Annotated in this window: 100 protein-coding genes, 1 other RNA gene and 2 pseudogenes (1 of these 103 running past the window's edge); 57 read left to right on the forward strand and 46 right to left on the reverse strand. The window is 40.1% G+C overall.

Translation table 11 applies throughout. The features are described 5' to 3' along the window. Positions 1-33 precede the first annotated feature (33 nt). Positions 34-300, reverse strand: a complete 267-nt coding sequence (locus tag IAR63_RS05685) for a hypothetical protein (RefSeq protein ID WP_096543428.1) — start codon at positions 298-300, stop codon at positions 34-36. Positions 301-1,165: 865 nt separating this feature from the next. Here IAR63_RS05685 and gvpA (IAR63_RS05690) point away from each other — a divergent pair. The 10 genes from gvpA (IAR63_RS05690) (at position 1,166) to IAR63_RS05735 (ending at position 7,020) form a co-directional block, all read left to right on the forward strand. Next, entirely contained in the window at positions 1,166-1,381 is a 216-nt protein-coding gene (gvpA, locus tag IAR63_RS05690) for a gas vesicle structural protein GvpA (RefSeq protein WP_057178839.1), read from the forward strand. Positions 1,382-1,477: 96 nt separating this feature from the next. Then, positions 1,478-1,693, forward strand: coding sequence for a gas vesicle structural protein GvpA (gene gvpA / locus IAR63_RS05695; RefSeq protein ID WP_057178839.1), 216 nt, complete (start codon positions 1,478-1,480; stop codon positions 1,691-1,693). Positions 1,694-1,789: 96 nt separating this feature from the next. After that, positions 1,790-2,005: a gas vesicle structural protein GvpA gene (gene gvpA / locus IAR63_RS05700; RefSeq protein ID WP_057178839.1), complete on the forward strand. Its 216-nt coding sequence runs from the start codon at positions 1,790-1,792 to the stop codon at positions 2,003-2,005. Between the two features lie 96 nt (positions 2,006-2,101). Next, entirely contained in the window at positions 2,102-2,317 is a 216-nt protein-coding gene (gvpA, locus tag IAR63_RS05705; RefSeq protein ID WP_057178839.1) for a gas vesicle structural protein GvpA, read from the forward strand. 105 nt (positions 2,318-2,422) lie between these two features. Beyond that, positions 2,423-3,085, forward strand: a complete 663-nt coding sequence (gvpC, locus tag IAR63_RS05710; RefSeq protein WP_187706901.1) for a gas vesicle protein GvpC — start codon at positions 2,423-2,425, stop codon at positions 3,083-3,085. Between the two features lie 307 nt (positions 3,086-3,392). Next, the gene (gvpN, locus tag IAR63_RS05715; protein ID WP_096543425.1) at positions 3,393-4,574 is read left to right on the forward strand and encodes a gas vesicle protein GvpN; all 1,182 of its coding nucleotides are present in this window, start codon (positions 3,393-3,395) and stop codon (positions 4,572-4,574) included. Positions 4,575-4,589: 15 nt separating this feature from the next. Beyond that, a complete protein-coding gene (locus tag IAR63_RS05720; protein ID WP_187706902.1) occupies positions 4,590-5,204 on the forward strand; it encodes a gas vesicle protein in 615 nt (204 codons plus the stop codon). Positions 5,205-5,253: 49 nt separating this feature from the next. After that, positions 5,254-5,727 (forward strand): gas vesicle protein K, encoded by a 474-nt coding sequence (locus IAR63_RS05725; RefSeq protein WP_085729043.1) that lies wholly within the window; start codon positions 5,254-5,256, stop codon positions 5,725-5,727. Between the two features lie 115 nt (positions 5,728-5,842). After that, on the forward strand, positions 5,843-6,586 hold the full coding sequence (gene gvpF, locus IAR63_RS05730) for a gas vesicle protein GvpF (RefSeq protein ID WP_187706903.1): 744 nt from the start codon (positions 5,843-5,845) through the stop codon (positions 6,584-6,586). A gap of 77 nt (positions 6,587-6,663) precedes the next feature. Further along, positions 6,664-7,020 (forward strand): gas vesicle protein GvpG, encoded by a 357-nt coding sequence (locus IAR63_RS05735; RefSeq protein ID WP_187706904.1) that lies wholly within the window; start codon positions 6,664-6,666, stop codon positions 7,018-7,020. A 127-nt stretch (positions 7,021-7,147) separates the two neighbouring features. Here IAR63_RS05735 and IAR63_RS05740 read toward each other — a convergent pair whose 3' ends face one another. Beyond that, complete coding sequence (locus IAR63_RS05740) at positions 7,148-7,462, reverse strand: gas vesicle protein (RefSeq protein ID WP_096543417.1); 315 nt, start codon at positions 7,460-7,462, stop codon at positions 7,148-7,150. Positions 7,463-7,635: 173 nt separating this feature from the next. Here IAR63_RS05740 and IAR63_RS05745 point away from each other — a divergent pair, with 173 nt between their 5' ends. The 3 genes from IAR63_RS05745 to IAR63_RS05755 are packed head-to-tail and all read left to right on the forward strand — an operon-like array spanning position 7,636 to position 12,129. Next, the gene (locus IAR63_RS05745; RefSeq protein WP_096543416.1) at positions 7,636-8,322 is read left to right on the forward strand and encodes a GvpL/GvpF family gas vesicle protein; all 687 of its coding nucleotides are present in this window, start codon (positions 7,636-7,638) and stop codon (positions 8,320-8,322) included. 34 nt (positions 8,323-8,356) lie between these two features. Then, on the forward strand, positions 8,357-10,243 hold the full coding sequence (locus IAR63_RS05750) for an ArsA family ATPase (RefSeq protein ID WP_235678362.1): 1,887 nt from the start codon (positions 8,357-8,359) through the stop codon (positions 10,241-10,243). A 38-nt stretch (positions 10,244-10,281) separates the two neighbouring features. Further along, positions 10,282-12,129 carry an AAA family ATPase gene (locus tag IAR63_RS05755; RefSeq protein WP_187706905.1) on the forward strand — a complete coding sequence of 616 codons (1,848 nt, stop codon included), beginning with the start codon at positions 10,282-10,284 and terminating at the stop codon, positions 12,127-12,129. Between the two features lie 15 nt (positions 12,130-12,144). Here IAR63_RS05755 and IAR63_RS05760 read toward each other — a convergent pair whose 3' ends face one another. The 4 genes from IAR63_RS05760 to gap form a co-directional block, all read right to left on the reverse strand. Beyond that, the gene (locus IAR63_RS05760) at positions 12,145-13,944 is read right to left on the reverse strand and encodes an aspartate kinase (RefSeq protein WP_187706906.1); all 1,800 of its coding nucleotides are present in this window, start codon (positions 13,942-13,944) and stop codon (positions 12,145-12,147) included. A 188-nt stretch (positions 13,945-14,132) separates the two neighbouring features. Further along, positions 14,133-15,137 carry a transaldolase gene (locus tag IAR63_RS05765; protein ID WP_187706907.1) on the reverse strand — a complete coding sequence of 335 codons (1,005 nt, stop codon included), beginning with the start codon at positions 15,135-15,137 and terminating at the stop codon, positions 14,133-14,135. Positions 15,138-15,282: 145 nt separating this feature from the next. Next, on the reverse strand, positions 15,283-16,713 hold the full coding sequence (gene pyk, locus IAR63_RS05770; protein WP_187707377.1) for a pyruvate kinase: 1,431 nt from the start codon (positions 16,711-16,713) through the stop codon (positions 15,283-15,285). A 79-nt stretch (positions 16,714-16,792) separates the two neighbouring features. Further along, the gene (gap, locus tag IAR63_RS05775) at positions 16,793-17,812 is read right to left on the reverse strand and encodes a type I glyceraldehyde-3-phosphate dehydrogenase (RefSeq protein WP_187706908.1); all 1,020 of its coding nucleotides are present in this window, start codon (positions 17,810-17,812) and stop codon (positions 16,793-16,795) included. A 366-nt stretch (positions 17,813-18,178) separates the two neighbouring features. On the opposite strand from gap, the gene IAR63_RS05780 reads away from it, so the two are divergent. After that, on the forward strand, positions 18,179-19,090 hold the full coding sequence (locus tag IAR63_RS05780) for a hypothetical protein (protein WP_235678364.1): 912 nt from the start codon (positions 18,179-18,181) through the stop codon (positions 19,088-19,090). A 52-nt stretch (positions 19,091-19,142) separates the two neighbouring features. On the opposite strand, the gene IAR63_RS05785 is transcribed toward IAR63_RS05780, so the two are convergent. The 4 genes from IAR63_RS05785 to fabI all read right to left on the reverse strand — a co-directional run bounded on the left by IAR63_RS05785 (position 19,143) and on the right by fabI (position 23,281). After that, positions 19,143-20,576, reverse strand: a complete 1,434-nt coding sequence (locus tag IAR63_RS05785; RefSeq protein WP_187707378.1) for a polysaccharide biosynthesis/export family protein — start codon at positions 20,574-20,576, stop codon at positions 19,143-19,145. 272 nt (positions 20,577-20,848) lie between these two features. Beyond that, positions 20,849-21,796, reverse strand: coding sequence for an ABC transporter ATP-binding protein (locus IAR63_RS05790; RefSeq protein ID WP_187706909.1), 948 nt, complete (start codon positions 21,794-21,796; stop codon positions 20,849-20,851). A gap of 19 nt (positions 21,797-21,815) precedes the next feature. Beyond that, on the reverse strand, positions 21,816-22,412 hold the full coding sequence (gene hisB / locus IAR63_RS05795) for an imidazoleglycerol-phosphate dehydratase HisB (protein ID WP_187706910.1): 597 nt from the start codon (positions 22,410-22,412) through the stop codon (positions 21,816-21,818). Between the two features lie 92 nt (positions 22,413-22,504). Beyond that, positions 22,505-23,281, reverse strand: coding sequence for an enoyl-ACP reductase FabI (gene fabI, locus IAR63_RS05800; RefSeq protein WP_187706911.1), 777 nt, complete (start codon positions 23,279-23,281; stop codon positions 22,505-22,507). Between the two features lie 358 nt (positions 23,282-23,639). On the opposite strand from fabI, the gene ntcA reads away from it, so the two are divergent. The 3 genes from ntcA (at position 23,640) to IAR63_RS05815 (ending at position 26,527) form a co-directional block, all read left to right on the forward strand. Continuing rightward, positions 23,640-24,311, forward strand: coding sequence for a global nitrogen regulator NtcA (gene ntcA, locus IAR63_RS05805; protein ID WP_040008442.1), 672 nt, complete (start codon positions 23,640-23,642; stop codon positions 24,309-24,311). Between the two features lie 249 nt (positions 24,312-24,560). Further along, entirely contained in the window at positions 24,561-26,051 is a 1,491-nt protein-coding gene (locus IAR63_RS05810; RefSeq protein ID WP_187706912.1) for a DUF3084 domain-containing protein, read from the forward strand. Positions 26,052-26,053: 2 nt separating this feature from the next. Next, on the forward strand, positions 26,054-26,527 hold the full coding sequence (locus IAR63_RS05815; RefSeq protein WP_141303863.1) for a pre-16S rRNA-processing nuclease YqgF: 474 nt from the start codon (positions 26,054-26,056) through the stop codon (positions 26,525-26,527). 38 nt (positions 26,528-26,565) lie between these two features. On the opposite strand, the gene IAR63_RS05820 is transcribed toward IAR63_RS05815, so the two are convergent. Then, entirely contained in the window at positions 26,566-26,832 is a 267-nt protein-coding gene (locus tag IAR63_RS05820) for a DUF3146 family protein (protein WP_006276417.1), read from the reverse strand. 196 nt (positions 26,833-27,028) lie between these two features. Further along, positions 27,029-29,185: a polyribonucleotide nucleotidyltransferase gene (locus tag IAR63_RS05825; RefSeq protein ID WP_187706913.1), complete on the reverse strand. Its 2,157-nt coding sequence runs from the start codon at positions 29,183-29,185 to the stop codon at positions 27,029-27,031. A 621-nt stretch (positions 29,186-29,806) separates the two neighbouring features. On the opposite strand from IAR63_RS05825, the pseudogene IAR63_RS05830 reads away from it, so the two are divergent. The 3 genes and pseudogenes from IAR63_RS05830 to IAR63_RS05840 all read left to right on the forward strand — a co-directional run. Beyond that, positions 29,807-30,169, forward strand: a pseudogene (locus IAR63_RS05830) (helicase-related protein); the annotation flags it as partial. Positions 30,170-30,197: 28 nt separating this feature from the next. Then, positions 30,198-31,064 (forward strand): SWIM zinc finger family protein, encoded by an 867-nt coding sequence (locus IAR63_RS05835; RefSeq protein ID WP_187706914.1) that lies wholly within the window; start codon positions 30,198-30,200, stop codon positions 31,062-31,064. A gap of 66 nt (positions 31,065-31,130) precedes the next feature. Further along, positions 31,131-31,970: an SPFH domain-containing protein gene (locus IAR63_RS05840; RefSeq protein WP_187706915.1), complete on the forward strand. Its 840-nt coding sequence runs from the start codon at positions 31,131-31,133 to the stop codon at positions 31,968-31,970. A 10-nt stretch (positions 31,971-31,980) separates the two neighbouring features. Here the strand turns inward: IAR63_RS05840 and folP are convergent, their stop codons facing one another. Continuing rightward, on the reverse strand, positions 31,981-32,835 hold the full coding sequence (gene folP / locus IAR63_RS05845) for a dihydropteroate synthase (protein WP_187706916.1): 855 nt from the start codon (positions 32,833-32,835) through the stop codon (positions 31,981-31,983). 29 nt (positions 32,836-32,864) lie between these two features. Next, a complete protein-coding gene (tpiA, locus tag IAR63_RS05850) occupies positions 32,865-33,590 on the reverse strand; it encodes a triose-phosphate isomerase (protein WP_187706917.1) in 726 nt (241 codons plus the stop codon). An 86-nt stretch (positions 33,591-33,676) separates the two neighbouring features. Here tpiA and IAR63_RS05855 point away from each other — a divergent pair, with 86 nt between their 5' ends. After that, positions 33,677-35,128: a GTP-binding protein gene (locus IAR63_RS05855; protein WP_187706918.1), complete on the forward strand. Its 1,452-nt coding sequence runs from the start codon at positions 33,677-33,679 to the stop codon at positions 35,126-35,128. 12 nt (positions 35,129-35,140) lie between these two features. On the opposite strand, the gene glgP is transcribed toward IAR63_RS05855, so the two are convergent. Then, a complete protein-coding gene (glgP, locus tag IAR63_RS05860; protein ID WP_187706919.1) occupies positions 35,141-37,705 on the reverse strand; it encodes an alpha-glucan family phosphorylase in 2,565 nt (854 codons plus the stop codon). A gap of 1,080 nt (positions 37,706-38,785) precedes the next feature. On the opposite strand from glgP, the gene IAR63_RS05865 reads away from it, so the two are divergent. The 3 genes from IAR63_RS05865 to IAR63_RS05875 all read left to right on the forward strand — a co-directional run bounded on the left by IAR63_RS05865 (position 38,786) and on the right by IAR63_RS05875 (position 41,977). Beyond that, complete coding sequence (locus tag IAR63_RS05865; RefSeq protein WP_040008447.1) at positions 38,786-39,454, forward strand: acyltransferase; 669 nt, start codon at positions 38,786-38,788, stop codon at positions 39,452-39,454. A 216-nt stretch (positions 39,455-39,670) separates the two neighbouring features. Continuing rightward, a complete protein-coding gene (locus IAR63_RS05870) occupies positions 39,671-39,787 on the forward strand; it encodes a photosystem II reaction center protein I (protein WP_006276427.1) in 117 nt (38 codons plus the stop codon). Between the two features lie 141 nt (positions 39,788-39,928). After that, positions 39,929-41,977 carry a DUF3769 domain-containing protein gene (locus IAR63_RS05875; protein ID WP_187706920.1) on the forward strand — a complete coding sequence of 683 codons (2,049 nt, stop codon included), beginning with the start codon at positions 39,929-39,931 and terminating at the stop codon, positions 41,975-41,977. Between the two features lie 18 nt (positions 41,978-41,995). On the opposite strand, the gene IAR63_RS05880 is transcribed toward IAR63_RS05875, so the two are convergent. Genes IAR63_RS05880 through IAR63_RS05890 form a run of 3 tightly spaced genes read right to left on the reverse strand, consistent with a single transcriptional unit; the run spans position 41,996 to position 44,957 of the window. Then, on the reverse strand, positions 41,996-43,150 hold the full coding sequence (locus IAR63_RS05880) for a DNA cytosine methyltransferase (RefSeq protein ID WP_187706921.1): 1,155 nt from the start codon (positions 43,148-43,150) through the stop codon (positions 41,996-41,998). Between the two features lie 29 nt (positions 43,151-43,179). Further along, positions 43,180-43,413 (reverse strand): GIY-YIG nuclease family protein, encoded by a 234-nt coding sequence (locus IAR63_RS05885; protein WP_187706922.1) that lies wholly within the window; start codon positions 43,411-43,413, stop codon positions 43,180-43,182. Between the two features lie 29 nt (positions 43,414-43,442). Beyond that, positions 43,443-44,957 carry a YcjF family protein gene (locus tag IAR63_RS05890; RefSeq protein WP_187706923.1) on the reverse strand — a complete coding sequence of 505 codons (1,515 nt, stop codon included), beginning with the start codon at positions 44,955-44,957 and terminating at the stop codon, positions 43,443-43,445. Positions 44,958-45,057: 100 nt separating this feature from the next. On the opposite strand from IAR63_RS05890, the gene fni reads away from it, so the two are divergent. Then, positions 45,058-46,104, forward strand: a complete 1,047-nt coding sequence (gene fni, locus IAR63_RS05895) for a type 2 isopentenyl-diphosphate Delta-isomerase (RefSeq protein ID WP_187706924.1) — start codon at positions 45,058-45,060, stop codon at positions 46,102-46,104. Between the two features lie 104 nt (positions 46,105-46,208). Further along, positions 46,209-48,032, forward strand: a complete 1,824-nt coding sequence (gene sppA / locus IAR63_RS05900; protein ID WP_187706925.1) for a signal peptide peptidase SppA — start codon at positions 46,209-46,211, stop codon at positions 48,030-48,032. Positions 48,033-48,064: 32 nt separating this feature from the next. Here sppA and IAR63_RS05905 read toward each other — a convergent pair whose 3' ends face one another. The 5 genes from IAR63_RS05905 to IAR63_RS05925 form a co-directional block, all read right to left on the reverse strand. After that, on the reverse strand, positions 48,065-48,841 hold the full coding sequence (locus IAR63_RS05905) for a GDYXXLXY domain-containing protein (RefSeq protein WP_187706926.1): 777 nt from the start codon (positions 48,839-48,841) through the stop codon (positions 48,065-48,067). A 19-nt stretch (positions 48,842-48,860) separates the two neighbouring features. Continuing rightward, on the reverse strand, positions 48,861-50,303 hold the full coding sequence (locus IAR63_RS05910) for a DUF2157 domain-containing protein (RefSeq protein WP_187706927.1): 1,443 nt from the start codon (positions 50,301-50,303) through the stop codon (positions 48,861-48,863). A gap of 195 nt (positions 50,304-50,498) precedes the next feature. Then, positions 50,499-52,178, reverse strand: coding sequence for an NAD+ synthase (locus IAR63_RS05915; RefSeq protein ID WP_187706928.1), 1,680 nt, complete (start codon positions 52,176-52,178; stop codon positions 50,499-50,501). A gap of 50 nt (positions 52,179-52,228) precedes the next feature. After that, the gene (locus IAR63_RS05920) at positions 52,229-52,975 is read right to left on the reverse strand and encodes an NUDIX hydrolase (RefSeq protein WP_187706929.1); all 747 of its coding nucleotides are present in this window, start codon (positions 52,973-52,975) and stop codon (positions 52,229-52,231) included. Next, positions 52,975-53,547: a nicotinate-nucleotide adenylyltransferase gene (locus IAR63_RS05925; protein WP_187706930.1), complete on the reverse strand. Its 573-nt coding sequence runs from the start codon at positions 53,545-53,547 to the stop codon at positions 52,975-52,977. The genes IAR63_RS05920 and IAR63_RS05925 overlap by 1 nt, the downstream gene beginning before the upstream one ends. 343 nt (positions 53,548-53,890) lie before the next feature. On the opposite strand from IAR63_RS05925, the gene ftsH reads away from it, so the two are divergent. After that, the gene (gene ftsH / locus IAR63_RS05930; RefSeq protein WP_407927150.1) at positions 53,891-55,798 is read left to right on the forward strand and encodes an ATP-dependent zinc metalloprotease FtsH; all 1,908 of its coding nucleotides are present in this window, start codon (positions 53,891-53,893) and stop codon (positions 55,796-55,798) included. Positions 55,799-56,164: 366 nt separating this feature from the next. Here ftsH and IAR63_RS05935 read toward each other — a convergent pair whose 3' ends face one another. The 3 genes from IAR63_RS05935 to IAR63_RS05945 are packed head-to-tail and all read right to left on the reverse strand — an operon-like array spanning position 56,165 to position 59,465. Next, positions 56,165-57,154 carry an RsmB/NOP family class I SAM-dependent RNA methyltransferase gene (locus IAR63_RS05935; protein ID WP_187706931.1) on the reverse strand — a complete coding sequence of 330 codons (990 nt, stop codon included), beginning with the start codon at positions 57,152-57,154 and terminating at the stop codon, positions 56,165-56,167. A 3-nt stretch (positions 57,155-57,157) separates the two neighbouring features. Next, positions 57,158-58,267: a sensor protein KdpD gene (locus tag IAR63_RS05940; RefSeq protein WP_057178872.1), complete on the reverse strand. Its 1,110-nt coding sequence runs from the start codon at positions 58,265-58,267 to the stop codon at positions 57,158-57,160. Between the two features lie 34 nt (positions 58,268-58,301). Then, complete coding sequence (locus IAR63_RS05945) at positions 58,302-59,465, reverse strand: baeRF7 domain-containing protein (RefSeq protein ID WP_187706932.1); 1,164 nt, start codon at positions 59,463-59,465, stop codon at positions 58,302-58,304. Between the two features lie 215 nt (positions 59,466-59,680). Here IAR63_RS05945 and smc point away from each other — a divergent pair, with 215 nt between their 5' ends. Next, positions 59,681-63,259: a chromosome segregation protein SMC gene (smc, locus tag IAR63_RS05950; RefSeq protein WP_187706933.1), complete on the forward strand. Its 3,579-nt coding sequence runs from the start codon at positions 59,681-59,683 to the stop codon at positions 63,257-63,259. 16 nt (positions 63,260-63,275) lie between these two features. On the opposite strand, the gene IAR63_RS05955 is transcribed toward smc, so the two are convergent. Beyond that, positions 63,276-64,160, reverse strand: coding sequence for a ParA family protein (locus tag IAR63_RS05955; RefSeq protein ID WP_096544429.1), 885 nt, complete (start codon positions 64,158-64,160; stop codon positions 63,276-63,278). A 94-nt stretch (positions 64,161-64,254) separates the two neighbouring features. After that, positions 64,255-66,252: an excinuclease ABC subunit UvrB gene (gene uvrB / locus IAR63_RS05960; RefSeq protein ID WP_235678365.1), complete on the reverse strand. Its 1,998-nt coding sequence runs from the start codon at positions 66,250-66,252 to the stop codon at positions 64,255-64,257. Positions 66,253-66,422: 170 nt separating this feature from the next. Here uvrB and IAR63_RS05965 point away from each other — a divergent pair, with 170 nt between their 5' ends. From IAR63_RS05965 to IAR63_RS05980, 4 genes are all read left to right on the forward strand, one after another. Continuing rightward, positions 66,423-66,776 carry a hypothetical protein gene (locus IAR63_RS05965; protein WP_057178877.1) on the forward strand — a complete coding sequence of 118 codons (354 nt, stop codon included), beginning with the start codon at positions 66,423-66,425 and terminating at the stop codon, positions 66,774-66,776. Positions 66,777-66,934: 158 nt separating this feature from the next. Further along, complete coding sequence (psb34, locus tag IAR63_RS05970) at positions 66,935-67,114, forward strand: photosystem II assembly protein Psb34 (protein ID WP_187706934.1); 180 nt, start codon at positions 66,935-66,937, stop codon at positions 67,112-67,114. Positions 67,115-67,371: 257 nt separating this feature from the next. Further along, positions 67,372-69,510 (forward strand): tetratricopeptide repeat protein, encoded by a 2,139-nt coding sequence (locus tag IAR63_RS05975; protein ID WP_187706935.1) that lies wholly within the window; start codon positions 67,372-67,374, stop codon positions 69,508-69,510. Positions 69,511-69,659: 149 nt separating this feature from the next. Beyond that, positions 69,660-71,546, forward strand: coding sequence for an ABC1 kinase family protein (locus IAR63_RS05980; RefSeq protein ID WP_057178880.1), 1,887 nt, complete (start codon positions 69,660-69,662; stop codon positions 71,544-71,546). A gap of 38 nt (positions 71,547-71,584) precedes the next feature. On the opposite strand, the gene IAR63_RS05985 is transcribed toward IAR63_RS05980, so the two are convergent. Both IAR63_RS05985 and IAR63_RS05990 read right to left on the reverse strand, forming a co-directional pair. Further along, positions 71,585-72,490, reverse strand: coding sequence for a polyphosphate kinase 2 family protein (locus IAR63_RS05985; RefSeq protein WP_187706936.1), 906 nt, complete (start codon positions 72,488-72,490; stop codon positions 71,585-71,587). Further along, on the reverse strand, positions 72,480-73,082 hold the full coding sequence (locus IAR63_RS05990; protein WP_407927151.1) for a peroxiredoxin: 603 nt from the start codon (positions 73,080-73,082) through the stop codon (positions 72,480-72,482). Before IAR63_RS05990 ends, IAR63_RS05985 begins: the two co-directional genes overlap by 11 nt. A 408-nt stretch (positions 73,083-73,490) precedes the next feature. Between IAR63_RS05990 and gntT the strand changes: the two genes are divergently transcribed. After that, the gene (gntT, locus tag IAR63_RS05995) at positions 73,491-74,837 is read left to right on the forward strand and encodes a guanitoxin biosynthesis MATE family efflux transporter GntT (protein ID WP_187706937.1); all 1,347 of its coding nucleotides are present in this window, start codon (positions 73,491-73,493) and stop codon (positions 74,835-74,837) included. Positions 74,838-74,922: 85 nt separating this feature from the next. Next, positions 74,923-76,434, forward strand: a complete 1,512-nt coding sequence (gene ilvA / locus IAR63_RS06000; RefSeq protein WP_187706938.1) for a threonine ammonia-lyase, biosynthetic — start codon at positions 74,923-74,925, stop codon at positions 76,432-76,434. 19 nt (positions 76,435-76,453) lie between these two features. Here ilvA and murD read toward each other — a convergent pair whose 3' ends face one another. The 5 genes from murD to IAR63_RS06025 form a co-directional block, all read right to left on the reverse strand. Further along, positions 76,454-77,854: a UDP-N-acetylmuramoyl-L-alanine--D-glutamate ligase gene (gene murD / locus IAR63_RS06005; RefSeq protein ID WP_187706939.1), complete on the reverse strand. Its 1,401-nt coding sequence runs from the start codon at positions 77,852-77,854 to the stop codon at positions 76,454-76,456. Positions 77,855-77,934: 80 nt separating this feature from the next. Then, positions 77,935-80,085: a glycine--tRNA ligase subunit beta gene (gene glyS, locus IAR63_RS06010; protein ID WP_187706940.1), complete on the reverse strand. Its 2,151-nt coding sequence runs from the start codon at positions 80,083-80,085 to the stop codon at positions 77,935-77,937. A 35-nt stretch (positions 80,086-80,120) separates the two neighbouring features. Beyond that, positions 80,121-80,942: a sugar phosphate isomerase/epimerase family protein gene (locus IAR63_RS06015; RefSeq protein ID WP_057178886.1), complete on the reverse strand. Its 822-nt coding sequence runs from the start codon at positions 80,940-80,942 to the stop codon at positions 80,121-80,123. An 11-nt stretch (positions 80,943-80,953) separates the two neighbouring features. After that, complete coding sequence (locus IAR63_RS06020) at positions 80,954-81,655, reverse strand: hypothetical protein (protein WP_057178887.1); 702 nt, start codon at positions 81,653-81,655, stop codon at positions 80,954-80,956. 51 nt (positions 81,656-81,706) lie between these two features. Further along, positions 81,707-82,441 (reverse strand): hypothetical protein, encoded by a 735-nt coding sequence (locus tag IAR63_RS06025; protein WP_057178888.1) that lies wholly within the window; start codon positions 82,439-82,441, stop codon positions 81,707-81,709. Positions 82,442-82,633: 192 nt separating this feature from the next. Here IAR63_RS06025 and IAR63_RS06030 point away from each other — a divergent pair, with 192 nt between their 5' ends. The 5 genes from IAR63_RS06030 (at position 82,634) to queF (ending at position 84,253) form a co-directional block, all read left to right on the forward strand. Further along, positions 82,634-82,900, forward strand: a complete 267-nt coding sequence (locus tag IAR63_RS06030; protein WP_057178889.1) for a YciI family protein — start codon at positions 82,634-82,636, stop codon at positions 82,898-82,900. A gap of 37 nt (positions 82,901-82,937) precedes the next feature. Further along, an RNA gene (ffs, locus tag IAR63_RS06035) (signal recognition particle sRNA small type) lies at positions 82,938-83,034 on the forward strand. A gap of 25 nt (positions 83,035-83,059) precedes the next feature. Continuing rightward, the gene (locus tag IAR63_RS06040) at positions 83,060-83,362 is read left to right on the forward strand and encodes a hypothetical protein (protein WP_057178890.1); all 303 of its coding nucleotides are present in this window, start codon (positions 83,060-83,062) and stop codon (positions 83,360-83,362) included. A gap of 41 nt (positions 83,363-83,403) precedes the next feature. Beyond that, positions 83,404-83,781, forward strand: a complete 378-nt coding sequence (locus tag IAR63_RS06045; protein ID WP_187706941.1) for a hypothetical protein — start codon at positions 83,404-83,406, stop codon at positions 83,779-83,781. Between the two features lie 43 nt (positions 83,782-83,824). Further along, positions 83,825-84,253: a preQ(1) synthase gene (gene queF / locus IAR63_RS06050; RefSeq protein WP_187706942.1), complete on the forward strand. Its 429-nt coding sequence runs from the start codon at positions 83,825-83,827 to the stop codon at positions 84,251-84,253. Positions 84,254-84,277: 24 nt separating this feature from the next. Here queF and IAR63_RS06055 read toward each other — a convergent pair whose 3' ends face one another. After that, positions 84,278-84,916 carry a histidine phosphatase family protein gene (locus IAR63_RS06055; protein WP_187706943.1) on the reverse strand — a complete coding sequence of 213 codons (639 nt, stop codon included), beginning with the start codon at positions 84,914-84,916 and terminating at the stop codon, positions 84,278-84,280. Between the two features lie 88 nt (positions 84,917-85,004). Here IAR63_RS06055 and IAR63_RS06060 point away from each other — a divergent pair, with 88 nt between their 5' ends. The 3 genes from IAR63_RS06060 (at position 85,005) to IAR63_RS06070 (ending at position 90,615) form a co-directional block, all read left to right on the forward strand. Next, positions 85,005-86,549 carry a pyruvate kinase gene (locus tag IAR63_RS06060; protein ID WP_187706944.1) on the forward strand — a complete coding sequence of 515 codons (1,545 nt, stop codon included), beginning with the start codon at positions 85,005-85,007 and terminating at the stop codon, positions 86,547-86,549. 608 nt (positions 86,550-87,157) lie between these two features. Beyond that, positions 87,158-88,774 (forward strand): peptide ligase PGM1-related protein, encoded by a 1,617-nt coding sequence (locus IAR63_RS06065; RefSeq protein ID WP_187706945.1) that lies wholly within the window; start codon positions 87,158-87,160, stop codon positions 88,772-88,774. Positions 88,775-88,929: 155 nt separating this feature from the next. Further along, a complete protein-coding gene (locus IAR63_RS06070) occupies positions 88,930-90,615 on the forward strand; it encodes a potassium channel family protein (protein WP_187706946.1) in 1,686 nt (561 codons plus the stop codon). 79 nt (positions 90,616-90,694) lie between these two features. Here IAR63_RS06070 and IAR63_RS06075 read toward each other — a convergent pair whose 3' ends face one another. Then, entirely contained in the window at positions 90,695-91,444 is a 750-nt protein-coding gene (locus tag IAR63_RS06075; protein ID WP_187706947.1) for a phycobilisome rod-core linker polypeptide, read from the reverse strand. 105 nt (positions 91,445-91,549) lie between these two features. Further along, positions 91,550-92,542: an ROK family protein gene (locus tag IAR63_RS06080; protein ID WP_187706948.1), complete on the reverse strand. Its 993-nt coding sequence runs from the start codon at positions 92,540-92,542 to the stop codon at positions 91,550-91,552. 547 nt (positions 92,543-93,089) lie between these two features. Here IAR63_RS06080 and IAR63_RS06085 point away from each other — a divergent pair. Further along, on the forward strand, positions 93,090-94,064 hold the full coding sequence (locus tag IAR63_RS06085) for a sucrase ferredoxin (RefSeq protein ID WP_187706949.1): 975 nt from the start codon (positions 93,090-93,092) through the stop codon (positions 94,062-94,064). A 25-nt stretch (positions 94,065-94,089) separates the two neighbouring features. Here the strand turns inward: IAR63_RS06085 and IAR63_RS06090 are convergent, their stop codons facing one another. Further along, positions 94,090-94,938, reverse strand: coding sequence for a M48 family metalloprotease (locus tag IAR63_RS06090; protein WP_187706950.1), 849 nt, complete (start codon positions 94,936-94,938; stop codon positions 94,090-94,092). Positions 94,939-95,108: 170 nt separating this feature from the next. Here IAR63_RS06090 and crcB point away from each other — a divergent pair, with 170 nt between their 5' ends. After that, on the forward strand, positions 95,109-95,504 hold the full coding sequence (crcB, locus tag IAR63_RS06095) for a fluoride efflux transporter CrcB (RefSeq protein WP_187706951.1): 396 nt from the start codon (positions 95,109-95,111) through the stop codon (positions 95,502-95,504). Between the two features lie 56 nt (positions 95,505-95,560). Continuing rightward, positions 95,561-95,947 carry a DUF3110 domain-containing protein gene (locus IAR63_RS06100; RefSeq protein ID WP_187706952.1) on the forward strand — a complete coding sequence of 129 codons (387 nt, stop codon included), beginning with the start codon at positions 95,561-95,563 and terminating at the stop codon, positions 95,945-95,947. An 89-nt stretch (positions 95,948-96,036) separates the two neighbouring features. Here the strand turns inward: IAR63_RS06100 and bchB are convergent, their stop codons facing one another. Beyond that, complete coding sequence (gene bchB, locus IAR63_RS06105; protein WP_187706953.1) at positions 96,037-97,563, reverse strand: ferredoxin:protochlorophyllide reductase (ATP-dependent) subunit B; 1,527 nt, start codon at positions 97,561-97,563, stop codon at positions 96,037-96,039. Between the two features lie 268 nt (positions 97,564-97,831). Between bchB and IAR63_RS06110 the strand changes: the two genes are divergently transcribed. From IAR63_RS06110 to IAR63_RS06130, 5 genes are all read left to right on the forward strand, one after another. Continuing rightward, positions 97,832-98,170 carry a hypothetical protein gene (locus IAR63_RS06110; RefSeq protein WP_187706954.1) on the forward strand — a complete coding sequence of 113 codons (339 nt, stop codon included), beginning with the start codon at positions 97,832-97,834 and terminating at the stop codon, positions 98,168-98,170. A 128-nt stretch (positions 98,171-98,298) separates the two neighbouring features. After that, positions 98,299-98,724: a VOC family protein gene (locus IAR63_RS06115; RefSeq protein ID WP_187706955.1), complete on the forward strand. Its 426-nt coding sequence runs from the start codon at positions 98,299-98,301 to the stop codon at positions 98,722-98,724. Between the two features lie 98 nt (positions 98,725-98,822). Beyond that, a complete protein-coding gene (gene acnB / locus IAR63_RS06120; RefSeq protein ID WP_187706956.1) occupies positions 98,823-101,387 on the forward strand; it encodes a bifunctional aconitate hydratase 2/2-methylisocitrate dehydratase in 2,565 nt (854 codons plus the stop codon). Positions 101,388-101,685: 298 nt separating this feature from the next. Continuing rightward, positions 101,686-102,372 carry a PHP domain-containing protein gene (locus tag IAR63_RS06125; RefSeq protein WP_187706957.1) on the forward strand — a complete coding sequence of 229 codons (687 nt, stop codon included), beginning with the start codon at positions 101,686-101,688 and terminating at the stop codon, positions 102,370-102,372. Between the two features lie 118 nt (positions 102,373-102,490). Further along, positions 102,491-103,372 (forward strand): DUF5895 domain-containing protein, encoded by an 882-nt coding sequence (locus IAR63_RS06130; protein WP_187706958.1) that lies wholly within the window; start codon positions 102,491-102,493, stop codon positions 103,370-103,372. On the opposite strand, the gene mltA is transcribed toward IAR63_RS06130, so the two are convergent. The 4 genes from mltA to IAR63_RS06150 form a co-directional block, all read right to left on the reverse strand. Beyond that, positions 103,369-104,655 (reverse strand): murein transglycosylase A, encoded by a 1,287-nt coding sequence (gene mltA, locus IAR63_RS06135; protein ID WP_187706959.1) that lies wholly within the window; start codon positions 104,653-104,655, stop codon positions 103,369-103,371. The genes IAR63_RS06130 and mltA overlap by 4 nt on opposite strands. 95 nt (positions 104,656-104,750) lie before the next feature. Further along, a complete protein-coding gene (locus tag IAR63_RS06140; RefSeq protein WP_187706960.1) occupies positions 104,751-105,203 on the reverse strand; it encodes a helix-turn-helix domain-containing protein in 453 nt (150 codons plus the stop codon). Between the two features lie 172 nt (positions 105,204-105,375). Continuing rightward, positions 105,376-106,146, reverse strand: a complete 771-nt coding sequence (locus tag IAR63_RS06145; protein ID WP_187706961.1) for a hypothetical protein — start codon at positions 106,144-106,146, stop codon at positions 105,376-105,378. A gap of 529 nt (positions 106,147-106,675) precedes the next feature. Then, on the reverse strand, positions 106,676-107,125 hold the full coding sequence (locus IAR63_RS06150; RefSeq protein ID WP_187706962.1) for an NADAR family protein: 450 nt from the start codon (positions 107,123-107,125) through the stop codon (positions 106,676-106,678). A gap of 196 nt (positions 107,126-107,321) precedes the next feature. On the opposite strand from IAR63_RS06150, the gene IAR63_RS06155 reads away from it, so the two are divergent. From IAR63_RS06155 to IAR63_RS06170, 4 genes are read left to right on the forward strand one after another with little or no spacing between them, the layout of a single operon-like run. Next, on the forward strand, positions 107,322-107,957 hold the full coding sequence (locus IAR63_RS06155) for a DUF4129 domain-containing protein (protein WP_187706963.1): 636 nt from the start codon (positions 107,322-107,324) through the stop codon (positions 107,955-107,957). A 3-nt stretch (positions 107,958-107,960) separates the two neighbouring features. Further along, positions 107,961-109,079, forward strand: coding sequence for a DUF4350 domain-containing protein (locus IAR63_RS06160; RefSeq protein WP_187706964.1), 1,119 nt, complete (start codon positions 107,961-107,963; stop codon positions 109,077-109,079). A 27-nt stretch (positions 109,080-109,106) separates the two neighbouring features. Beyond that, on the forward strand, positions 109,107-110,057 hold the full coding sequence (locus tag IAR63_RS06165; RefSeq protein ID WP_187706965.1) for an AAA family ATPase: 951 nt from the start codon (positions 109,107-109,109) through the stop codon (positions 110,055-110,057). Position 110,058: 1 nt separating this feature from the next. Then, positions 110,059-111,378, forward strand: coding sequence for a DUF58 domain-containing protein (locus tag IAR63_RS06170; RefSeq protein WP_187706966.1), 1,320 nt, complete (start codon positions 110,059-110,061; stop codon positions 111,376-111,378). 59 nt (positions 111,379-111,437) lie between these two features. On the opposite strand, the gene IAR63_RS06175 is transcribed toward IAR63_RS06170, so the two are convergent. Beyond that, the gene (locus tag IAR63_RS06175; RefSeq protein ID WP_187706967.1) at positions 111,438-112,355 is read right to left on the reverse strand and encodes a DNA adenine methylase; all 918 of its coding nucleotides are present in this window, start codon (positions 112,353-112,355) and stop codon (positions 111,438-111,440) included. An 84-nt stretch (positions 112,356-112,439) separates the two neighbouring features. Next, the gene (locus IAR63_RS06180; RefSeq protein ID WP_187706968.1) at positions 112,440-112,928 is read right to left on the reverse strand and encodes a DUF7004 family protein; all 489 of its coding nucleotides are present in this window, start codon (positions 112,926-112,928) and stop codon (positions 112,440-112,442) included. 88 nt (positions 112,929-113,016) lie between these two features. Between IAR63_RS06180 and IAR63_RS06185 the strand changes: the two are divergent. From IAR63_RS06185 to IAR63_RS06195, 3 genes and pseudogenes are all read left to right on the forward strand, one after another. Continuing rightward, positions 113,017-113,361, forward strand: a pseudogene (locus tag IAR63_RS06185) (ATP-binding protein); the annotation flags it as partial. A 568-nt stretch (positions 113,362-113,929) separates the two neighbouring features. After that, the gene (psbA, locus tag IAR63_RS06190; RefSeq protein ID WP_006277031.1) at positions 113,930-115,012 is read left to right on the forward strand and encodes a photosystem II q(b) protein; all 1,083 of its coding nucleotides are present in this window, start codon (positions 113,930-113,932) and stop codon (positions 115,010-115,012) included. Between the two features lie 233 nt (positions 115,013-115,245). Next, on the forward strand, positions 115,246-115,343 hold the 5' portion of the coding sequence (locus IAR63_RS06195) for an AAA-like domain-containing protein (protein WP_187706969.1). The gene runs 1,447 nt beyond the window's last position; only the first 98 of its 1,545 coding nucleotides appear in the window; the start codon lies at positions 115,246-115,248; the stop codon falls past the right edge of the window.

The following is a 115,343-nucleotide window of genomic DNA, read 5'->3' on the forward strand; positions in this document are numbered from 1 at the left end:
GGCAACTTCCCCCCCACAATTTTCTAGCTACACTTAACCTCTAGACACTCGGTTTTCAAATTCCTGGCGAGTGCTTTCAACTACGCTCAAGGCAGATTCATAAATTTCCTCATGATCTTGTTTCAGCCATCCTAAAAGATTAGCCAGTTGAGCATTGCGCAGGTCTAGATCAGCCTGAAAAATTATCGATGCTGCCATGGCCTCAGCATACTCACGCTTGTGCCCTTGAGCTTCTATAGCACTTGCAAGAGCAGCCAGGGCTTGTTTGGTTACAGAAGCTGGATTATTTTCTATAGACATGGTTTTAATTGTAGTTGGATTGGCAAAATTATACTCGGAGATTGGGTAACTGGGAATTAGCATCTTTTATTAAGGAAATGTAAATTATTGTAAATACTTAACAGGTTATAAAGATTTAATTTATACATTTTTTCTTGTGTGAAGCAGGATTTATTTTGATCTTACGCCTTTACAACAACTCAATTTCTTACCGGGATTTGAGCAGGTTACACTCGGTACACAACAATCTAACATCGGCAAGCCATTAGGAGAATTATTACTGGAGTGAATATTGAGATTTATAAATTTCCAATTTTTCCGTTTAAATATGATAAATTTTACCAAGTGTATAACTTGCGTATTCCGTTTTTGTATCAAAATACTTGAAAGACTTTCTATGTAACAAAACTGGTTTATGTCTTAAATTTATACCTTACTAGAAATTATATTGAAACTGAAGTGTTTATTGGCATTACTATATTGGGACTAAAACTGTATTTATACATAAAAAAAGAATAAAACCTTACCATTTCATTTTCTAATCATTTTCTTATACGAGTAACTATTACAAATATTGTAATTAAGTAATTACCGATAAAAATATGGAGTGATTATAGATCCTATTGTAAAGTTTTTTATTTTTATATTGGAAACGCTTTACAAACTAAATGATAAGTGGTATTTATATCTATGGTGGACTACAAACACAATCTCGCGGATTAAGACCGGCTCTGGATAAGCATTTCGAGAGACTGTATTATCCAGCAATTTCCAGGGTTATCCTGTTGGCATGATCTATCATGTAGATTATACCCTGGGCATATTATTCCGTGTGGTTGTTAGAGTCCAGTTCGTTTAACAACAATGAGTTAAAAGGTGCAAAACAATGGCAGTTGAAAAAACCAACTCTTCCTCCAGCTTGGCAGAAGTAATCGACAGAATCCTAGACAAAGGTATCGTAGTAGATGCTTGGGTTCGTGTTTCCTTGGTAGGTATCGAACTATTAGCAGTTGAAGCTCGTATCGTTATCGCTTCCGTAGAAACCTACTTGAAGTATGCAGAAGCAGTAGGGTTAACCCAATCCGCAGCTGTACCTGCTTAATTTTTTTGATTTGAAATTTTACTTGCTAAGGCAGAGCAGCGAGTTTGTTCTGCCCAGTGGTTCCAGAAAACAACAATGAGTTAAAGGTGCAAAACAATGGCAGTTGAAAAAACCAATTCTTCCTCCAGCTTGGCAGAAGTAATCGACAGAATCCTAGACAAAGGTATCGTAGTAGATGCTTGGGTTCGTGTTTCCTTAGTAGGTATTGAACTATTGGCGGTTGAAGCTCGTATCGTTATCGCTTCCGTAGAAACCTACTTGAAGTATGCAGAAGCAGTAGGATTGACCCAATCCGCAGCTGTACCTGCTTAATTTTTTTGATTTGAAATTTTATTTGCTAAGGCAGAGCAACGAGTTTGTTCTGCCCAGTGGTCCCAGAAAACAACAATGAGTTAAAGGTGCAAAACAATGGCAGTTGAAAAAACTAATTCTTCCTCCAGCTTGGCAGAAGTAATCGACAGAATCCTAGACAAAGGTATCGTAGTAGATGCTTGGGTTCGTGTTTCCTTAGTAGGTATTGAACTATTGGCGGTTGAAGCTCGTATCGTTATCGCTTCCGTAGAAACCTACTTGAAGTATGCAGAAGCAGTAGGATTGACCCAATCCGCAGCTGTACCTGCTTAATTTTTTTGATTTGAAATTTTATTTGCTAAGGCAGAGCAACGAGTTTGTTCTGCCCAGTGGTCCCAGAAAACAACAATGAGTTAAAGGTGCAAAACAATGGCAGTTGAAAAAACCAATTCTTCCTCCAGCTTGGCAGAAGTAATCGACAGAATCCTAGACAAAGGTATCGTAGTAGATGCTTGGGTTCGTGTTTCCTTAGTAGGTATTGAACTATTGGCGGTTGAAGCTCGTATCGTTATCGCTTCCGTAGAAACCTACTTGAAGTATGCAGAAGCAGTAGGATTGACCCAGTCCGCAGCTGTACCTGCTTAATTTTTTTATGAGACTACGGCAATAACCAAGTGGTAAGAAGTTCACTAGATCTGTTTTAATCTGGTGAATCTTCTCCCATTGATGTTGATATTTGAGGAGGACTTCATGGTCGCTTTGTTGCAAAAAATCCGACTGGAAAATCAGTCAATATTTCAAGAGGTCAACGATTTTCTTTCCACAAGGAAAAGTAATAGACTTGCGCAAGCTCAGAAGCAAGCCGAGGATTTAAGCCAATTTCGCCAACAACTAGAGCAAGAAATTGATCAGTTCTTAGCAAAAACCGCTCAAGCTCGTCAAGCTCAAGCTCAGGCTCAGTCTCAAGAATTACATCAGTTCCGCTCCCAGCTAGAGCAAGAAACCAATGAGTTTTTGACAAAGACCACTCAAGCTCGCCATGCTCAAGCTCAAAATCAAGCAGCGGCTTTGGATGCTTTCCATAAAGAATTGGAGCAAAGAACAGAAGTGTTTCTAGCAAATACAGCGAAGGCTCGCATTGCCCAAGCTCAGAAACAGGCAGCGGAATTAAGCGCGTTCCACAAAGAACTAGAGCAAAAAACTAGTGCTTTCTTAGCAGATACAGCGAAAGTTCGTATTGAAGAAGCTCAAAAGCAAGCAGCCGAGTTAAGTGCTTTCCACAAAGAACTAGAGCAAAAGACTAGTGCTTTCTTGACAGCTACAACTAGTGACCGCGCTGCCAAAGCAGCTGCCCAAAAAGAGGCACTGCGTCAGTTCCGCCAAGATCTATTTTTGAGTGTTATTGGTGTGTAAGGCGCTAATTGATCAGGCAAAATCTTTGATTTGCCTCCGAATCATCTGCATGCTATTCTAGCAAAACGAAGGCCTCCTAGAGCAACAGTTTTCGAACTGAAGATAGGAGGCACTAAACATATAACAATGAGTTTTAAAGTGCAGTTCTGATGCAGTCGTCCGCACTAGAGTCTAAAGACTGTCGGCCATGGTCTGACAGCAACACGGACCCAGGGGGACTCCTTCAAACTAACCTTGATCCCGCACCTTGATCTCAAACCTAGCATATTTTTTTAGCTAATCTCATTTCCTTACAATTTGTAACCTTATGGCTGTCAGCAACATTAACAATCAGAAAAGAGCAATTCTTCGGGTTCGTCCAGGTCAGTTCGTGATGACACCTGCTATTGAGAAGGTGGCCTTGCGGGCTTTGCTCTATTTGAGATCTGGTTTCCCTGTGCACCTGCGTGGTCCTGCTGGTACAGGTAAAACTACTTTAGCCTTACATTTAGCTCATTGCTTAGATAGACCAGTAATGTTGCTTTTTGGGGATGATGAGTTTAAAAGTTCGGATTTAATTGGCAGTGAGTCCGGTTACACCCATAAGAAGCTTTTAGATAATTATATCCATAGCGTTGTCAAGATTGAGGACGAATTTAGGCAAAACTGGATGGATTCTAGACTAACTTTGGCTTGTCGCGAAGGGTTCACGTTAGTCTACGATGAATTCAACCGGTCCCGCCCAGAAGTAAATAACGTGTTGCTTTCAGCCTTAGAAGAAAAAATTCTCAGTTTGCCACCCAGCAGTAACCAGCCTGAGTATCTTCATGTTAACCCTCAGTTCCGGGTTATTTTCACCTCTAATCCAGAAGAGTACTGTGGGGTCCATTCCACACAGGACGCGCTGATGGATAGATTGGTAACCATTAACATGCCAGAACCTGAGGAGCTAACTCAAACGGAAATATTGGTTCAAAAAACAAATATAGATAAACAATCTGCCAGTTTTATTGTGGATTTAGTTAGGTCATTTAGACTAGCTACCCACGCGGAGAAAACCTCTGGATTGCGTGCTGGTTTGATGATTGCTAAGGTTTGTGCTGACAACGATATTTTGGTCGCAGCAGAAGATCCTACCTTCCGTGAGATTGCTATGGATATTCTGTTCAATCGTAGCAGCTTGCCTGTTGCAGACTGTACAGATATTTTTATGGATCTGCTGAACTTAGATGAACCAGAATTGCCCATAGAAAAAGAATTGAATGGTCATAGGACTGAAGAAGAAAATGGTCATACTGCCATACCAATTGAGGAGATTGAGGGGTTAGTTACAACCAAGGTAGTTCCCTTTGAAAAAGAAGTTTATAACTACCTCTTACAAAAAAGAAGCGAGTCCGTCAATGGGATTAAAAAATTCCTAAACTCGGAATATCACACCGCCCTCAATGCTTTGCGATCTTTAGAGCAGAAAGGTTTGGTGAGTAAAAACAAACGTATTTACACTATTTAACAGAGTTGATCATTTGTGAATTCCCCAATACTACCAACACGTTCCCAGGTAAGCTCCGGTCAAGTTATTAAAACTTCCACCCAAGGTTCGACACTAGCGGACATTCTGGAAAGAGTTTTAGACAAGGGTATTGTTATTGCTGGCGATATTTCTGTGTCTATTGCCTCTACTGAGCTTCTACACATTCGGATTCGCTTATTAATTGCTTCCGTTGATAAAGCCAAGGAGATGGGTATTAATTGGTGGGAGGGTGATCCTTACCTCAGTAGTAAGGCTCAGGGTTTAATTGAGGAAAACAGGGAACTCAGGGGACGTTTAGCTAATTTAGAGTCACAAATAAACCTGCTAACCTCTGATATAGCCAAAACCTCAGTTGAAAAACCAGAATTAGAGGACAATCTGAATCGTGATGATAAAACTCAGGAGCTGAGTGAGGAAATTACGCCAATATCTGTAGACCAGGAGGAACTAGAGGAATATACTATAGTATCAGAGAAACTTCCGGAAAATCTCCAAGAGAATACTGATTATATTGGGGGTTTTAATCAACAGGATCTTGTTTCAGAAGAGACGGAAACCAGTCAACCAGACACTCAAGCTGTTGTAGTATTGGATGATGAGATTGGTTAATTGTCTACTGACCATTGTGAGTGTTTAGGTGACGTTCGTCGGTGAAACTATGGAAATGGCTATCACTCCATTTGATCAGTCCCAGGACTTCTTGCCACCCGCTTCTGGTACCAAGAAGGAAGCGGGTTTGGCTCCCTTGCTATTAACGGTTTTGGAACTAGTGCGCCAATTAATGGAGGCTCAGGTAATTCGTCGTATGGAGGAGAATTGTTTGAGCGACTTGCAGTTGGAGCAAGCTGCAGAAAGTTTACAAAAACTAGAATCTCAGGTTCTCCATCTGTGTGAGGTATTTGATGTTGATCCAGCTGAATTGAATGTGAATTTGGGGGATTTTGGCACGCTCCTACCGCATAAGGGTTCCTATTATCCTGGAGAGGAGGGAACCCAACCTAGCGTGCTGGAACTGTTGGATCGTCTTCTCAATACAGGGGTTGTTGTTGATGGGGAAGTAGATTTGGGACTGGCTAATTTAGATTTAATTCATGCCAAATTACAGCTGGTTTTAACTTCAAAACCAATTTAGGCAAAACCAATTTAGGCAAAACTAACTTGGCTGGTTAATGATTCGGTGTTACTTAGTTATATGGTTATAAGTTAGTTATAATCTGTTTTGAATTGAATTCCCAGGTGTAATTATTATGAGTAGCAATGGACTTTACTTATATGGTATTTTACCAAAACCATTAACACAGGATTTAACATTGGAGGGTTTGGATAAGCAACCAGTTAAAACTCAGGATGTGAATGGGTTTGTTTTTTTATATTCTCATGCTCTCCAAAAGCAGTATTTGGCTTCCCGACGTAATTTGTTAGCTCACGAGAGAGTTTTAGAACAGGTTATGCAAGAGGGGTGTCCGACTCTTTTACCTTTGCGCTTTGGACTGGTTGTAAAAGATTGGCAGGAAATTTCTAATCAATTAATTAATCCATCCCAAAATCAACTACACCAGCTGTTTGAGAAACTAGCAGGACAAAGAGAAGTCAGTGTGAAGATACTTTGGGATACTAAATCAGAGCTGCAAATGATGATGGATTCTAATCCTGACTTAAAGCAGCAACGGGACGCTATGGAAGGGAAGAATTTAAGTATGGATGAGGTGATTCAAATTGGACAACTTATTGAAAGTAATTTGATGGAACGCAAAGAGGCAATAATTCAGGTTTTTCGAGAACAACTACAACCATTTGCTAAAGATGTGGTCGAAAATGAACCCATGATGGAAGAGATGATCTATAATGCGGCATTTTTAATTCCTTGGGATACTGAATCCGCATTTAGCGATCGCGTGGAGTCTATTGACAAACTATTCGGCGATCGCCTACGTATCAGGTACAATAATTTTACAGCTCCCTATACATTTGCCCAATTGTCGCCATCATGAGCGGTGGGAAGAGTTGAGATTTTCTATTAGAGCTGCTGGGAAGAACCATTTTATTTTTGTTATCCAGGAAGTGCCTTATGTTGATGAAACTGTTGCTATCACCCGTAATGGGTCCGATTAATGGGGTAGTATGGATTGCCGAAAAAATCCAAGAACGCACCAATACTGAATTTGATGATCAAGAAAACCTGCACAAAAAATTATTAAACTTGCAGTTATCATTTGATCTAGGGGAAATTGGCGAGGAAGAATTTGAGGAACAAGAGGAAGAAATACTTCTCCAAATCCAGGCCTTAGAAGAAGAAAAGGCCAGTTTAGAACAGGAGGAGTACCTAAATGAGGAAGAAGAAGATTTGATCGAAGAACCCCAATTCAATAATATAAGTACACCCACAATTGCGGAAGAAGATAAAACCTTAGTCTTATCGCGTTAACCAGGGATGAAATCAAAGTTTTCTAAAGCCGTTTATAGATAACCCGCATTTGCGGGTTACATAGTAATTGTCCCAATGCGGGCTTTTTAAGTTTAGTTATGGTCCCTATGGAGCTAGTATTCTGGAGCTAATATTCAATTTCAAAAGTGCTGTAACTAGGAATGTCATTGTGGGTATTTAGTTTAGATAGTATACGAGAACTCAAACGGGGTTGACGGGACACATAGATGCTCTGCTCTGTTGATTCTATTTGGCTATTAAGAAGGTCTAATCGCCTTTGAAGGATAGCAGTTCGTTCTTTAAGACTTAGTAATTCTCTTTGGATACGTTGTTTTTCCGTGACCATTTTATAAAGATCTAATTGGCTAGAAGCATCAGTTTTGGTTCTGGGCATGGTGCTAATTTTGGCCCTAGACATGGCAGCGTTGGGAATGCTTTTCATAAAACTACCTAGAAGTATCCACCTATTATAACTAACTTCTTGTGATTGTAAACTATCAAACCACTGTGAAAGGAATTGTTTCCACTTTTGATTAAGATTAAGTTTATACTTTAGTTATAGCTGAGTTAGAGATCTGGGAGCAATGGGTGACAAAATCCTGTGTAGGTAAAAATATGGAATTAACAGACTTGTACACTTATGCGTTTTTAGAAACGCCCCATTCACCCCTGGTTTTACCACAGGGAGTGAGAGGTCCAGTAACCTTAGTAACAGGTAATCAAGTTTCAGCTCTTGTGGAACCTGGAATATCCCCAGCTTTCTGGGAGAGTGATGATGAAAAGATCGTTCAGATGGCTGTATGTCATGACAGAGTGATTTGTGAGATGTTTGAACAAATAACAGTTTTGCCTTTAAGATTTGGTACATGTTTTGACTCCTTAGATAATTTACTCAAGCACCTAGCATGGCAAGAAAAAGAATATAAATCCCAGCTAGACAAAATCAGAGACAAAACAGAACTAACCTTAAAACTAATTCCCCATACATTTCTAGAACCAGTAGTCAGCGAGAAAGGGGGGAGAAACTACTTTTTAGCCAAAAAGCAAGAGTATGAGAATCAGAAAAACTTTGTCAATACTCAAAACAGAGAAAAACAGAACCTAATTGATTTAATTACCAAAGAATATAACCTACCAGCAGTGGTTCAGGAACAGAAAGAAGGAATAAAAATATATGTTTTGATTAACATAAACGAAAAAATTCACCTAGAGGAAAAATTCTTGAATTGGCAGCAGGCCTGTCCCAGATGGGATTTAGTTTGGGGAGATTGCCTACCACCGTATCATTTTATTGAGCATTAATATTCCAGTTTCTCACCCTATTTTTTTAAATCAAATGTACCAGTACGATAAATTAAATTTAGTCATGTTGAGCGGTAAAGGAGGGGTAGGTAAAACCACCCTATCTTGCTGCTTAGCGCGTTATTGGGCCAGGAAATTTCCAGAAGAGAAAATTCTTCTATTATCAACGGATCCAGCCCATTCTCTAGGGGATGTACTACTGACAAAAGTGACCAATGAACCTCAAGTAGCAGTAGATTTACCGAATTTGAGCATTCAGGCCCTAGATGCTCAAAATCTTCTGTTAGAATTCAAAGCCAAATATAGCCAGTACCTGGAAATTCTAGTAGAAAGAGGAAGTTTAGCAGATGGAGAGGATCTAGCCCCCGTTTGGGATTTAGACTGGCCCGGATTAAATGAACTGATGGGACTACTAGAGATCCAAAGACTGCTGTCGGAGAAAAACGTGGATCGTATAGTAGTGGATATGGCCCCATCCGGACATACGGTGAGCTTGCTAAAACTAAAAGACTTCTTGGACGTAATTTTACACTCCCTAGAATTATTTCAAAAAAAGTATCAAGTTATCACCGAAAGCTTTACTGGAACCTATCAACCGGATGCAGTAGACGACTTTTTGATTGAGTTCAAATTTCAACTATCAGAGAGTAGAAGACTACTGCAAGACAGTCAATTCACGGGGTTTTTAATAGTCGGGATTGCCGAACCAATGTGTTTAGCAGAAACGGAAAGATTCCTAGAACAGTTAAAAACCTTAGAAGTTCCCTTTGGAGGAATTCTAATCAATCGAGTTTTAACAGATCCTAGTATGGATCAGGATCGATATGCGGAACAACAGAACTATGTGCAAAAGTTCCTAAATCTTTCCCCGGGACAACCTGTATTTATTATTCCCCAACAACCCGCCGCCCCTTTAGGTAGTCAAGCACTGGATAAATTAGCTGGAGAAATTCAACATATCAGTCACGTGGAAGAGGTAGCACCACCCATAATTCACTGGCCACAGAGAATACCACCTAGTTTTACTGATTTTCTGGATCAGGGTTGTAAACTAATTATTGTAGGTGGAAAAGGAGGAGTAGGCAAAACAACGGTATCAGCAGCAATGGGTTGGGCCTTTGCTAGTCATTATCCCCAAAAAAATATTAGCGTGATCTCCATAGATCCAGCACATTCTCTTGGGGATGCATTTGGTCAAAAATTAGGACATGATTCCCAACCAATCACTCCCAACCTATGTGGACAAGAAATAGATGCTGACAAAATATTAGACCAGTTCCGTACTGATTATCTGTGGGAATTGGCAGATATGATTAGTGGGGAAGGGACAAACAAGGATACAGAAGTCAACATTGCCTACTTACCGGAAGCATGGAGACAAATTATGTCTCAAGCATTACCGGGTATTGATGAAATGCTATCCTTAATCACAATCACTAACCTTTTAGAAACTAACCAGCAAGATTTGATTATCTTAGACACAGCCCCTACGGGACATCTGTTACAATTTTTATCCATGCCTTCCGCTTTAGGAGACTGGTTATCCTGGATCTTTAAGCTATGGATGAAATATCAGGATGTTTTAGGTCGGGTAGACTTCATTGGTAGATTGCGACAGCTGCGACAACAGGTAGTAAAGGCGCAAAAGAAATTGAAAGACCCCCGTCATACCCAATTTGTAGGTGTAATTCAGGCGGAATCGGCTATCACATCAGAACACGTTCGGTTAACCGCATCTTTAAAAAACATGGGCATTGAGCAAAGGTACGTGGTACAAAATCGCTATACTCAAGCAGTGGAAGTTGACCACAATTTATTTCCTGAACAAACAATTATTCACCTACCCCTGCTACCTAGATCAGTAGAGCCCATGGAAAGAATCAAGGGTGCGGCTAATCTTTTGTTTGCATTTGAGAAATAAAACTAGCACATCACATTTACCCAGACCTATTAAGACTTATGAGTGACCTATTCAAAGGATTTGAGCAGTTTCTAGAGTTGGTTAAAACATTAGAAGAAAAAATCGAGAGTGGAGAGGTAAAAACAGATATACAGGTCAACTCTCGTCCCCTGAGTAGTATTCCCAGAACGGGCAATATTCCCCGTGGTGCAGCCAAGAGCAGTAATATCAATGATATTGGTACTAGTCGCATTCGCACCCCCTCCTCCCCGACTACTCCCCAACCCTCTAATGGATCATCCGATTCAGCCACCCCCTCTGATAATTCTGGCATTTCCCTGAAAGACATAGGTGGTTTAAGTCAGGTAGTCAAAGAGCTGAAAGAATTAATTGCCATCCCCTTAAAACGCCCAGACCTGCTGGCTAAACTGGGTCTAGAGCCAACCCATGGGGTTCTTTTAGTTGGTCCTCCCGGTACTGGTAAAACCCTCACAGCTCGTGCTTTAGCGGAAGAACTGGAGGTAAATTATATTGCCCTGGTGGGTCCAGAGGTGATTAGCAAATACTATGGTGAAGCGGAACAAAAACTGAGGGGTATTTTTGAAAAAGCTGCTAAAAATGCCCCCTGTATTATTTTTATTGATGAAATTGATAGTCTGGCCCCCGACCGCAGTGCAGTGGAGGGAGAAGTAGAGAAACGGTTAGTTGCCCAGTTATTAAGCTTAATGGATGGGTTTTCCCACACACCAGGTGTAATTGTACTGGCTGCTACTAACCGTCCAGATCATTTAGATCCAGCGCTGCGTCGTCCAGGAAGGTTTGATCGAGAAATTCAGTTTCGCATTCCCGACGCTAACGGACGTAAAGAAATTCTGCAAGTTCTTACCCGTGCCATGCCCTTAGATGACACAGTGGACTTAGAGTTCATTAGCGATCGCACTGTAGGATTTGTGGGAGCTGACTTAAAAGCTGTTTGCCAAAAAGCGGCCTATATGGCCCTGCGCCGTCAAGTTCCATCCATGGAAACAGATATTCCTGAAACCATGACAGTGAATCAGTCAGATTTTCTGCAAGCGCTGAAAGAAATTAAACCAGCAGTGCTGCGGAGCATGGAAGTAGAAGTTCCCCATGTGGAATGGGAGGATATTGGTGGACTAGAAGCCATCAAACAAACCTTGAGAGAATCTGTAGAGGGGGCGCTACTATATCCAGAACTGTACCGTCAAACAAAAGCAGTAGCGCCCAGAGGGATTTTACTATGGGGTCCACCGGGAACTGGTAAAACCCTATTAGCCAAAGCAGTAGCTTCCCAAGCTAGGGCCAATTTCATAGGAGTCAACGGACCAGAATTACTCACCCGTTGGGTGGGAGCAAGCGAACAAGCAGTCCGTGAGCTATTTGCTAAAGCTCGACAAGCGGATCCCTGTGTCATATTCATTGATGAAATTGACACCCTAGCCCCCGCTCGTGGGACTTATACTGGAGATTCTGGTGTGAGTAACCGGGTAGTAGGACAACTATTAACGGAATTGGACGGTTTGGAAACTGGTACTAATATTCTAGTAATAGGAGCTACTAACCGTCCAGATGCGTTAGATCCAGCCCTATTAAGAGCTGGAAGATTAGATCTACAATTAAAAGTTGATCTACCTAACTTAGCCAGTCGCTTGGAAATTTTACGAGTTTATACTGAAGGTAGACCACTATTGGATGTGGACTTAGAATATTGGGCTCAGACGACAGAAGGTTGGAATGGAGCAGATCTAGTTTTGTTATGTAACCAAGCATCTGTGGAAGCAATTAGGCGGTTTCGCGCTAAAGGGGAAACCGATCCTGCAGCCATTAGAATTACCATTGACGATTTTCAACACTCCTACCGTATCCTAAGCCAACAACGTACCAGTTAAAACCCCATTGCCAAATTATGCTGGAACCACAAACTTATGGGTTCCAGCTAGTCCAAAAGCAGTGTGAATTATCTGTAATGCTTTAACCCCTTCTTTTTCTGATACAACACAGCTAATTTTGATTTCTGAAGTAGTAATCATTTGAATATTAATTTGATTTTGCGCCAAAGCTGTGAACATTTTAGCTGCTACCCCTGGTTGACCAACCATTCCCGAACCAACAACACTAACCTTGGCAATGGCGTCATCTAGGATGACTTGTCCCCATCCCAACTGTGTAGCAACTTGATTGATTTTAGCTTGAGCATTTTCTCCATCCGCGCGGTTTGTGGTAAAAGCTATATCCCGACAAGGTACGCCATCAATTACCCGACAGCGTTGAGACTGAATAATCATATCCACACTGATGTTAGATTCAGCCAGTAAACCGAACAACTTTGCAGCTATCCCCGGTTGATCTGGCACATGACGAATTGCCAGTCGGGACTGATTCATATCTAACGCAACACCACATACAGTGGAATGTATGGAGTCCGCAGAATTAATATTACGTGTAGACGCATTAACTTCAAACTCCTGACAGAGAGAAAAAATAGCGCGATCGCAATCTACTGCAGCAACTAAACAACTAACTTTAACCTCACTAGTAGAAATCATTTGAATATTCACACCAGCTTTAGCCAGAGTAGCAAACATTTTAGCAGCTACTCCGGGGCGGCCAATCATCCCTGCTCCAGAAATACTGACCTTTGCCGTATTCCTTTCTACGAACACTTCTGCTTCATTAGAGCCGTCGTTATTTCTCAAAGCTGGAGCAATAGCTGAAGCCACAGCTTCCGCTCGGTTCAAAATAGGTGTATTTACAGTAAAAGCAATATCATTAGAATTACCCTCATGAATTGATTGAATAATCAAATCCACATCTACCTGCTGATCGGCAATCTCATTAAACAATCGAGCCGCCACCCCTGGTCGATCAGGGACGCGTAATAAAGAGACTTTAGCCTGATCAATATCAAACTCTACCGCATCCACAGGACGGGCCAGCTCCAAATTGACCATGGCCCGTTCTTGAACCTTATTAGATGTGACCCAGGTTCCCGGTTGGTCAGTCCAACTAGATCTCACCACCAATGGTACACCATAATTCTTGGCAATTTCCACCGCCCTAGGATGTAACACCTTAGCACCCAAACTAGCCAATTCCAGCATTTCATCACAGGTAATTTCCTTCATTAACTGAGCCTCCGGTACTAACCGGGGATCAGTAGTTAAAATACCGGGTACATCCGTGTAAATCTCACAGAAATCAGCCTTTAAAGCCGCAGCCAAAGCCACTGCTGAAGTATCAGACCCTCCACGTCCCAGGGTAGTAATTTCCATGGCTGAAGTGTTAGAAATTCCTTGAAAACCTGCAACCACTACCACCTGACCGGCATTTAAATGGCTAATTAAACGCTCAGTTTCAATGTGTAAAATCCGGGCACGAGTATGCTCTGCCTCAGTAACAATACCCACCTGGGCTCCAGTCAGAGAAATAGCCGACTGGCCAATTTCCTGTAAAGCCATACTGAGGAGAGCAATAGTTACCTGCTCTCCTGTGGAAAGCAACATATCCATTTCCCGACGGGTGGGACTAGGGGAAATTTCATGGGCCAGCTTCACTAACCCATCAGTGGTTTTTCCCATAGCAGAAACCACAACCACAACAGAATTTCCCCCCTGTGCAGTGCCATGGATGCGCCTGGCTACCGCTTGAATACGTTCCACAGAACCAACGGAAGTACCACCGTATTTTTGAACTATGAGCGCCATTACCTTGGAATCCCTCTGTAATCCTTAATTAACTTGCTTTTGGCTAGTATAAAGATTTTGTTGATTTTTATTTTCCACATTCCAAAATAGCATGAAATTCTGGGTAAAGCCATAATCAAAAATTGCCCAGATCTCTCAAGGATCTGGGCAATTTCTCCATCCAGTCTAAAATTCAAAATCTCAGTTGTTTAACCAACACCTACCATTTCGGCTTCTAAACGACTTAATCTAGCTGTTAGTAATTCCTCCAAACTGATTAAAGCCTTAGTAAAACCATCAATTCCCTCCCTCAGTTTATCCGAAGCCATGCGATCGGCAGCGTGCATGCGCTCAAAAGTAGCCTGATCAACCGATATTTTGTCAATAGACAAACCAGAAGTAGTTACCGGATCCAGTTTCCGAGGTAACTCCGCCACAGTATTTTGCAATTCCGATAATAAAGCGGGGGAAATAGTCAATAAATCACAACCAGCCAACTCAGTAATTTCCCCCATATTACGGAAACTAGCGCCCATCACCTCAGTTTGATAGCCGAACTTTTTATAGTAGTTATAGATTTTAGTTACGGATAACACACCGGGGTCTTCTGCGGGGGGATAGCTAGATCTGCCTGTGTCTTTTTTATACCAATCTAGAATCCGTCCCACAAAAGGAGAAATCAGGGTAATTCCAGCTTCAGCACAAGCTATGGCCTGATGAATTCCAAACAATAGAGTTAAATTGCAGTGAATACCCTCTTTTTCTAAAATCTCCGCCGCTTTAATGCCTTCCCAAGTAGCAGCAATCTTAATCAAAACCCGGTCTGCAGAAATTCCTGCTGCTTGATACTCAGAAATCAAATATCTAGCCTTAGCCACAGTTCCATTAGTATCGTATGACAAACGAGCGTCCACTTCCGTAGAAACCCGACCAGGAATAATTTGCAGAATCTTTAAACCAAAGGAAACTGCCAAGCGGTCAAAAGCTAGAGAAACCACCTCTTGATGACTAGCCTTATTTCCAGCATCTTTCTTAGCCTTAATGAGAGTTTGGTCAACAATATGTTGATATTCGGGCATTTGAGCTGCTGCAGTAATCAAAGAGGGATTTGTTGTTGCATCCTGGGGTTTAAATTTTTCAATAGCTTGAATATCACCAGTATCTGCTACAACCACGGTTACTTCACGCAACTGTTCTAGTAAGTTTTTAGACATAGTATACTCCATGATTTTCTTGGGTTCAGGATTTACTAATCCCCAAATATTTAAACTCTTTGATATTCCAAACGATTACCATTATGGCAACCTTTCTCCCAGAATTGCCCTTTATCAGCGGTATCTCATAGCCATTTTAGATCTACTAAGCTGTAATTGGTTGTCCAATAGAATGCACTTTGATTAAACTTGTTGTGCCTGACATACCAATTGGAACTCCTGAGGTAATAACCACCTTATCACCCATTTCCACAAAACCTTGATTAACTACCGTACTCACCACATTAGTAAACATCTCCTCAGCATGATAAACTGGGGGAATTAACAAAGGTTGAACACCCCAGGACAATGCTAACTGATGATAAGCAATAGGTTCAGAGGTCAGAGTAATAATCGGGGTCAAAGGACGATATTTAGAAATCAATCTTGCTGTGCTGCCAGAAGTAGTATTGCAAAGAATGGCCTTAGCACCCGTCTCATAAGCAATTCGACAAACCGCCTGGGCAACAGATTCCGTGACACTCAGAAGACCAGACTCACGGTTCCAAGTATGTTTACTTCCTTCTTTAATTGCCTTCTCTGTTTGTAAAGCGATGTTGTGCATTGTTTGTACTGCTGCTATAGGATACTCACCCACGGCAGTTTCTCCGGATAACATTACCGCATCCGTACCATCTAAAATGGAATTAGCTACATCCGTTGCCTCCGCTCGAGTTGGATCAGGGGAGCTAATCATAGACTCTAACATTTGAGTAGCCGTAATTACAGGCTTACCAATCAGGTTACAGCGATGAGTAATATCCTTTTGAATTAATGGCACTTGGTGAATAGGCATTTCCACACCCAAATCACCACGAGCAATCATAATTGCATCAGCCACCTTGAGAATATCATCCAAGTGTTCAACGGCCTCAGGACGTTCGATTTTAGCAATCAGACGAATTTTAGAACCAGCACCCTCAATCATCCGTCTAGCGGGTTCCAAATCCTGGGTAGAGCGCACAAAAGACACTGCTACCCAGTCCACACCTAACTCCATTCCAAACCGTAGGTCTTGCAGGTCCTTTTCTGTAATTGAACTTACAGGTAAAGGAGTGCCAGGTAAATTCACACCCTTATGGGAGGAAACTAATCCACCAGTATCTACCCGTGCACGAATTTGGTCAGCATTGCGACTAACCACAGTTAACTTTACCCGACCATCATTAATCAGAATTGGCTCACCAGATCGAATCATGGCAAATAAAGTGGGTAGAGGCAAAGGTAATTCTTGAGTATTTTCCCCCTTTTCCTGTAAAAGAAAAGTTACCTCACTACCAGCTGCCAACATGATCCCTTCTGGTGGGAGTTTTCCCAAACGAATTTTGGGACCACATAAATCCTGTAAGATTGCCACAGGTCTACCAGCTTCATTACTAATGCGTCTTAAATTGTGAAACGTTTGGGCATGTGTCTCATAAGCTCCATGGGAAAAGTTTAGTCTTGCCACATTCATTCCCGCTTCTACTAAAGCTTGTAACTTTTCCGGTGCAGCTGTAGCAGGACCAATAGTGCAGATAATCTTGGTGCGACGCATCATAGAAATTAAGAGTAGGGTGGGGGTAGCACAACCCAATTAAGCCCAGAGGAATGATGAGAAATACCAACAGTAGCAGTTATCTATTTCTTTGTGCCATGTACACAATTAGATCCACAACCCTGTTGGAATAACCCCACTCATTGTCATACCAGGAAACAACCTTAAAGAAATGAGAATTTAACTCTATACCCGCACCAGCATCAAAAATACTAGAGTGGGCATCACCTTGAAAGTCCGTAGAAACCACCTCTTCATCGGTATAACCCAAAATGCCCACCAGGGAACCTGTAGCAGCTTGTTTCATCGCTGCACAAATATCCTTGTAAGAAGTAGCCTGCACAGTTTTGAAGGTTAAATCCACTACGGACACATCCGGTGTGGGCACCCTAAAAGCCATTCCCGTTAACTTACCCTTCAATTCTGGTAAAACTAGGGCCACTGCTTTAGCAGCACCGGTAGAAGAGGGAATAATATTTTGAGCAGCTCCCCTACCACCGCGCCAGTCTTTTTTGCTGGGTCCGTCCACTGTAGGTTGGGTAGCAGTCATAGCATGAACTGTGGTCATCAGTCCCTCTGCTAACCCAAAGTTGTCATTAATTACTTTAGCAATTGGGGCCAAACAATTTGTAGTACAACTAGCATTAGAGACGATGAAATCCTCATTGGGATTGTAGGATTCATGGTTAACACCAACCACGATTGTTTTCACCTTTTGAGGATCTTTTGTGGGAGCAGAAATCACCACTCGTTTAGCGCCCGCTTGTAAGTGATTTTCCGCTCCGGTAAAATCCGTAAATAGTCCTGTAGATTCCACCACATAGTCTACACCCAATTTACCCCAAGGTAGTTCAGCGGGATTCCTCACGGAAACACAAGGGATGAAATGACCATCAATAACCATACCATCTTCCCTGGGTTCTATCTGGTTTTTTAATTTACCATGGGTAGAGTCGTACTTTAAAAGATAGGCCAGATTGTCTGGGGGAACCAAATCATTAATTCCCACAAACTCAATATTAGGATTATTAATACCAGCACGGAGTACCAGACGGCCAATACGTCCGAAACCATTAATGGCAATCTTTAACTTAGGCAAGATTTAACCTCCTGTTTGTAGATATTTATAGCTTTAGCCATGGAGAACTCTTCAGGTTAGTTCTCTTCTAACTTAGCTGATTGTTACAGTGGGAAGACTGATATGGCGAATTTCGATTATATATTTTAATGTTTAATGTATGTTCACTATCTCCACTAAGTAGGGAGGCACAATTATTTGTAGGATGGCTTTCGTTCCTCAACCCATCCTACGTTCATATTATATTTAATTCCACCCACCCACTTATACTTAGGCAGGTCTGAATCAGGATACCGATAATAATTTTCAGTAACTTTTAGATTGACAGGGAACTAAAAATGAGTTAGGTTATTGCATTAAATTAAAAACATGGTGTGGGGGATTAACATGAATATTAAGATAGATAAATTAACAGGTCTAGCTACATCAGTATTGACATTAACCAGCGGGTTGGCTATTGTAACCTCCACCAGTCAGACAGTATTGGCACAGGTGGTGACCCTACAACCAGGTACTTTTTCTTACCAAGCTGCCGATTTGTTAGCGGAAACACCAATTAATTTGGAAGAATTTTGTAAGGTCTACCCTTTGAATTCCCGTTGTGCTAGCACTCCTGCACAACCGGTAACACCACAACCCCCTCAACCTACCCAAGAAACAACCCAAACTGGTCCAACAACCAGTGGTTGGGCAATTACTCCTGAAATTAGTACTCTTGGTGTTGGTGCAACGGTAACCAAATCAATCACACCCAATCTCAATGCCAAATTGGGAGTTAGGGGGTTTGGTACCAGTGCTAACATCACCGAGTCTGGGATTGATTATGATGCTAAACTCAATTTGTTCAGTGTCTCCACTTTGGTAGATTATCATCCTTGGAAAAACTCCGGTTTTCGTTTAACGGGAGGTCTAGTATTCCAAGACAACAATATAGAAGGAACTGGCAAATCCAACAGTAATCAAAAAATACAAATAGGCGACCAAGAATACACCTCAGATCAGTTAGGATCAGTTAAAGCTAAAGTTTCCTTTCCTAATAGTGTGGCCCCATATCTGGGAATTGGTTGGGGAAATGCAGTTAAACCTGGTAACCGTTGGAGTTTTTCCGCCAACTTAGGTGTCATGTTTACGGGATCCCCTAAAGTTAATTTAGCACCTCAATTTGGAGGTGCTGCAACACCTGAGATCCGGAACCAAATTCAAGCTGATGTTGAGAAAGAAAGACAACAACTAGAAAATGACCTGAAATGGTTAAATATTTATCCCGTACTATCTCTAGGACTCTCCTACCAGTTTTAATGATGTTTACAGATGGTGGGAGATCAGGGATTATGGATCTCCCCCCCCACTGCTAAAATCCCAGTAGTCGGAATAGACTAATGATGCTAAATACGGGAGCTAGGGGAGCAGTAACTGCACCTAAAGTATCTCCCGTTCTGGCCAGAACTGAACGATTCACCACTATAACGTCATTATTGCGCAGGATAGGGTTGGTCTCCTCATTTATCCCTTTAGAAAGGTCAACCTTTACTGCTCGTTTAGTAACTGTACCATTGGGATTAAGACGAACCAAGTCCACTGAACTGCTACTTGCCCTAGCATCATTGAATCCACCAGCTGCTAACAAAGCTTGGTTTAAAGAACTGTTAGGCTGAAGCTCAGTAACCCCTGGTCTTTTTACCTCCCCAACTACCCCCACCTTGATTGTTGCGGGCGATAGGGTGGTAGTGGCCAACTGGGTTACCTCTGCTGTGTTTACTTGTGTTGCTGTGGGAACAATAATAGTGTCACCGTCTTGTACCACCACATCCTGATTTAAGTCTCCGCTTTGCAACAGTTCCCACAAATTGATGTTTAGGGTTTGTTCCTTGTCAGTTCTGGTGGGACGACGAACCTTAATGTTGCGCACGTCAGCTTGGGATGTGATTCCTCCCGATAACTGAATGGCTCGCATTACTGTGGGCAAACCACCACTGTCATTTCCACCCCCTGCAGCAACCAAGTAGGAACCAGGACGGTAAACTTGACCAGTAATGGCCACCCGGCGCGGTGCTGTTCTACTAGCAGCGTAGCTGGCTGCAAATAAGTTGCGGGCCTCAGCTACGTTAAAATCTGTCGCAGTGGGAACAAATATGGTGTCTCCATCTCTGAGAGTTATGTCTATGGGTATTCTTCCTGTTTGGGTAATTTGTTTCAGGTCGAGATTTACCACCTGTTCTCCAGAACGTCCCACCTGACGTCGTAGTTGTACCTTGGTCACATCCGCTGCTAGTGTTACTCCCTCTGCTGTGGTCAGGGCGGCTAATACTGTGGGATATTGTACACCAGGATTATTACCTCCGGTTCCTTGTAAACTCAAACTATAGGACCCAGGTCGTGTCACTTCTCCAGCGACAAAAACGTTGATGGGACGGGGTGCTAATAAGTTTACGGAAATTAAAGGACGTTTGAGAAATCGAGCATATCTTCTGGCTATTTCGTCTGCTGCTTGTTGGGTTGTTAGTCCAGAAACGGGAATGCTGCCAATTAATGGCATGTTGATTTCTCCCCCAGGAGGGATTTGATATTCCCCAGTGTATTCTGGCGCTTCAAAAACGTTCACACGAATCCGATCTCCACCACCTAGGAGGTAATCGGTGAATAGACTAGAACTGGCAGAATTTACTTTTGGCTGAGGTTTTGATTGGGCTAAACTGACCAATGGCCAGGCTGTATTAAGGGTGGTCAGTAAGACTAGGGCTGTGCTTGAATGGATAATTGGTTTCCAGAAGTTTTTGCTAACCATTTTTACCTGAGAGTTTGTGCTTGGCATCTGTAATAGTAAAGTTTAGACATTATAACAGCTGAAAAAATTTGGAAATATAGCCTGGCCAGAACGCTATAGACAAGTTTGATGGCTAAAAATGAGAGTTGGGTAAGCATTCTGGCTCTATACCTAAGTCCTGACTATAGTTAGCTGTGTAAGTTCCCAATAGCATTGTTTTCATTTATTTTCATCCACAAGCTTCATTATCCGGGAGTAACTTGTCCAAACTATTAGTTTTGAGTAAGGTTAGGTTAAAGTTTTGAGCAGGTTGCTAACTGGGATAACTGTTGAATAAAAAAATCCTCCAAGGACTGACGACATAAGCTTATTTTAATCACTTTCCCACCCATTAACCGCAAACTGGCAAGAAAATCATATAAATCCTCTTTTAAGATGCCATGCCATATAGCTTCTCGTTCAAATTGTATCTCCCCCAATCTTTTTTGCAATATCTCTTTATCCCCTCCTTGACCCCTGATATAATAACTTTTCTCCTCCCCTAACAATTCACTCAGGGATCCACTGCAAATTATTTGTCCTTGATTTAATATGCCAATGCGATCGCAAATCTGTTCCACATCTCCTAATACATGACTGTTGAAAAAGATGGTTTTTCCCGCAGATTTAAGGGAAAGGATAATTGCTCGCATTTGATGTTGTGCTAAGGGATCAAGTCCAGACATAGGCTCATCCAAAAACAGCACTTCTGGATCATTGATCAACGCCTGAGCTAAACCAATTCGCTGAACCATTCCTTTAGAATAGGAACTAATCCTTTGTTTGCGAGCTTGATTTTGGGATAAACCAACTAGTTCTAATAGATGAACTATCCGTTGTCGTTGCACACGAGAGGAAATTCGGAAGATCCCCCCAGTCAACTCTAACAACTCGTATCCAGTCAGATAATCGTAAAAATAGGGGTTTTCTGGTAAATAACCAATAAACTCTTTGACCGAGCGATCGCCTAGTGGTTTCCCCAACAAAAATCCTTTACCACTAGAAGGACGACTTATTCCCAGTAAAATTTTTAACAAAGTAGTTTTTCCTGCACCATTAGGTCCCAAAAGGCCAAAAGTTTCTCCTGGATAGACTTCTAGGGAGCAGTTTTGGAGAGATATAATCTTGTGATGGGACCAAAATCCTGTGCGGTAAACCTTGCCCACCTGAGAGGTAAGGATTGCTGGAGAATTGTTAAACATGAATGTATTTTATTATCAACTATAACACGCCTTTAGAACTAGGAATAGTTTGAGCGCGACGAGGATCGATCTCGACGGCCATGCGCATTGCTCTGGCAAAAGCCTTAAAGGTAGCCTCAATAATATGATGAGAATTGATACCATCCAGTTGGCGAATATGTAGAGTCATTTGACTATGATTTACTAAGGCCACAAAAAACTCTCTCACTAGTTGAGTATCATAGGTTCCTACCCTTTCAGTACTAATATGTAATCCATAACTGACATGGGGGCGACCAGAGAAATCTAAAGCTACCTGGACCAGTGCTTCATCTAAAGGAGCGATGAAATGACCGAAGCGGGCAATACCCTTTTTATTACCAAGTGCCTGATGCAGAGCCTGACCTAAAGTAATACCCACATCCTCATTGGTGTGGTGGTCATCAATTTGCCAGTCACCCGTAGCCTGAATATCCAAATCAAATAAACCATGGGAGGCAATCTGCTGGATCATGTGATCCAAAAAATAAATACCCGTATTAGACTTACAAATTCCCGTACCATCAAGGTTAATGGATACGGTTACATCTGTTTCTCCTGTAACACGTTTAACCGTAGCGTATCTTTCTTTACTCATTGTCAATTCATAGTTATTTATTAGTTCGTTGGCAAGCAGTTGAAACAATAACCGACGTAGAACGTCGGTGATGCTTAATATTCCAAACTAGGTTACATGCCCATAATTTCATATCCCGCATCTACATATAGGATTTGTCCGGTAATTCCACTGGATAAATCACTACATAGAAAAGCAGCTGCACTACCCACCTCTAATTGAGTTACAGTACGTTTAAGGGGAGCCACTTGCTCAACGTGGTGAATCATATCCAAAATACCACCCACAGCAGAGGAAGCCAGAGTGCGGATGGGACCTGCGGAGATGCCATTGACACGAATATTTTGGGGTCCCAGTTCTGCTGCCAAGTAACGCACACTAGCTTCCAGTCCAGCTTTGGCTACTCCCATTACATTATAGTTAGGAATAGCCCGCACTGCGCCCAAATAGGAAAGAGTCAGAATACTACCACCTTCTGTCATCAAAGGTTTAGCTGCTCCACTTAACTGAATAAGAGAATAAGTGCTAACCTCTAAAGCCTTATTAAATCCTAGGCGAGAAGTTTGACTAAAATCCCCACTTAAATCTTCCTTATTAGCAAAAGCTAGACAGTGAATGAGAATATCTAGCTTACCCCATTTTTGTTGAATAGCGTCAAAAGTAGCTTGGATTTGTTCTTCATTCTCTACATTACAGGGCAGAAATAAACTAGGGTTAAGGGGTTCAACTAACTCCAGGACCTTCTTTTCGAACTTACCCTTATCATCGGGCAAATAGGTAATTCCCAGATTGGCTCCAGCTGCATGTAGTTGTTGGGCAATACCCCAAGCAATAGACCGACTATTGGCAATCCCCGTAACCAGGGCATTCTTACCGGACAGGTTTAGCATAAAAATTGTTAACGCGATTGATCTTATTGAGAATATTGTTAAATTAAATGTTATCCTAAATGTGATCTTCATAATTCTCCGTCCCCATGAACCTTTTTATGGTGATTCTTTAAGAAGTTATTAAAGATCTGGCAAATTTTGAACCGAAAAAACCCGAAAATTGTCCTCCAGGGGAGGGGTGACCCACCATTTTAGGTTAAAAATCACCAAAATTGGGTATCATGATCGACAAAATAAGATAAACCGGTAAATTTGAGTATAGTAAAAGACAGAAAGATTGACGGTGCGTTCTAGATTTTTCAGTTGTATTCTTAGGTATTAAGTTTTTGTTTTTCCGGTGTTGGGTAAGGGAAGGGAGATGATCGTAATGCAAGATAAAGCCCTGGCAAATGTTTTTCGTCAAATGGCAACGGGGGCTTTTCCCCCTGTTGTGGAGACGTTTGAACGCAACAAAACCATCTTTTTTCCCGGGGATCCGGCCGAACGAGTTTATTTTCTTCTCAGAGGTGCTGTGAAACTTTCCAGGGTGTATGAAGCGGGAGAAGAAATAACAGTGGCCCTGCTACGAGAAAATAGCGTTTTCGGTGTTTTGTCATTGCTAACAGGTAATAAATCAGACAGGTTTTACCATGCTGTTGCTTTTACTGCGGTGGAATTGCTCTCTTCGCCAATTGAGCAGGTAGAGCAGGCCCTCAAGGAAAATCCAGAATTGTCAATGCTTATGCTGCGAGGCCTCTCCTCGCGGATTCTGCAAACAGAGATGATGATTGAAACTCTTGCCCACCGAGACATGGGTTCTCGGTTAGTCAGTTTTCTGTTAATTCTCTGTCGCGACTTTGGTGTTCCCTGTGCTGATGGGGTTACTGTTGACCTCAAGTTATCCCATCAGGCGATCGCAGAAGCAATAGGTTCCACCCGAGTGACTGTAACCAGGTTACTAGGAGACTTGCGGGAGAAAAAAATGATTTCTATCCACAAGAAAAAAATCACTGTGCATAAACCAGTTGCATTAAGCAAGCAATTTACCTAAAGGTTGCTAAGTTTGCTTAGGGGGGTCTAATTCACCAGGCAAGTTGTGTTTACTCTTACGGACCAATATCCCCCTGTGTCCACCGTGCAACAATTTTAATAAGGTGCAATTCTATGACTCCAAGACATGGATACCTATGGCTGTCAAACAATATTTAAACTTTACTATTCTATCCAATTCTTTTTCTCCACAGACCATGGTTAAAAGTAGTAAAGTGTATATGGAAGCTTTTTTGGCGGTAGGATTAAGATGGCCACTGGGTACATCCTCATAGCAGCAATTTTAATTTTGGGCGGTGTGATTGCCACCCTCGGCGATCGCATTGGTACCAAAGTAGGTAAAGCACGTTTATCTCTGTTTAATTTACGTCCCAAGAAAACGGCGGTTATTGTCACTATCTTTACGGGTAGTGTGATTTCCGCCACCACCTTGGCCATTTTATTTGCCGCCGACGAGGGTTTGAGAAAGGGTGTATTTGAGTTAGAAGATATTCAAAAAGATCTCAGAAACAAACGGGAACAATTAAAAACTGCTGAAGCTCAGAAGATTAATATAGAGAATAGACTAATTGCAGCTAGAAAAGCTCAAGAAGAAGCTAAAAACCAGCTTATAGAAACAAATAAGTCTTTACAAGAAGCAAATAGTAAACAAAAAGCTACACAAGCTAAACTTGACATTACTACTACAAAACAGATTAAAACTCAAACTCAACTCCGGGGAACCCAGAGCAAACTAGGTAAGGTTGTGGTTCAGTATAGACAGGCCCTGGGTGAACTGGAAAATTTATACCAACAACGCCAAGCCTTACAATTGGCAGTGGGAGAATTAAGAAGTGAACGTCAGCAGTTATATGCTCAAGCTCAACAAGCTATTGATGAGGCTAAAAATGCAGTTACCAAACGAGATCGAGAATTGTTCAACCGCAAAGCAATTATTGCACAGCGAGATCGAAAAATTGCTGGTTTGGATAGGCTAATTCAAAATCGCAATTTAGAAATTAGGAAACGAGAACAAATTATTGCTAGTAGAGAAGTGCAACTAGGGGAGCTAGAAAAACAGCAGCAGTATTTAGAACAAGAGGTAGCAAGATTGGAAAAATATTATCAGTCTTATCGCGACCTACGTTTGGGTAAATTGGCTTTGGTTCGTGGTCAGGTAATAGCATCTGCTGTAGTTAGTGTGAATAAACCTAGCGTTGCCAATCAGGTCATTACCCAAATATTTCAGGAAGCTAATAATAACGCCAGCATTCAATTAAATGAACCAGGAACCAACCAAAATAACACAGACTTACTACGTATAAGTGAAGAAAGGGTGGAACAACTGACTAAACAAATTCAGGATGGTAGGGAATATGTAGTGAGAATTTTTTCTGCTGGTAACTACGTAAGAGGGGAAAAACAAATAGAATTTTTTGCCGATGCTATGCCCAATCAACTGGTATTTTCTGCTGGTCAGGTATTGGCTACAACCTCTGCGGATATGAAAAGTATGACATCATATCAACTGCGTCAAAGGCTAGATCTAGTAATTTCTGCTTCCCAGTTCCGTGCCCGAAATGCTGGCATTGTGGAGAGAATAGAGATAGATGGCACTTTTTTACGATTTTTTTCTGAACTGGAGCAGTCTCAACAAGCTTTGGAAGTAAAAGCAGTTGCTGCAGAAAATATCTATACTGCAGGTCCTTTAAGAGTTAAACTGGTGGCAATATCCAATGGAAAAATTGTTTTTAGCACTTAAAAATGAATAATATAAATGGTATAAAAACACAGTGCACAATTTTAGGCTTTGACCCTGGACGTGACAAATGTGGTGTAGCAGTGATGGGAATAGACCGTAAACTTTACCATCATGAAGTTGTGCCAGCTAAACAGGTGATCGCCCATATTTCTGATTTCAGGGCAACTTTTTCCATTTCCAGAATTGTGATGGGAAATCAAACCACAGCTAAAACTTGGAAACAGCAACTGGAGCAGGAATTAAACCCCAGTTTGGATATTATCTTAGTAGATGAACGTTACACTACCTTAGCTGCAAGAGACCGTTATTGGCAGATGTTTCCTCCCAGAGGATTAACAAATCTCGTACCCAAAGGTTTACGTCAACCACCACGGGCTATAGATGATATTGTAGCAATTCTCCTAATTGAACGCTATCTTGAAGAACTGGGGATTTGCCACAAAAACACTACTAGTCATCCCATTTGTGACCAGTAGTGTTTTAGTATTTGTCAACCTCTTGTAGTGGCTATAGTTCATATTTCGGCCCGAATAGTAAAAGTATAATCTCCTCCTGGTTCCAATTGATAATCTTGTTTTTCTAAAAAGCGTCCCAGGGGATCCCTAATCAAGGCCCTTCCCCGAGAGGGTTGAATGGAAAGTTCTCCCCGGAGAAAATACCATTCAAAATGCCATTCAAAATTGCCAGCACTGACATCACCTTCCAGAAAGCCATGTTGCCAGGATTGACGGGTGATTCTCACGTGGGCAGTAGTTTCTGGTAAACGTTTAGCGCTGACCATGGAATAACAAGTGTAAATTTTCCTTCGAGTAAGAAAATTATACAATCACTGGAGAATATCCCATTACCCAGGTATCACGGATTTTAGATTTGTGATTTATTATACTTAATCTACAATCTAAAATCCTATAGCCCTAGCCACCGGGGGTGAGCCAGAACGCTTCTTCACTAAACCTTCTGGACAAAGCTAGATACAACTAGCGATTTGTTGCTGCGGCTTCTCGTGCAGCAGCTGCCTGATCTGGATGAATGCCCAATCGTGTCAGGTTAATTCTCCCCTTGCTATCAATTTCACGAACCTTGACAATTACCTCCTCACCAACAGCTACTTCATCTTCCACCTTACCTACACGATAATCGGCCAGCTGGGAAATATGGATCATGCCCTCCTTACCAGGTAAAAATTCCACAAAGGCCCCAATTGGTATAATCCTTGTCACACGACCCACATATACATCTCCCTCGTGGAGCTTGCGGGTCATGCCCTGAATTATACTTTTTGCTCGTTTGGCTCTACCTTCATCTATGGCGGAAATGGTCACAATACCACTATCTTCAATGTCGATTTTAGCACCCGTCTCTTCCGTAATACCCTTGATGGTCTTACCGCCTGGACCGATGACTAAACCAATCATATCAGGATCAATTTTAATTGTGACTAGTCGTGGTGCAAAAGGTGAAGTTTCAGTTCGTGGTTTGTCTATAGTTTGCAACATCTTATCCAAAATGTGCAATCGAGCATCCCTGGCCTGATCCACGGCTTGTTTAATTACATCTAGAGACAATCCAGAGATTTTCATGTCCATTTGTAGTGCCGTGATACCCGTATCAGTACCTGCCACTTTAAAGTCCATATCGCCCAAAAAGTCTTCAATGCCCTGAATATCAGTGAGTACCCGTACTTCCGATCCTTCCTTAATTAAACCCATAGCAGCACCGCTGACAGGTTTGGTAATGGGAACACCCGCATCCATGAGAGCTAGGGTAGATCCACAAACTGATCCCATGGAGGTAGAGCCATTGGAAGAAAGAACTTCCGAGACCACCCTAATGACGTAGGGGAATTGCTCTTTGGTAGGAAGCACAGGCAAAATTGCCCTTTCCGCTAAAGCTCCATGCCCTATTTCCCGTCTTCCAGGGGCTCGCAAGGGTTTAGTTTCACCTACGGAGAAAGGAGGGAAATTGTAATGATGTAAGTAACGTTTGGACTGATCTACTTGTAAATCATCACTTAAACTTTGGGCATCCCCCGGTGTGCCAAGGGTACAAGCTGACAATACTTGAGTTAATCCACGATTAAATAATCCACTGCCATGAACACGACGGGGTAGGACTCCTACCTGGGATGAAACGGGACGTACCTCATCTAACTTGCGACCATCTACTCGTACATTGTCTTCAACAATTTGACGACGCATGAAGTACTTAGTGATGTCTTTAAAAGTATTGTCAAGTACTTGACTATTAGCTGTTGCAGCTATGCGAATAGGATCTTCCTCTCCAAGGGATTCAATGCTAGATGCGATCGCACTTTTAACTACATCCAGGGCAGCATCGCGTTCAGTTTTAGTTAATTCAAACTGAGCGAGTATTTTTTTAATTTCCTCACTAGCGCGATCGCGGATATAGTTTTCCAGACTTTGATCGGGTATTGGAGGTTCTTGGTGAACAATAGTCAAACCCAGTTCAGCAATTAAATCTCGTTGTGCTTGAATTAAATCCCTAACTGCTTCATAACCAAAGTCAATGGCCTCAATAATATCCCGTTCAGGTAACTGATTTGCTCCTGCTTCCACCATAATTACCCCATCGGGGGAGCCAGCAACCACCAAATCCAAATCACCAGCTTCTATTTCGGCGTAGGTAGGGTTAATAATAAAATCATCCCCAACTAAACCCACACGTACTGCTGCCATTGGTCCATAAAAAGGAATTTGGGCAATCAGAGTAGCGATAGAAGCTCCGGTTACAGCCAACACATCGGGTGGCACCAGCTCATCCATAGAGAGGGTCAAAGCAATAATTTGCAGGTCATCTCTTAACCAGGAGGGGAACAGGGGACGCAATGGGCGGTCAATCAAACGACTAGTTAAAATAGCCCTTTCTGGTGGCCGACCCTCGCGGCGCATAATACCACCGGGTATTCTTCCAGCAGCGTACAGTCTTTCTTCATAATCTACTGTTAGGGGAAGAAAATCAACGCCCTCTCTGGCTTCTGATCTTGTGGCCGTCACCAAAACGGCAGTGTCTCCCGATTCTATCAACACCGAACCACCTGCTTGAGGGGCTAACAATCCGACCTTCAGTCGAATATCCCGTCCATCAAAGGATATTGACTTATCAATTTCTGCCATTCAGTTTCTTTTCCTTCTATGCACTCTATTCTCGCTCTGTGGCAATCCTAACACTTATATAATGTAGACGACTTGGTTTTGGATATATTAGTTTCAGACAAGGTAAAGGGGGGGGGATCTGGCGACTTTTTAGTTTGTACTTGGGAATTTGTGAAAAAATATGTGAATTCTACACGGTGCTTGGTTGGATAAAACAAAAAGTAATTTTGATCCAGTATTGTTCCTCTGGGCAGAAACTTGGCGAAGCGAATCTCAAATATCAATGGAGTCTATTAGTTTGACATCCTTACCTTACCATCCTTTAGCCATGTCATCCCTGGAGTTGGGTACGTGGCTGAAAAGCTATCATGGGCGAATCTATGACTGTATTTTCACTTCTAATTCTGCTATAACTAAAGTAAGTAGGAATAAAATAAATCAAGCTAAAGTTGATTCACAAGTGCTCGCTGTACCGACTAATTTTATAGGAAGATCCCCAATTATTTGCCCCATATATTCCCCAAGTATATTAGTAGAGAATAATGATAGAAATAGTAATTTTGCCTCCCAGCTTAGCTAATCGTGAAGGTTGGGCAAATCGTTTAGGTTTGCAAATTATCGCCGAAACACCACACAATAAACAATAGATTTCAACACGACCCACAAAGTCCACCAATTATGATTCTGTCTTTAAAAGCTGGTGGTGTGGGTTTAAACCTAACTAGGGCAAACTATGTTTTTCATTTCGATAGATGGTGGAATCCCGCAGTAGAAAACCAAGCAACCGACCGAGTCTTTAGAATTGGACAAACTCAGAATGTCCAAGTCCACAAGTTTGTCTGTAGGGGAACTCTAGAAGAAAAGATCCATGACATGATTGAAAGCAAAAAACAATTGGCACAGCAGGTAATTAGTTCCGGTGAAGACTGGTTAACCCAGCTGGATACGGATCAACTACGTGATTTGTTATTTCTGGATAGAAATGCTATTGTTGATGACGAATAAGATTAGTTTAGGTTTTAAAGAAGAAAATATGATAGAGAGAACTTTAGAAATCAGCAGAGAATGGTGGTCCCAAAGATGGTTAGACCTATTAGACTCCTATCGTTTTAAAAAGCGGTTAGAAAGAGCTAGAAACTATTCTCGACAAGGGAACATTTTGAGTATTGAATTTCAAAAATCTAAGGTTCTAGGGCGGGTGAAAGGTAGTGAAGTTGAACCATACCAAGTTTCCTTATCCCTTGATATATTTAGTGATGAGGAATGGAGCTATGTGATTGAAACTATGTCCCGTAAATCCCTATTTGCAGCTAAGTTACTAGCAGGAGAAATGCCTCAAAATATTGAAGATGTATTCACCAGTAATGGACTTTCATTATTTCCCTTTACCTTGAATGATGTCCATAGTCAATGTTCCTGTCCCGATCCAGCAGTACCCTGTAAACACATCGGAGCTGTTTATTATCAATTGAGCGATCGCCTGAGTGAAGATCCTTTTGTACTATTTGAATTACGGGGTAGAAGTAGAGAAAGAATAATTCAAGATTTAAGAAAATTAAGGAGTCAGAAAAAATTAGTTAACCCACCTGTCCAGAGATTATATACCAGCGAAAAAAATAACCAAGAAGAGAATTCCCCCAAACTAAATACTAACCCAAACCCTAATCAAATAAATGATTTTTGGCAATATAACGACCCACTGGAGTCATCCCTGGTGGTAATTTCTCCTAACATGGGAGAAACGGTATTAGATATTTTAGGAAATATTCCCCTACCCAAAGATCAAGACAATACAGTCCACGTCTTGGGTTCCAGTAACGATCCAACCATGAAACACTTACAAAATATTTACCGAGATGTTAGTCAAAAAGCCTGCTTATTGGCGATGAACATGGGTTAACTTTTTTGTTAATGATATGATATGATGCCATTTTATACTCAATTTTCCAAGAGCTTAGGAGCATATATGGAGCCAATTATTGCTATAGCTTTAGCCCTTATGGGCTATGCCTTTGGATCTACCAAATTGGTTAGTCAAGGCAATGAAGCACTAGTGGAACGTCTAGGGCGGTATCATCGAAAACTGAAACCGGGAATTAACTTTATAGTTCCCCTACTAGATCAAATCGTCATGGAAGACACCAATAGAGAACAGATTTTAGATATTAGTCCCCAAAATGTGATTAGCAAGGATGGTGTTTATTTAGAAGTGGATGCGGTAGTTTATTGGCGTATTATAGACATAGAGAGAAGTTTTTATGCTGTTGATGATTTACAAGAGGCACTTAACAATTTAGCAGTAACCACAGTGCGAGAGATTCTAGCGCAGAATACCCTAGAAGAAAGTAACATGGCCAGGTCTAACATAGACAAAACCCTAATAGACCAGTTAAACTTGACCTCCCAGACCTGGGGGGTAGAAATCATGCGGTTAGATTTCCAAAGAATTACACCACCAGAAAGCGTAAGAAAATCCATGGAAGAAGAACGTGCAGCAGAAATTAAAAAGCGAGCAGTGATTTCCGCAGCGGAGGGAGAAAGACAAGCAGCAATCAAAAAAGCTGAGGGAACTAGAACATCTATGGAAATAATTTCCGAGGCCTTGCGTGCCCATCCTGAAAGTAAAGATATTTTACGGTATCTTGTGGCCCAGGATTATGTCCAAGCTAGTCAGAAGTTGGGAGAAAGCAACAACGCCAAAATTGTCTTTGTAGATCCAGCTAATTCCACGGGGATGTTTGAGGAGTTAATTTCCCAACCAGGACAAGAAGATGAGGGTAAAAGACCCGGTAATGGCAAAAAGTGACAAATCCTACTTAGCCATATCTATAAATAGCATCAGCAACAAGGGACACATCCCGTATGGCACTAACATCATGAACCCTGAGAATATCAGCACCATGAAAAATGGCTGCACAACAAGCTGCGGCCGTTCCCCACACGCGATCCTTTGCATTTGGTTGATTCAAAATTTGGCCGATAAAACTTTTCCGAGATGGGCCGACCAAAATGGGGACTTCAAGGCCTTTTAACCTGGACAATTCCCGAATAATTTGTAAATTTTGTTGATGATTTTTGGCAAAACCAATACCGGGATCAATAATTATTTTTTCTCCTTTGATCCCCAAGGTAATTGCAGTATTTATTTGCTGGGACAAAAAATCATAAATCTCACCCATTACATCTTGGTATTGAGTATACTCTTGCATAGTTTGGGGAGTTCCTCGGATGTGCATCAAGACAATGGGCACATCTAACTTGGCCACGGTTGATAACATTTCTGGATCATAGGTTCCAGCAGAAATATCATTAACCATATCAGCACCCAATTCGACAGCAGCTTGGGCCACGGCGGCTCTGGTAGTATCTATTGAAATAGGTATAGGCACTTCTGGTCTAATTACCTTTAGTACTGACAGTACCCGTTCCATTTCTTCCGCGAGGGTGATTTGTTGTGCCCCTGGTCTAGTTGATTGCCCACCAATGTCAATAATATCAGCCCCAGCAGCTATCATGGCGCGAGCTTGAGCTACAGCACTAGCAATTGTGTTGAATTCGCCACCATCGCTAAAACTGTCGGGGGTGACATTTAAAATCCCCATTAAATAGGTTTTTGTCCCCCAGTTAAAACAGCTTTGTCGAATAACTAATTTACTTGCTTGATTTGCCATAATTGACCTTGACCCCCTACCCCCCTTACCTATTGATAATTGACAATTCTGGCAAAACTGTCCGGTTCCAAACTGGCGCCACCAACGAGAACACCATCTATTTCTGATTGTGCCATGATTTCATCAATATTATTAGGTTTCACAGAGCCACCATACTGAATTGGCACCTTATTATTAGTCAATTGAGAGCGAATTAATCCAATGACCCGATTTGCTTCTGCAGACTCACAAGTATCCCCCGTACCAATTGCCCAAATTGGCTCGTATGCGATAACCAGTTTAGTTTGGTCTATATCTACCAAGTCATGTTTTAATTGATAAGAGATTAGTTTTTCTGTTTCTCCTGCATCTCTTTGTTGTTTGGTTTCACCCACACAGAGAATAGGTGTTAGCCCATACTTTTGGGCAGCTTTAAGGCGCAGGTTAACAGTTTCATCGGTTTCGCCAAAATATTGTCGTCTTTCACTATGGCCAATAATAACATAGCGAACACCTATTTCCAACAGCATGGGGGCGGCAATTTCACCCGTATAGGCTCCATTTTCCGCCCAGTGCACGTTTTGCGCGCCCAAACTCACACGACTACCGTGTAGATATTTGGACATAACATTTAAGTTTGTAAAGGGGGGACACAATACAACCTCTCTTATAGAGGGTGTTTCCTCCAATTCAGGCAGAAATCCGCGCAGGAACTCCTCTGATTCCGCCTGGGTTTTGAACATTTTCCAGTTACCAGCAATAACTATTTTTCGCACAGGTGATTTTATTAAGATGCTAACGCTACCAGATCAACTCCTAACTCTACTACTTTTTGTGACCCCTTGGAGCAAAAATAAATAATATGACAAATATCACATCTAAATTACCCCAACCCGAAAACAATAATTCTTCTGACACAGAACTGGATGAGGCGATTTTCAGTTTTGGAAATATTCAAGCGGAACTGAACTATGGACAAGCTAAAACTGCTTTGAAAACTTTGGTGACCCGTCTTGACCTGACTGCTCAAGAAATGTGTGGGTTAGAGAGTGAAATAGCAGATTTAGAAACCATGTTGGGAAAATTAGAAGACATGGTGGTACAAATAGCGGCCTTTGGCATGGTAGGAAGGGGCAAGTCTTCTCTTTTGAATGCTTTGGTTGGTCAGCCAATATTTGAAACTGGACCTTTACATGGGGTTACCCGTGCGGAACAAAAAGTTAACTGGACCATGTCCCAGGAAGCTATGGGTACGTTCAAGGCTACTTTTCTCTCCCCAGATCAATCTCAAGTAGTTTTAGTAGATACACCGGGATTAGATGAGGTTGATGGAGAAACTCGTGCTGCTTTGGCACAAAAGGTAGCAAAACAAGCCGATTTAATTTTATTTGTGATTGCTGGCGATATGACCAAGATTGAGCAGGTGGCTCTTTCCCAGTTAAGAACAGTAGGTAAACCAATTATTTTAGTTTTCAATAAGATTGATCAGTATCCTATAACTGACCGTCTGGCAATTTATCAGAAAATTCGGGATGACAGGGTTAAAGAATTAGTTTCACCCGACGAAATAGTCATGTGTGCTGCTTCACCTCTAGTTAAGACCGCCATAGTTCAAGCTGATGGAGCTAGGACTATAAAGCTAGAAGCAGGGAAGGCCCAAGTGGAAGAATTAAAGCTCAAAATTCTGGAGATTTTGCAACGAGAAGGAAAAGCGTTAGTAGCTTTAAACACCATGCTCTACGCCAATACTGTGAGTGAACAAATTGTACAGCGCAAGCTAATCATTAGAGAAGAAAGTGCTAATCAGTTAATTTGGAAAGCGGTAATGATTAAAGCTTTGGCTATTGCGCTCAATCCGGTTACTGTGGTTGATATTGTCAGCAGTATAGCTATTGACATAGCCATAATTTTAGGTTTATCCAAGCTCTATGGCATTGAAATGACTCAGAGTGGCGCTGTGAAACTGCTGCAAAAAATCGCCTTGAGCATGGGTGGAATTGGAGTGAGCGAGTTGCTGGCAAACCTAGGTCTAAGTGGCTTGAAAACCATATTAGGTTTGTCCGCAACTGCCACAGCTGGAATAACTTTAGGTCCTTATATATCCGTAGCAATTACCCAAGCAGGGGTAGCAGGCGTATCCTCTTACGGAATTGGACAGGTGACTAAAGCCTACCTAGCTAATGGTGCCACCTGGGGTCCAGAAGGTCCCAAAGCAGTAGTAACCAACATATTATCCAATTTGGATGAGACCTCTATTTTGAATCGGATTAAAGAAGAACTTTTGTCTAAGATTCAAGGAAAAAAGGTTGAATAGTTGAATAATAGATCACTCAGCCCAGGCAATCAATCTAGGTTCGTATGGACTAGAAAGGTATTGGTTATGGGGCAAAACCCGCAAAGATAAACCCTGTAAACCAGAACTGGTATAGGTAATATCGGCAGTATAAATACTTAAACCCCCATCATCTTGCCCATGATAACTCATTTCTACAGGAATAGCATTGACAATGTCACCATTAGCATCAATGGAGCCTTGATATAGTTCAACCCGCACATCCTGGTTAGTTAAAGTGGCTAAATCAACTTTGGCGGTTACTCCCACCTTTTGATTCACCCCAATTTCTGTCCCTGTGGATACATCAATGTCCTTAATTCTGATATTGAACCAATGTTCACTCAATATAGATTTCCAGTGCGCTAACTCCTTGGCTGGTGCATAGTGATTTGATGTTAAGGTATAATGGCGATCGCTCGCAGGGAAGTAGGCTCTAAGGGCGTATTCTCTGACCATGCGTGCTGTATTAAACAAGGGACAATTCAATCTGATGGCATCCTTCATCTTTGCCACCCATGGTCTGGGTAGGCCATCTTCATCTCGGTGGTCATAGAATAGGGGGACAACCTCTTTTTCCAGCAACTCATAGAGAGCATTAGCTTCTATTTGGTCTTGATAATTAGGATCTTCATAATTTTCTCCATGACCTATTGCCCAACCAGTACGAACATAATCAGCTTCATCCCACCACCCATCTAACACACTGAGATTAGGCAGTCCGTTCATAGCTGCTTTCATTCCACTAGTACCGGATGCTTCCCGAGGACGGCGGGGCGTATTTAACCACACATCACAACCAGCTACCATCAGCCTAGCAATGTGAATGTCGTAATTAGGCACAAACACTACCTGCTTTTCCAGATGCTGTTCACGAATAAAGTGATTAATATCCTGAATCAGCTCTTTCCCTGGAATATCTTTAGGGTGTGCCTTACCCGCAATCACAAACTGTACTTTTCGGTGTTTGTTAGCTAACAGTATGTGCTTAATCCTATCTATATCACGCATCCATAAGGTTGCACGTTTATAGGTAGCAAAACGACGAGCAAAACCAATAGTTAAAACATTGGGGTCAAGAACCTCTTGTGCTTGGGCTATTTCTGAAGCTGATGCTCCCCGATCTCGTAAATGTTTCACCAAATGTTCCCGCACATACAATATCATATCCAGACGACATCGCTCATGGTTGCGCCATAGTTCTTCATCAGGAATAGAATCCATCCGTTCCCAGATTTGATTATCTGGGGGAGCTGATGACCAATTAGGTCCCAGGTAGCGGTCATATAACTCCTGAGTTGACTTAGCCACACAACTACGGGCATGAACTCCATTAGTGATAGATGTAATTGGTACTTCGTCTACAGGGACTTTTTGCCATAAACCCTGAAACATTTGCCGGGAGACCACACCATGTAACTGAGCCACCCCATTAGAAAATGTTGCCATTTTTAGGGCCAAAACTGCCATACTAAAGGGCGCTGACAAATCACCTGTGTTTTCTCTACCCAGTCCCAAAAACTGATCTTTAGGCAAACCAAAAATATCAGCGTAGTAACCCAGATAGTACAAAATTTTATCAGGTGCGAACAGGTCAATCCCCGCAGGTACGGGAGTGTGGGTAGTAAAAATATTACTAGAGGCTACTACCTGTTTAGCCTGGTCATAATTTAAACCTTCTTCCTGGATGAGGATACGAATTCTTTCCAAAGCAGAGAAAGCTGCGTGGCCCTCATTCATGTGATAGGCGGTGACGTTGTAACCCAGGGCCTTCAACATTTGCACCCCACCGATTCCCAGCATTATCTCTTGATGAATACGCATATCAACATCACCACCATATAACTGGTCGGTTATATCGTGGTCATAAGCCTTGTTGGGTTGAATATTCGTGTCCAACATATAGAGAGGGACTGTTCCCACCTGGACTCGCCACACTCGAGCATATACCTTGCGTCCTGGGTATTCCACAGCGATTCTTAACTCAGAACCGTCAGGATTACGTTCCAAATGCAAAGGCATATTATAGAAATCATTGATGGGGTAACGCTCCTGTTGCCAACCATCAGCATTGAGATATTGGGCGAAATACCCTTGTTGGTAAAGTAAGCCCACACCAACCAAGGGTAATCCCAAATCACTGGCAGATTTTAAGTGATCCCCAGCCAAAACACCCAAACCTCCTGAATAGACGGGTAAACAATCCACCAGTCCAAACTCCGCTGAAAAATAGGCATAGCACTCTTTGAGTGGTTTATTACGTTGTTTTTGATACCAGCTGCGCTCCTGTAAATAATCTTCCAATTGGCGAGCTGCACGGTCCATTTGTGCCAGGAAACCTTCATCTTCAGCTACTTCTAATAATCTCCCCTGACTGATAGTACCTAGCATTAAAACGGGGTTATGATGGCTAGATTCCCACAGATCTGGGTCTAGGCGACGAAATAGGTCTTTAGTCTCCACATTCCAATCGAAATGGAGATTGTATGCCAGTTTTCGCAAGGGTTCTAGCAGTTGAGGTAGTGAGGGAGAAACATTAAATTTGCGTATTGGTTGCATAATCTGGTAGGAATTTAAATTCAACTATGGTTAATTGTTTACTGGTTTTACCTTAATATTGCTTCTTGAGAGTATGATTTGTGAACCTCTGATCACTTTACCCAACGAGTTGTTTTCTCACATATTGGCTTAATTTACACCAAAATAGTTTTTTAGTCCATGGTTAACTGTTGATTATTTTACTAAATTTAATGATTGTTTTAGATTTGGTCAACTCTCAACAACATGACAAAACCCATTAGTATTGTATTAATAGCCATAGTGAATCGCTGATGCAATTACTTGGCTCCCGTTTTGATATTTCCCACCTTTTAGAAAAGGGACTTTTTGACCAATCATTTCTATGATGTTATTTTATATTTAAACTCATGCAAAAGTATAGAAAGTTAAGCAATAAAGATTACAGATACAATCTTTAAGTAAATTAACGGATTTTTGTCGAGTACTTGTCCAACCAAAAAAATTATGTTATGATGGGGTCTAGGTTCCACTTCTAGAATATTTAGTTCAGGAGCAGTTCTTTTAGCCTATAGATGATTGTGTGCAGCATGACTAGAGCAGTATACACTACGAATTTGTTACCGGACATACGACATAGCTGTCGAGGAAGTGCTTACCTGTTTGCACCAATGGTCAAGTTTAACATCATGGCCGAAGTAGGTGACACTCCACCCTGAAGTTTTATAAAAAATATAATCTCGATAATCTCGTAATTTAGCGGTAATCAGTCGGAATTGATAAAGATAAAAATTAGAGCATAATTGAAAGTGTTATGCCTGGTCTTGTCTTAGTTCCTAGTGACCTCCGTAAATTATTATTGTCATTACATTCATAGCTAAGATCCGTATTTTATCTTAACTCAATTAGTTGGCAAGGTGATTAATGTCAGACTTTGGTAATCACTGGTATATTTGCCATAAACTTGAGTCATTGAATAAATGTGGTTTTAGGATCAATATTCTGTAGATCAATACTCAAAAGAATACGCCTTGAGATAAAAGTTACTTAGTGCAGTTAACTACCATTGTTCGAAACATAAAATTGGAAATTTGGGTAAGATAATGGGAGCAATATATGACCATGAGTAGCCAAAAATATTCAGCAAAATTACAGCGACTAACAGAACTATTGGCAATTACTTTTCTGGGTGATATGCCAACAATTTTTCTTGGACCACAACTCAGGAGGCTATTATATCGCCATTTATTTGCAGCAATGGGGAAAAAGGTTTATATTCAGCATGGTGTAGAATTTATTGCCACCCCAGCTATTGAAATTGGTCATGGGGTACATATTTTTAAAAATGTACGTTTGGATGCCCATGGACATCCAAAAAACAGGATTTTTCTCGGTAATGGAGTGGCAATAGAGCGTAATGTGGATATAGGTTGTATGGAAAATACCCAAATACATATTGACCAGGATACTTTCATAGCACCCAATGTTCTTATTGCTGGGCCTGGAAATATAAAAATTGGTAGGGAATGTATGATAGCAGCCCAATGTGGTATTTTTGCTAACAATCATAATTTTGCAGAACGTTCATTACCTATCAAAAAGCAAGGTATCAGTTGTCAGGGGATTGTGATTGAAGATGATTGTTGGCTGGGACACGGAGTAACCGTACTGGATGGGGTTACTATTGGTAAGGGAAGTGTAATTGGTGCGGGAGCAGTTGTAACTAAAGATATTCCTCCCTATTCTGTAGCTTTAGGTGTTCCAGCAAAAGTAGTAAAAAGCCGTTTATAATACAAGTTTAGCTATAACGTTTATAAAAAATAATAGTTATGGCTATACTTACTGTAATATGTAAAAACTAACCCTAGTTTAACCGTGGCAAGAATATCAATAAGTTTCAGCTTCCATCTCCAAAAAATTGGTCTAATGTAGGTAAGATAGTAATGCTATCTTTTCTGCGGAGTGGATTGCTAATAACTTTTTTTCTTACCCTTGGGAGATAATTTTATGGTGACTCTAAAAATCGTCGTTTATATTGTGGTTGCGTTCTTTGTGGGAATTTTTGTCTTTGGATTTCTATCCAATGACCCCGCTCGTAACCCTGGTCGTCGCGATTTAGAATAAACAGACTCATCTGCAACTGCTGGAAGATATAAGAGACTAGCCAGTTTACATCATTCTAAACAGGTCTCATCAAAAGACAAACATCCCTTGTACTTTTACGTATAAGGGAAAAAACACTTTTTAGCTTAATCTTGCTCAGACATGCTCCATCCAGCTTTGCCACCTAATTTACCTACTGCTTGTGAACACATACAACTTCAATCTAATTACTATTCAGTAAAAAATAAAACAGGCAATACTCTTCAGTTCTATTCCCGTCCAGTTAATAATCAAGCGATCGCCCCTCCCAAACTAGAATTTACCACTTCAGCTCAACCCTCTGCAACTGGTTCACAGGTTCAACCTAGGATAGTGGAAGTGCTGTCGGACAAGCAAGAATATGACACCAACAGAAGAATTGTAACAGCCTTGGGAAAGGTCACAGTTAAATTTGATGGAGCCATAGTTAATGCTGATCGACTACAAGTTAATTTAGACAATTTAATTGTGGTTGGAGAAGGTAATGTGGTGATCACCAGAGGTAGTCAGATCTTACGGGGGGAACGCTTTACCTATAATTTTCTCCAGGATACAGGGAATTTGGAAAATGCTAGGGGTGAGATTTATCTACCTTCGGTTGGTAGTGACTTAGATTTTTCTCCTGATAGAGAAAGAAACCCAAGTGCTATGTCAAATCTGCCCAGTGAACGTATTCTTGCGAATCAACCAATTAGTCAAGTTACCAGCCCAGGAGGTGTTGATATTAACTTGGGTGGGCGGGTTGATGCCAGCAATGTTCCCGTAACTAGAAGTGGAGGAGCAGTCAATCGCGCTAGATTTGAAGCCCAACGGGTGGATTTTTATCCCCGTGGTTGGGAAGCTGAAGAGGTGAGAATTACTAATGATCCCTTTTCTCCTCCAGAGTTGGAATTACGAGCATCTAAGGTAAAGTTAAGACAAGAGTCTCCCTTAGTAGATCGGGTTACCACCCAGCGTCAGCGTTTAGTATTTGACCAAAATTTTGTTCTACCTATTCCCATAGATAAACAGAAAATTGACCGTCGTCAGCGGGATATATATCCTTTTATAGTGGCCCCCGGTTTTGATAATGGTCAAAGGGGTGGTTTTTACGTGGAACGTAGTTTTACCCTCTTGAATACGGAGACAACTAGATGGTCCGTAACACCACAGTTCTTTGTACAGAAATCTATTGAAAATGGTAGTAATGTGCCCGATTTATTTGGGGTAAAAACTAAAATAAATAGCACTTTAGGTCCCCGAACCTCCATAGAAGGTGCAGGAGAATTAACTAGTCTCAATTTAGACAAGTTGGAAGATCATTCCCGGGGAAGTGTAAGGTTAAAACAATCAGTAGGAAAAGAAAATCCTTACACACTCAATTTAGAATATAGCTACCGCGATCGCTTGTATAATGGCACTCTCGGGTTTCAAACCGTACAAAGTAGTGTGGGCGGTCTGATCTCTTCTCCCCTGATCCCCTTGGGGAAAAGTGGTATTAACCTTAATTTCCAGGGAGGGGGTCAGTATATTAACTCTAACACAGATCGCCTTAGTTTACTTTCACCTCAACGACGAAATGATCGGGTGTCTTTGGGACGTTTGCAAGCTAGTGCATCTCTGGGCAGTGGTTTATTATTATGGGAGGGAAAACCCTTACCAGCAACCCCTAAACAAGGGTTAAAGTATACATCTAATCCCGTTGTACCTTACTTGCGTGCGATCGCCAGTGTTACGGGTACAACTAGCTATTATACCAGTGGGGATGACCAAAGTAGTCTGATTGGGACGGTAGGATTGGTGGGACAGGTGGGTCATTTTTCTCGGTCATTTTTCGACTATACAGGTTTTAACATTAGTTATTCTCAGGGATTCAACACGGGAACTTCACCCTTTTTGTTTGATCGTTTTGTAGATAATAAGGTAATTAGTGCAGGTATTTCACAGCAAATTTATGGTCCATTTCGTTTTGGGTTTCAAACAGCTATTAATGTGGACACAGGTAAGGCAAGCAATACAGATTACATAATAGAGTATAATCGGCGCACCTACGGTGTTAGCTTGAGATATAATCCTACCTTACAACTTGGTAGTTTTATGATTCGTGTTAGTGATTTTAATTGGGTTGGTGGTGCTGATCCTTTTTCTTTGGAGGAAGTGAAACCAGTAGTAGGGGGGGTGCGTCAAGATTAGGATAGAGAGAAGAAAAATTCAACATAAAGCTCTTGATAGAGAACTAGCCAAAAAATAACCCAACTCCACAGGTACTGCATTTCCAATTTGTCTCATAGATTCTGTCCAGCAATCAATAAATCTATAATCATCAGGAAACGTCTGAATTCGTTTCGCTTCCAATGTAGTATAATAACGTACAGTTTCATCAGGATATCGAATCATATTTTCTCCGCCAGGAACCCCATGATCTCCTGCTTTTATTGTTTTAGATGGCATGTCAATATAACTACCATTGTGACCGGGATATGATCGAGCACCTTGCCTTAAAATATGCTCCCGATCAAAACTACCTTGACTATCAGGTTTTGGCAATTCTCCAATTTGATCCCGAATGGTTTTCCAAGGTTTTAAAACCGGGGGAAATAGAGTGGGTTTTTGTATTAGTTGATTAATCTTTTGCTTAGTTCTTTGATCTACCCATTCAATGCTTATTGGTTTAATTTGGTGTCTTTCCCAGTAATCATAACTAACAAATTGTGACCACAATAAGGAATCATAAGAATGAGATGGTTGGGGAAAAGACCAATTAATATTTAAATCTTGTCTAATTCCAACAATAAAAACCCGTTCGCGTCGTTGAGGAATTCCATAATTTGCAGCATCTAAGAGACCAAAAACCACATTATATTTGACCCCGGGATAATTGTTGGAATTGCTAATGGTTTTAAGAAGAATCAAATGCTCTTTCCAAGACTGTAAATCTTTAAGACAAACTTCTGGATATGTCAGGCTCAGAATAAGATACTCAAAATAGTTACTAAATGCTGGACGTAACATTCCTTTGACATTTTCAAATATAAAAGCTTTTGGTTTACAAATACTAATTGCCTTGCAAGCATGGGGAAACATATCACGTTGATCCATATGACCTTTGTGCTTACCTCCCAATGAGAATGGTTGGCATGGGGGACCCCCCGCAATAATATCAACTTCACCAACTTCTTCAAATTTAAATTTACGAACGTCTACATTATAAATTAGTTGATGATTATAGTTATTGGCTAGTGTTAAACAAGCATTATAATCTAATTCAATCAAGGCTTTATGTTTGATTTTAGCCATCTCTAAGCCTTTTGCTAGCCCCCCTGCACCAGCAAATAACTCTAGGCAAGATAAAGATAAATTAGACATTTTCCTCATTTAGTTTAGACATATATTCTTTAATAGCTTCCAATAGATATTTTTGGTAATATAGTTCTATTGACTAAATTAAATCCCGAATATATACCGGATTGTGCAGTGCAATATAGGCCATAAACTCCAGTCCCACAAAAACGTTCTGTAATAGGAATTGGATATACTGGTGTGCCATCAAAAAAATTTACAGTATCTTCTATAATTTGATTTAATTTTGAAGAAACGTAAACGTGATCAGATATATTTACAATACTCATTCTTTTATTTGTGATTGAGTTACAAACTTTTATTCACGATCGGTTAATGGCTTAACAACTTTGGCGATCGCCTCTTGAATAAAATCCTGAATAAACTTGTCCCGACGATTAATTTGAAATTGTTGCTGAACCACCTCCGTCATTCCTCCATCACCCCAGTCTTGATCATGGCGAAAATATTCAATAAAACTCTTACCAGCAATACCAGTCAAATAAGCAGCGGTCACCCCTTGAATAGCACGCCCAACTAAAAACGTAGCAACATGAAGCTGTAAAGCTGTAGACAGCAACTGAACAGCACCTTTGACTATACCTAAACCAGCAATGGTTTTGCCCAAAGATAAGGCCAATTCCTTTCCCCTGTCCAAATTTAAGTCACAACCATAAACCTTGCCAATTTCTACTACCATCTGAGCATTAACTGCTGCTGTGGCTAATAAATCAACCACAGGTAGGGGAGTAACTGATACCACCCCAGCACCAATCCACTGATATCTATAAACTATTTTATCAGCTTGACGACGACGCTGGGAATCAATCAGTTTGCGAGCTTCCTCCCCTAATCGTAAAGACTGTAATAAAATATTATCCGCTATTAAATCTTCACCCTCAGCTCGCAATACAGCAGCTATGCGTTTTAGGAGAGGAACTATTTCAGGTTCCGGTCGAAAAATTTCCCCACCTTCTAATTCCACAGCTTGGGGGTTGGCTGCGATCGCCACCACATCATTATGATTAATATAATCCTTCACTCTTTCTCGTAACTTAATTAAAATAGCATCCTTATCTTCATCTTTATATAAATCAGTTTTGTTAAGAACTAAAAGCGATCGCTTACCAATTTCTGCTAAGCCCTTTAAAGGTTCATACTCAGAACGACGCAGGTCATTATCTACCACAAACAACAATAAATCTGCTTCTGTAGCCAAAGCTCTAGCCAGGTGTTCCCGTTCGGTTCCAGCGATTCCCGCTTCCAAAATACCCGGTGTATCAGTAATTAGAATTTTCCGTTCTAAACCCTTCAAGCGCAAACAATAGGTTTCACCCACTTTAGTTGTGCCCATAGGAGCGTTTACCTCTCCCACCATTCGCCCCATAATAGCATTGACCAGCGAAGTTTTACCAGCACTTCCTGTCCCAAAAACAACTACTTTGATTTCCCCCCGTGCCAAATTGGCTTCTATTTCCTTGGTGCGACTCAATAAAGCTTGACGGGTAACTTCATCTTGAATTTGTGCCACCTGTTGACGAACCGCTTGTAAGGTGCTAGAAGCTGCATCCGACTTAGCAGCGGGAATTTGAGCAGCAGTAACCCTGGGACGGGGAGATTTTGTTTCACCAGCGGGTAGAATTAATACATAATAAACAAAAGCTGCAACTAGTCCCACTAAGAGTATGACCAGTAGCAATAACAGTAAATTGCCTAACAAGGGAGAATAGGATAGCTGCCAATATAAACGACTTAGGGAGTCAATTAACCACAGAGCTAGTCCTAAAATTATAATTAAGCCAATTACAAGTGTAACTATGCGAGACAAAGGCATGATTCACACATAATCTAATAAATTTCCAATGTGAGGAATAATCAATCATATTACAGTTATTATAATCTAGTCCCACTCCCTGTATTAATAGTAAGTATCTGTGAAATCTATAACTAATCATTCAAATCCCATCCAAAACCGTAAGGCAGATCATATACGCATTTGTCTAGAAGAGGATGTGCAATCGGATCAAATTACCACGGGACTGGAAAAGTATCGATTTGTTCATTGTTGTCTACCAGAACAGGACGGTAAAGAAATAGATATCAGCACCAAATTTCTCAACCGGGATTTGCATGCTCCCCTATTAATCTCCTCCATGACCGGGGGTACCCAAAGAGCTGGAATTATTAATCGTCGGTTAGCAGAAATTGCCCAAAAATATAGACTGGCAATGGGGGTTGGCTCTCAACGTGTCCTCTTAGAAAAACCAGAGGTGGCTGATACCTTTGCCATTCGCCAATACGCCCCGGATGTGCTTCTATTTGCCAATATAGGCGCGGTACAACTCAATTATCAATGTGGCATAGATGAGTGCTTACGAATTATCGATGTTCTAGAAGCTGATGCTCTCATACTCCACATTAATCCTTTGCAGGAATTTATTCAACCCAGGGGGGACACCAATTTTTATGGACTACTTGACAAAATTTCCCAATTGTGCAAGCAATTGCCCATACCTGTAATTGCCAAAGAAGTAGGTAATGGAATTTCAGTCAACATGGCAGAAAAATTAATATCAGCAGGCGTACAAGCCATAGATGTGGCGGGTGCAGGAGGTACATCATGGGCTTTAGTAGAAAGTGAAAGATCCGAAACCGCACTGCAACGAAGATTAGGCAAAACCTTTGCCAATTGGGGTATACCAACAGCAGAATGTATTACCACTATTCGCTCCCGGTTCCCACAACTCCCCCTAATCGCTTCCGGAGGGTTGCGTAATGGGTTAGATGCAGCCAAGGCGATCGCTCTAGGGAGTGATATTGCTGGATTAGCAATGCCTTTTTTACAATCTGCGGATGTATCAATAAATGCACTAGAAGAGTTAACAGAAGTATTAATTGCGGAAATTACTACGGTATTATTCTGTACAGGTAATAGAAATTTGCATGAATTAAAGCAATCTAACTGTTTACAAAGCATGTAATATTCTAATTATAGATGTAGCTGGCTAAAGCTATAAAATAGAATTGGGATAGAATTAGGTAACATCCACAAAATAATCAATAATCTGAAATCTAAGAAAGTCGAATGAATAACTTTATTAAACAAACTCTTGCTAGTTTAATTGGCAGCTTATTAGGACTAAGTATTTTCTCTGGTGTTAGTTTTTTAGGCTTGTTGTTCTTGGTAATTGCTGCTACTAGCTCTCAGAACACGGAACCACAAGTTAAAGATCAATCCATGTTAGTCTTTGACCTATCCGTAAAAATTACGGAAACCCAACCCAGCTATACAGAGGTTTTAGAAAAAACTCTCACAGGAGGAGGGGAAGAACAAATTACCCTACGTCAATTGATAGGAGCATTAGAGCAAGCAGCAGAAGACCAACGGATTGCGGGAATTTACATAAATGTTAGTGAGTCTAGCAAAGTTAGTAGTTTGGGTTATGCTTCCCTAAGAGAAATTCGCCAAGCTATGGAAAAATTCCGCGCATCGGGGAAAAAAATAATTGCTTATGGTGTAGGTTGGAGCGAGCGGGAATATTATCTAAGTTCCGTAGCAGATAAAATTTTCCTCAATCCTGTGGGAATGATGGAAATCAATGGACTAAGTTCACAACCAATATTTCTGACGGGAGCATTGGAAAAATATGGGATTGGAGTGCAAGTGGTACGAGTGGGGAAATTTAAGGGAGCAGTTGAACCCCTGGTCTTAAATAAACTGAGTCCAGAAAACAGAGAGCAAACCCAACAATTATTGGATGATCTGTGGGGAGAGTGGCGTAATTCCGTGGGAAAAAGCCGTAAAATTTCCCCAGAAGTACTACAGGAAATTGCTAATAGTCAAGGTGTATTAGAAGCAAAAGATGCAAAAGATAATGGTCTGATAGACGAAATAGCCTATACAGATCAAGTAGTGGCTGATTTAAAAAAAATAGGCACCAGTGACAATGATGGTAAGAGCTTCAGACACATACCCGTTAGCGATTACGTAGAAGCTAGGGAAATTGAAGAACAGCAGAATTCACAAAATAAAATTGCTGTAGTTTATGCAGAGGGAGAGATAGTAGATGGCGAGGGAGAAGGTTCCCAAATAGGAGGCGATCGCTATGCTAAGATACTCCGCAAAATTCGCCAAGATCAAGACATTAAATCCGTAGTTTTGAGAATTAATAGTCCTGGGGGTAGTGCAACAGCTTCAGAAATTATAGAACGAGAAATTCAATTAACCAAGCAAGTCAAACCAGTAATTGTTTCCATGGGTGATGTAGCAGCGTCAGGGGGGTATTGGATTGCTAGTAATTCCGATCATATTTTTGCCGAACCTGGAACTCTTACAGGTTCAATAGGTGTATTTGGTGTGTTATTAAACGGTCAAAAATTGGCCAATAATAATGGTATTACTTGGGACACAGTAAAAACTAGCGAATTTGCGGATAGCCAAACTGTTTCCCGTCCCAAATCACCACAGGAACTGGCAATTTATCAACGCAGTGTCAACCGAATTTATAATATGTTTATCAATAAAGTTGTTCAGGGTAGAAAACTTCCCCAAACAAAAGTAGGAGAAATTGCACAAGGGAGAGTTTGGTCAGGTGCGACAGCAAAACAAATTGGTTTAGTGGATGAGATTGGCGGATTAAATATTGCCATTGAATATGCAGCTAAGAAAGCAAAATTAGGTAAAGATTGGCAAGTGGAAGAGTATCCAGAAGTAACCACTTTGGGAGAGCGTTTTTTTGGCAGAAAACTTAAAGAAGCAATAATAGGGATGCACAACTGGGACATAAGTCAAACTAATCCACTCATAGCAGAATTGGAAAAAGTACGAAAAGAATCAACAATCTTTCGCATCATGAATGACCCACAGGGAATTTATGCTCGTCTCCCTTTCAACTTTAACATTGATTAGCAAAAAAGGATTCCCTAGGGAATCCTTTAACCTTAAAAATTATAATTGCGATCGCCTATCCACATACTGGTAGGGATAGCGTTACCTTGAGAATCAACCTTTACTCTCACAAGTATTGATCTTCTCCTAGCACGTTGATTTTGCCGTGCTTGGAATAAGTCATAATCGATTTGTTCTCTTTGTGCTTGAGAAACATAGTAATTTTCCAATCCGTAATTAATTGACCCATTTTGATAATTACCCTTTAAAGCTACCTGATTATTGGATAAATACATAGGAAGATCAGAACTAATACTCACGGGTTTCCAAGCTAGAGGAACAGTAGAGTTAAGGTTACCAACATTAGGGCGATCGCTAGTGAATCTATCATCAAATGGACTATTAAATTGACGGTTTAATGACCGTTGCTCCTGTAAAATCACATATAAAGTACTACCTTGGATAATTCTGCCATTTCTCCGAGAATTTTGTCTCACCCAGTCTCTCCAACCGGGTAATCTTCTCAAGGTTTGGGGACGAGAGATATTATAATCAAAAGATAAAGCAGATCCTTCTAATAGGTTAGAAACATCAGTGGGTAAGGTTTGCAAAATCACCGACTTACCAGCCATTTCTGTATAAACTGCTTGACTGGGAACCCCTAAAATCAAACCCACTTGTACTAGGAGAGGAGCAACCAATCTCCAAAATGGTAGAGGTTGATTAGCTTTTTCTTCCGTAGCAATTAAATAATCACGAAAAGTCAGCTTTTCAGAAAACTCCTTTTCTGGAGTCGAGGTTTTATTTTTTTCCGGTGTGTTATTTGTCATGGTAAGTTAGTTGAATTGACTATTTTTTCACTGTGCGTTCCTGTAATCTCCCTTCAAACCAAAGACCAGCAGAAATCAAACCAGATCCACAGATTACGAATACTAAGGATCTAAATAATAAGTCGGTGTCGTACTCTAAGATACGACTGATAATTTGCAAGATTAATAACATCATGCCACACCAAAAAGCAGTTCTGCTACTCAACTTTAATCCTTCTTGAATTAATCCCCAGGATAAAGTAAACAACAGAGAATTAAAAATGAAAATTCCCAATTCTGTAATTCGACCAATACCCTGATGCCAAAAGGGAATGATCACAATGAAACCTAAAAAAATGCCAATTACAGTTAAAGTGAAAAATGCTTCTCGACGGTTAGGATTATTGCGATGACGAAAGAGAAATAACCATTGAATAAATACCAAACCACCAATAATTCCTAAATCAATAATAGATAAATATTGAAACCCGGTGGAGAGATTATTGAAGGAACTAGAGAAATTGTCCAATTCCAAGGATTGCCATTGCCAACGAAAGGATAAAAGGTAAAATACCACAGCAAAACAACCTAGGGCAAAATGGCGAGCTATTCCTTGAAATAACCGGTAGTTTACCGTGGGAAACAGTAAATCATCATAACTCCAAAATAGGGCGGGTGGTAATGCTAAAGCAAAAGAAGCTACCCACGGAAAAACATCTGAAGAAGTTAATAGTGGTAAAGGTTGAAGATTATATTGCAGGGAAAACGTAAAGGCGATCGCTGCTAGGATAAAAATTATCCGTGAACGACAAATATAAGCTAATGGAACAAATAACACCCAGGAAATTAAAGGGGTATGTCGAACAGCTAATTGATCCCAATTTAAATTACCACCAGTTACAGAAAATTCTCCAAGTCCCAACCAATAGCCAATTTGTAATAGCAAAATAGCCAAAATTCCTAAGGAATTAATACAAAGGCTATAGGCCATTATCAAAACACCAAAACCCCAGGCTAAAAACAACTGTGTGGGTGAACCACTAATATTAAATATTTCCGCCATCAAGACTAATGTTGCTCCTAAGATTAGGCTACTCAGTAGCAGTAAACCTTCCCCTAAAAAGCGTTTACCAGGTTTAGATTTTTTCTCTTCTCCCTTTTTTTCCCGACCTAGGGTTGGTTCTCTCCAAGTGAAAAATCCAGTAATAGCAGTGGATAAAAATAGACTCATTAACAAGATAAATTTCACTTCCCTGGACCAGGTTTGCCAATTTGCTGCTAGGAAAATAACTATACCCAAAATCAGCAATAAACCACCAAAAGCAATAGCTATCAACCCAGAACTTTCTTTAGCAGATCCTTCTATTTTTTTAAATTGATGACGATCGGCAATTTGTTCATACTGGGAAGAACTGATAATTCCTTCATCGCGCCAACGTTGTGCTTCTTGGCGTAACTGTCGCGCAAAGTTATCTAAAATCATGACCTCTGTACTAGGGGTGAGTTTGACAAGAATACCCAGAGATTTACCCCTAATCAAGCACAGTTCACCACATAAAGAGAACCTACACTATACAATCAAACCATTGTGTTAGACTAGTATGCAGTCAATCACCCTAGTGATATTGTTCTGGTGTAACAGTTTATCAATTTTATGCCTGTGTACACTAGCAGTGACCTAACTCTTGTGAGCAGCAATGGGCATTCTCCAACCCGTACCAAAAGCTCTATCGGTAATTTTCAGTCCCGGTGCTGCTTGTCGACGCTTAAATTCCGATCCAGCAACTAGCTTGATTACCCGATTTACAGTCCCTAAATCATGACCTCCAGCTATTATTTCCTCTACTGATTGATGTTGATTGATTAAACGCTGTAGAATATCATCCAGAATATTATATGGTGGTAAGGAGTCTTGATCAGTTTGACCAGGCTTGAGTTCTGCACTGGGAGGCTTGGTCAAAATGTTTTGGGGAATAACCTCTTGTTGATTTTGACCATTCAACCAATTACAAATAGAATAAACGCGGGTTTTTGGCACGTCCGCAATTACTGCTAAACCTCCATTCATATCACCATAAAGGGTGCAGTAACCAACAGCAATTTCTGATTTATTACCGGTGGATAAAAGCAGGTGACCAAATTTATTGGATATTGCCATCAATAGAATACCTCGAATACGAGACTGAATATTTTCTTCAGCAATTCCAAATTCTGTACCTGTAAATAATTCAAATAAGGTATGGTCAAAACTTTTCATTAATTCACCAATGGGCAAAATTTGGGTTTTAATCCCTAAATTCTGCCCTAATTTGAGAGCATCGCTAACAGAATGTTGGGAACTATAGGGTGAAGGCATTAACACGCCTAAAACATTTTCTTTGCCCAATGCAGCAGTAGCAATAGCAGCAACTAAGGCTGAATCTATACCACCACTTAAACCTAAAATCACTTGAGAAAACCGACATTTTTGCACATAATCCTTCACCCCCAAAACTAAAGCGTGCCAGATTTCCTCATCCTCTGATTCATAGATGGGAATAATCGGATTTTGGTCTGAGTCGGAAGCCAATTCCACCTCTTTTGTATGTTGATTGAATTCTACTATGAGAAAATCTGGAGTAAAACCATGACCTCGATATAGAATTTCACCTTGGGAGTTGACAGCAAAACTATAACCATCAAATATTAAATCATCATTACCACCAACTTGATTAGTGTAAATTATAGGTTGCTGAAAGTTTACAGCGGTATGTCTTAACATTGCTTCTCTGGTTTTCTGTTTACCAACTGTATAAGGAGAAGCAGATAAGTTGACTATTAAATCTACCCCCACAACCGATAAATCAACAATGGGATTTACCGCGTAACACTTTTTGCCCCAAAATTCTTCATCATTCCATAAATCTTCACATATAGTCACACCAATGTTAACACCATCTAATGTAAAGTAGTTGGGGTTTAACCCAGGCTCAAAGTACCGTTTTTCGTCAAAAACATCGTAGGTAGGTAATAGTCTTTTGTGAAAATATTGTTGAATTTTCCCCTTTTCTAACCAAGCAACACTATTAAATAAATTTTTCCCCCCCCTAATGTGATGTTCTCCATTCCGAACCACAGTTCCTACCAAAACTGCTAGGTGAGTTGGTAAATTTTGAGCTAGTTCTTGTAAGCTCATATCCATGGCTTCCACAAATCCAGGATTTAACAGTAAATCTCTTGGTGGATAGCCACATAAAGAAAGTTCTGGTGTTAATAATAAACGTACATCATTTGCTTGCTGTGCAGTTTCTAGGATTTTTTGACAATTTCCTTTTACGTCACCAATAATGGGATTTAGTTGGGCAATGGCTATTTTCATAGTGGTAATTTCAGTAATATAAACCTGGTAGTTAAAAATCTAAATCAATACTAAATAAATACTAATGGTTTATCCTTAAATGGTGCAAACGCTTGGGCATCAAACTTATATAAACTTGCAGGACGACCAGCTCCCCTACAAACCTTACTTCCCGTATCTAATAAAAAACCGAGTTTTAACAACCGGGCTCTAAAATTAGAATAATCAGAAAAGTTTTCTCCTAAAACTGTTGCGTATAACTGATATAACTCATTAAGGGTAAAGTTTTCTGGTAATACGTCAAACGCTACCGGACTATATTCTAATTTATTTTTCAGTCTTTTGTGCCCATAGTTAATTATTTGATCGTGATCAAAGGCCAATTCTGGTATTTTTTTCACGGGATGCCATGCAGTACCAGCAACCTTATTCGTGATTAATTCTGCTTCTTCAAATCTCACTAAAGCAAAATAACTTACTGACAAATAACGCACCCCATAACTGTTGCTTTTTTCCCTAGGATCCCGATGTGGACCGCCAAAGGTGTATAGTTGATCTAAGTATAAATTACTTACCCTAATTTTTTCTGCCATAATTCTGTAAGCAGCATCCTCCAGGGATTCACCCTGACGCACCAAAGTACCAGGGAGACTCCAGAAATTCAAAAATGGCTCTTGTTGTCGCATCACCAGTAAAACCAACAGACGATTTCTCGCAGTATCTACGGAGAAAATCACATTATCAACACCTACCTTAAAATTCGCTAAGGTCCCTTTAGATATGGAATTTGTACAACTTGTCTGATTACTTAATAGCATTAAATGTATAACCTCTCACGATTAATATAGGCAATTACGGGAGCTGTGAGAGTTTGTAGATTTTTTTGTTGACGAAAATTAGTTGATGACACATTTAAACCTTTAGTACTAGCGATCGCCATTTTTCCCCCTAATTGTCTAATTTTATGTAGACTAGCATCTTCTATAATATATCCAGGTCGAGGAATCACCAATAATTGGACTTGTTGTAGCAAATCACTAATTCTATACCACCTCGGTAATTGGTTAACTAGATCAGAACCAATTACTAAAGTATACTTCACATCATCTCCCCATTTTAATTTTGCCCTTTCTAGGGTTTCTAAGGTGCGCCAACTACTCAATTCCTGTGCTAAAATAATATTATTTAATTTATCTAATGGAGGCTCAATATCAGAAATTAACAACTGTAACATAGCAGCACGATGTCCTAGGGGTGTCTGCTGTTCTTTAATAGGGTTATCCGCCGCCCAAACCGCTACCCAATCATAATTTTCACATAGCCATTTGATAATTTTTTGATGTCCAGCTGTGGGTGGATCTGCACTTGTGCCAAATAATGCGATATTCATAAATTTAAGGTACGATATCTAATAAATAGGTCTCTACAATTTGGATTTGCTGTAAATGAGATTCAGCTTTCAACAGCGTTTATCGGTAAATACAAACATAACCTTGAGGTAAACGGATTATTAGCTGATAAAGGTCGGTCAGCAAGCTATAATCTTGAGAGTACAGATTTAATTCTCGATTCCCATAACCATAATCTGTATTGATAAAGGTGGTCATATGCGCATGTAAATGTTGACAAAATTCCCCGATTTGGCTCAGTTGTTTATGGTAGCTTTCACCATAAATAATGTCAAGTCCCCAGTTGTTAACAGGTCACCGAGAATGGATTGGAGTAGGTTTTAAATGGTAAATACTATGACGACAAATACTGGTAGAAAAACATTGGAAAAACCCTGGTTAAAAAAGGTTCCAGCCAAAAGATTTGCTTGGACTGGAGTATTAGTAGCCACGATGATTATGCTACCAGAAATTGTGGGTAGTCCAGTCTTGGCACAAAAAATTGGGCGTAGTAATTCTTTATCTTACGGACAGCTACTACAGAAAACTAAAGCAGGCCAGGTTAAAAGAGTAGAAATTGATGAAGGTGAACAAATAGCTAAGGTATATTTGGTCAGTCATAAACCTGGTACAGCGCCCATATCAGTGAGACTGTTAGATCAAAATAGTGAGTTAATCAGTAAACTCAAGGAGAAAAAAGTTGAGTTCGGTGAGATTTCCACAGCTAGTAGCAGAGCAACCATTGGTTTACTAATCAACTTGATGTGGATTTTGCCACTGTTAGCCTTGATTATGTTATTGCTGCGACGTTCTGCTAGTAGTTCCAACCAGGCATTGAATTTTGGCAGATCTCGGGCCCGGTTTCAAATGGAGGCTAAAACCGGGGTGAAATTTGATGATGTAGCTGGAATTACTGAGGCTAAGGAAGAACTACAGGAAGTAGTGACATTTTTACAACAACCGGAAAAATTTACTGCTGTGGGGGCAAAAATTCCCAAGGGTGTACTATTGGTTGGACCACCGGGAACTGGTAAGACCTTATTGGCAAAAGCCATTGCTGGGGAAGCATCTGTGCCATTTTTCAGCATTTCTGGCTCGGAATTTGTGGAAATGTTTGTGGGTGTGGGCGCTTCCCGGGTGCGAGACCTGTTTAAAAAGGCTAAGGAAAATGCTCCCTGTATTATCTTTATTGATGAGATTGATGCTGTGGGTAGACAGAGAGGAGCAGGTATTGGTGGTGGTAATGATGAAAGAGAGCAAACCCTAAATCAGTTGCTAACGGAAATGGATGGTTTTGAAGGCAATAATGGGATTATTATTATTGCTGCTACGAACCGTCCAGATGTGTTGGATTCTGCCTTGTTACGTCCCGGTCGTTTTGATAGACAGGTAATTGTAGATGCGCCAGATCTAAAGGGACGTTTAGATATATTGGCAGTCCACGCTCGAAATAAGAAATTAGACCCCACCATTTCCTTAGAGGAAATTGCCCAACGCACCCCTGGTTTTACCGGTGCAGACCTGGCTAATCTGCTCAATGAAGCAGCTATTTTGACAGCTAGACGGCGCAAGGAAGAAATTTCTATGCTGGAAATTAATGATGCGGTGGACCGGGTTGTAGCTGGTATGGAAGGTACGGCTTTAGTTGATGGCAAAAGTAAACGTTTAATTGCCTATCATGAGGTGGGTCATGCCTTGATTGGTACATTAGTTAAAGATCATGATCCTGTACAAAAAGTTACTTTGATACCAAGGGGACAAGCTTTGGGTCTAACTTGGTTTACACCTAATGAAGACCAGGGTTTAGTATCTCGCTCTCAAATGTTAGCTCGCATTATGGGAGCTTTAGGGGGGCGTGCTGCGGAAGAAATTGTCTTTGGCAAAGCGGAAGTAACTACTGGTGCAGGTAATGACTTACAACAGGTGACAACTATGGCTAGACAAATGGTGACCCGATTTGGCATGTCCGATCTGGGTTTGTTATCTCTCGAAAGTCCCAGTCAAGAAATATTTTTGGGGAGAGACTGGGGAATGAAATCGGATTATTCTGAGCAAATTGCTGCCAAAATTGATGTTCAGGTCAGAGATATTGTTAGTACCTGTTATGCCAAAGTAAAAGAACTGCTGCAGGAAAATCGCATGACTATGGACCGCTTAGTTGAAATGCTGATGGTGGAAGAAACCATTGATGGAGATTTATTCCGTAATATTGTTGAAGAAAATAAGTTTGATAAAATACCAGTAGCTCTATAATACAGGCGATCGCATGGACCACCAGGCGATCGCCGTATTTATTGTACAATTCTTAGGGAAAATAAACATTCAAACACAGAGACGTTAAGGTGAACGTCTCCGTGAGTGTGGCAGTATCGAGTACATTTAACCTAGGTTAATATCAGTGTTTGATCTGTTTGGCAGTAATTGTATCCTATCTTGGCCTCTCGGGATAATCCGCATCGACGAGATGTAAATCATTCGGCTGAACAAGGTCAAAGCGATACAAGGAATAGAGTTGCAGTTTTTGTTGAGTCATAGGTTTAGCACCAAAATGTTTCTTACATTAAGTTGTTATCTACCTTTTCTCATCTTTCCTCTCCCATCCGGAGTAATTACTAAAAATTATGAAAAATTATGCGATCCTGACATGAAAGAGTTTTTGTGCTGGTACCACACACCTGAGCATAGGATTTCATCTCTAATGAGTTGCGTTGGATTTCCCTCAGTCATGTTTTTAAATAGCACTGTAAATGCACCAGCACCCAAACCCTCCTGGGGAAACATTCGATAACAGGGAATAGTGGTTAAATTAGACCTGTAGGGAGAAAGAGGACTAACTTCTACAGGTTTAAATTGGGGAAATCGCTCTAGAAACCATGTACAAACTTGTTCATTTTCTTCTGGAGAGTAGGTGCAAGTCATATAAACTAAATAACCTTGGGGAGCAACAATCCCAGCGGAATTAGCAATAATTCGTTTCTGACGATTGGCATTTTTATTAATTACTGTCTGGTGAAAACATCCGGGAGCTTTCTCTCTCTTTGCTAGTAAGGACTGACCGCTACAAGGTGCATCAACTATAACTAAACTCATAGATTGTTTCAGCATTTGAGCTAAAACGCTAGTATCTCGATTAAGTACGCAACCAGGTTGAATTTGACAACGCTTTAAATTAGATATTAGCATTCCTAGTCGTTTACCAATTAATTCGTTACTAAAAATTAAATCCGGTTGTAATGCTTTCCACGCAAAGATACTTTTACCTCCAGGTGCGGCACATACATCTAATACTAAAGGAATAGGTTGCTTTATAGTTAATAATACAGATGCTGCAAATATAGAAGAAAAGTCTAAACAGTAAAAAGCTCCTGCTTGATGGAGAGCATGTTGACCAGGTCTTTCCCCCACTTGTAGACGATCTACAAATTTGGGTTGCCATGATGTTGGTGTCTCCGTGGTGAATGGCGGTGTTTCTGGAAGATTTTGACACCAAAGGATAGAAGGTGAAAAGGGTTGGGGATGAACTAAAGCTGCTATAAATTTTGCCTCTTCATCAGGGTTATCAAATAAACGATGGGCAAGTTTTAGTAATAAATTAGAAGGTTGTTCCATTCTCTATTCAGCAATAATATGTAAATCAATATTTTGATTGCGAATCAAGTCTACAAGTCGCTGGGTAAAAGAGCCTTTAAACCATCTTTGCCAGCGAGGTTGTTGGCTTTCACCAATGACAATTTGGGTAATGTGATACTTAGCCGCGATTCGAGCAATTTCTCGAGCAACATTTTGACTTTTGACATGCAAAAATTCACCCCCAAATTCCCTACATAATTTCTCACAAGTATCAATATGACCAGCTTCTTTCTTACTGAGGAATTGCTCCGGATCTGACACAAAAATCCCATATAGTTTTGCATTCATGTAATTAGCAATGCGGGCACCTCGACGGAGTAACTGTAGTGAATTAGAATAAGTAGAAACACAAACTAGGACCCGTTCATGAATATTACAACTAGATGGTTCCAGACTAGAAGTGTTTGCTTCTTCTTCAACCGTATCCGCTACTTCCCGCAAAGACAACTCTCGTAGAGCTATCAAATTGCGACGCTGGAAAAAATTTTTCAAAGACTGCTCAACTTGAGTCCGGGGGTAAATTTTCCCTTCACGCAATCGTTCCTCCAAAGTTTCTGGAGTAATATCAATCACCACAACCGCATCAGCTTCATCAAGCAGGCGATCTGGAATCCTTTCTCTGACCACAATACCAGTAATTCTCGCCACTATGTCATTTAAACTTTCTATGTGCTGAATATTAACCGTGGAGTAAACATCAATTCCACTCTCTAAAATTACCTCCACATCCTGATATCGTTTTTCCCGTGGAGATCCGGGGATGTTAGTATGGGCCAGTTCATCAATTAAAACTAACTGGGGAGAGCGATCCAATATGGCATCTGTATCCATTTCTGTAAGAGTTATGTTCTCCTTGACCATGACCTTTTTAGGAATCATTTCCAGTCCAGTGGCTTTTTGAGCAGTCTCTTTGCGTCCATGAGTTTCTAAAATGCCAATAATGACATCAATTCCCTCCTGTTTGAGTTGATGTGCTTCCTCCAGCATTTTATAAGTTTTACCCACACCGGGAGCCATACCAATAAAGATTTTATGTTTTCCTCGTCGGTGAGGGGTAGCATAATAACTATCAGGATCTTGTGTAGTTGGCATAATACACCTTGGATTCACCCGATCCTAATATACTCTAATATCTAAAGATTGCTGCTATTTTCGTTCCTCTAGGCATGTCTTTAGCCTTTAAGGTATAAACATTGCCACCGTTTAACATAGTATGTATAGCGGCAAAATCTAACATGTCCTGATCATATACCTCGCGTTTTGTGTGTAAATCTACACTCATATTTTCGGGATGGAATTTTCCCCACTTTTGATCATCTATAGAAACTAATAGGGAATCTACCCGGCGAAAATAAGCCGCACTGACAATTTCTTTCACATCACTGGTAGCCATATTACTACCTTCCCCCGCTAATTGCTCGTACAGTCCTAGGGTAGCTATTGTATCTTGTTGAAATAGGGGAGAAACTATTTGCCACCCTGCGTCATGTAATTTATTCAAGTTGATAATTTCCACATTACCACTAATGCTTTCTGTTAATAAGTAAGGATAACTATTTGCTGATTGATAAATAGGAAAAAGATACTCTACTCCTGCTAAAATTAAAGGTGCTTTTTCATCTCTTAGTCTATGGTGTAAAGCCTGATCTATGGCATAACAAAATTGTAAAATATCTCTTTCGTGTTTTTCTCGATCCGGACTACCTTGTCCATGAATGGATCCTGGATGTTCAGCTGCTGATGCTCCTCCTCTGGGTATACCCACTCTGTGTTGCACACCCTTTTGTAATTCGTCTTCCAGGAGAATTTCTTCTAAACAGTGGGGCATATTTTCTACTACTAACTCCTGTAAACTATGTCCCGTACCAACAAAGAATTTCACATCTTTTTGACTCAGGGCTAAAACATAGAATTTACCATCGTTATTAATAAAATGCAGCAGAGGTTTCAGATGTAATTCTCTATTGACAACAACTAATTCAGGAAATTCACTGGGTAAACAATAGTAGCGAAACAAGTTGGGACTAATAAAAATTACTAGTCCTTGATTTTGGTGTTCCCAAAAATCAATTGTATCTAATTCCAGAGCTGGTCTAAGCAAATCTAAAACTTCCGTGTGTCTGATACCTAACGCTTCCAAATCTTGTTGGGCTTGGCGAATTAAATTTTTGAAACGAATAGGGTTTTGACGAGTCTCTGCCCCAGCTTTTTGAGTTGGCATGTATAGGGATACGGATGGAGACTGGGAATTTTCCACTAAGTTTTTGAGTTCGTCTAGGGATAATATCATAGGTTGAAAGAAAACAGCGGAGAAGATACGTTCATTTCAACTGCTTCTATGATGGATTTGCATCTTTCTCCAGGGAGGTGGAGAAGGTTAAACTAAAAAACCCAGGAGACTTAACTTGGTCTTCTGTGACATCTCTTCCCAAATTTAGGCACGTCTGTTAAAATTGTGTGGTGGTCAAATACTCCTATTAAAACCAGTTGAGTTACACCTAAATAATGGTGCATATTAAGCGGGTTGAACTTACTAATTTTAAATCCTTCGGTGGTACAACTTCTGTCCCCTTGCTACCGGGATGTACTGTCATTTCTGGTCCTAACGGTTCAGGTAAATCCAATATTCTGGACGCTTTACTATTTTGCTTAGGACTATCCAGCTCTAAGGGAATGCGTGCTGATAAACTACCTGATCTAGTCAACAACAATCAAACTGCTAAAGGGCGAAATTCTATTGAAGCCATTGTAACCGTCACCTTTGACATCTCTGATATGGTGTCACCTCCAGAAGAAGAGGTTATACAGATAAATGGACAAGAAAATAAGTCTTCCAGATTAACAGAATGGAGTGTGACTCGACGTTTACGGGTTAATTCCCAGGGTAGTTACACTTCTAACTATTACATCAATGGCGGTTCTTGTACTCTCACAGAATTACATGAGGAGTTAGAAAGATTAAGAATTTACCCTGAGGGTTATAATGTGGTGTTACAGGGTGATGTCACCAGCATTATCTCCATGAACGGAAAAGAAAGAAGAGAAATTATTGATGAATTAGCTGGTGTTGCAGCCTATGACAGAAAAATTAACCAGGCAAAAGGGACTCTAGAAGAAGTTAAAGAAAAAGAAGACAGCTGTAGAATTATTGAAAGTGAGTTAATTGCACAGCGAGATCGTCTATACCAAGATAAGCTAAAAGCAGAGAAATACCAGCAAATTAAAAAAGAGTTGCAAGAGAAACAGTCATGGGAATTGGTTTTGACTTGGCGCTCTCTCCAGTGCAAACAGGAACAATTGGCTAGGGATATTCAAGCTGGAGATGCAACATCTAATCAACTGACTGGGAGTTTAACTCAAACTAATCAAAACATCCAAGACCAAAATAGCCAATTGGACCAACTGAATATCCTTGTTAAATCTCTAGGGGAAGATCAGCTTTTAGCAGTTCAATCTACCCTTGCTAATCAAGAAGCTGAACGTAAACAACTATATAGACGACAAAATGAAATAGCATCTCATTTACAAGAGACAATCAAAAAACTCCATCAGACCCAAGGGGAAATAGAAGAATACCAGGCTGTTTTGCAACAAAATCAACAAGAATACTCTTTGGAGAGTTCAACTTTAAGCCAGCAGCAACAGGAACGGGAACAAACAAGATCCCAGTTGGAATCCCACCGTCAAGTTGCAGCGGAAATTGCTGCTGCTTCCGATTATTGGGTGCAACAACAATCATCTCTCAACCGTCAAATTGAGACTTTGCTACAAACCGTAGAACCTCAAAGAACAGAACAAGCCCAATTAAGAGAGAGAAATTTTCAGTTACGGGAACTCATTCAGGAACAATCGGAGCTTTTGAGTATTTTAGAACCACAATTAGCTGAAAAACAAGCGGAATACCAAGAATTAACCCTTGAGTTCTATAGTTCTACCACACCGATTGAGAACCTGGCAACTAACCTAGCAGCTGCAGAGCAAGAATTACAAGTCCAACAGGATACTCAAAAGCGACTGTTACAAGAACAGCGGGAAAAACAAAGACTTTTGGATAAACTGGAGGCCCAAACTCAAGCACAACAAGAAGTACAAGGAACTCAAGCCAGTAAGGTCATTATTCAGTCCGGTTTGCCAGGATTATGTGGGCTAGTAGTGGAATTGGGTAAGGTTGATTCCCGCTATCATTTAGCTCTAGAAACTGCTGCAGGTGCAAGACTAGGTCATATTGTGGTGGAAGATGAACGTGTGGCTTCAGCAGGAATTGAATTGTTAAAACAAAAACGTGCCGGTAGGGCTACATTTTTACCTTTAAATAAAATAAAAGCTTCTAAATTTACTCCTGACTTAACTCTTCGTTATGTTGATGGTTTTGTCGAATATGCCATGAACCTGGTAGAATGTGACGACTGCTATCAGGAGGTATTTAAATATGTTTTTGGTAATACGGTGGTTTTCAAAACTTTGGAACAGGCCAGAAACCAATTAGGACTATATCGAATCGTCACCCTGGGAGGGGAATTACTAGAAACTAGCGGTGCGATGACAGGTGGTAGTCACACTCAACGCTCTGGTTTAAAGTTCGATACTGGACAGGGTAAGGAATCGGAGGAACTCATTAATTTAAGAACAAGATTGGCAGATATTGATAGGGTTTTAGAACGTTGTGCGGAAGCTATATTCACTTTAAGCTCTCGCAGCAAACAACTGGGATTAGAATTAACAGAAGCTAGACAAGGACGTAGAGAGCAACATTTGTATTTAGAGCAGCTCAAAAAAGAAGTCCATAACTTACATGGACAAGTGGAAACTACCCGGTTACAATTCCATCAAAATATGGAGAAAGTCAATTATGCTCAAACCCGGTTAGAGATTTTAGATCGGGAACTGCCAACTCAAGAAGAACAATTGCAACAATTACGACATAATCTGGCGGAATTGGAAGCTTCCCAAACCCCTAGGGAATGGCAAGAAATCCAAACTACCATTAGAAGTTGGGAGCAACAATTACAACAAAAAGACAACACTGTCAGGGAGGTGGAGCAGACACTGCAAAACTTGGGGAATCAACAACAGCGGTTAGAAGAGAAAATTAGAGACGCCCAAATGCGAGTTGGGGAATATGAGGGTGACCAGATCACACTAACTAATCAACAGTCCGCAGTTAACCATCAAGTTGAGGAACTAACTCAAGAAATTATCCATATCCAATCCAGATTAACGGAAATTGACGAGAATCTAGGTGAGGAGAAAAGGAAAAGAGATAGGACAGAGCAAGAATTAAGGAATATGATCCTATCTCAGCAAAAATTACAATGGGAAATTGAAAAACTGCAACAGACTCAAGAAAAACGACGCGAACAGTTAACCGAATTACACGGTCAACTGCAAACCCTGGGAACAGAATTGCCCAATCCTGTACCAGAAGTACCTGATAAGGTGGACTTGGAAGATTTACAAAAGGAGCTGCGCAGTTTGGGTAGAAGATTACAGTTAATGGAACCGGTTAATATGTTGGCATTAACTGACTATGAAGTAGTTGAGGGAAGAGTAAAAGAGCTAACAGAGAAGCTAAATACTCTACAAGCAGAGAGAACAGAACTGTTATTAAGGATTGAGAACTTTACTACACTACGTCAAATTGCATTTAAAGAAGCTTTTGATGCAGTCAACGAGAATTTTCAATCAATTTTTGCCACCCTATCAGATGGGGATGGATACTTACAACTTGATAATCCGGAGGATCCTTCTAATAGCAGTTTAAACCTGATTGCCCATCCCAAGGGTAAACCTGTGCAGCGTTTAGCCTCTATGTCCGGAGGAGAGAAGTCATTGACAGCGCTCAGTTTTATTTTTTCCCTCCAACGTTATCGCCCATCGCCATTTTATGCCTTTGACGAAGTGGATATGTTCTTAGATGGAGCTAATGTTGAAAGATTGGCAAAAATGATTAAACAACAAGCAGAACAAGCACAGTTTATTGTGGTCAGCTTGCGTCGTCCTATGATAGAGTCTGCCCAAAGAACAATAGGTGTAACCCAAGCTAGAGGTGCTTATACTCAGGTTTTAGGCATTAAACTACAATAGCCCATAACCTGTGTAGTTACAGACGGCGTAACAGCTCTTCAGTTAAGTGAATAAAAGCCTTAGATCCAGATGAACCAGGATTCAACAAGGTTACAGGCATAAAGCTATCAACTGCCTTAGCCACATTCACATCAACAGGTATTTGTGCTTGACAAATAGTTTCTACACCAAAATCTTCCACAATTCGGTGCATGACTTGTTTATAATATCTACCAGTTAACATATTGGTATTACACATGCTAAAGACAATACCCAGCATTTGGATATTGATTTTGGCCTCATGTTCATGACTATCCTTCAACTTAGCAATACGTCTTTCCAACAATTGAATACCGACCACAGAAAGAGGTTCAGGTTTAGCGGGGAGCAAATAAAAATCGCTAGTGGCCAAAGCACTACGAGTCATGAGGTTATAACCAGGAGCACAATCTAAAAGAATAAAATCATATTGGTCACGAACAGGTTTTAAAATATCCCTAACTAAGACCCTTTCAAAACGATTCCAAATAGTTTCAAAATCTCGTTCTTCCAGAGCTACAGCTTGATTGTGTAACATTTCAGAAACTACAAATTCATCATATAAGTCAATGTCTCCTGGTAAGAGACTCAAACTTGGTAGCTTGCACAATTCGGGCTCAATGACATCATGAATTTTGTATTCAGGTTGAGGGTCGGGATTAATTACCTCATCTAATAAATATCTCAGGGTTTTTCTTTGTTTACGACGTTTGGCAAAATCTCCCGGTGACATTAGACTCAAGGTCGCACTGATTTGACTATCTAAATCAAGAACCAGCACCTTTTTACCATGATGTTTAGCCAAGCAAGTTGCCAAATTAACAGTCACCGTAGTTTTACCTACTCCTCCCTTCATATTTGCAGTTGCAATGACATATCCCATTGTTTGGTTCCTCAGCAGTTTAGATTGATTTAGATTGATTATTTTCCCATAGCTTGAGCAATTATCTCATATCAGGTGCAAATCGGGTAACCGTTCACCTACCCAGTATTTGATCTCTCAAGGACTTAATGCGATCGCGCAGTTTGGCAGCGTGTTCAAACTCCATCTTTTTAGCAGCATCGTGCATTTGTTTTTCCAGGGTAGTAATCAGTTGTGGAATCTCCTCCAAATTCAAATTATGCCATTGTTCATCCACCAGGTTTAAATCATTGGCATTTAACCGCCGCGAAACATCTAAAAAGGAGAGAATAGAGTTACCAGATTTTTTAAAAACTGGTTGGGGGGTAATTTTATGTATTTGATTATAGGCCATTTGAATTCCCCTTCTTCTATCAGTTTCTTCAATGGCTTTGATCATACTACCAGTCAAATTATCAGCATACATAATTACCTTACCGCGCAGATGACGTGCTGCACGACCAATGGTTTGAATTAAGGAGCGTTCTGCACGTAAGAAACCCTCTTTATCTGCATCCATAATTACCACAAGAGAAACCTCTGGCAAATCTAAACCTTCTCTTAATAAGTTGACACCTACTAAAACATCAAAACTGCCATTTCTCAAATCTTGTAAAATTTCAATCCTCTGAATGGAATTAATTTCTGAATGTAAGTATCTCACCCGAACGGATCTATTTTCTAAATATTCAGTTAAATCTTCTGCCATTCTCTTAGTCAAGGTAGTAATTAACACCCGTTCATTATTATCCACTCTCTCGTGAATTTCTCCCAACAAATTATCCACCTGTCCAGCTGTGGGACGAACGTAAATTTGTGGATCTAACACTCCTGTAGGTCGGATAATCTGCTCTACTATATTCTTCCCCGAAACTTCTATTTCCCAATCGCCTGGAGTGGCTGAAACAAAAATACACTGAGACACTTTTTGCCAAAATTCCTCAGCTTTTAAAGGACGATTATCCCCCGCACTAGGCAACCGAAAACCATGGTCAATTAAAACTTTTTTCCTGGCTTGATCACCATTATACATCCCCCGAATCTGGGGAACGGTAACATGAGACTCGTCAATTACTAATAACCAATCCTGGGGAAAATAATCAATTAAACATTCTGGAGGTTCTCCTGCTTGTCTCCCCGCTAAATAACGGGAGTAATTTTCTACGCCGTTACAATATCCTACTTCTCTTAACAGTTCTATATCATAACGAGTCCGTTGATCTATTCTTTGTGCCTCAACTAATTTTCCTAATTCTTCCAATTTTAATTTATATGCTTTTAACTCATCAGCAATCTCTACACAGGCAATTTCTAATCTCTCTTTTGGGGTGACAAAGTGACGTGCAGGATAAATACTTATCCTTTCTAAACTACTCATAATTTCTCCATTCACCGGATCCACATAACGTATGGCATCTATGTCATCACCAAAAAATTCCACTCTCACAATTCTATCTTCGTACGCAGGCCCAATTTCTATCACATCCCCACGAACTCGGAATTTACCTCGTCCAATTTCTATGTCGTTACGACTATACTGCACGGAGATTAATTTCCTTATTACCTCTCTGGGATCTATCTCCATTCCTATTTCTAAAGTTATTGCTGCTTTTAAATATTCAGCAGGCATACCTAAACCATATATGCAACTAATAGATGCCACAACTATCACGTCTTCCCTCTCAAACAAAGATCGGGTCGCAGAATGTCTCAGCATATCTATTTCACTATTAATGGCTGATGTTTTCTCTATATATGTATCGGTAACAGGAATATAGGCTTCCGGTTGATAATAGTCGTAATAACTGACAAAATACTCCACCGCGTTATGGGGAAAAAACTCCCTCAGCTCATTACACAACTGGGCCGCCAGGGTCTTATTATGGGCCAGCACTAGGGTAGGTTTGCCCACCTTTTCTATCACTGCTGCAATAGAAAACGTCTTTCCCGTTCCCGTCGCACCCAGTAAAGTTTGATACCGCTGTTTCCCTTCAATGTTCTTAATCATTTGAGCGATCGCCTGGGGTTGATCTCCGGTGGGGGAAAAAGGAGCTTGGAGAGTAAATTGGGCCATAATCTGAGCGGAACAAGATAATTATATTGTAGCTGTTTCGGGGTAAACTTTAGTATATGAGGAAAAAAATACTTTTCCTTAACTATTGTAAAATTCACTTAACACAGTGGATGAATTTAGTTTATAAGCGCCTACTTGGATTCTGTTAATATCCTAAGGGAGATAAAAAAGTGGAAGAAAATCAACAAAGTAATACAGAGCAGACTGGTCAAGGAACAATTGTCATAGCTGGGGAACGTCCCATTGGTAGCAGTGGATTGCAGATAGCTGGAACAGTCTCCATTGCTGGTTTGCGTCCTATTAGCACCAGCACCTTACAAGTAGTGGAAACTTACAATGCACTAGGTATCCGCCCTATTGGTGCCAATACGTTTACTGTTGTCAATAGTATTAACCTATCCGGAATTCGTCCTGTTGGCTCCAGCTCCTTAGTAATTTCAGAGAACTACTCGGTTTTTGGCAATCGTCCCATAGCGTCAAATGAAATTGATGATTCTGGACTATTAATGGGTTTTCTCGACTAACCTAGCGGTGTAAATAGCTCAGTAAGACTTATAAGCTGAGCTATTACTCCCAACAACATAATACAAGGTAACCTCATGTAAAGTTTTATGGAAAAATGTCAATTGAAATTATAATATTATGTAATCCCAAATAAAGAACTGTAACAAGGAATCATTTCATGCCATACACAACAGAAGAGGGCGGTCGACTCAACAATTTTGCCCAGGAACCCAAGGTTTATGAAGCTGAACCTCCAACGGGTAAACAAAAACTGAATTATGTAATTTTAGGCGGACTCGGAGCACTTTTAATAGTTGGCGTAGTTTTTATTGCCTTCGCAGTGTCAAATGCCAGTTAGAAAACCATCTTTCTAAAACCTAAGCAGCTGATAAAATTCATAAAACTTAATATCCCTGACCATCAGGTTCTCATCTTAGGGGGAACCTGATTTTTTTATTCTTTGATAGAATTAAAGAGACTTTAAATATAAATAAGTACGCTTACTATGCTAAATTATCAAAAAACAGGTTAATGGTAGGGAAAGACCAATGAATCATTCCCTCTCTTGGGCGAAATACCTTTTCAAGCACCCCTATTTAGGCTGTTATAGCCAGTATGAATGTGAATGAAAATCCCACTACGGATATTTTTACTTTAAATCGGCAAGTATATAGACGTTTAAGATTAGCATTAAGCGTATCCCTACGACGTCAAATATTTTTTGCAGTATGTGATAATATAAATATTAGGAATCAGGTAGCCAGCAAACTACATTCTAATTTGGCTTATCCAGTAGAACAGGTGCTGTACCCTGTTGGAGAAAAACAAGGAATTAGCACTCCAGCTTATCCTCGATTAGTAACCGTGAGATTAAACCTAAATGATCCCAATCCCATAGCTCAAATTAACCAGTGGTTAGGGAATTACCCACCACCAAGAGTTGGGAAATCACAAGACTCACCGGGTAAGGTTTTACCAATCCCAGCATTTCAAATTGTGGGGGTAGAGCAGTTGACCAAACAGTCAATAGCAGTACAGAGGTTATTCTTACATAATTTAAAACTGAGCGAAGAATACTTTAGCAAGAAGCAAAGCACTTCAATTGTAGATTCCAACTTATTATTTTGGGTTACCCGTCCTTGGTTGTATGCGATTCAACAATCAGCTCCGCAATTTTGGCAATATAGAACAGGCGTATTTATTTTTGAGGGAGAGCCAACAGGAGGTATAGAAAATCCTAATTATCCACAGAATTCTTCTGAATTGAGAAGTGTCAGATTAGAAAAATTAGACTCATCTGTAGTTGAGGAATCAACCGTATTCAACTATCAACCTGGTAAAGATAATGGAAAATCTTTGGACAATGAAACTAAGGAAACTACAGAGAGGGAGAATCAAATAGTTCCGTTTGTTCTTAATATTCCTAAACTTTCATCTTTTTCACATATTAATCAGGAGTTAATTTCCCTAATTCCTAAAACATTCAACCCAAATATTGATGAGGATAGAGATACTAATTGGCAAATTAAACAACTACTATGGGAAATTGAGAAATTAACAATTAACCTCACCCAAGACTCCCAAGAAGAAATTGCTCAGGCCTACCACAACCTAGGAACTTTATATCGCCTGCGCATTGAACAGGGAGATGCAAATCTAGACAATTTAATGGTAGCAATTATCGCCTACCAGGAATCTCTCAGTTATGATGAAACTTCACCTTTAGTGCCAGATACTTTAAATGATTTAGGTACTCTATATTGGATGCTACATCGTACATCCGTAAGCAGCCAGGAGGCACAAACATATATAGAACAGTCCTTAGAGTTTTACCAATTAGTTTTAAAGATGATTGAATGTGATAGTCAGCCAGAGATCTATGCTCGAGTGCAAAATAACTTAGCCACAGCTTATGGTGACCTGGCAAAATTTTATCAGCCCTTAGAAAACTGGCAAGCAGCAATAAAAGCATATAAGGAAACATTGAATTATCGCAAGGAAGAAATGGATTCTCATAAATATGCTTCCTGTCAAAATAATTTAGGTACTGCTTATTGGCATCTAGCGCAACATAGTGAACCAGAAAAAAATCTTAAACAAGCGATTTCCGCTTATAGTTCAGCCCTAAGTCATTATCAAGCGGAAAAGGATCCTATTAAGTATGGAATGATTCAAAATAATATTGGCACTGCTTATTGGAACTTATCCCACTATGAAACACCAGAAAAGAATTTACAATTAGCAATAGATTTTTACCAAGAAGCCTTAAAATATAGGACTCCAGAGAATATTCCCATTGGTTGTGCAGTCACCCGTAACAATTTAGGAACTGCCTATTGGCAATTGAGCAATCTACCACATATGAAAGGAGAAAATCGCCAAAATTTACTAAAATTATCTATTGAGACCTACGAAAATACCTTGACTATAGCCAACTCTTTCGAGCAAAAAGATTTGAGTTTTGATGTCTTGGGGACACAAAATAACCTAGCACTAGCTCACTATCAACTCATAACCGATTCACATTTTAAAGGTGATAAAGAAATTGTTTCCTATCATTTACAAACATCCCTAGATTATTTTTTAAAAACTCTCAATGGTTTAGAAGAAAATACACAACCTTATCAGGAAACATTTAACCAAATTGTGAAAATAATTCGCACTTTCCATCATGAGCTAGGTATTCAGGGGCAAAATCTAGCCCTCTCTAAAATTCCCGGCAATCTGATTCCCAAACTTTTACCTCGGTTATAAACTCTCCTCACCAATTATGTGACAAAAGAGCAACATATCGTTACAATAGTTAACAAACCCTATTTTATAGCTTGTTGACATGGTACCAAGGACAGTTCTGAAAGGGAATTGTCCACAATTAAACACCCAAGAACACTAATAAAAGCTTAATGATTAGTACAACCAGATCAAGAACACACCATCAACCAAAAGTCCTGGCTGAAGCCGAGCCAGAACAATTATACTATGATCCTCAACAGATTGCAGCACATTACCAAGATAAACTAGGACAAGTTTTACAGCGAATATTAGCAGTAATGGTACCTGTATTATCCTTAATTTTTGCCTTATGGTGGGATAAAAGGCGAGGGATAGTTGTGGAAAACCACCGCCCCATAGCGATTCAACTGCGAGAATTGCTAACAAAACTTGGGCCTGCGTATATTAAAATAGGACAAGCTCTATCCACTAGACCAGATTTAGTTCCTCCCATATATTTAGAAGAGCTAACTAAATTACAAGATCAACTACCAGCATTTCCCAATGAGATAGCATACCAATTTATCAAAGAAGAGTTAGGTGGTTTACCGGAAGATATATACAGTGAAATATCACCCCAACCGATTGCAGCAGCTTCCCTAGGACAGGTTTATAAAGGTAGACTGAAAACTGGGGAAGAAGTAGCAATCAAAGTTCAGCGTCCAGATTTGCGAGAAAGAATCACCATTGATCTATATATTCTAAGAATTTTAGCTGGTTGGGTGCAAAAAAATGTGAAACGGGTCAGAAGTGACCTAGTGGGAATTTTGGACGAATTAGGTAGTCGCATTTTTGAGGAAATGGACTATATCCGGGAAGGGGAAAATGCTGAACGCTTTTTTGAATTGTATGGACACCTCCCAGATATTTACGTACCTAAAATCTACTGGGAATATACCAACCGGCGTGTATTAACAATGGAGTGGATTAATGGGATTAAACTGACCCAACCACAAGAAATTGAGACCCTAGGCATCAATGCGCGTTATCTAATAGAAATAGGAGTACAGTGTTCCCTCAGACAATTACTAGAACATGGATTTTTTCATGCAGATCCTCACCCTGGTAACTTATTAGCCACCTTTGATGGTAAGCTAGCCTATTTAGACTTTGGGATGATGAGTGAGGTTAAACCACCCCAGCGTTATGGTTTAATTGAGGCCATCGTTCATGTTGTTAATCGGGACTTTGACTCTTTAGCAAAAGACTATGTTAAACTGGAGTTTCTCACTCCGGATACGGATTTAACACCAATAGTTCCTGCATTTGCCAGAGTTTTTGCTAATGCTCAGGGTGCAAGCGTAGCTGAACTAAATATTAAAAGTATCACGGATGATTTATCGCAGTTAATGTATGAGTATCCTTTTAGAGTACCTCCTTATTATGCTTTGATTATTCGTTCCTTAGTTACTTTAGAAGGGATTGCCATTTATATTGATCCAAACTTCAAAGTTCTGAGTGAAGCTTATCCCTATGTTTCCAAAAGACTATTAACTGACCCATCGGAAGAATTGCGAGCATCCCTACAAGATCTACTATTTAAAGATGGCAAATTTCGCTGGAATCGTTTAGAGAACTTGTTAAAAAATGCCCGTAATAATCAGGACTATGACTTGAATTTAGTCATGAATCAAACTGTGGAATTTTTATCTTCCCAGCGTGGTGGATTTATTCGCGATAAATTGGTGGATGAGGTTGTCAATGGACTAGATGCAGTGGGTAAAAATGTTCTCCATAACTTCACCTCTTTACTTAGACAAAAATTCGGTTTGACAGCAGTTAATGAAGTAGCTGGTGCAACAGTTGAACAACAACAGACACTAGAACATATTCAGCGAATTGTAGGCATTTTACAACAAACCAGAGGTTTTGATCCTAGCAAACTTGCTCCCCAATTAATGGAGATTTTGGTGAATCCCAAAGTCCATCATTTAGGTCAGCAAATTGCTGGTCGCTTTACCCAAAAAGCTATGGCCAGATTAATTCGTCAGTTATTAATGGCGGAAAAAACACCTTAAAACTGACTTGGTTAGTTTTCTATTCCTGGCGATCGCTCTTAGGAAATGCGATCGCTCGTTCTAGGGTGGAAGTTAGTGATGTCTTCACTTTCAAGAAGCTTTTTAGCTTGTAGAAGTTGTTGCTGATGTTCTTCACTAACAATTGGATATTGCAAGTCTAGTTCTTTTAGTTTATCACAGATAATCTCCGACACCACTAGCCTTGTAAACCATTTTCTATCTGCGGGGATGATATACCAAGGGGCGTATTTAGTACTAGTGTGGTTAAATACATCCTCATAGGCAATCATATAATCATGCCAAAAAGCGCGTTCTCGAACATCACTTGCAGAAAACTTCCAATGTTTAGCTGGGGATTCAATTCTTTGGAGAAAGCGTTTTTTCTGTTCCTGTGGTGAGATATGGAGAAAGAACTTGAGAATAACAATACCATTATTAACCAGGTACTTTTCAAAATTGTTGATTTCCTCAAACCGCTGTTTCCAGAGTTGATTACCCTGGGGAAAATGATGAAGTTGTTGTCTAGCGAGGATTTCTGGATGTACTCTTACTACCAATAATTCCTCATAATAAGAACGGTTAAATATACCAATCCTACCTCGTTCTGGCAAACACCTAGTAGATCGCCATAGGTAATCATGATCCAACTCTTCATCACTAGGTGCTTTAAAACTAAACACCTGACACCCTTGGGGATTTACACCAGACATAACGTGTTTAATGGTGCTATCCTTTCCAGCAGCATCCATAGCTTGAAAGATAATGAGGAGAGCATAAGTATTTTGGGCATAGAGAACATCTTGATATCTAGCCAGTTCTTTGATACCCGCTCTTAATTTTTTAACAGCATCAACTTTTTGATGAAATTCAGCCTTGTAGCTGGGGTCATAGTCCCCCAAGGAGATTTTCTTTCCTGGAGGGACAAGAAAGACATCATGATTCATTTAAAGACAGTTCTAGAGATGTTTTCTGTAATTCTACCAAACGTGCCAAAACTTCTTGACTGTGAACATTAGGATTAACTCCCAGAAAAATTTCTCTGAGAGTACCCTGTGGGTCAATAATAAAAGTATGACGCATGGAGAAAAAACCAATCCAGGATCCGTATGCTTTACTAACTGCACCATCAGTATCAGCTAACAGAGGGAATTTTAATCCCTGGGAGTCACAAAATTTAGCATGGGAGTCCACACTGTCCGCACTCACACCAACAATCCTAGTATTTTTTTCCAGATACTTGGGCAAATCCTGTTGAAAGCGTCGTGCTTCAATAGTACAACCAGAGGTAAAATCCTTAGGGTAGAAGTATAAAACCACCCAGTGACCTCTAAAATCAGCCAAAGAAATCTTCCCATCCCCCGTATTTGTGGGTAGAGTAAAAGTAGGTGCGAGCTGATTAACAGGGGGTAATTTACCACCCAGAGCTATAGCTGTAGGAGTAATATCTGGGGGAGTGAAATTCAACCAGGTCATGAGCGAGAAAAAAGCCAGAATTAAAATTCTCGTCCAATTCTGTCGGTAAATCAATGTAATCATTTCTATCTTCCTTTTTATCTTAGTTATCTGCATCTTCCGTGTTCTTCTCTATTGAATCACAACTTGCCGTTTTAATATAATCATTATCTCATTAAAGGTTTAGTCCTAAAACCCTATTCTTCTAATACAGATCTTTTTAACTCTCAATGTATTGATACAGCACTTTCCACTGTCATGAGGTACAATAACCGCACCCCGCGCCCCATCCCGCAAGCGATGAGGGGCTATGATGTACTTCATAACGAAAGAATCTGCTGTAAATTACTAGGCTTTTAAACATCTAGTCTAAGTTAATATTCTTGAGACTTATTACTATACTAATTGTAAATTCTTTCTTTAAATTCAGCCAATCTTACAAACTTGTGCTATTTTTTATATGGATAATGGTCCCATGTAGTAAAAAAAATCATGACATTTACAGTTCCAACTCAGTACGACTTCTTGGTCAGATTTTACCGATTAAGCAGTGTCAGCATTCTTAGCAATATGATGGTTCCCTTAGCTGGTTTGGTAGATATTGCTTTTTTAGGACACCTAACAGATATTCGACATTTAGCAGGGGTAATTTTAGCAACTATTTTGTTCGATTATCTTTATCGAATATTAAAGTTTATGCGTTCTAGCGCCAATGCTATTACTGCGCAAGCTGTAGGTAAAGATGACAACAAAGAGGTAATTTTAGCCGGTTTGCGTAGTGGTTTAATAGCTTTATTATTGGGTTTAGTTATTATTTTGTTACAATATCCTTTACAAAAAATTGGCTTTTTTATTTTAAGTGGTTCTTCAGATATCGAAGCTGCTGGAGCCGATTATTTTTCTGCGCGAATTTGGGCTGCACCTGCGGTATTACTCAATTTTGTTTTATTCGGTTGGTTTTTGGGCAGAGAAATGAATTGGGTAGTCTTATTAATGTCAATTGTGGGTAATTGTTCCAATGTATTGTTAGATTATTTAATGATTTCTCGATGGGGTTGGGCAAGTATGGGAGCGGGTCTAGCAACGGCTCTAAGCCAGTATTTAGCTCTAATCGTGGGTTTAATATGGATGGTTTGCACTATCCCTTGGAAAATTGTGCCAGTAGCCATTAAAGAAGTATTTGATTGGTTAGCATTGAAAGGAGTTGTGGGTTTAAAGGGTAATATTTTGGTTCGCTATATATTATTGATTTCCGCGTATTCTGTATTTACTAATTTAAGTGCGATCATGGGAACAAATGTCTTAGCACAAAACGGTTTATTGTTACAAATTGCTTTTTTAAGTCAATTCACAATTAACGGTGTGGGACTAACAGTACAAACTATGACAGCTAATTTTAAAGCTAAAGGTAACACTCAACAAATAATACCTTTATTGATAGTTGCTGGACTAACTAGTTTGGTCATAGCATTAAGCTTTGCGGGAACATCTATTTTATTTCCCAATCAGATATTTGGACTATTAACTAATCATACAGAAGTCAATCAAGATATTAACCAATATACTATTTGGTTACTTCCCATTTGCATAGTTACAGGTATGACTTTTGTTTTAGAAGGTTATTTTATTGGTTTAAGAGAAGGTGGTACTTTGCGTAATGTGGTATTATTGTCCTTCATAGTCAGTTTCATACCACTAGTAATTGCTGCTTGGTATTTTCATAGTAATCATTTATTATGGTCTAGCTTGTTAGCTTATATGACTAGTAATATGCTTTTATTATCTGCATCCATACCCCAAACATTGAAAGATGAAAGTTCACAAAATGTCCTAGCTTGACGCTCCCCCGATAAATCCGGGGTCGCGGTTTAAGATAAAATTGAGGATCTAACTCCAAAAAACTCTCTATCTTGCATCTATCAACATGTATTGTGACTACTTAGTACAAATTCTCACAGCCAAAGTCTACGACGTAGCCCAGGAAACACCCCTAGAATATGCTCCCAACCTATCAAACCGCATTCGCAATAAACTGCTGCTCAAGCGAGAGGACATGCAGTCAGTCTTTTCCTTTAAACTGCGGGGTGCTTATAATAAAATGGCCAACTTACCCCAAGACCTACTTAAACAGGGTGTTATTGCTGCTTCCGCTGGTAATCATGCTCAAGGCGTAGCTCTATCTGCTAATCGCTTAGGAGCAAGAGCAATGATTGTTATGCCAATTACAACTCCCTTAGTTAAAGTAAATGCTGTTAAATCCCGTGGGGGAGAAGTAATTTTATATGGAAATACCTATGATGATGCTTATGCTTATGCTCGTAAATTAGAAGCGGAAAAGGGACTAACTTTTATCCATCCTTTTGACGATCCTCATGTCATAGCTGGTCAGGGAACTATTGGTATGGAAATACTACGTCAATACCAACAACCAATAGATGCAATTTTCGTAGCTATTGGTGGGGGTGGGTTAATTTCCGGGATAGGAGCTTATGTGAAACGTCTACGTCCCGAAATCAAAATTATCGGTGTGGAACCCGTAGATGCTGATGCTATGTATCAATCCTTAAAGGCTGGACATAGGGTGCGCTTATCCCAAGTGGGTTTATTTGCTGATGGGGTAGCAGTAAAAGAAGTGGGAGAAGAAACTTTTCGTCTGTGTCAGGAATATGTGGATGAAATTATGCTAGTAGATACGGATGCCACCTGTGCAGCCATTAAAGATGTTTTTGAAGATACTCGTTCAATTTTGGAACCTGCAGGTGCATTAGCTATTGCAGCAGCTAAGTGCTATGCAGAAAGGGAACAGCTTCAAGGAAAAACCTTAGTGGCGGTAGCTTGTGGTGCGAACATGAATTTTGACCGTTTACGGTTCGTTGCAGAGAGAGCTGAATTTGGAGAGCGTCGGGAAGCAATTTTCGCAGTGAATATTCCTGAAAAACCAGGGAGTCTTAAACAATTTTGTGAATGTTTAGGTGATAGAAACCTAACAGAATTTAATTATCGCATTGCAGATGATCGAGAAGCTCATATTTTTGTGGGTGTGCAGATTGAAAATCGAGCTGATGCTGCTAAAATAGTAGAGAAATTTCAACTGCATGGTTTAAAAACCATAGATTTGACCGATGATGAACTGACCAAACTACATCTACGTCACATGGTGGGGGGACACTCTTCCCTAGCTCACCACGAACTATTGTATCGGTTTGAATTTCCTGAACGTCCAGGAGCGCTGATGAAATTTGTCGGTTCCATGTCCCCCGACTGGAATATCAGTTTGTTTCATTACCGCAATAATGGAGCAGATTATGGGCGCATTCTGGTGGGAATGCAAGTACCACCAGGTGAAATGCAAGAATGGCGGGATTTTCTGGATTCCTTAGGTTACCGCTATTGGGAGGAAACTCAAAACCCCGCCTATAAGTTGTTTTTGGGATGAGCAAGCACAATACAACCTGTTAATCCTTGTTAGTAGTTGCTGATCTGGTCCATTCTAAGGATAATTGCTGAAAATGCTCACCCCTAACTTCAAAGTTGGCATACTGATCAAAACTGGCACAAGCTGGTGATAATAAAATCGTGGTGGCTTGGTACTGTTTGGCCAATTGTGCAGCTCTGGGAATGGCTTTTTCCATAGTCTCCACAATTTCAAAGTTACCATACCCTACAGTTTCTAACCTTTTACTAAAAGTTTCAGCAGCACTACCAATTAATAATACCGCTGCGGTTTTCTCTTGAATTCTCTTCAACCAACCTGTGTCGTCCCCTGCTTTTGCTTCACCACCAGCTATTAAAATTGCCGGACTTTTTACCGATTTTAAACCTACTTCAGCTGCATCGTAGTTTGTCGCTTTACTATCATTGATGAATTGAATTCCTTCCCAGGTACAAACATGTTGTAAGCGGTGGGGAACCCCGGGAAATTGTTGGACTCCATGGTTGATAGCAGCAATTTCTATTCCAGCTAATCTTGCTGCTCCCACTGACATAAGTAGGTTTTGCTGATTGTGTTCCCCCACCATTTTTAGATCTGTGACTGCTACTATTGGTTGAGGTTCAGAATCAGAGGATAGTTTTTCCGTTACCCAGCCATTTTCTATATAAAACCCTTTTCCCCCTATTAAATGACCTAGTCCTTTGACACTTGTCCAGTAAGCATGAGTCCAACATTGTAACCCAACTTTACTCAAGTAAGCGTCGTCACCATTAATAATTTGTAAGCGGGAGTTTCTCAGGAGTTTGGCTTTAATATCATAGTAGTTTTCTAGAGTTTTGTGACGAGCTAAATGGTCTGGTGTAAAAGTCGTCCAAATTCCTATGTGAGGAAAAAGACTCCAGGAAGATTCTATTTGGTAACTACTGAGTTCACCTATGACCCAGTCTGGTGGTTTTGCGCCTAAAGCCACTTCTAGAGCTACTTCCGCTACAGCATAACCAATGTTACCACAAGCAGGAGCATGAAGACCAGCTGCTTGAAAAATAGCCGCAGTTAACGCTGTAGTGGTGGTTTTACCATTGGTACCAGTAATTCCCACCCAGGGAATATTTTGCAGTTGTCTCCATGCTAGTTCCATTTCTCCCATGGTTTCTATTCCCATTTCTCGTGCTTTAACCAGCAGAGGAATATCCCATGGAACTCCTGGACTAACTACGATTAATTTTGGTAACTGGCTCTCTTTTAATTCTGGGTTATTTCCTAATTTGACAGTGATTTGTTCCTGGGCAAGTTTTTGTTGTTGTTCCAGGAGAAATGGGGAGGTATTACTGTCCCAAATTTCTACCTCCCATCCTTCCTGTTTCAACAATCTCGCCGCAGCAATACCGGACTTTCCTAATCCCATTACAATGGCTTTTGGCATAGACTGTGCAGCATCCCTGGTTAAGCTCCCCCATCTTAGCGTTAATTGGCAAAAATTACACTGGTTTTTGTTAATTTTGGCTACAAGTTTTTGACGATGGCTCCAAAATCTGCTAAGATTCGACCGTGGTTACGTAGTAGACCTAGTAAATTCAACCGATTGCGTTTAATGTGTGGGTCTGGATCCATAACTAGCACACTATCTTCTCCGTCAAAGAATTGGCTGACCGTGGGGGCAATTTTTTCCAGGGCGGCTATTAGTAACTGATAGTTGCGCGTTTGTTGTGCAAGTTGGGTCTGGGGCACTAATGCTACTAGGGCTTGATAAAGGGCAGTCTCGGATGATTTTTGAAACAATGTGGGATTAATTAATTCATCCGGGATTAACTGTTGCAAGTCTAAATCCCCCTGTGCTGCTAACCTAGTGGAACGATTGATGGTTTCATAGATTTTCTCTAGGGTGCCATTATGGCGGATTTGTTGTAGATAGGTGGCGCGATCGCGAATGTCTAGTAGATCCTGTAGTGCGCGTTCTATATATTCCGGATCCTGTTCTCCTAACACGGCGTTAACTAGATCGTAATCTATGTGTTTTTCTTCTTGGAGTAGGGTGCGAATACGTTGGATGAAAAATTCTCGCAGGATGGATATTAAAGATTGAGCATCTTTATGGAAAGTGTGAGCAAAGGAAGTTGCTGTGTACTCTAATAAATACTCCAAATTTATTGGTAGGTTAGCAACCCAGGTAATATTCACAATGGCATTGGCGGCCCGACGTAAGGCAAAGGGATCGGAGGAACCAGAGGGAATTAAACCTAAACCAAAGATGCTAATTAGGGTATCTAGTCTATCAGCTAAGCCCACGATTTTCCCTGTGAGGGTGGTGGGCAAAATGTCATCAGCATTTCTGGGTAGATAATGCTCAAAAATGGCTTTAGCTACTTCCTCATCCTCTCTACTAGCTAGGGCATATTTTTCACCCATGATACCTTGTAATTCGGGAAATTCATATACCATTTGGGTGACTAAATCCGCTTTGCACAATAGAGCAGCTCTTTGCACTCTCTCGGTTTCAGTTTCTCCTAATCCCAATTGTTGACAAATCACCTGGGCTATATTCCCGATTCTTGTGACTTTGGCTCGCACGGAACCTAGATCTTCTTGAAATGTAACTGTTTCTAATTGGGGTAAAAACTCTTCTAGAGACTTGGCTAAATCCGCTTCATAGAAAAATCTCCCATCCGCTAACCGCGCTCGAATTACTCTTTCATTACCTAGTGCAATAATATCTGATTTTGCTGGATCCCCATTGGATATGGTGACAAAGTTTGGTAGTAGTTCTCTTCCATCCCGGTTTTTAAAAACTGGGAAGTAACGCTGGTGGGTAACCATGACAGTGGTGGATACTTCTGTTGGTAATTGGAGAAATTCATCTTCAAATCTACCCACCACCGCTGTGGGATATTCTACTAAATTGGTAGTTTCTGCCAACAACTCTGGATAGATTTCTGTACAACCACCCAACTCTTCTACAGCTCTATTCACCTGCTCTACAATTATTTTCTCCCGATCCTCTGGACAAACTATCACATAACCATTGGCCAATGTTTCCACATATTCTGTCGCATGGGAAATACTCACCCTTTCCCGATGTAAAACCCTATGTACCCAGGAAATGCGATCGCTCTTAACTATTTTTTCCCCATTTCTTAATTCTAAGGGTAAAACATCCCCATCCAATAAAGCAACTAACCAGCGAATAGGACGAGAAAACCTCCCATCCCCACTCCCCCAGCGCATTAACCGCTTTCCTTCTAAGCTCCAAACCCATTGGGGAACTAGTTCGGTCAAAATTTCTGTTATGGGTCTCCCTGGGGTCTTTTTATTGACAAAGATAAAATCCCCCTTATCTGTAGAACGAACCTCTAAAGCAGATAATTCTACCCCTTGCTTTTTAGCGAATCCTTCTGCTGCTTTGGTTGGTTTACCATCTTTAAATGCTGCTTGGGCAGGTGGTCCCTTAATTTCTTCTTCCCGATCCAGTTGCTGGGATGGTAACCCGGTGATCAGCACTGCTAATCTACGAGGGGTACCAAAAACCGCTACTTTTTCTATGGGGAGACCATGAGCTTCCAGCATTTGGGGAATGCGCGATCGCCATTGTGTAATCGCGCTACTCAAAAAGCTTGCTGGTAGTTCTTCTGTGCCAACTTCTAATAAAAACGCAGTCATGGTTTTACTAATGTTTATCAATCAATTCCACCAGTTTACCTGGAGACGAGGGAAGTTGATGGACTGTGGTTGAGCAGGTTGTGGGTGTACAAGTACTGTTCTTTGACAATTGATGGGGGAAACCTATTTAATCTACTCTCTATTACGATGGGGATTGCTCTAGGAATCTGTGCTGCGTATGGAACCCACCAGGTGCTGTCTGTAATTGGTGAATGTATATCTCTTTTGCCATCGTTATCAGATATATGAATCTCCAAAATCCTCTCTGATGGAAGTTTTAGCCACTCTAGTTTTTCTGACAAGCTCTGATTACGCCAAATATTAACATGTGCTAAATCAACTACGATTTTCATCTCAGGTAGCTCCTCACAAAATCGGGTCAATTCCCAACTGTTATCCAACAGATAGTAATTCCAACTATTAGGAGGTGTGGGATACATGGTCTCTACCCCCAGGACAATTCCCCGCTTTTCACAGATTTGTTGTAAATTTTGAACATTTTCTTTAAACTGCCCATAGGCTTTTTCTCTCTCTTGACCTCTATGAAAATCTCCTCCATGAACAGAATACGCTGTTACTTTTAAATCTCCTAACCAGTCCATCATGCGCTCAAAATAGCTCCATTCCTGGGGTTCCGCTAGGTTGAAGCTTTTGTGAGTTTCTCCCCACACAAAGGCATGATGAGCCCTATAAGTCATGCCTTTTTGCTGAAATTCTGTAATCGCTTTGACTGCATCCCGATCACAGCGTGGACCAATTGCTAGTTCTACCTCCTTGATTCCTAATTCCCAGAACATGGTCAAAACTTGACGGGTTGATGTTCCACCATAGGCAGAAGTACTAAAATATAATTCCATCTGTTTATTTCCTAATAAATTCTTTTCATTGAATTGTATTCAAATACTGACACTGTAGGTTTTAACTCAAAAAGCTTGGCCACATAAAAAACTAATATGCCCATCTCTCCCCCTAGCTGGTCTATTTCTTGTTCTGAGTAATTCATACTTCTTAATAGATCCCTAATGGGAGATAAGATGTAGTAGGCAATCTGCTTCTCCGGAGAAAACTCTTTGCATCTGTTTTCATAAACACGCCTACGCTCTACCTCCATAGTACATATTCTATTTCCTAGTTTTAGGGAAATTTTATATCCATACAAGGTATATGTGCTTGTGTCATCATAGGCATAAGGATCCTCAAATTCTTGATAATCCCTAATAATTAAAGGCAGTTGTAATTTTGCCAGTAACCAATTGGTAGGATCTTTGTCAATAGCAGGTAGATCCTCTAATTCTTCCCACTCCCACCAACACTCGGCTATTCCTAGGATCTCTACAAACTGCTTAAATTCGTCCGTCGATAACAAAATACGAGGATCAACCTGCAAAGCATCAATTATCTTCTTCAGCTCTACATTCTGTGATTCTAATATTTCTCTTTCAGTATTTTGAATCTCTTTCATGGACTCATCTACGAAATGGTATAAAGCATCAAGTTGAGGACGAAATCGATTAGCATGGGTTTCGACTAATACTTTGTATTTTAACAGTATTTTGTCTATACTAGTCATAGTTTTACTTGTATGGATATAGTTGAAAAATGGCAACCGTAAATCTATAACTTAACAGTTATCAGATATCTTGGGAGGCGCAAACCAGGATAAGTACTTTTCCGGAATTGATGAATTATATTCAAACACTGACACGGATGGTTTTAGTGTAAACAAACTGATTGAATAGACTACCAGTATGGCAATCTCCCGACCTAACTGTTGAATTTCTTCCTCTTTTTCGGTAATACTTTCCAAGATCCTTTCAAAATCACAGTCTCCGTATTCTTGTACGATTTCTGCCAGAGAACATTCTTCGATATACTGATCACGGTCGCGACTGTAATTTAATATTAAGGGACTTTTTTCTCCGTCTATCTCTAATGACACTACATGCTCATACCCGGTATAAAATTCTTCATCATCATAGGCATTCGTACACTCTATAACCTTGTAATCCATTAAACCTATGGGCAATTTAAAATTTGCCAACATCCAATTACTTGGATCCGTTCTAATTATATCTATATAATCCACGTCCCAACTATACTCTATGTGATCAAGTTTGCCTAGAAAATTTTTAAATCCCTCTGTAAATAATATACATCTAGCATCAGTCCGTAAAGTATCAATTATCCTATTTAACCCGACACACTGGGCTTCTAGTAAATGATCTTCTCCATCATGAATCTCCTTCATTCGCTTATCTACAATCTGGCGTATATTTACGATTTGGTATCCAATCTGCTTAGCATGTTCTTCTAATAATGCTTGATGACTAGATAATAGTGAATCAATGTTCGTCATAATTTGCCTCCTACTTAATTGATCAACACAATGAACCGGGTAACCAATCCCACCCTACAGCTGGAAGGTTCCACTACCTTATTAGTATATTTGTTCTATAAAAAATTGGCAACCACCTAATGTTAAGAATTATTAACAGCGGAAACAGTCAATTCATGGTATTGTGTAGTCAGTTGTAAATGCTTAGTGAATATGCCTTGGTTTGTCAAAATAGAAGCAGGCCTAGTGGATAAAGCCACCTTTGATCAGTATGTGCCAGCCCATAAAGAATACGTAAAAGCACTAATAGACAAAGGACATAAAGCTAAAACTGGTTACTGGGCGAGAAAAGGTGGAGGGATGATGTTATTTGAGGCAGATTCTATGGAAGAAGCCCAGGCAATTGTTAGCGCAGATCCTTTGGTAATTAACGGTTGTGTTAATTACCAACTGCACGAGTGGAAAATTGTTTTAGAATAGTTGACCATTTTAGAAATTTCGTGTTATTATAAATTCAGACCTGGATCTATGCGATCTCAACGCCTAAACCTTGTCAGGACCGGAAGGTAGCAGCAATACGGGATGCTTGTGGTAGGCGTAGTCTCCGGGTTCCCCCATTTTTAGGAGTGCTTTACGGCAATGCCCGCTTTTGGAAAACTTGTAGAAAAAGCTTTTTACCTAGGTGTAGGTCTAGCGGCTTATGCTGGCGAAAGAGGTGGTGAAACCCTCAACCAAATGCGATCGCAAATTGAAAAATTAGCGGAGGAAATGGAAGCAAAGGGACAGATGACCACGGAGGAAGCTCGCCGTTTTGTGGAGGAGATGATCCAACAGGCTCAGCAGTCTCGGGGTACAGCACCAGACTCAGATAAAACCACCCCCGCAGAACCTCGTTTGATAGAAATAGTGGATGTGGAAGAGGTGGAAGAGAAAGACAAGTGATAATAAAGATGCAATTTGGTTTAGCTATTGCATGAAAACCTATGACATGGTGGCAAGAAGAATTACTTGATATTGTTTTAACCGTATCTGGTGAAGCAGAAAGACTATTCGAGGAAATCGATGAGATAGTGGATACTCTTTTCGATTTAACCGAGGAAATTGGCGAACAGGTTGGGAGTGCAGGTACGTGTTTAAGTGAGTTGTTAGAACCGCTGGTGGGGTTCTATTGGGATCTGGAAGATCCTAACCTCCCATATGAGGTGGAAGCTGATTCACTGGAAAATCCTGCATGTGTGGGTTGTAGTAATTATCATGGAGAAGTATATGGTGGGAACCTACTGGTTTGTGCCATTCATCCCTATGGTTGGGATGGGGAAAAGTGTCCCGACTGGGGGGATAGAAATTTTTTTGTATCATAAAACATTATGATTTATATGTGCTTTTTAGTGAGTCCCAATAATTATGAGTCATTCCGTGAGCAACATTCTACCAAGTGAAAATCCTGTTAAAGAAGTAAAATATGGTGAGCGAGAAATCGAAGAGGGCAAACTAATTACCTTTCCCAATCCTCGCGTAGGTAGGGAATACACAATTGATATTACCTTACCTGAATTTACCTGTAAATGTCCTTTTTCCGGTTATCCCGACTTTGCCACGATTCATATTGCCTACATACCAGACCAAAGAGTAGTAGAGTTAAAAGCGTTAAAGTTATATATTAACAGCTACCGGGACAAGTACATTTCCCACGAGGAAGTGACCAATCAAATATTAGATGATCTGGTTATTGCCTGTGCACCCTTAGAAATGACTGTAAAAGCTGATTTTAATCCTCGTGGTAACGTACATATGGTGGTAGAAGTAAAGCATAAAAAGGGAGCAGCATCATAATCTTCATACCAATCTTCTGCTCCATTAGGTTCCCGGACGGAGACGGAGATGTTCTGGTATATGATTGCGATCGCCCAAGATTTCTAACATAGGACCATTAACATCAAACCTAACCATGCTAAGTGATGCTACCAAAATATTAATACGATATCTGTAGCATCCTAAATCAATTCCCAGTAGACTGCAAAGTATAATTCGAATGGTAGCCTTATGGGAGATCAGCAAAACATTACCCTGATGGTGTTTTTCCTTAATTTCCCTAATTACGGGAATAGACCGGTTAGCAATTTCTACAGCTGTTTCTCCTCCTTGAGGTGCATTCCATGCGGACTCCGTCAACCATTTAATATAGTTTTCAGTATAATTTTCCTGAACAAAGGACTTGCTTTTGGTTTCCCATTCTCCATAACTACCTTCTCGGATACCAGTTCTTAACTGCATATTTAGACCAGTTGCATCACAAAAAGGTTGAGCTGTAGCAATGGTTCGTTTCATAGGACTCACATAAACAGCTTCCCAACATAAATTTTTATAAGTATCAGCAAAACTATGAGCCATCTGGTTTCCTTCCGGTGTCAATTGTGCATCCGTTTCACCACAGAAATTGCCACTTTGACTAAAATTTGTTTCGCCATGCCGTAGCAGATATAAGTTGAGTGCCATAGTGTCCAATGGATGAAGATAAAGCGGTTTGTACAAAACCAGATTATCATTGGTTACGGTAGCGAACTGCTTCAGGTGAACCAGGATCATGAATATTACAGATCTCTCAAGTCCACCCATCTTATTAGATAGCTTGCTCAACCTTCGAGAAGCAGTAGAAAGAGATGGGAAAGCTATTTTTGACCAATGGCGATCGCACATCCAGCGTTCCCAATTTCTCCCTAGCGCCCTCAACCTAGCCCAGTATTTAGCCCTGCGGAGACACGACCTGCGTCCTTTGCAAGCTGCTCTTATGCCTTGGGGTTTATCTTCTTTGGGTCGTATAGAAGCAAGGGTGATGGCTAATCTAGATGCGGTTATTGCTACTCTAGCATTAATTTGCGAAGTTCCCATTCCTGCTCCTGTTACTCGTCCTGTTCTCACATCTTTTTTTGAGGGAGAGAATAGGTTAAGAGAACAGACAGAGTGCTTATTTGGTCCAGCGTTACCCCATCGTCGGGTGAGAATTATGGTCACCCTACCCACAGAAGCTGCTAGTGAATATGAAATGGTGCGGGAGATAATTGAGCGAGGTGCAACTTGTTTAAGAATAAACTGCGCCCATGACAATCCTAGTATTTGGGAAAAGATGATTCAGAACATTCGTCAAGCTGAACAAGAACTTTCATCTCAATGTACAGTGATGATGGATTTAGGTGGTCCAAAAATTCGCACCGAAATAGTTTTAGCCCCTGCAGGTAAAAATCGCGTCTTCCGAGGAGATTTAATTGTTTTGTGTCGTAGTTTATCTAACCAAACGATCGCAGATCCTATAGATAATATTCACATTAGTTGTACAGTACCAGAAATTCTGGACTTACTAACAGTGGGCACCTTAGTTTATATTGACGATGGTAAATTACGTACTCGGGTAGTTGATCAAGATTATCCTTTACCAGATGGTAGTTCTGGGTTTTTATTGGAGGTGACCCATGCTAAACCCAAGGGAGTGAAGCTATCTCCAGAAAAGGGACTAAATTTTCCCAACATAGTATTACCCCTAATTCCGCTCACACCAAAGGATCTAACTGATTTAGACTTCCTAGCTACCCATGCGGACATTATTGGTTATTCCTTTGTCCAACAAACAACAGATATCCAACTATTACAAAGCGAACTGGCGCAAAGATGCTTGCAGGGAGAACATCCAGCGATTATTGCCAAGATTGAAACCGCTGTAGCAGTTACTAACCTACCCGAACTAATTGTTCATGCAGCGGGGAAACACCCCTTTGGAGTAATGATTGCTAGGGGGGATCTAGCGGTAGAAATTGGCTATCAAAGATTAGCAGAGATACAAGAAGAAATTCTGTGGTTGTGTGAAGCTGCGCACGTTCCAGTGATTTGGGCAACTCAGGTATTAGAGAGTTTAGTCAAGGAAGGTGCCCCATCTCGTGGAGAAATGACAGATGCAGCTATGGCCGAAAGAGCTGAATGTGTTATGTTGAATAAGGGACCATTTATTACCCAAGCTGTCACCATCTTAGATGATGTGCTTACTAGGATGGAAGCCCATCAATTAAAGAAAACCCCCCAATTGCGGGCCCTGCGTTCCTGGGAGAACTTTTCTGCTTCAGGGGACGACACCATTTAATTAACATGAAATAGGTTTTAAGTATCTATAGGTAAATTTCTCAAAAAAAGTTTTTAAAAACTCATTTTGAGAAATTTATTTTCTGCTTTCGTTCCCGCGAGCTGTTAACAACTTGAGACTTAACATTTGGATATTGGCACACCCAGTTAGTAACATATTTGTCCATAAATGAGCGTAACCTTTTTCATCCATTCATAGGCTCTTAATCCAATTATTAGTAACCATTAGATAATCAGTGATCATGAAGGCTTGACCCTGTTCATCTGCTCTTAATTTAACTGTTAATTCTTGGTTATTTATCGTGCATCGGAAGTAAAAAAAACCTGATTTTATCACTCTTCAGATATAGATTAGATATCTATTGGGCATAGCTAATTCAATATACTGATAACTGATTTAATAATTGACTTTTCTCAATCAATTTAAGTGGGGAGACACAATTATTTGTAGGATGGGTTTCATACTTCAACCCATCCTACGTTTATCTTATATTTAATTACACCCACGTACTTATGTCTAAAAAAATTTACAAAAATATACAGACAAAATTAACCAAAGGAGTCTTCCTTAGGATATATATTAACTAGTATATTCTAAGGAGAAAAAATATGACTGGGGAAGACATATCACAAAATACTGGTCAATTAGCAGAAATTGGACAATTTCGTAGGTTACAATCAACCTTGGGGGAGCGTTGGAAAGCGAGTGAGATATTTGATAATAGTGAGACGGATATTTTAATTATCCCTTCCTTGAGTATTGATCAGCGAGAACTAGAAAAGATTCAGGGTTGTGAGCATTATGAGGAAAGATTACTATTTTCTCTCATTCGTTTGCGCAACCCCCGAAATAGATTAATTTATGTCACATCAATGCCCATACATCCTAGCATTATTGACTATTATTTACAATTGCTACCGGGAATTCCTTTTTCCCATGCCCGCCATCGTCTATTAATGCTTTCTACCTACGATTCTTCTTTAAAACCTCTGAGTCAAAAAATCTTAGAACGCCCCAGACTGATAGAAAGAATACGCCAAGCATTACATATAGATAAAGCTTTTATAAGTTGTTACAATTCCACATTTTGGGAAGCAAAGTTATCCCTAAAATTGAATATACCTCTGTATGCTGCTGCGCCAGATTTACAGATTTGGGGAACAAAAAGTGGTAGTCGGGAAATTTTTGCCCAAACTGGCGTACCTCATCCAGATGGTAGTAAATTGGTTTGGAATGCAAAAGACTTGGCTAGAGAAGCGGCTAATTTGTGGGAACGTCAACCACATTTAAAAAAAATAGTCATCAAACTAAATCAGGGTATATCTGGAGAGGGAAATGCCATCTTGAATTTGCTTCCTCTAACGGATTTCGCTCCAGGAAAAACCAACCATGTTGAAAGATCACAAGCCATCGAAAAAAGTTTTGTCAATCTACGTTTTCAAGCCCAAAAAGAAAATTGGAAAACCTTTTCTCAACTGATTTTAGAACTAGGGGCGATCGCCGAATCATTTATAGAAGGTGAAATCAAATATTCCCCCAGTGTGCAGGGAAGAATCACCCCCGATGGGACGGTAGAAATACTTTCCACCCATGATCAAATTCTCGGTGGTCCGGATGGACAAATTTATCTGGGGTGTCGGTTTCCAGCTAATGAGAATTATAGAGTAGAATTACAAGATATTGGTTTAGCTGTAGGCAAAAAACTGGCAGAAAAAGGAGCATTGGAAAGATTTGGTGTGGATTTTGTAGTAGTGGATCAAGGTAATGGCAAATGGGATATCCAAGCTATTGAAATTAATTTACGTAAAGGCGGTACTACTCACCCCTTTATGACTTTAAAGTTATTAACCAATGGGAGCTATGATTTATCCACTGGGCTATTTTACAGTCAACAGGGAAAACCTAAATATTATGTTGCTACGGACAATTTACAAAAAGACTCCTATCGCGGACTCTTACCCAGTGACTTAATGGATATTATTGCCCATCACCGATTACATTTTGAGAGTGGAACAGAAACGGGAACTGTATTTCATCTGATGGGTTGTATTTCTCAGTTTGGCAAACTAGGTTTAACTAGTATTGGCAATTCCCCTGAACAAGCAGAACAAATTCATAATCAGGTTATTCATGTGCTCGACCAAGAAACCAATAATGAAATTAATCATTACTCCCTATTCTCTAACTATGCTTTTCCCATAGCTGAGGATACTTTTGGTTATTAATTCGTTTATGAACAATGGGTCTATTGTAAAAGACCTTCATCATACTATAATCTCTCAGTATTCTATACTGTATGTAAACATACAGTTATATTGGGAGAAATCAATTATAAATACAAATAAATACAGAGTATTAGTGACAATTGTGCTGATATTTCATGAAACCTCGAATTATTGTTTGTGGATTAGGTCGAACTGGTTATAAGATCTTTCGTCTACTGAGACAACAGGGCGCCCTAGTTGTTGGTATTCATCGTAGACCCATTGCAGGGGAAACTACAGGAGATGTGATTATTGGAGAGCTATGTGCAGCTTCTACCCTACAAACAGCAGGAGTTGAACAGGCACATACTCTAGTAATTGCCACAGCTGATGATGGTATAAATTTATCAGTTATGATGCAAGCTCGGGTACTAAATCCTAATATTCGCATTATTAACCGATTTTATAATACTAATTTAGGAGAACGTTTAGATCATGCCCTGATAGATCATCTGAGTATGAGTGTTGTGGGTCTAGCAGCACCCGTATTTACCTTTGCTGCTTTAGGAAATAAAGCTGTAGGAGAAATTAAATTATTTGATCAAACCTGGCCAATTCATGAGGAATATATTGATGACAATCATCCATGGCAAGGAAAAAAAATCAGTGACCTATGGGAAGAAAAAACACGAATGCTGATTTATTATTTACCTACCACGGGAAAAATGAATTTGGTATCCGCAGTATTATCAGAACAACGTTTAAAAATAGGCGATCGCCTGATTATTGGTATCCAACCACGGGTCAGTTACACACGCAAATCATGGGCTAGGAAAATAATTAAAATCCTCACCAGTATTAGGCATTTTCAGAAGCATGCCCAATCAGTAATTGCCATGGCAATAGTATTATTTATAATTATTTTAATTGCCACACTTACTTATGTATATGCCAAATTAAATATTTCATTTGTGGATGCATTATATTTTGCTGTGGGGATGATTACAGGTGCGGGTGGTAATGATAAAGTTGTGGAAGCAGCACCAAACAGCATTAAAGTATTCACAATTGTTATGATGTTAGCAGGAGCAGTGGTATTTGGTCTTTGGTATGCCATGTTAACAGATTTCGTCTTAGGAAGTCGTCTGAAACAATTTTGGGATGCAGCGAGAATTCCTCAAAGACACCATTATATTGTTTGTGGTTTAAGTGGGATTGGGATTAAAATTGTGCAGCAATTAAATGCTAGTGGTAATGAAGTAGTAGTAATTGAAACTGATACTCATAATAAATATGTAAGCACAGCTAGGGGAATGGGCATTCCGGTGATATTAGCGGATGCCAGTTTTCGGACAACCTTACAAATTAGTAATATAGATACAGCAAATGCAGTTTTAGCAGTAACTAACAACGATGCAATCAATTTAGAAATTGCCTTAAAAGCTAAAGGTTTAGCCCCCAAAATTCCCGTAGTGGTGAATTATGCTGACCCTGATTTTGCGGGAATGGCCAAACAAGTATTTGGTTTTGAAGCAGTATTAAGTCCTGCAGAATTAGCAGCGCCAGCATTTGCTGCTGCTGCATTGGGAGGAAGAATTATTGGCAATGGTATTATAGGTGATAACTTATGGGTAGCCTTTGCAACATTGATTAGTCCTAATCACCCCTTTTGTGGTCAGTGGGTAAAGGACGTAGCTAGATATGCGGATTTTGTGCCTTTATATGTAGAAACCAATCATCAAACCCTACATGGTTGGGATTTGTTAGAAACTAATTTAAGTGCAGGGGATATTTTATATTTAACAATTCCAGCCAATCGGTTATATCAATTATGGCGTGAGGAACAGGAAATGGTGGGTTAGTGCTTGATAAAAATCCCCATTTCCTCAATACCTTAGCCAAAATCCTGAAACCCAATAGAATTCTGGCTAAGTTATGTATTTAAAAATTAACTAGACCATAATAAGTGAGAATCACATAAATTGTCCCAGCTAAAATCAACAGATTTCCTAATATTCCAAAGCCTGATGATAAGACTAGATAAATTGGATGGTAAGGAGGTTGTTGCCATTTCCATAGATAGCTTAGAGGCGCTTTATTTTGGAAATAACCCAAATTCTCTAGTTGTTGACGATAATACTGATCATAACGGGGAAATTGGCTAAAAGGTAATTCTCCCATACTATGTTGGGCAATTACTCTTCGCCGATGATAGGGAACTGTATAATCACCAAAATTACTTTCATATTCCTCACTATTGAGCAGTGCATCAATGAAACCTTGTCTTCCTTTTGTTCCCAAAATTATCGACCAAGCCATGGTTTCTTGTTTACCGTAGACGTTTCTTCCCAGCACTCTCTGGATACACATTTCTACGAATCGATAATTATTGTTCGTGTCATAGTTCCGTACACGAAAGGTCTCCGACAACAATAGTCCTCTAATAAAATCTCTGACGCTAATGCTGTTATGTTTTAATTGAGACTCCAGAGTTAACTGACGATTACTCCTCAAAATTTGCTGCTCATTAAAAATTTGCCGATAAGCAGCCCAAATTAACTCATTAACCTCTGAGATAGAAGGAGTCCCTTCCATGGTGTAAACTGGCGGATTTTCATCTCCAGGAATTTCAAAACTTTTCACTCTTTGGTTTTGACTGGATGGAGAATATTTTAGTAAAGGAATGGTCATGTTTATCCTGTGGAATCATTGTGGAATTTGTAGACTTGTTCAGGATTTACACAATTTCTGTTGATTTGTAATCTATATACTATAACTTAATAATATCTCATTTAATCAGATTCTGTATCCAGAATAGCTAATATCTAAACCCAAAGCTACTGCTCCCCACAATGGTGCATCATCTCCTAAAACCGCTCGCACTATCTCGAAATTCACTTCTGGTAAAGCAGTTTGATGGGCTGTTTTTCTCACAATGCTCCAAAAACTATCACCTGCTTTTGTTACCCCACCACCTAAGATAAATCTCTGGGGATTCATCAAGTTAGCTACATTGCCAATACCTACTCCTAAAGCCCAAGCTGCTGTATATAACACTGATTTTGCTAACTCATCTCCATTTGATGCTGCTAAACTGACTATTTGCCCAGTGATTAAATCTACATTATTATCTACTAACTGTCGTAGTATATCTCCCTGGACATTCTCACCAGAACTGGTCGATTGTTGTGCTACTTTTTCTAATAATTCTCTGGCATTTTGCGCAATGTAAGGACCCGATGCAAAACGCTCTACACACCCTCTTTTACCACATAAACATACTGGACCTCTAGGATCTACTACTATATGACCAATTTCTCCCGCCATCCCTCCCGTGCCTTGCCAAAGTTGATTATTTAAAATCCATCCTCCGCCTACTCCTGTACTTATGGTAATGTAAAACAAGCTGTCGTATCCCTGTCCAGAACCAAAGCGGTGCTCTCCTATGGCAGCAACATTCGCATCATTGTCTATACTAACTGGAGCTTTATATTCCTCTTCTAATAGTAGTTTTAACGGAATATTTTCCCAACCAGGTACATGATGGGAAAGTCTGACTATTCCCGTTTGTGCATCCACTGGTCCACCAAAACTAACTCCTATGGCATCCGCTCTACGATTGTCTAGTACAGCACTGATGAGCGATCGCATGATTTCTAGGTCATTTAATGCGTCCCCATTTTTTGGTGATAACTGACTTTCACGGCGTAACCATTCTCTTGAGCCTGCTTCTACAGTGCCTGCGGCCAATTTAGTTCCCCCGAAGTCTAGCGCCAATATTAATGTCATACGTTTTTAACTCCTATGATTACATAATAATCGGAATAATCGGAAATTTTCAATTCCATTGACTATAAGTATTGAGAAAAATTATTAAAAATATGACAAATCTCAACTCTTGCCTTTTGACTATTATTCTGTTATATTCAACAATTAATTGCCACAGTTCCCACCCCTTGTGACCAATGCTACGACTCTATGTCAACAATTAGGAATTCTTCTCAATTAAGGGATCACCCATGGTTTATGAGTAAGAAGCTACTACCGACTACAAGTAAAATATACGGATCACGACTAATTATGTCTAGACCAGGCACAATTCAGTGCTAGATTTAGAGGTTATTAAGAGAGTTTTTAAATATGTTTAAAAAATATATTTTTTCAATATTAAAGATGTAAAATCAGGGGGAGCATATAGAATGGATTATGAGTGGGAGATTGTTAATTTTGGTGGTCAATTTACCAAGTTTATGGAAATTGCCATGATTCGCAAAAATAGTAGTTGTCAACACAATTTCTCCCATGACTAACTTAAAAAATAATTGCTAAAGGTAACATGAAAAATTTTTTTTGCTCGGACTACTCACGACAAATAGGAGAAGAAATAATTGGTAGCGCAACCAACTACCAAACTTATGTTTTGGTAGAGTGTCCACCTCCTTGGATATCAGAAGCATTTGGCTCCAAATGGGTGCCTAGTAACCTGCAATTGCTAAACAGAGAGTTACAAAGTAAGAAACTACCAGTTAGATTTTTATTGATTGCCAAGGAAGATTCCCATAAAAATCAAGAAACCACATTGCTGATCTATCATAAACCCCAGGGTTTAACAAAAAGTTATATTAAGCGAGAATTTAAGTTGCCGAATATTGATTTAGTAGAGGGAGAAATAAGAAAATGGTTGGCGGGTAAAAACAGTGATTACGAAATACAAAATAAATTTACTAGGGATATTCTTATCTGTACCCATGGCAGTCATGACCAATGTTGTGCTAGGTATGGCAACCCCTTTTATTTTCACGCCCAGAAGACAATTATGGAATTGCAATTAGAGGAAGTGAGAATTTGGAGATCTAGTCATATTGGTGGACATCGTTTCGCCCCTACAGCTATAGATTTACCGGAAGCTAGATACTATGGACTATTGGATCAACAGTCCTTGGAAGCGATTTTATGTCGTGCTGGAGACATTAAAATTCTAGATAGGGTCTATCGTGGGTGGGGTCTTCTACCACCAGCATTACAGGTTTTAGAGAGGGAAATAATTTATATTCAGGGATGGGATTGGTTTAATAACAAGGTGTCAGGAAGAGTGTTAGAACAGAGTATGGACAATAATACAGTGTTAGCAGAACTAAGTTATGAAAATTCTGCTGGTTGTTTATATACTCTTCAAGCCAAACTTATCAAAGATACGGTCAAAACCCGAATCTTCAAAACTTCTTGTCATGCAACAGAAGAGTCATTAGTTGTTAAGTATGCTGTTGACAACCTCTATGCTAAGTCCACAGAGGTTGTATCTGCGCTTTAGAGTTTCTTAAAAATTTATGAGAAAATTAATTCTCTAATTGTAACAGCGCTTGCACACGGGACTGGGTTGATGGATGACTAGAGAATAAATTAGCCAAAAACTGTCCAGAAATAGGACTGATAATTAATAATGGCTCAAAAGCTGGATTAGCATCCAAAGGTGTTTCTCTAGCATTTGCTTCTAATGTTTGTAAAGCTCGAGCTAGAGCTCTGGGATTTCCTGTTATTTTAGCAGCACCAGCATCAGCGGAAAATTCTCTGGTGCGAGAAATTGCCAACTGTATAATTGTTGCTGCTAGGGGTGCCAACATAACTGTCAATAACACTCCCAAGGGATTTCCTCCCCTGTTGTTGTCCCTTGAACCACCGCCAAACCAAAGACTATAACTCAACATTTGTGCCAGCAAGGAAATTGCACCAGCAACCGTAGCAGCTACAGCTTGAGTTAGAGTATCCCTATTAACTATGTGGGTGAGCTCATGAGCAATTACTCCTTCTAATTCCTCTTCCGGTAAAATATTTAAGATTCCTTCTGTCACTGCAACTGCTGCATGTTCTGGATCTCTACCAGTAGCAAAAGCATTAGCAGTATAAGTAGGCACAATATACAACTTAGGCATAGGTATATTGGCGCGGCTTGATAATTTTGCTACCATACGATAAAGACCGGGTAACTGGGCTTCACTCACTGGCTGAGCATTATATACCGCTAAGGCAATTTTATCTGATTGATACCAGGAGAATAGGTTGGTAATTGCTGCTAAACCAATCCCCAGGATTATTCCACCACTACCACCTATGATCCAATAACTAATAGCAATTAATAATCCACTCAGAGCTGCTAATAGAGCAAGAGTCTTGAATTGATTTCCCATAGTTTGATCTCCCAGTTGTACAATGAAACTTATGCGTGTAGTAACTTTACATAAATGATAGAATAAAACCAATCACTGGCTGTAATTTAGTTTTATCCCATGGCAATATAATGTACAATGATGAAAACCTCTCCTGAAAGTACGGATTTCTCAATCTTAATGAGAATGCTATGTTACAAGATCTCACTCTCCGTCAATTATTAGCCATTAGTTTAGGAGCGATCGCTGGTGCTTTGGCTCGTTATTATTTAACCTTTTGGTTGACGCTGAAATTGGGTACAAATTTTCCCTATGGGACATTTTTTATTAATCTTAGTGGTTGTGCAGCAATGGGGTTTTTTACCGGTTGGATGGGACAAAAAACCATAGTTTCACAGGAGGTAAGGTTAATGATCTCCACGGGCTTTTTAGGCGCATATACAACTTTTTCTACATATAGTTTAGAGTCCCTAGCCTTAGTTCAGGGGGGAGATTTTTTCAAGGCCATTTTTTATTGGTTAGGTAGTGCAGTTTTAGGGGTTACTAGCTTATACTTGGGTATAGCATTTGCTCGTTATTTACTGTAGTATGGAATCCGGGACCTGATGGAAATAAAATAAAGAGAAAATTTCCAGGATGAACTATGGGCGTCTTTGTACTAATTTTTAATGCTGGCACAGATAATGAAGGAATTCATTCCATTTTAGTGGGTAATCGTAATACAATTATGATGTTTGAATCACAAGACGATGCAACTCGCTTCGCTTTGATGTTAGAGGCCCAGGATTTCCCCATGGCTAAAGTTGAAGAGATGGATCAACAGGAGATCGAGGAATTTTGTCGAGAGTATGGCTTTGACTGGCAATTTGTACCGGAAGATAGCAGTGTTTTGATTACCCCTCCACAAAAAAATGTGGAGAAAACAGATTGGGAACAGGGTAATTCCAGTAAAAAGACTAAGGAGGAACAACAGGAAATCTCTAATTCTGAACTAGATAGTATTCGTCGGCGATTGGAAGGGTTATTATAGACAATTTACAATTATGGCGATCGCATCTTTTTTCTCAATACTTTAAATAATGCGATCGCCTGAACTATGCTAGAAAGCGGGGAGTTCGACTAAGCTCCCACAGACTCCTTAGCTGCATATAGCACTTCTGCTGAAATATCTTTAAATCCCCGTTCGCGGGCAAACTTTTCCGTATTTCGTTTCACCTTACCTCGGACAAAACCAGGAATTTTGTTCAATTCAGCCAACCCATCTTTTGTCCAATTTAAATCAGATTCCGCAGAAATTCCCTTAGTAATTACCTCCTTAGTATCATGACCACCGAAAATTTCTAACAGGTGATCTTCCATTCCCAGGGTGAAGGAGTTATAAATTAAATCGGTCAGTTGGTTTGTCCCTTCATAACCCATAAATGGTTTGTAACCTATGGGGAAATTTTGTACGTGAATAGGAGCTGCGATAACTCCACAGGGAATATTTAAACGTTTACCTACGTGACGTTCCATCTGAGTGCCAAAAATTGCTGCAGGTTCCACCCGGGCGATCGCATCTCCGATGGATCCGTGATCATCTGTAATGAGAACCTCATCACAATATTCACTGACCTGTGCTTTAAACCAGTCAGCATCGTATTTACAATAAGTGCCCGACCAGACCACATGAATACCCATTTCCCTGGACAGAATTTTGGTCATTGCTGCTGCGTGGGTACTATCACCGAAAACCACCGCCTTTTTACCGGTTAAATTCTGACAGTCAATAGAGCGAGAAAACCAAGCAGCTTGGGATACATACAGAGTTTGTTCGTTGATGAATTCCTCATAATCAACATTGGCGCCTTGTTGATTAATTATTTGTTGAATTTGACGAATACATCTAGCAGTTTCTACCACACCCATAGGAGTAATATCCACATAGGGGGTGGCAAATTCTTCCTGTAAATAATTAGCAGTTAATAGACCCAATTCCCGATAGGGAACCAAGTTAAACCAAGCCTTTGGCAGATTCTTCAACTCATGGACTGAAGCTCCTTCAGGAATGACCGCATTTACCTCAATACCCAAATCAGCCATTAATTTTTTCAACTCGGTGCAATCATGATTATTATGAAATCCCAAAGTAGAAATACCAATAATATTCACCGACGGTCTTTCAGTTTTACCAGTTGGCAATTCCTCTTTTTTCCGAGCCTTTTCTATGTAATATTTAACAATTTGATGTAAAGTTCTGTCCGCTGCTTGTAGCTCATTTACACGATAATGATTAACATCTGCTAACAACACATCCCCTTTAGCATCCATTTGAGCACGGTCTACAAAGTTTTGTAGATCCTCCTGTAAAATACTAGAAGTGCAAGTAGGAGTCAAAACTATTAAATCCGGGTGTTCTTCCGCATCCTTACGAGTGATATTTTCTACTACTTTCTCCTGAGAACCACGAGCCAAAACATTCCGGTCTACAATACTAGCTGTAACCGGTGTAAAATCGCGTTCTCTGGATAACATAGAACGCATAACATTAAAATAATCATCACCCAAAGGAGCATGCATAATCGCATGAACATTTTTAAAAGAACTAGCTACTCTTAGGGTGCCAATGTGGGCAGGTCCTGCATACATCCAGTAAGCTAATTTCATTCAGTCTTCTCCTGTAACAAGTTAAAGAACCTAAACCAAAGAACCTATAATCCAAGCTCAATCACTATGGGTGGTAAGTAGGTACTAGGATCGTTTATTAAATTGGTTCTATTTTCTCAAACTCCAGCTCTAGAAACAAATAAGATTTATTACGATGGAACTGGGAATTACCTGATAAATCAGGGGAGCATCAAAAAATGTAACTAGAATGTAAAATTGTTGTTAAAGAATCAAACTTGTATTGGAATCGAAGACAGGAGAGCTTGCCATGTTTGGATTTATCAAAAATTTAATTGCCGGCATTTTGAGCTTTATTAGTGGAATATTCGGCAAAAAGGACGAATATTACTTAGAGCTTAAAGAAGAAAATGAACCAACCACAGTAGTACCAGCAACACCGGTAGTTAAGGTAGAATCGGTGGTAACACCCAAGGTAGAATCAGTTCCAGTACCAGCAGCAAAACCGGTGGAAAAACCAGTAGTAGCAAAGGAAACTACCTTTGCACCCCAATACCTGCTCACCCTAACTTCCCGAGCACGTCGTCGTCCTGGTGCCAACATGAGTGGTTTTATGGACATGGCCCGTGAAGCTAAAGTCCCCAGTTAGTAAGCTGGTAGTAAGCTGGGGTTAATAGTTGAATCTTTGCTACTATGACCCCACTACTTCTAATCAGAACGCCTGCACTCAATTTTTCCCATCAACCCCGTCTAAAGCTATAATATGCATTGGCAACTATGAAAACTATATTTCACTTAGCATTTCCCGTGGGTGATATTTCTCAGACTAAAGGCTTTTATATTGACGGATTAGGCTGCATAGCTGGTCGAGAAAACCCCCATGCTTTAATCCTTAATCTTTATGGACATCAACTAGTAGCACATATCACCAAACAACCCTTAACACCTCAAAAGGCCATTTATCCTAGGCATTTTGGTTTAGTGTTTACCCAAGAAGAAGATTGGCAAGAACTCCTAGAACGTGCCAAAACTAAAGAGTTGAATTTTAGAGAAGAACCAAAAAATCGCTTTGTCGATTCTCCCCTAGAACACCGAACTTTTTTCTTGGAAGACCCATTCCATAACATCATGGAGTTTAAATACTACCGCTACCCGGAAGCAATCTTCGGTAGTTCTCAATATACAGGTATAGGTGACACTTAAATGCGGAGCATTTTTTAGGTGGTGGTTAACGGTTTATCCAATCTTTATCCTGAAATAGGTTAAAATAGGAGCAATAACAGCAAAAAAGGGAACTTGGCATGTTAGCAGAATACCAACGACACACTCAAGAACGGGGAAAATTAGGTATACCCCCATTACCACTAGATGTGGAACAAACATCTCAACTATGTGAATTACTTAAAAATCCCCCCCCAGGACAAGAAGAGCTATTATTACATTTATTACGGGACCGCATTCCCCCAGGAGTAGACCAATCAGCCTATATTAAAGCTGGGTTCCTCACCGCTATTGCTAAACAAGAAATTACCAGTCCTTTAATTTCTCCTCTCACCGCAGTGGAACTGCTGGGAACCATGGTAGGAGGTTATAACGTACAGTCATTAATTAACTTACTCTCCTCACCAGTAGCTAGATCTGCAGCAATAGCTCTAAGTAAAATTCTACTTGTATATGATTCATTCAATGATGTATTAGAACTGTCCCAGACTAATTCCTATGCTAAACAGGTCATAGACTCCTGGTCCGCAGGAGAATGGTTCACCTCCCGTCCTACCCTAGCAGACAAAATTACGGTTGCAGTTTTCAAGGTTCCAGGAGAAACCAACACCGATGATTTATCACCCGCTACCCACGCCACAACCCGTCCTGATATTCCCCTGCACGCCTTGGCAATGTTGGAAACCAAACAACCAGGAAGCTTAAAAACTATCGCCCAACTTAAACAAACAGGATATCCCATAGCATACGTCGGAGATGTGGTAGGTACAGGTTCATCACGTAAATCGGCAATCAACTCCGTATTATGGCACATAGGCAATGATATCCCCTTTGTTCCCAACAAAAGAGCAGGTGGTTATATTTTAGGCGGTGCGATCGCCCCTATATTTTTCAACACAGCTGAGGATGCGGGTGCACTACCAATCCAGTGTGATGTAACTCAAATGGAAACGGGTGACATTATTACCATTTACCCTTACCAGGGTGAAATCACCAAAGAGGGAAAAATCATTGCCACCTTCAATTTAAAACCGGACACAATTTTAGATGAAGTTCGCGCTGGTGGAAGGATACCTCTGTTGATTGGACGCACTCTCACGGATAAGACTAGACAAGCATTAGGTTTAGGACCCAGTGATTTATTTATTCGTCCCCAACTACCAAAAGATACAGGTAAGGGTTACACCCTAGCACAAAAAATGGTTGGTAGAGCTTGTGGTCTACCAGGTGTGCGACCAGGTACTTCCTGTGAACCAATTATGACCACAGTTGGTTCCCAAGATACTACAGGACCAATGACCAGGGATGAATTGAAAGAACTTGCTTGTTTAGGTTTCAGTGCGGATCTGGTAATGCAAAGTTTTTGCCATACCGCAGCATACCCTAAACCAGTAGATGTGAAAACCCATCAGGAACTACCGGACTTTTTTGCATCCCGTGGAGGTGTAGCTCTTCGTCCGGGAGATGGGATTATTCACTCCTGGTTGAACCGGATGTTATTACCAGATACGGTGGGAACTGGTGGAGACTCCCACACTCGTTTCCCTTTGGGTATATCTTTCCCCGCTGGTTCAGGACTGGTTGCATTTGCAGGTGCTTTGGGTGTAATGCCTTTAGATATGCCTGAATCAGTTTTGGTCAGATTTAAAGGAGAATTACAACCAGGAGTAACTCTGAGGGATATTGTTAATGCTATTCCCTACGTTGCTATCCAAAAGGGACTATTAACTGTGGAGAAGAAGAACAAGAAAAATATCTTCTCTGGTAGAATTATGGAAATTGAAGGATTACCAGATTTAAAAGTGGAGCAGGCTTTTGAATTGACCGATGCTTCAGCAGAACGCTCTTGTGCTGGTTGTACTATCAAACTAAGTGAAGAAACAATTGCTGAATACTTACGTTCTAATATTGCCCTGTTAAAAAATATGGTAGCCCGAGGTTATGGTGATGGGCGCACCATTATGAGACGAGTGGCAAAAATGGAAGCATGGTTGGCTAACCCCATACTTTTGGCAGCAGATCCAGATGCAGAATATGCAGAAGTAATTGAAATTAATTTAAACGACATCAAGGAACCTATTGTCGCAGCTCCTAACGATCCTGACAATGTTAAATTATTATCGGCAGTTGCTAATGATCCAGTGCAGGAAGTATTTGTGGGCTCTTGTATGACCAATATTGGACATTATCGCGCCACCGCCAAGGTCTTGGAAGGTGCAGGTCAAGTAAAAGCCAGACTGTGGATAGCACCACCAACCAGAATGGATGAGTATCAATTAAAGCAAGAAAAGGTATATGATGTTTTTGTCAATGCCCAGGCAAGAACGGAAGTTCCCGGATGTAGCCTATGTATGGGAAATCAAGCAAGAGTAGAAGATAATACAACTGTATTTTCTACATCAACCCGCAATTTTAATAATCGCATGGGTAATGGTGCACAAGTATATTTAGGTTCAGCTGAGTTAGCGGCAGTTTGTGCTTTATTGGGACGTATTCCCACAGTAGATGAGTATATGTCCATTGTGCTCGAAAAAATTAACCCCTTTGCCGATAACTTGTATCGCTACTTGAATTTTGATCAAATTACCGGTTTTGAAGATCAAGGTAGGGTGATTAGCAAGGAACAGCAAGCTACTTTGATTTGACACGGTCACCGACGTTCTACGTCGGTGATTGTTGACAAAATTATTTAAGAGTATTAGTGTGTCCTTATACAACTAATCAGAAATACTGATGAATTTTTACGGCAAAAATTTGCCAGCTTTGTTATTATTCATAATAAATCATCCGCCCGGTTAAAAAGTAGTTTAAGATACTAGCTTAACCTGTGAGTGGTTTATTCTTGTTTGGGTTTTAGCAAAGATTCAGTGTAAAATTCCGATAGTCAAGTAAGTGTGGCCTGCTGGTTTAGTCAAAATTATAGATTGTTGATCACAGAGAGTTATGGTTGTAAATTTTGCCCGGACTACTGCTGGTACAGAATACCTGAGACGAGTCTTCCAAGGACTTAATAGACAAAGCTGTCCCAAATTGTTCAACTTTCATGCGCACACGGTATTTTCCGATGGTAAATTGCATCCCCATATACTTATGAAACAGGCGATCGCCATTGGGTTAAAGGGCTTGGCCATTACAGATCATCATAGTATTGAAGGATATGAGAAGGCAAAAAATTGGTTAGAAGAATGGCAATGGCATCATCCTTTTAGTCCCGTACCCTATCTATGGAGTGGGGTAGAAATTAGTGCCAAACTATTGGATGTAGACGTACATATTTTAAGTTATAGCTTTGATGTGGAACACTATGGGATGAGACCCTATTTACAGCGCGAAGTAGCTACGGGAAAAGATTACGAAGCAATGAATGTGATCGCGGCTGTTCACGACGCTGGAGGACTAGCTGTACTTGCCCATCCAGCTCGTTATAAGAAATCACACTTTGAACTAATACCCAAAGCAGTGGAGTGTGGTATTGATGGAGTAGAGTCTTTTTATGCTTACAAAAATCCCACCCCCTGGGAACCGTGTCCTAAACTAACTGCTGAGGTACAAATGTTGGCAGAGGAGTATGGATTAATGAGTACCTGTGGGACAGATACCCATGGATTAAGTTTATTACAACGTTTGTAACTGAGATTTGGGAAAAATTGTTAAAATCTGATTTAGAAATTGCCATTGATATAAAAAAATGGTACAAATGGTAGTACAAAAGAAAACCCTGATAAATTAAACACTGGGATATTCTGCAATGATTACAGCAACTGCTAATAGCAAGTTCGACTTTGAAGATGAAAAATTTAATGCCCCACCCTCCCAAGTTCTCCCTTGGTGTCAAATGATCAATCCTCGCTATGGAGAGGACGGGTTGCAAAGTTACGGTTTGGCTATTAAACAAGACAATGCCCAAGCTGTAGGTTTCAAACCGGATGATAATTGGCAAGAGATAGAATACGAATTTGGATCTGGGGATGTGGATACGGTCTACATCACCACCACTCCTAGGTTGGTGATTATCCGTAGGGGACCTTTGTCAGTGCAGGACCGAGAAACAAAAATTAGGTTAGGTACTTTCAAGGACTACAAAGATGATTTTTTAGCTAATAAACTTAAATTTAAAATCTATACTCGCCATCTGATTTTTCTAGTTGGTGAAAATAAAAAGTTTTTACACCATTCACCTTTACAATTGACTCTAAGTGGGGTGTCAGGTGCTAGTTTTGGTAAGAGTTATGCCGAATATCAACAAGGTAAACTCTCCGGAGGTTTTGCAGGAGAATTAGAAAAGGCTTATGCTGGATTTCAGAAGAAATCCTTAGTTTCTAAAGGGTCTTTATTTCACGCCCATGGGATTTTTTGCCCCATCATTGAGTGTGAAGAAAGAGGTGTGGAACCAAATATTATTCCAGTGGCCTGTACGGTGGATTATAAACATCCTACCCCTTCTACCCTGACTGATTATATGATTGCCTCAGATTCCCCAGAATCCCAAATCATTTGTCGCACTTTTGAGGAATATAAAGAGTTCGGTAAGGAAGCAATAAAACCGGAAATTTCTAAGGGAGAAGTTCCCGGTGTTACAAGTTCCTATGTTTACGCTGATGATGAGGATTTTGCCTATCCTCCCTATTAATTCCCTTTGTTGACCTTTGGGCATGGGCCAGCTTTTGTCTCTTCCTTGAGCAGTAAGTAGTACAATGTACCGTTAGTACCCGTAACTCCAGCGCGATCGCCTGCTACTTTCCCAGTTCCCATGAAGTAGTCTACCCTACCGGGTCCTTTAATCGCACTACCCGTATCTTGGTCTAAGACAAATCTGTCTACCCGGCGGTTTTCCATTCTGTTGTTACCCACAACAAAGGGAAAAGAGCTATTGATTAACGCTAATGCGCCTGGAGGCATGAGGGACTTATCTGTAGCAATAGAACGCTCTGCAGTTACAGGAACGCTCAGACTACCTGTAGCTGGATTACCATTGGTTTCTCTAAAAAACACAAACCTTTCCCAACGGGGTAAGTAGTTATCCATTTCTAGGGGATTAGTACGGAAATAACTGAGTAATTGTGGCATGCTACCACCAGTTAGTTTACCATCTTTTACCAGTTCCCTACCTATACTCGTCCAGGGGTAGTCCGTACCCCCCGCAAAACCTATGGAGGTTCTTGTTCCATCAGTTAGTCTAATTTGGGCAGATCCTTGAATTTGAATGATGTATGGATCCAGGCGATCGCTAAACCACAGTAGTTCCAATCCGTTTAATTTGCCCTTACCCCCTTGTAAACCATCTTTACCCTCCAGGTCAACCCTTTTAGGATGGGGTTTTGTCCATTGTTTAAAATCTGGTGGAACCCTGTATATGGGATATTGATATATAGCTGTGCGTTCCCGACTAGCTACATATTCAGGTTCGTAATAAGCAGTAAATTTTACCGTACCATTGCCATCGTTACCTATAGACTGGTAGAAGACGAACTCGCGGTTCACAGCTGCTTGTAACTCTGCTGCTGACCGGGAATTTACAACCAGTTCCCTAAAACGTAATAAACTGCGACGCACCCTGTCTAAACTAATTTCCTTAATGGGATAGTTGGCGTATGCTTGAACTGCTCTATTAGTTCTTAGATAATTTAAACTCAGATCAATAGCATTTAATAAAGCCTGGCGATCGCCATTTTTTCCCCATAGTTGTTCATCCCAACCTAGGCATTTTTGAGAATTGCAGGCGCTTTCTGATGTGATTAGTTGTAGCGGTGGGACAACCGGAGGGGGAGTATTTACCTCTGGAGTATTGATCACAGGGACCTGTATGGGTATTGGTTTTGGACTCGGTGTGTTTTGAGCCACAACTGAAACTACGGGACTTGCGAGAGTAATTCCCAGACCCAAGAAAAAGAAACCAAGAGTTTTGATGATCATTTTTGCTGTGTGTACACCAGGAACAAAGTAATTATTACCAGTACCAATATAGCACTCCTCGGAAGTTGGTATATGATTTCCACAGATGGTAAGAATTATAATTGAGTAAGGGACCTAAAAGATGGAATATTTCGCAGCTTCTTTAAATATTCCCATCCTCTTTGGGGGTAAACTTTGCGATTCAACAATTTACTCATCCAGTTTGCCACCTTTGGTCCATTCCATAAACCGCCATCTTCAGGTGGTAATTGTAAAGTTTGCCGCAAAAGCTGTAGTTCTTGATTATTCAATAATCGTTTTGTCCCTTTGTTATTTCTTCTGAGATCACCTAGAATCTTTGGGCCATAAAGGTTATAACTACGAACCAACTCATAAATCCATGGCCTACCATATCCCGTTATTGCAGACACTTCTGTGGTGGTTTTTCCCGAGGCTAATAGCCATACAGTTTGATAATGAGTCCTTTCAATCTTATTTTGTGATTGCTGATAACGATTTTCCAGCTCTTGAACGGTTAAGTGAGACTCAATTAAAATATATTTTGGCATATCCCCCCTAGCAAAAAAGATGTCTATTCCTGTAGTTTTTATTGCACACAAGCTACAGTTTAAAAACCTCTGGAGGAGATTTAAGGGAGATTTGGTGGAAAATTCGTGGAGAATATCATGGTTCCCTGACAACTACCTCCTTTGGCTTTTAGCCAAAGGATTCCCAGGATATTTATCCAAAAAGTCTAAATCGTGAGAGTTTGCTTTCAATAGAAACAGTCAAAAATTGCTTAATCTCAGCTGCATCAGCAAATTCTGCTATATGCTCCGCACTTAAATCAAAGGGAAATTGTCCCTCCAATTCTGGACGATGGACATTTACAAACATAATTTGTTCCGTCCGCTTGTGTTCAAGCGCGTAACCTATTTCTATACAAACATTGGGACTGGGAATTAACTCAGAGAAATCTTTCCCCTCAATGCTAGTAATCGGTGTGGTATCAGCAATGAATAACAGACTTTTACGTATCTTCCGCATGATTGTGCGGTTTAATCTTAAAGGTTTATTTCTTGACCGGGATGATTCTATCAGTGTTAAGGGCACGCGGGACTTGCTATTTAAGGTTGTTATGGTTTCCTGTAGGTTCTCCCTAAATAGGTCACTGGACCTTGTATACTCGGTTTGAAATGAGAAAAAAATAGTTGGTTCTAACTGTGATAACAAACTTTGTTTTGTCAAGTAAATTTCATGACTAATCAAATCAACGTTAGCTACAGAATAACCACCACTACCCTCGATATAAAATTCTATGGAATCACCTTCCAAATACTGTTTAAACCAGGTTGCTGTTCTTACCTGGTCAGCATCCTCCAAAAAATCGGCCCGCAAACCAGACTTGAGCAAACTCTTCTTACTTAGACGAATGTCTGGAGGTCGTTTTTCCAACTCTGTAATTGGTTCATAATCCCGCACATACCACGCCCTGAGCGCAATTATTGACATAAATCGCTGTTGACATTATTGAAACTCCCTGCGATCGCTAATTATATCACAAAAATAGGGTTGGCTGCTGTTCGACAATTTCTGGACATAGCTAGACATTCCTTTTTGTTTGGGTACTTTTTCAGGCATAACTGTAACCGTCTTTGCGATGAATAGGCTTTTCGATAAAAAGTTATATCCACACGTCGCAACACCCAACATCTACCGACTTGGTGATTCCCTGCTTTTGTTGATCCTATCCAGGGATGTGCCTGCTTCCACCACCTTGAGCTACAAGGAATGAATACTGGCCACACTACCCCCTGTGTTACTAACTTGAGGGAATACAAGCACTCGCGTTGGGTGTTGTGTTGTTCAGACGAGACAGATTGTAATTCAACAGCGTTTTCAACCTCTTACTACTTTTTGACTCTAACTCTAGCTGTTCGATCTGCCAGGGAAGCCTCTTTTTTGACTTCAACTATAGAATAACACCTTCAAATTAGAGTTACCAGAGATTTGCCATTTTTGTAACAAAACGTAATATTCTTCAATTCCTCGACCGAATTTGGTTGCGTATACCCATGAGAATTTTCCCGAGATGGTTTTCTCCCGTCTTATCAGCACCACAACCCCAGAAATAATCTATGGGTGAGTTTTCTACTAATGTTTCATCTCCCGTTCCTAACAAAACCTCCTGGATTGCCTGATGGCTCAGAAATTTCTGCCGAACTGCTGTTTTCATCACATCAATTTTAATCAAATTCCAGTCTGGACGTGATTTACGTGTTTCACATCTTCCTAAAGCAGCAGCCATTTCAGGAGTGGGAGCACTGCGAATTAGAGGTATAATGACATTGTCCTGGGTGTGAACAAACTTTTGCGACTGATAATAATGTTCAACAGTTGCCCAGTAAACACCCTCAATTTCAATCGGATGGGGGGAAAAGTTGGAGAAACAGCCATAAGGTTCACAAACTTTGTAAAAATAAATAGTCATTTGAAAATTACTCCAAGCTGTTATTGATAAGTATTGACACGTAGCATTGATATATTACACCCAATTACAACCATAGCTACTCTCCAAAAAACTATATAGGTCAGGGGAGCGGAATTCATTCCCCACGCTTATATTTTCTCAGCTACTTGCTATACCTTCCCCACTCCTGTACAATTTTTCAAAAGTCAGTTGCAAGATGTCTATTAAAAATACGATAGTTATGGGCAATAATACTTGGGAAAAAACAACCTGGGAATGGGAATTATATTTGTTCAATCAGCGAATACAACAATGGTTAGAATACCAATATTCTCAACTTTTTAAAAACATCCCAGAAAATTCAAGATTCTCCATTAGTGAACAAATCCTGCAAATTCTACAAGTATTATTTTGGCTGATATTGGTTTTATTATTGGGTTGGGTAATTTGGCGTTTATGGCAAGAATTTTACCCGCAAATATATACCTGGTGGAAAAACCTCAGTTCCCCCTTTGGTCATCCCTGGGTCCCTGATTCTCCTCCTCAGCTCTCCAGCAATTTCCTATTGGCTAAATCTCAAGAGTTTTACCACCAGGGTGACTATCAAAAAGCCTGTCAGTTCCTATATTTTTCCATGCTGCAACAATTACACGAAAGAGCGATCGCCCTTCAACAACCAAGTCGCACCGATGGAGAATATTTACAACTACTCCTGCACACTGTTGCTTCCATTCAACCCTATGAGACTTTAATTACCACTCACGAGCAGTTATGCTTTAGTAACCACGAGGTTTCATCTGAAAATTATCAACACTGTCTTCAGTCCTATCAAGAATTATTCAACTCCCCTTAAATTATGCTCCTCCCTAAACGTCGACTTTATCTGGGTGCGATCGCTTTGGTAATGGTGATCTTGGTTATTTTCAGCTTTACTCCTAGTCAGAATATCAAAAATGGTTCTAGTTATAATCGCGGGCCAGAAGGCTATGCTGGTTGGTATGCTTTTATGCAAAATCAAGGGGTAAAGATCCAGCGATGGCAAAAGCCTTTTGTAGAAATTGAGTCAGAAACCAAACCAGTAACCTTGATTCAGGTCAATCCTGAATTAGTGCCAATCAACCTAAATTCGGTAGAAGGCAATTTTGAAGCTCAACAAATTAAATGGATAGGACAAGGTAACACATTAGTTATTCTAGGGATCAAACAACCATCAACAGCAGCAGAATTTACTACCTATCAAGAATCACCCTTGGGTAGAGTCAAGATTGACACTAGCAGAAGATATGTTGAACCCACCAAGGAAGAAGTTTTATTAGGAGATCGTTTTGGTGCTGTGGTTTGGCAGTGGAAATCTGGTAAAGGAAAAGTAATATTTGCCACTACTATCCATCTCGCTGCCAATGCTTACCAGGATGAGGGCAACTTTAGTTACTTAGCAAAATTAGTTACTGATGGTAGTGAAAAAATTCTTGTAGATGAATATATTCATGGATATAAAGATATTACTCAACACACTAATTATCAGACCAAGCAAGGAAATTTATTAGATTACTTCGCCAAGACTCCATTATTTCCAATGCTATTACAATTAAGTGTGGTAGCAATATTATTAATTTGGTCTGGCAATCGTCGTTTTGGTAGAGCCATCAAGTTAGATCTACCGCTTACAGAGAACAGTCAGGCTTATATTCAAGCATTAGCAGCAGTTTTACGCAAAGCCCAATCTAGTGATTTTGTTTTAGAAATGATTGGCAAAGAGGAGCAGTTGCAACTACAAAAGGTATTAGGAATGGGGAACACACCAGCAAACCAAGAGGATTTAATTAAAACTTGGCAACAACAAACTGGTAAAAGTCCAGCGGAGCTAGAAGAATTACTAAAACTACAGACCAGCAAACACCGTATTAGTGAAAAGAACCTGTTAAACTGGTTAGCTAAATGGCAAAGTCTACGGAAAAATCAATCCCTTATCTAAATTTACTTATAAAACAAAATTAAACACATGAGCATAACACATTCATCCGTAATTAACCTGGGAAAAGAAGTAAACAAGATTATTGTGGGACAATCAGGTTTAATCAAGCAATGTTTAATTGCATTCCTAGCGGGTGGTCACATAATTTTAGAGGGAGTTCCCGGAACTGGAAAAACTTTGTTGGTCAAGGTTTTGGCACAACTGATTCAAGGAGAGTTCAAAAGAATTCAACTGACACCAGATGTATTACCATCGGATATCACAGGTACGAATATTTTTGATTTAAACACCCGCAACTTCTATTTGAAGAAGGGTCCGGTTTTTACAGAAATCTTACTTGCTGATGAAATTAACCGCACCCCCCCAAAAACCCAAGCTGCATTGCTGGAAGCAATGGAAGAATTACAGGTGACTCTAGACGGTGAAAGTTGGCCATTACCCGATTTATTTTGGGTAGTTGCTACCCAAAACCCCCTAGAATTTCAAGGGACCTATCCCCTACCAGAAGCTCAATTGGATCGGTTTCTATTTAAACTAGTGGTAGGTTATCCGGATCAAATAGCAGAAAAACAAATGTTGTTTAACCGTCAATCTGGTTTTACAGGTAAGAGATTAGACATTGCTAATTTAAACTCAGTTATTAGTGTAGATGACATACTACAAGCTAGACAAGCTGTGAAACAGGTGAATGTAGCTGAAGCTGTAGTAGATTATATTCTGGAACTAGTGAGTAAGACCCGTAAACATCCCGATTTAGCCCTGGGCGCATCTCCCCGTGCTGCTGGAGCTTGGTTACAAACATCCCAAGCATGCGCTTGGCTTGCTGGTAGAGATTTTGTCACCCCCGATGATGTGAAAGCAGTTGCTGCTCCCCTATTACGTCACCGTCTGATTTTAAACCCAGAAGCAATGTTAGATGGCTCAAAAATTGATTCGGTCATAACTACTGTAATTAATCAGGTTCCTGTTCCTAGATAGTATGATTCCAGCTAAAAAAGTTTATTTCTTATTGGGTTTAGGAATAGTTATTTCACCCATTTTGTCCGTGATTGTGGGTATTTACCAGAGTATTACCTTTACCCTGTTATTTGATTTGGTGGTCATGGGACTGATGGTGATTGACTGCTTCAATATCAGAAGACATCGGGTGAAAATTAGTCGTCAACTACCTCTACGTTTATCTATTGGACGTGACAATTTAGTAATATTGAATGTAGAGTCTGGGAATGTCAATAGTGCTATTCAAATTCGTGATTACTATCCCACAGAATTTCCCGTATCCACATCTAACCTCACAGTTAACCTTCCCCCAAATCATACTCAGGAAGTAAAATACACCATTAGACCCAATCAACGAGGAGAATTTTGGTGGGGAAATATTCAAGTTCGACAATTGGGAAATTGGGCTCTGGGGTGGGACAATTGGCAAATTCCCCAAAAAACTATGGTTAAGGTATATCCTGATTTGTTAGGACTCAGATCCCTCGCTATTCGTTTAACCCTACAATCTTCTGGATCTATCACTAAATTGCGTCAACAGGGAATGGGAACGGAATTTGCTGAACTCCGTAATTACTGTATGGGGGATGACCTGCGGTTAATTCATTGGAAAGCCACAGCTAGACGTGCTTATGGAAATATGAGTCCCCTAGTAAAAGTGCTGAATCCAGAACAGGAACAAAACCTGCTTATATTATTAGACCGTGGTAGATTAATGACAGCTAAGGTACAAGGTTTAAAACGATATGATTGGGGTTTAAATACCACCTTGTCTTTGGCATTAGCAGGATTACAGAGGGGCGATCGCGTGGGGGTGGGGGTATTTGACTCTCAGATGCACACCTGGATACCTCCAGAACGAGGACAAAATCACCTCAATCAACTTATAGAAAGACTTACACCTATTGAACCAGTCTTAGTGGAGTCTGATTATTTAAATGCCATTACCTATGTGGTAAAACAACAGACTCGTAGATCCCTAGTAGTGTTAATTACTGATTTAGTGGATGTTACTGCTTCCCATGAACTACTAGTAGCGCTGTGTAAATTAGTGCCTCGATATCTACCTTTTTGTGTAACACTCAGGGATCCTCGGATTGATCAAATAGCTCAAACTTTTAGTCAAGACTTAACACAGGCTTATAATCGAGCTGTTTCTTTGGACTTGATATCACAAAGAGAAATTGCTTTTGCTCAGTTGAAACAACAGGGGGTTTTGGTGCTGGATGCACCAACAAATCAAATTTCCGAGCAGTTGGTGGAAAGGTACTTACAAATCAAAGCCAAAAATCAGATTTGACTCCTGGAATGACCCCTCCGTAACCAATTCTCATGAAAATGTATATAGAAATTGCTAATTTAGAAATTGCTAATTAGCAATTCAAACAATTCACCTCGACAATCACCTTTAGAATTAATATTCCGTCTGGCTTTCACTCGCTTAATATTGTAACCTTCATAAAGGTCATCAAAAAAAGTATTTTCATCATTAAAATTTTTAACATCTGAATTGCTCAAGATAAAATAATGTCCATTCATATGTATTTGATCGCAAAAATTTTTAAGTCTAAGTTGATCTTGGTCATTGAAATTTTCTAAAGAGTAGGATGTAAATGCAGAAGTATCATTAATGGGTTTATAAGGAGGATCCAAATAAAACAGGGTTGGCTCTTTGGCATATCTTATAGTTTCTGTAAAATCTCCCTGGAAAATTTTAACATTTTGTAAATGGTAATGGACCGAAATAATATTTTCTAGATTGCAAATTTTAGGTTGTTTATACTTGCCAAAAGGTACATTAAATTTACCTTTTTTATTAACTCGATATAAACCATTAAAGCAAGTTTTATTTAAAAACAGCATTAAGGCAGTTTTATTAACTAGGGAAAATTCACTATCCTCTTGATTAAACTCATCTCTTTTGGCTAAGTAAAATTGTTGTTTATTCTCAAGTGAGGTGAGATTATAATAAGTTTGTTCAATTTCTGCAAGCACCAAAACTAATTTCCTGTAATCCTCCTTTATTAGCTTGTAAGTACTTATTAAGTTTGAATTGATATCATTGATAATAATGTTATTTATTTGAGGAAAATTTGATAAAATATAAAATAATACTGCTCCTCCACCAACAAATGGCTCAATGTAAGTATAAGTATTATACTTGGATATATGATGACTAATCAGTTGATCAATTTCATTAATTAATTGAGTCTTACCACCTACCCATTTAAGAAACGGTTTAGGATTTTGTGCGAAAGCTGCATTAAATAAAGACATAAATATAAGGAATTCCTGGTTTAGGTGTTGCTAAAAAACTGCAATAAAAACTACTCCGCTTGATGTAGTCCACTTGCTTATTGTTCAAAAGCCCAATCCCTTCATGATTTCATCAAGCTCACGCCATTTTTTACCTTTGCTAAAATTTGCTGCAATTCTTGGTTCATATCCTAATTTGAGTAATTGATGCATACCTAATCGTTTAATCCTTTTTTTTAGTATTGCATATTGCTTGTTTTCTTCTGCAATCATTCCAGCATAGATAACTACAAACCATTGCTCCACTAACGCTTGATGTTCTACTCTGTAAGTTAAAACTAAGCTATCTATCAAACTTAAAACATTTTGGTCGATAATTTTGCTTGTTTTATTATAAGTCTCAACAAAATCATTATAAACTTTGTCCGTTTCATAATGTTTTGAAATGTTATTTAAGTAATCAAAGTAGTCTACATCAAAAGGTGCTTGTTTTGACCCATTTTGTTCAACAACATAAACACACCAAAAATCAAAGCTTCCTTTATCGAAAATTACTTGTCTGTTGTTTAGTAGCTGCTTGATTATTCTGCTCATAAAGCATTTTTTCTTTGCATTTGCCCAATTGCATGTAATGTTATACTAGCACACCATTCGACAAAACTTTCCCCTCAATGCTCTACCCGGGGTTGAACTAGAAATTGCTAACCCTATTTATCGAGAGATTTTACCTAAAACCTTATCCGCAGTGGCGATCGCCTCTTTAACTTCGGTGGAGCCCAACTGGTTAAATCCTAATGGTACACTCAACCCTCAAATCCTATTAGACTCTTTCTTAGAATTTTGGCGACAACATGGAGAACCACTACTAAAAAGTGCACCCTACCATGAGATTACTCACCATTTAGTATTAATGGCACTTTTACACCGAGTAGCAAATGATGGTGGCACGTTAGAACAAGAATATGCCATTGGTTCTGGAAGGATGGATATTTGTTTGCGCTGTGTCAAAATGGTAATGAGTATAAAAAACACGTATGCTTTGCCTTGAATAAGTGTAATCGCACTTATATTATAAGCTACAGCACAGCAATGAAAGTAAATCAACTGAGAACCAGTAGTTAGTAAATTTGGCAATGGTATTGCTTTACAGATGAAGCTTTAATCTTTACTTTAAGACAATTCGTTCGGGTTTTCTCCGTCGTCCCCAGCGGTTTTGGGATTACCACCTATGGGAGAGAGAATTAGTACGGAGGAAGCTATTATTCCAGGGGGACGCACTATTACCGTTATTCGCAGTTAGGGCGATTGCGAAGCACTCCCTATGGGAGATCGCCATTGTTGTTTAAATTATTAATGTTGGGTTTCCTAGCGTCAACCCAACCTACAAACTTAAAAACTCGTCTACATACATATAAAATACCTCCAGGAGGCGAAAACCCCTACCACATATAGGAAAATCCCTAATTGGCAAAATTATTAAAAATTTTGTAAAAACCCCTTTACAAAACTAAACATCTGTCTTAATATAAGTTCATAAGGTAGAAACACCTACCTGAACATACATAAACATCCGGTTAAACCGCATTTATAAAAACATGACCACTGCCATTCAACAGCGCCAAAGCGCTAACGTATGGGATCGCTTCTGTGAATTTATCACCAGCACCAACAACCGCCTTTATATTGGTTGGTTCGGCGTGTTAATGATCCCCACCCTTCTCGCAGCTACCACTTGCTTCATCATTGCTTTTATTGCTGCTCCTCCCGTGGACATCGACGGTATTCGCGAACCCGTAGCTGGTTCCTTGATGTACGGTAACAACATCATCTCCGGTGCTGTGGTTCCCTCCTCCAACGCTATTGGTTTGCACTTCTACCCCATTTGGGAAGCTGCATCCTTAGATGAATGGTTATACAACGGTGGTCCTTACCAACTAGTAATTTTCCACTTCTTGATTGGTGTAGCTTGCTACCTAGGTCGTGAATGGGAATTATCCTTCCGTTTAGGCATGCGCCCTTGGATTTGCGTAGCATTCTCCGCTCCTTTGGCAGCTGCTACCGCAGTATTTTTAATCTACCCCATCGGACAAGGTTCATTCTCTGATGGTATGCCTTTAGGTATCTCTGGAACCTTCAACTTCATGATTGTGTTCCAAGCAGAGCATAACATCCTCATGCACCCCTTCCACATGTTAGGAGTAGCAGGTGTATTCGGTGGTAGCTTGTTCAGCGCTATGCACGGTTCCTTGGTAACATCTTCCTTAGTAAGAGAAACAACTGAAACCGAGTCTCAGAACTATGGTTACAAGTTCGGACAGGAGGAAGAAACCTACAACATCGTAGCAGCACACGGTTACTTTGGTCGCTTGATATTCCAATATGCTTCATTCAACAACAGCCGTTCACTACACTTCTTCTTGGCAGCATGGCCAGTAGTAGGAATATGGTTTACAGCACTGGGTGTAAGCACCATGGCATTCAACCTGAATGGATTCAACTTCAACCAATCAATCATTGATTCTCAAGGTCGTGTAATAGGTACATGGGCGGATGTAATCAACCGCGCTAACCTAGGTATGGAAGTAATGCACGAGCGTAACGCCCATAACTTCCCCTTAGACCTAGCTGCTGGTGAAGTAGCACCTGTAGCATTAACCGCTCCCGCAATCAACGGTTAATAAGCAATCCTCGTAAATAGAAAGCTCCTCACCTGGTGGGGGGCTTTTTTTATGGCGTATTATTTTAACCTGCATAGCACAAATCGTCAAGATTTTAGTGAACACTGAGATTTTACGTCGTGCTTCGCTGTTTTATACTGGTCGGGGTTTCATCCCGTCGCTAAAAGCGAGGGTCTTTACCCCGACATTCAAGATAAAATCGGTAAGGTTATTTTTAAAAACTCCTTCTCACCATGCCCAAACACTTTAATACTGCTGGTCCTTGCCAATCTGACATCCACTATATGCTCTCCCCAACGGTTCGACTACCGGATTTGAAAGCACTAATTGA

The organism is Cylindrospermopsis curvispora GIHE-G1 (assembly GCF_014489415.1).
Lineage (GTDB): Bacteria > Cyanobacteriota > Cyanobacteriia > Cyanobacteriales > Nostocaceae > Raphidiopsis > Raphidiopsis curvispora_A.

Bases quoted from the DNA above. Each gene is read 5' to 3' on its own strand.
- IAR63_RS05685 (WP_096543428.1), bottom strand. From the start codon at position 300: ATGTCTATAGAAAATAATCCAGCTTCTGTAACCAAACAAGCCCTGGCT.
- gvpA (WP_057178839.1), top strand. From the start codon at position 1,166: ATGGCAGTTGAAAAAACCAACTCTTCCTCCAGCTTGGCAGAAGTAATC.
- gvpA (WP_057178839.1), top strand. From the start codon at position 1,478: ATGGCAGTTGAAAAAACCAATTCTTCCTCCAGCTTGGCAGAAGTAATC.
- gvpA (WP_057178839.1), top strand. From the start codon at position 1,790: ATGGCAGTTGAAAAAACTAATTCTTCCTCCAGCTTGGCAGAAGTAATC.
- gvpA (WP_057178839.1), top strand. From the start codon at position 2,102: ATGGCAGTTGAAAAAACCAATTCTTCCTCCAGCTTGGCAGAAGTAATC.
- gvpC (WP_187706901.1), top strand. From the start codon at position 2,423: ATGGTCGCTTTGTTGCAAAAAATCCGACTGGAAAATCAGTCAATATTT.
- gvpN (WP_096543425.1), top strand. From the start codon at position 3,393: ATGGCTGTCAGCAACATTAACAATCAGAAAAGAGCAATTCTTCGGGTT.
- IAR63_RS05725 (WP_085729043.1), top strand. From the start codon at position 5,254: ATGGAAATGGCTATCACTCCATTTGATCAGTCCCAGGACTTCTTGCCA.
- gvpF (WP_187706903.1), top strand. From the start codon at position 5,843: ATGAGTAGCAATGGACTTTACTTATATGGTATTTTACCAAAACCATTA.
- IAR63_RS05735 (WP_187706904.1), top strand. From the start codon at position 6,664: ATGTTGATGAAACTGTTGCTATCACCCGTAATGGGTCCGATTAATGGG.
- IAR63_RS05740 (WP_096543417.1), bottom strand. From the start codon at position 7,462: ATGAAAAGCATTCCCAACGCTGCCATGTCTAGGGCCAAAATTAGCACC.
- IAR63_RS05745 (WP_096543416.1), top strand. From the start codon at position 7,636: ATGGAATTAACAGACTTGTACACTTATGCGTTTTTAGAAACGCCCCAT.
- IAR63_RS05750 (WP_235678362.1), top strand. From the start codon at position 8,357: ATGTACCAGTACGATAAATTAAATTTAGTCATGTTGAGCGGTAAAGGA.
- IAR63_RS05755 (WP_187706905.1), top strand. From the start codon at position 10,282: ATGAGTGACCTATTCAAAGGATTTGAGCAGTTTCTAGAGTTGGTTAAA.
- IAR63_RS05760 (WP_187706906.1), bottom strand. From the start codon at position 13,944: ATGGCGCTCATAGTTCAAAAATACGGTGGTACTTCCGTTGGTTCTGTG.
- IAR63_RS05765 (WP_187706907.1), bottom strand. From the start codon at position 15,137: ATGTCTAAAAACTTACTAGAACAGTTGCGTGAAGTAACCGTGGTTGTA.
- pyk (WP_187707377.1), bottom strand. From the start codon at position 16,713: ATGCGTCGCACCAAGATTATCTGCACTATTGGTCCTGCTACAGCTGCA.
- IAR63_RS05780 (WP_235678364.1), top strand. From the start codon at position 18,179: ATGAATATTAAGATAGATAAATTAACAGGTCTAGCTACATCAGTATTG.
- IAR63_RS05785 (WP_187707378.1), bottom strand. From the start codon at position 20,576: ATGGTTAGCAAAAACTTCTGGAAACCAATTATCCATTCAAGCACAGCC.
- IAR63_RS05790 (WP_187706909.1), bottom strand. From the start codon at position 21,796: ATGTTTAACAATTCTCCAGCAATCCTTACCTCTCAGGTGGGCAAGGTT.
- hisB (WP_187706910.1), bottom strand. From the start codon at position 22,412: ATGAGTAAAGAAAGATACGCTACGGTTAAACGTGTTACAGGAGAAACA.
- fabI (WP_187706911.1), bottom strand. From the start codon at position 23,281: ATGCTAAACCTGTCCGGTAAGAATGCCCTGGTTACGGGGATTGCCAAT.
- ntcA (WP_040008442.1), top strand. From the start codon at position 23,640: ATGATCGTAATGCAAGATAAAGCCCTGGCAAATGTTTTTCGTCAAATG.
- IAR63_RS05810 (WP_187706912.1), top strand. From the start codon at position 24,561: ATGGCCACTGGGTACATCCTCATAGCAGCAATTTTAATTTTGGGCGGT.
- IAR63_RS05815 (WP_141303863.1), top strand. From the start codon at position 26,054: ATGAATAATATAAATGGTATAAAAACACAGTGCACAATTTTAGGCTTT.
- IAR63_RS05820 (WP_006276417.1), bottom strand. From the start codon at position 26,832: ATGGTCAGCGCTAAACGTTTACCAGAAACTACTGCCCACGTGAGAATC.
- IAR63_RS05825 (WP_187706913.1), bottom strand. From the start codon at position 29,185: ATGGCAGAAATTGATAAGTCAATATCCTTTGATGGACGGGATATTCGA.
- IAR63_RS05835 (WP_187706914.1), top strand. From the start codon at position 30,198: ATGATAGAGAGAACTTTAGAAATCAGCAGAGAATGGTGGTCCCAAAGA.
- IAR63_RS05840 (WP_187706915.1), top strand. From the start codon at position 31,131: ATGGAGCCAATTATTGCTATAGCTTTAGCCCTTATGGGCTATGCCTTT.
- folP (WP_187706916.1), bottom strand. From the start codon at position 32,835: ATGGCAAATCAAGCAAGTAAATTAGTTATTCGACAAAGCTGTTTTAAC.
- IAR63_RS05855 (WP_187706918.1), top strand. From the start codon at position 33,677: ATGACAAATATCACATCTAAATTACCCCAACCCGAAAACAATAATTCT.
- glgP (WP_187706919.1), bottom strand. From the start codon at position 37,705: ATGCAACCAATACGCAAATTTAATGTTTCTCCCTCACTACCTCAACTG.
- IAR63_RS05865 (WP_040008447.1), top strand. From the start codon at position 38,786: ATGAGTAGCCAAAAATATTCAGCAAAATTACAGCGACTAACAGAACTA.
- IAR63_RS05870 (WP_006276427.1), top strand. From the start codon at position 39,671: ATGGTGACTCTAAAAATCGTCGTTTATATTGTGGTTGCGTTCTTTGTG.
- IAR63_RS05875 (WP_187706920.1), top strand. From the start codon at position 39,929: ATGCTCCATCCAGCTTTGCCACCTAATTTACCTACTGCTTGTGAACAC.
- IAR63_RS05880 (WP_187706921.1), bottom strand. From the start codon at position 43,150: ATGTCTAATTTATCTTTATCTTGCCTAGAGTTATTTGCTGGTGCAGGG.
- IAR63_RS05885 (WP_187706922.1), bottom strand. From the start codon at position 43,413: ATGAGTATTGTAAATATATCTGATCACGTTTACGTTTCTTCAAAATTA.
- IAR63_RS05890 (WP_187706923.1), bottom strand. From the start codon at position 44,957: ATGCCTTTGTCTCGCATAGTTACACTTGTAATTGGCTTAATTATAATT.
- sppA (WP_187706925.1), top strand. From the start codon at position 46,209: ATGAATAACTTTATTAAACAAACTCTTGCTAGTTTAATTGGCAGCTTA.
- IAR63_RS05905 (WP_187706926.1), bottom strand. From the start codon at position 48,841: ATGACAAATAACACACCGGAAAAAAATAAAACCTCGACTCCAGAAAAG.
- IAR63_RS05910 (WP_187706927.1), bottom strand. From the start codon at position 50,303: ATGATTTTAGATAACTTTGCGCGACAGTTACGCCAAGAAGCACAACGT.
- IAR63_RS05915 (WP_187706928.1), bottom strand. From the start codon at position 52,178: ATGAAAATAGCCATTGCCCAACTAAATCCCATTATTGGTGACGTAAAA.
- IAR63_RS05920 (WP_187706929.1), bottom strand. From the start codon at position 52,975: ATGCTATTAAGTAATCAGACAAGTTGTACAAATTCCATATCTAAAGGG.
- IAR63_RS05925 (WP_187706930.1), bottom strand. From the start codon at position 53,547: ATGAATATCGCATTATTTGGCACAAGTGCAGATCCACCCACAGCTGGA.
- ftsH (WP_407927150.1), top strand. From the start codon at position 53,891: ATGGTAAATACTATGACGACAAATACTGGTAGAAAAACATTGGAAAAA.
- IAR63_RS05935 (WP_187706931.1), bottom strand. From the start codon at position 57,154: ATGGAACAACCTTCTAATTTATTACTAAAACTTGCCCATCGTTTATTT.
- IAR63_RS05940 (WP_057178872.1), bottom strand. From the start codon at position 58,267: ATGCCAACTACACAAGATCCTGATAGTTATTATGCTACCCCTCACCGA.
- IAR63_RS05945 (WP_187706932.1), bottom strand. From the start codon at position 59,465: ATGATATTATCCCTAGACGAACTCAAAAACTTAGTGGAAAATTCCCAG.
- smc (WP_187706933.1), top strand. From the start codon at position 59,681: ATGGTGCATATTAAGCGGGTTGAACTTACTAATTTTAAATCCTTCGGT.
- IAR63_RS05955 (WP_096544429.1), bottom strand. From the start codon at position 64,160: ATGGGATATGTCATTGCAACTGCAAATATGAAGGGAGGAGTAGGTAAA.
- uvrB (WP_235678365.1), bottom strand. From the start codon at position 66,252: ATGGCCCAATTTACTCTCCAAGCTCCTTTTTCCCCCACCGGAGATCAA.
- psb34 (WP_187706934.1), top strand. From the start codon at position 66,935: ATGCCATACACAACAGAAGAGGGCGGTCGACTCAACAATTTTGCCCAG.
- IAR63_RS05975 (WP_187706935.1), top strand. From the start codon at position 67,372: ATGAATGTGAATGAAAATCCCACTACGGATATTTTTACTTTAAATCGG.
- IAR63_RS05980 (WP_057178880.1), top strand. From the start codon at position 69,660: ATGATTAGTACAACCAGATCAAGAACACACCATCAACCAAAAGTCCTG.
- IAR63_RS05985 (WP_187706936.1), bottom strand. From the start codon at position 72,490: ATGAATCATGATGTCTTTCTTGTCCCTCCAGGAAAGAAAATCTCCTTG.
- IAR63_RS05990 (WP_407927151.1), bottom strand. From the start codon at position 73,082: ATGATTACATTGATTTACCGACAGAATTGGACGAGAATTTTAATTCTG.
- gntT (WP_187706937.1), top strand. From the start codon at position 73,491: ATGACATTTACAGTTCCAACTCAGTACGACTTCTTGGTCAGATTTTAC.
- ilvA (WP_187706938.1), top strand. From the start codon at position 74,923: ATGTATTGTGACTACTTAGTACAAATTCTCACAGCCAAAGTCTACGAC.
- murD (WP_187706939.1), bottom strand. From the start codon at position 77,854: ATGCCAAAAGCCATTGTAATGGGATTAGGAAAGTCCGGTATTGCTGCG.
- glyS (WP_187706940.1), bottom strand. From the start codon at position 80,085: ATGACTGCGTTTTTATTAGAAGTTGGCACAGAAGAACTACCAGCAAGC.
- IAR63_RS06015 (WP_057178886.1), bottom strand. From the start codon at position 80,942: ATGGAATTATATTTTAGTACTTCTGCCTATGGTGGAACATCAACCCGT.
- IAR63_RS06020 (WP_057178887.1), bottom strand. From the start codon at position 81,655: ATGACTAGTATAGACAAAATACTGTTAAAATACAAAGTATTAGTCGAA.
- IAR63_RS06025 (WP_057178888.1), bottom strand. From the start codon at position 82,441: ATGACGAACATTGATTCACTATTATCTAGTCATCAAGCATTATTAGAA.
- IAR63_RS06030 (WP_057178889.1), top strand. From the start codon at position 82,634: ATGCCTTGGTTTGTCAAAATAGAAGCAGGCCTAGTGGATAAAGCCACC.
- IAR63_RS06040 (WP_057178890.1), top strand. From the start codon at position 83,060: ATGCCCGCTTTTGGAAAACTTGTAGAAAAAGCTTTTTACCTAGGTGTA.
- IAR63_RS06045 (WP_187706941.1), top strand. From the start codon at position 83,404: ATGACATGGTGGCAAGAAGAATTACTTGATATTGTTTTAACCGTATCT.
- queF (WP_187706942.1), top strand. From the start codon at position 83,825: ATGAGTCATTCCGTGAGCAACATTCTACCAAGTGAAAATCCTGTTAAA.
- IAR63_RS06055 (WP_187706943.1), bottom strand. From the start codon at position 84,916: ATGGCACTCAACTTATATCTGCTACGGCATGGCGAAACAAATTTTAGT.
- IAR63_RS06060 (WP_187706944.1), top strand. From the start codon at position 85,005: ATGAATATTACAGATCTCTCAAGTCCACCCATCTTATTAGATAGCTTG.
- IAR63_RS06065 (WP_187706945.1), top strand. From the start codon at position 87,158: ATGACTGGGGAAGACATATCACAAAATACTGGTCAATTAGCAGAAATT.
- IAR63_RS06070 (WP_187706946.1), top strand. From the start codon at position 88,930: ATGAAACCTCGAATTATTGTTTGTGGATTAGGTCGAACTGGTTATAAG.
- IAR63_RS06075 (WP_187706947.1), bottom strand. From the start codon at position 91,444: ATGACCATTCCTTTACTAAAATATTCTCCATCCAGTCAAAACCAAAGA.
- IAR63_RS06080 (WP_187706948.1), bottom strand. From the start codon at position 92,542: ATGACATTAATATTGGCGCTAGACTTCGGGGGAACTAAATTGGCCGCA.
- IAR63_RS06085 (WP_187706949.1), top strand. From the start codon at position 93,090: ATGAAAAATTTTTTTTGCTCGGACTACTCACGACAAATAGGAGAAGAA.
- IAR63_RS06090 (WP_187706950.1), bottom strand. From the start codon at position 94,938: ATGGGAAATCAATTCAAGACTCTTGCTCTATTAGCAGCTCTGAGTGGA.
- crcB (WP_187706951.1), top strand. From the start codon at position 95,109: ATGTTACAAGATCTCACTCTCCGTCAATTATTAGCCATTAGTTTAGGA.
- IAR63_RS06100 (WP_187706952.1), top strand. From the start codon at position 95,561: ATGGGCGTCTTTGTACTAATTTTTAATGCTGGCACAGATAATGAAGGA.
- bchB (WP_187706953.1), bottom strand. From the start codon at position 97,563: ATGAAATTAGCTTACTGGATGTATGCAGGACCTGCCCACATTGGCACC.
- IAR63_RS06110 (WP_187706954.1), top strand. From the start codon at position 97,832: ATGTTTGGATTTATCAAAAATTTAATTGCCGGCATTTTGAGCTTTATT.
- IAR63_RS06115 (WP_187706955.1), top strand. From the start codon at position 98,299: ATGAAAACTATATTTCACTTAGCATTTCCCGTGGGTGATATTTCTCAG.
- acnB (WP_187706956.1), top strand. From the start codon at position 98,823: ATGTTAGCAGAATACCAACGACACACTCAAGAACGGGGAAAATTAGGT.
- IAR63_RS06125 (WP_187706957.1), top strand. From the start codon at position 101,686: ATGGTTGTAAATTTTGCCCGGACTACTGCTGGTACAGAATACCTGAGA.
- IAR63_RS06130 (WP_187706958.1), top strand. From the start codon at position 102,491: ATGATTACAGCAACTGCTAATAGCAAGTTCGACTTTGAAGATGAAAAA.
- mltA (WP_187706959.1), bottom strand. From the start codon at position 104,655: ATGATCATCAAAACTCTTGGTTTCTTTTTCTTGGGTCTGGGAATTACT.
- IAR63_RS06140 (WP_187706960.1), bottom strand. From the start codon at position 105,203: ATGCCAAAATATATTTTAATTGAGTCTCACTTAACCGTTCAAGAGCTG.
- IAR63_RS06145 (WP_187706961.1), bottom strand. From the start codon at position 106,146: ATGTCAATAATTGCGCTCAGGGCGTGGTATGTGCGGGATTATGAACCA.
- IAR63_RS06150 (WP_187706962.1), bottom strand. From the start codon at position 107,125: ATGACTATTTATTTTTACAAAGTTTGTGAACCTTATGGCTGTTTCTCC.
- IAR63_RS06155 (WP_187706963.1), top strand. From the start codon at position 107,322: ATGTCTATTAAAAATACGATAGTTATGGGCAATAATACTTGGGAAAAA.
- IAR63_RS06160 (WP_187706964.1), top strand. From the start codon at position 107,961: ATGCTCCTCCCTAAACGTCGACTTTATCTGGGTGCGATCGCTTTGGTA.
- IAR63_RS06165 (WP_187706965.1), top strand. From the start codon at position 109,107: ATGAGCATAACACATTCATCCGTAATTAACCTGGGAAAAGAAGTAAAC.
- IAR63_RS06170 (WP_187706966.1), top strand. From the start codon at position 110,059: ATGATTCCAGCTAAAAAAGTTTATTTCTTATTGGGTTTAGGAATAGTT.
- IAR63_RS06175 (WP_187706967.1), bottom strand. From the start codon at position 112,355: ATGTCTTTATTTAATGCAGCTTTCGCACAAAATCCTAAACCGTTTCTT.
- IAR63_RS06180 (WP_187706968.1), bottom strand. From the start codon at position 112,928: ATGAGCAGAATAATCAAGCAGCTACTAAACAACAGACAAGTAATTTTC.
- psbA (WP_006277031.1), top strand. From the start codon at position 113,930: ATGACCACTGCCATTCAACAGCGCCAAAGCGCTAACGTATGGGATCGC.